The organism is Streptomyces axinellae (assembly GCF_039532135.1).
In the GTDB taxonomy this organism is placed as follows: Bacteria; Actinomycetota; Actinomycetes; order Streptomycetales; family Streptomycetaceae; genus Streptomyces; species Streptomyces axinellae.
The window spans coordinates 112362-227357 of sequence record NZ_BAAARJ010000005.1 but is presented as its reverse complement, the minus strand read 5'-3'; the positions used below and the strand labels follow the sequence as shown (position 1 = coordinate 227357).

Sequence of the window (114996 nt, the reverse complement as noted above, 5' to 3'; positions counted from 1 at the left end):
TGATTTGCATTGTGTCCCTGTTTTGGGAGCCATTTGGGAGCCAACTGGGTGTGATCTTCGGGATCCGACTCCCAGGTTGGCTCCCGAGGAAGGGCATTCCGCCTCCTCCTAGCGCGATGTACGCCTCACGCCCCGAATGAGTCACTGCACGGCTTGTGCCGAGCAGACCTGAGACGGTACGACCATCGCCATGCACCCTTGGTCTCCGTTAAATGACCGGCAGCTGGCACTCCTCACCCGCATCGGGGGCGGAACCGACCCCGTCACTTCTGACAGCCCCGAGCTCGCCGTCACGGCTCGCGCGCTCAGGGACCGGGGCTTGGTGACCATGCCCAAGAAGAAGGGGAGGTGGCAGGCGGAGATCACTGACGCGGGTCGCTTCTACCTGGAGCACGGTCATCATCCCGATCGCCCGGAACTGGCTCCACGCAAGCCTCGCGCGGCGGCGTCTGAAGCCGAGACGCCGGTTGCCGGTGGCCCTCAGCAGGATGCCGATCCTCCGACGGAGACGAAGCCCGTATCGAAGCGTGCCGTGAAACCTCCGCGCCCGTCGCCGGCGGCTGTCGGGCCAGCGCTCATCGCGCAGGTGCAGAAGGCCGGACGATTCCTTCGGATCCCGGACCCCAGTGCCGAGGAACGGGCTCGGTATCGCAGGGCGTTCGACGCGGCGCGGCAGTGCGCTCCGGAGGGGTACCACCTGAAGTACAGCGGGCGGGCGAAGGGCGACTTCTTCCTCGGCCTGCTCCGGGTGACCGGTGAGGACGACACCGAGTGGAATCGGATCCGTTTGGCGCGCAGCCGTGTGATCACCGACGTCGAGGACGTGCTCGCTGCGGTCACCAAGGACCACAGTGCGTTCGAGATCTCCGAGGAGGTCCTGCCGAGGGTGCTCGCGCTGCTCCGGCTGCTCGCCGAGCAGGCTCTCACGCGGTACGGCGAGATCGCGGTGTCCAAGAAGCGCAAGCAGCCGAGGCCGCTGCTCACCGTCCACGGCAGGACGTACGAGGTCGGCTTCCGCGAGCGGCAGAAGCAGGTCCGGTACGTCCCCAAGCAGCCGGGCCGGCGCACGTACGACTGGCAACGGGTCACCCCAGCCCACAAGTTCGAGCCGTCCGGCGAACTGGAGCTGCTGGTCAGCGAGAACTCGGGTTACAGCTACAGCTACGGCTGGAAGACGGAATGGGCCGACACGGCCAAGAAGCCGTTGGAGGAGCAGATCGGCTCAATCTTCCGGGCGTTGAAGGCACGCGCGGAGGAGCAGGAGCGGGCCCGGCTGGAACGAGAGGCCGAGCAGCGGCGTCTGCGAGATGAGCGGGAGCGCCAGGAGGCCGAACACCGGCGGCTGGCGGCGGAGCGGGAGGAGCGCGAGCGGCGGGAGTGGGAGGCCGCGGTAAGTGCGGCTTCGGTCAAGGCGGTTCACGCGGTACGGGCCGAGCACTTCGGCACGGCCCTTGAGCAGTGGCGGGCCGCGGGTGAGATCCGGGCGTTCTGTGCCGCGCTGGATGAAGTCGCCGCCGCATCGGAAGACGCCCTCGAAGTCGAGAGGCTGCGTGAATGGTCGGCTTGGGGGAACTCGGAGGCCGATCGGCTCGACCCCACGACGAACGGCAAGGGCTTGGCCGCCCGCGACTTCAACGTGGAGCCGACTAAAAGGCAGCTGCGACCGTTCCTCGACGGCTGGCGGCCTGACCGGCCGGAGAAGGAGACACCTCCGGCTCAGCCAGCGCCTCCCAAACCGGAGCCAGGCCCGTGGCGCGGCGTCATCGACGCACATCAGGATCAAGGGTGGCGATATGGACGCCAAGGTCGCGCTCAATGGTGGAGGCGATGACACCATGCCCGCGATCGCGTAGGGCCTTGACCGCCTTCTCGACGAGCCCTCCGAGCCGAATGACCTCAGCGCGCAGGGCGACCAACTCGTCGTAGCGCTCGGCCTTGTCCTGGCCGCACCACGCCCGGACGGTTCGTAGGACGGCGGCTTCCGCGTCCACTTTTCGTTCGACCCGTCGGCTGTAGGAGTACCAGGAGGGCTGGGCACGCTCCTGCTCGATGTCCTGTTGCTTGCGGTCCACCTCCGGGAGGATCTCGTCGGCGAGGCGGGCGGCCACGTGGCGGGCGACGCGCTCGGTGACCGGCCACCCGGCCAGGCACATGCCGTGGCGGTTTTCGTAGACCATGGTGTCGCTGCGGAGTTCGGCGGCGTCCATGCCGATGAGTGGTGCCGTCTCGTCAAGGCGACTCAGCTCCAGGACGCCTGCGTCCGCCACTGTTCGGCGCAGGCGCAGCCTGTTCTTCGGGCGGACGAACCCGAGGATCATGCGGGCTGCCTCAAACTCCGTACTGCCCCGGACGTGGCGGGATGCCTCAACCAGCGCCGACTCCGCCGCATCGTCGGTGCGGAATGTCTCGACATCCGCCCACGGCGCTACGAGAGAGCCAGGATTGACCCACTCCTGCAGATCGGCGTCGCCGCCTTCGAGGAATCGCACGTGGATCCAACCAGACCTGCGCGGGCTGCCTACTCGAACGATCTCCACCTGGCGTACCGCGCCGCCCAGCTCCTTCGGCTGCGCGCGATATGCCCAGTACTCACCAATCTCCATGTGCCTATTGAGCCAGGTCAGTTGGCGCCATGGCGTGGCACTCGCGCAATCACCTCGAAGAAATGACTGCGCCAGACTCGTTCTGTCCCGGCAAGGCGCCGGAAGAAGACGACTGCGCCCAGTGGCTGGTCATCTGGTTGCGCGGCTTACGCCCCGAGCCTGTAGGGCGCGAGAGAGAGAAGGGCTCGCACGGCTAGGGCGGTGGTCTACGGCCGACAGCCGTGGCAGCAAAGGCCGAGCTGATTCAAGTAGCCACGAAAGCCTGGGTCCATAGCGGGATCGCGCCACTGATTCAAGATCTGGTTCCCGTAAAGTCGCAGGTCAGAAGCCATGAATGAGCGCGACGAGCAGTGCCCGCCGAGGGAGACAAGCCAGCGTCTGCCCGCCCATTCGCGAGAACTCGAATCGGCTCCCCGCGCGGTGCAGTCTCCTCCGTGTTCGAGGCACCACCGGGCGCGACCAGTGGACTTGCGCATCTAACTCCCCGCCGATCCAAGGTCTGTTCATCCATTCATCGCGTGCTGCCGCACACATCGGAAGCGAAGGTTTGCCATGCCCACTACAAACGACCATCCGGATGACCTGCAACCGCATGGAACGCCACCGAGCGAGCTGCAGACGACAGGCCAGGTCCCCTCGGAACACCCGCGGCCACAGAACGCCCTCGCCTGGACTGTGGTCGGGCTGTCCGCAGCGTTCTGCATCACCGGTGTGGTCCTCTCCTTGACCGGCTACGAGGCAGCAGGCGGCGCCCTCATCACCGCCGGCGCCGGGGTCCTGGGAGGAGGGATTAGCGCCCGGAAGTAGGGCGCGGTCGCGGCCCCTGCTGCCGGACTCACCCCGTCCGGCAGCAGGGGCGGACCCTTTTGGGAGCCGACTTCGGGAGCTGGGCCCCCAAACGCGGACGTTTCCCCCGACTGTCAGTGCCTATCGCTAGCCTCTTTGGCAACAGGTTCCACCCTCGACCCTAAGCGGTGAGGTAGACATGACAGACAATGCGGCCGAGGGCGGCGTAGACCCTCGCAAAGTGTTCGTGATCCACGGACGCAACGAACCGGCCCGTAAGGGGCTGTTCGAGTTCCTGCGGGCCATCGGGCTCGATCCAATCGAGTGGTCGGAAGCCATCCAGATGACCGGGAAGGGCTCCCCCTACATCGGCGAGGTTCTCGACACAGCGTTCGCGAGCGCCCAGGCGGTCGTGGTCCTCCAAACGCCCGACGATGTCACGTACCTGCACGAGAGCCTTACGTATCCAGGCGACCCAGAATGCAGCCCCCAGATGCAGCCGCGTCCAAACGTGCTCTTCGAGGCGGGCATGGCCATGGGCCGTCACGAGGATCGCACGATCATCGTGGAACTCGGACAGGTGAAGGTATTCAGCGACATCCATGGTCGCCATGTCGTGCGGCTCGACAACAGCCTCAGGAAGCGGCAGGAGCTCGCGACCCGGCTGCAGACCGCAGGATGTAGGACGAGAACGAACGGGACGGACTGGCACGATGCTGGGAATCTGACCCCGCCCGTCCCACCGGGCGGCGGGCTCCCGATGGGCCGGAAACTGCCGTCATCGCAGGCGTCCGGCACACCCCAGCTGAAGGCCCGGTACATCGACAATGGGCGCGGCAAGATCGACGCCGTCGAAATCACCAACCACGGTCCCGGGGACGTGTACGACCTAAATGTCGACGCGGATGCCAAGGTGGGGCTCGTCATGCGGAACACCGACGAGTTCCCCGTCCCGAAGCTGCCCGAAGGCAAGTCCGTGCGTGTGGGGCGCATGTCGTCGGACTCTCTCGCGTCACGCTCGAACTCGTACTTCAACATCACCATCACCGCTAAGACCGCTGATGGGACACCAATCGCGTTCGACGAGTTCGTGAGCGGAGCGTGACATGGACGTCCAGTTGACCTTCCCTCTGGATCACGACGGGTTCCTTCGTCGGGAATGCCCGCACTGCGTACGCCAGTTCAAGTGGCATCACGGTCCAGCGAACGAGGACGCAGAAGGACAGCCTGCCCCGGCGGCCTACCATTGCCCCCTATGCGGGCATCCAGCAGGAATTGACTCCTGGTGGACACAGGAGCAACTCGAATACGCCCGAGGCGTGGCTATTCCTGCAGCGACGCGAGAGGTCGAGCAAGGGCTGCGGGACGCGTTCAAGGGGGCCAGCAGCAAGCCCGTGAAGGTCGACTTCAAAGGCGGCATCGACGCACCGGACGTACAGGCTCCGCTCACCGAACCCGACGACATGGTCATCGTGACATCCCCATGCCACTCGTACGAGCCGGTAAAGATCCCTGAAGATACGTCGGGCCCGTATCGCTGCCTCGTATGCGGTCAAGCCTTCGTCGTCTGATCCCAGGGGATCGAAGCAGCGGTTACGCAAAGCAAGCGCTGCGCCCCACGCGGTGAATCGCGTGGCGCGGGTGTCGCGCATCAACCAGGCGTCGTCGAACTACGGGCCTCCTTGCGCGCGTGCAGGAGATCGTTAAGGGCGCGCACAGGGGACGCGGGATGTATCGCCTGCCGGGCTTCGAGCGATGCCTCCCACTGCTCGGTCAGTCCGAGCATGAGGAGCTTGCGCATGCCAGGCGTGACATGGGCGTAGCGCGCGGAGACGGAGCCGTCGATGTGACCCATGCGCTGATCCATGAGGACCTTCGCGGTGCCGAGGTCCTCCATTACGGTCCGGTGTGCGTGGCGGAGACCGTGAGGTGTGAGGCCCTTGGCGATCGGGAGCCAGCAGGCGTCGGCCCGGTCGCTGGCTCCGCGTCCTCGGGCCGGGACGCCGGGCCACGGCTCGCCGAGCAGCGGGACGGGGCGGGCTTCCTGTGGTGCCTTCTTCGGGTACCTGCCGGAGACCGCCGGGGTGAACAGCCACGTCGCGAAGCCGTTTCGGCGCCAGTGGGCTGCGTGCTGCGACACCGCGCCGCCCCGCACGAATCCCAGGTCCGCGATGGCCTGCTCCACCTTCATCCGTTTGGCTTCGGTGACGCGGTCGGGGTGGTTCAGGACGTTCGACACCGTGCCCGTGGAGACTTCGGCACGGCGTGCGACGTCGACAAGCTTCGCGCCTTGGTGGCCGCCGGTGCGGGCGGTGCCCTGCCCCCGGAAGACGTAGGTCTTGCCGTGACACAGGCAGGGTTTCGGCTTCGTGCGGGCGACGTGGTTGGCGACCAGGGCCGACAGCCAGTCCATCGCGTCGATGGTGCGGTAGCTGTCGTCCTTGGGTGGGCAGCGCACCAGCTCGCCGGTGTCGAGTTCGTACAGCTGCCACTCGACGCGGACGGAGCCGGGGCGGGCAAACTCCGTCTCCAAGCCGACGATTTCGCCCCAGCGCATGCCGGTGTACCCCTTGAGGACCACGGCGACGAACTCGTCGTCGCGGCCGGAGAGCAGGGCGGCGCGCTCAGCGGTCAGCAGGATGCCGAGTGGGTCGGTGACGACCTTCTCCGGGCCACGGTCACGGGAACGGCCGGCGCGCTTGCCGCGTCCGCGCCGTCTGGCGGCCGGGTTCGAGGTGATCAGGCCCTCGTCGATCGCGTCCTCGAAGATCAGGTGGAGCGTCGAGCGCCAGGTCTTGACGCTGGAGGCCGCGTAGACGGCCTTCTCCTTCTTCTCCCACAGGTCGACGTCCGTGCGCAGGATGCCGGCAAGCGCCTTGTCCTCGAAGTCGGGGAGCAGGTGCTCCTCGATGTGGCGCTTGTAGTTCTGCATGGTCGAGGCGGCCAGGTCCTGGGTTTCGTACCAGCGGTTCGCGCACTCGCTGAAGGTCTCCTGGCCGAGTGCCGGGTCGCGCCAGTCGCCGCGCCGGTACTTGTTCTCGGCCTCGCTCGCGGCACGCTGGGCCTCGCCCTTGGTGGCGAACCGGATTGCCTTGCCGTTGTCGTCGACCACCGTGAGGTGCTTGCCGGGCGCGGTCTTGTACCGGCCGCGCCAGTAGTTTCCGCGCTTCTCCGCGAAACCCAACTTCCGTCTTCCTCCCCTGCTCTCGGCTTGTGACTGGGCGCGTGCGTGCTACGCGACGGTCTCGTACTGGGTACGGCGCGGCGGTCGAGCCCGCAGACGCCCTGGCGTCGAGGCCGTAGTCGGCCCAGGAGGCTGGGCGGCACGAGTTCGTACCGCGGGAGGACTTGTCGCTGCCCGACTCGCCGACACGCTGCTGTGGGATCGCTTCGGGCGCTCTTCGTGGAGGCGGACGATCTCGGCGAGGTGCGCGGCGGTGAAGCGGTAGGCGCGGCCGACGCGGGTGTGCGGGATGAGTCCGCGTCGGGCCCGGTCTTTGACCCACCAGGCGGAACAGCCAAGGGCTTCGGCGATTTCCTCGGGGCGGTAGAGACGGGGCAAGGGGGCTCCGCCCTCGGTGACAGGAAGGCGTCGTACGAGGGCAGGGGTATGTCGGAATGGTGCAAGAAGGGCGGGTCCTTACTGGGTGGGAGCGTGCTCGGTCAGCGGCGCTGGGCGGGCCTCGTCACGTGGCGGTCGGCCTCTGCAGCAGTACGAGAGGCGAGATGAGGAGGGCGTCGGATATCGCGACGAGGTCGTCGGCATCACATCGGCGTTGGGCGCGTTCGATGCGGGACAGCATGGTGTTGGACATCGGGTGGCCGAGGGCGGTCACGCGGTCGGCCAACTGGCGTTGTGACAGGCCGCGTTCGGTTCGGAGGATTTCGATGGTGTGGGCCGCCTGAATTCCTGCGGGTCCGACTTCCAGTGAGCGCGGGGGCATGACTCCAATTGAAAGGTGCATTCGCCGGTTTGGGTAACCGGCGATCGTGGTCTATGTTGCGCTCGCGTCGTTCGCCGAGATGCGGTTCCCGGAGGGTCGGGAAGGGGCGCGGAACAGTGTGTCGATCATGGCTTTGACGTGGGGTGTTGTGTTGTAGCTTCCCCGTCTGCGGCTCGACAACGGCTTGCCGATGTGATGCTTCTGGCTCTGCAGTTCGGGCAACTATTTGGTCAACAGCGGATCGTGCCTTACGGTTTTGCTCCCGCCCGCCACCGAGCCCCATTTCTCGCGGCCTTTCTGCCGTGAGAGATTGCGCCGGATAGGGCTGGACTTGCGCGACTGGGGTGTGGCTATGTTGACGACACCCCGGAAACGCAATCGCTCCCGGCGCGCGTCCGCGCCAACACCCCCTCGAATTCCGCCCCGACCGACGGTGAGCCGTGATGTCCACGCACAGGCCACCGAGTGAGGACCGCCCCGCACTTGGCACGAATCCGCACCATCAAGCCCGAAGCCTTCGTCTCCGAGTCCCTGGCCGCCGTCTCCCTCACCGCCGAGCGCACCTTCCTCGGCCTGCTCACCCAGGCCGACGACCAGGGCCGCCACCGCGACCACGCCGCGATCATCGCCGGGCAGTTGTGGGTGCTGCGCCCGGAGCACACCCCGTCCGATGTCGAGACGGACCTTGCCCAGCTCGCCGACGCCGGACTGATCTGCCGCTACAAGGGCCCGGATCACAAGCGGTACCTGCACGTCGTGACCTGGCACCAGCATCAGAAGATCAACCGGCCCAGCAAGAGCCGCCTCCCAGGCTGCCCGGTTCATGACGCTTCGGTCGGTGCCGCACCTGCCGCGGGTGCCGGTGTCATGGAGTCCTCAGTGCGGCCTCACGCAGTCCTCTCTGAGGGCTCCGGCGAGGGACATGAGTCCGCACTGAATCCGGGGCGCGATAGCGAAGCCGCAGGTCAGGAGCGCTTCACGGAGTCCTCCGTGAAGGCTCAGGGAGCGCTCGGTGATGCAGCAGTGACGTCTCACCGTCCGGATCTAGGACCTAGGACCGTGGATCTAGGAAATATCCCTTCGGGGGGCGCAAGCGCCCACGCGCCCGACACCGTCTCCGCCAAGCAGCTCCTTGCCGAGTACATCGCCGCGTGCAACCACCGCCCGCCGGACGCCTTCCTGAACCATCTCGGCAAACAGGTGCGCGCGCTGCTCGACGAGGGCATCGCCCCCGCCCACCTCCGGGCCGCCCTCGAACGCCACCGGGTCAAGGGCCTGTGCCCGGGCGTCCTGCCCAGCCTCGTCCACGAGGTCATGAACGCCGCCTCCCCCGCCGCCCACCGGCCGTGGACGAACCCCACCGATGTCGTCGCCGCCTACGGAGATGAGCTCTGACCGCCACCCTCACCCGCGCGCCCCAGCCCGTCGGCGCAATCGCCAACCGGCTCAACACGATTCTCGCCAACCGCGGCATCGACCCCACCGCCACTGCGACCCACGAGCCGGCGCCCGAGACCGTCACCGCCCTGGAACTCGCCGACGCCCGCATCCCCGCCCGCTACCGCCGCGCCTTGGCCGACCACTCCCAGATCACCGCCTGGGCCGACCAGATCGCCCGCGCCGGACGCCCCGGCCCGACCGGACCCGGCATCGCCGAGGGCCCGTCGCTGCTGATCGCCGGCCCCACCGGCACCGGCAAGACCCACCAGGCATACGGCGCCGTCCGCGCCCTCCTCACCCGAGGCGTCCGCCTGCGCTGGGAGGCCATCACCTCCGCCGACCTCCACGCCCGGCTCCGCCCCCGCGCTGGCCGCGACGGCGAACGAGAATTCCAGACGCTGGCCCGCTGCCCGCTGCTGCTCCTGGACGACCTCGGCGCGGCCAAGACCAGCAAATGGACCGAGGAGCTCACCTACCGGCTCATCAACCACCGGTACGAGCACATGCTCCCCACCCTCATCACCACCAACCTCCCCACCGCCGAGCTCCGCACTGCACTCGGCGACCGCGTCGCCTCCCGCCTCGCCGAGATGACCGAGCGAGTCATCCTCACCGGCTCCGACCGACGCCGCACCGCGCCCGCCGCCTGACGGCAGCCCGCGTCTCCCCCTCCTTCCCCTCACCTCACCCGGCCCGCGCGCAGGCATGCCCCCAGCCGCGCGAGCCCTTGGAGAGCCCCTGCATGACGTCTGGCAACACCGTCCCCACAAGCATCGAAGAGACTCCGGCAGCGTCCCTGGCGCAATGGATCACCTCTCCCACGGCAGTCGCACTCCTGCTCGTCACCCTCGCCTTGGCTGCGATTTGGCGGTGGCAGCGTGCCCGGAAGCCCGGCGTCGGACAGCTGCGTGGCAGCGCCGCCATCCCAGCTGCCGCTGTCGCCGCGATCGGCTGCACCGCTTACAGCGCGGACATCAGCTGGCGCTTCGCCGCCGACTACCTCGACATGGGCAGCACCGTCGAGCGCACCTTCATGTTCGCCACCGCGGAACTGGCATTGTTCGCAATGGCCTTGATGGCGCGCCAGAACCTGAAGGGCTCCAGTCAGGCTCCGGGACCGCCTGGCGTCCTGGTATGGGTGATCACCGGCGGCCAGATCATCCCCGCCTACGCCGAGTCCGGTCCTGTCGGCGGCACGGTCCGCGCCCTGATCGGCCCGGTCATGGCCGCAGTCCTCTGGCACCTGGCCATGGGAATCGAGCTACGCCACCACACCCCCGAGGCCGCCTCACGCAGCCTGCTCGCGATCCTCGGCCGACAGGCACGCGAGCGACTCCTGGCGCGTCTGGGCATCCACGACCAGGACGCCGATGCCGCACGACTCATCCGCGAGCGCTCCCTGAGCCGTGCCGTCACGTTGATCCTCCGCATCGAAGCGATGCCCGAGACGAAGCGCAACAAGGGGCGTGGCCGGCGTGCGACTCGGCGCCTGCATGAAGCGCTGGAGCGGGCCGACGTCGACGGTGATCTTCGCCAGGACGAGCTGCTGCTGCGGAAGCTCGGGACCCGACAGCAGGCCACACGGTTGGCCTCGCTCCCGCTGCCCGAACGGTGGGAGACACCCGCAGACCGAGTCAGCCAGCCCCGCACTGCCGTGGCGAAGCGGGCAAGGCCCGAGCGCCCGGAGGCCGTACCGAATCCGGGCGACGAAGGCGTACACCGGTCGGGCCGCCCGGAATCCATCGTCCGCCCTCAATCCACTGCGGATGCAGGCGCGAAGGTGAGTACGGGCAGAGATGTGGGTGCCGAGCCTGGCGAGAAGCCGGAGCCGAAGCGCCCGGGTCGCAAGCCCGACCTGCCGAGGGATGCCCTCATCGCCTATGCGGAGCGCGTCTACCGCAAGACGGGTCGCCTCTCCCGTGACTCCCTGAAGGCAGCCGTCCGTGCCGACGGCCACCAGGTCGGCACCGACCTTGCCCAGAGCATCGTCAACGCAGTCAAGGCCGAGCACCAGGACTCCGCCCGTACCGGCCCCTGAACTCGCCCCCGCACCTCTAACCACCCACCGCTGAAAGGCCCTTCCACCATGCCCCGCTCGACCACGCCCGCCTGGGACTGCCACAACTGGTCCTGCCCCATCTGCACCGCGCCTGAGCGCGACGAGATGACCCTGGTGCGCTGCGCCATCCTCACTCTGCTGGAACACGGACGATGGATGGCCCAGGACGAGATCTCCCTTCCCGACATCCTCTCTGCCGGCGGCCACTACCTGAGTCGACTCAGGATCGGCCCCCTGGGCCAGATCGATGACGACACCCCGGTGCCCGCCATCGAGCAGTGGGCTTGGCTCGCGGCCGAGCTGCGCCTGGTTGTCGCCCGCGCCGCCGGACTGGATGCCGTCAGCACCCTCGCCCCGCGCATCGACGATGTCCTGACGACCGCCGCTCGCCTCCCGGAGCGGCGCCTGGTGGATCTGCTCGACCTCGCAGCCGAGCAGTTCGCCAAGCTCAACACGCAACCGCCCGCCGCCTGAACCCACCACCCCAGCAACCCCGACACAAGGACATCGCGTCGTGCACGACCACTACCCCGAACTCCCCATCCCCCAAGAGCAGATGGTCACCACTCCCGTCACACGCGCAGCAAGCAATGGCGATGGACCGTCCATAGGCCGGTCCATCGCGGACTCCTCCGCCCCGGGGGTGGCGGAGGAGGAGCTCCGGCACGAGGGCGTGGCGGAGCAGGAGCGGGTGGGCGCCGGCGAGCAGCCGGGCGATCCCACCGTGGGGGCCACGCAGCGTGCGCCGTACCGCCGCGCGAACCTCGATGCGCAGCGCTCCGAGCACGTCACCGCGCGCTTCGCGCCGCACGAGAAGCACGACATCCAGTCGTCAGCGAAGACCGCTCACGTGACCATGGCCCGCTACATCGCCGACGCCACCATGGCCCGCGTCCGCGGTGAGATCACCGTCGCTGCCGAGCGCACGGTCTACGACGATGCGGTCGACGAGCTCGCCGCGATGAGGGCGCAGATCGCCCGGATCGGCAACAACGTCAACCAGATCGCCCGCCGCCTCAATGCGGACGGCGATCCACACCCTGTGGACGCCGCGATCCTTCACCGGGCGGACCGTCTGCTCGCTACCGCCCACGACACAGTCCGGGCGATCGACGACGCCGCGTTCCGGGCAGCCGGACAGAAGTGGGCGGTGTGAGGTGATCGCGAACATCGTCAGGCCGGGCAACCACACCTACGGCGTCCTGAAATACCTCTTCGAACAGGGCCGCTCCAACGAGCACACCGACCAGCACATCGTCGCCTCGTGGGACGACTTCATCGCCGATCCCGGGCCGTGGGACAGCCCTGGCCACCCGCAACGGCTCGGCCAGCTCGCCAATGCCCTGGACCTGCGGGTCGAGCAAGCCGGCGACAAGGCGCCTGAGGGGCACGTGTGGCACTGCTCGATCCGCGCCGCGCCCCAGGACCGCATCCTCACCGACGCCGAGTGGGCCACCATCGCCCGGCGCGTGCTGCGCGCGACCGGCATCGCACCCGACGGCGATCCGGACGGCTGCCGGTGGGTTGCCGTGCGTCACGCGGAGGACCACATCCACATCGTCGCCACCAAGGTGCGCGGTGATCTGCGCCCGCCGCGGAACTGGAGCGACTACCGCCGCGCCATGAACGAACTCACAGCCGTCGAAGAAGACTTCGGCCTCACCCGGGTTGCACGTGGTCCCGAAGCTGCTGCCGACACCTCGGCGGTGAAGCGGCCCACCCGGGCCGAGGAGGAGAAGGCCAAGCGACTGGGCCACGACAAGACCGCTCGTGAACAGCTGCGGCACACCGTGCGTACCGCGCTGTCCCACGCGAAGGACCTGGACGAGTTCTTCAACCTGCTCGCCGATGCCGGCCTTCAGGTTGAGACCCGCACCCTGCCCTCCAGAGACCTCGGCGGCTACAAGGTCGCCCTGCCCGACGACGGCACGCCCATCTGGTTCTCCGGCTCCAGCCTCGCCACCGACCTGTCCCTCCCCCAGATCCGACAGCGCCTTGCCGACACCGAGGCACAGCCCACCCCAGCCTCATCAGCTCACCAGCACCGCCCCAACCCCTGGCACGTGGCAACCGCTGCCGCTGCCGCTGCCGCCGAACGCAGCCCCCACCACCTCGCCCACGCCGACGACGGCGCCGTCCAGGCCCACCTGACCGTCTTCGGCGAAGTCCTCTACGCGCTACCCGCCCACGCTCCTGCCGGACTCCGGGCCGGACTCCACCGTGCGGCTGTCGCCTTCGAACACGCCGCCCACACCCGCGCCCGCGCCGACCACCAGCACGCCCGCGCATTGCGAGGCGCGCTGAAGGCCATGCGCTACCAGCCCGCGGACCACGCCGGGCTGGCCATGCTCCTGGACGCCGCCATCCTCGTCGTCCTCGCGGTCCAGCGCCGCAGCGCACTGCACCACCACGACCGGCAGGTGGCCGCCGCCCGTCAGACGCTCACCCACCTGCAAGCCGCGTACGACCTGATAGCCCCCGCCAGCCTCGACGCACTCGCCGAGCGCTATCCCCCCCGACAACACGGTGCACCGGTACGCCCGCGCACTGCACGAGGTCCTGCCCCGCCACGTCGAACAGATCCTCACTGAAAACGCCTGGCCCGCCCTCACCGCCAGCCTCGCTGCCGCCGAAGCCGCGGGCCACAACCCGGTCGACGTACTCCAACAGGCAGCCCAGCACGACCCCTTGGACGACGCCAAGTCAGCCTCCGAAGTCCTGGTCTGGCGCATCCAGCGCCTCGGTATGCGACAAGCACCCAGCCCCAGCGCACGTGCTGCACAAGCCAGCAGCCCACACAGCCACTCCGCCGCGCAGCCGGCCATTGGGATACCGACCGCATCCGTGCCATCGCCGTCGCGTACCGGTCGGCCACGATGATCCGCCCAACGCCCTTCCCTTCACCTTCAGCCGATTCCCGCACCACGAGTGAGACGCGTGGAGCAAGGTGATCACAGGATTCAGGAGCGGCCCTACCCAGATGCCATTCGAATGGGCGTCCACGGGGGAGGCAAGCAGCTGGCTCCATGTCCTTCGAGTGTGGACGGTGGTTGCTACAGCCGGTCGACTGCGTTTTGCTGGGGGCATGGCGCAGTCCCTCACTCCTCGGGCTCTGGAACAGCAGCGTGGGTTCCGAGGTATGAGCGTGCAGGAGCTGGCCAAAGCCACTGGTGTCTCGCCTGGGTCCGTGCGGCGCTGGGAGGCGGGAACTCAAGCGGTAAGCGACCGAGCCTTCGGGCGCCTCCTGAAGGTGCTGCGCTGTGATGCGCAAGACCTGACAGCAGGCGAACGGGGGACCGAGACGCTGCAGGATCTACGTCGCCGGGCAGGTATGAGCGCCGCCGAGGTCGCTTCGCTCCTTCGACGCAAGCGAGCCTCGCAAGGTCTCCACATCAGCGCCGAGAAGGTACGTGACCTTGAGCGTGGCCGCCCGGTGAGCGGGCGGGATTGGCTGTCCCCTGAAACTCAGGGCCAGGTGGCACGGATGCTGGCCCAGGTCTACGGAATTCCCGACCGTGTAGTCATTGACGCCTGGCGCCGCACCCGCCCGAACGACCCTGCCCCCGCGCTTCCGGCCCGTCAACCTCGCAACACATCCGAGACGGCAATGACAACCTGGCGCGAGCTCAACGAGCGACAGCGCAGCTACCTGACGTGCATCTTCCATCAGGATCAGGACGCAGAAGAGGAACAGCGCCAGAATCGCTATGCAGGGGAGGCCCAGCGGCCCGCTGCAGCGTGGCGTCGGCTGACCTTGGCACTCAGTGCGCCAGCCGATCTTGTCGGCTTCACCCGCATCCAGGAGCGGCTCCGGGAGGCCGGGATTCACGATCCGGGAACCGGGTCGTCCGTGAGCGCACTGGACAGACGGGGCCTAATCACCGTTTACCGGGATCGTCTGTATGTCGAAGGACTGGGGGATGTTCCGCGTACGCGCGTAGAGATGACTCGACGCGGCCGAGCGGTCGCACGCGCAGCGCTCGGGGTTACGCCCGCTCCAACACCACCCGCAGCACTACTGTCGCCGTGGCTGTGGAAAATCGTGGTTCGTGTCGCGCGGGCAGGGGCGCAAGGTGTGGACGGCAGCCTCGCTGGACGGGGACCGCACTACCTTGCCGTCGGCCAAAGTCCCGACGGGCGTACACCCAGCCGTGGCTTCATTGTTCTGCGCCTCCCTGACGGGGCGGACCACGGACCGTACCGCTGGTTCCTCACCGATTCCGGGCGACGTCATATCGCCGACCACATCGACACCTATCGCTCTTTGTACCCGAGCGTCGAAGTCGGCTCCATCACAGCGGAGTTCGCATGATCACCTGAGTGCCTTCCAGGCCCATTGTCAGTGCCGTGTCGTAGCCTCCCCACCGATGATGCGACACGGAGACACGACCACGGTCCAGCAGACCCATGTCCTGCTGGAAATCGTCAAGGCATTCGCGGTGTGCGAGCACGCGATGACCGTCGGGGACCTGACCGGCCCCCGACGTCTGGACCGCCTCATGGAAGCCCACGGGATCCTGATGGCCGCGTGCGGACCCGGCCACCACATCCCCTTCGACGAACTGATCGGCAGACTCACCGGTGAACGGGCGGGCTCTCTCGAGCGGCTGCTGCCCGAGTGGATCAACGCCGAAGAACTCGCAGGCATACGGCTGTTGGAGAGCGACGGCGTCGCAACTGAAGAAGGCTTCGACTTCCGGCATGAAGCGCAGCGTGTCATGCGCGCCGCGCAGAAAGTCGGGAAATTCAGCGGCCAGGTGACCAAGCCCAAGCTGGATGACGAGTACAGCCAGGAGTCCGTCTTCAGCGCGATCAAGGGCCCGTTCTACGAGAGGCACCGCAGGACGCTGGTCGAGAATCCGACCGTCCCGAGGGAGGGCCTGGCCGCCCTTAACCTGCCGTCCCGGGCGAACGACTTTTATGGGCCAATCTCCCAGTACGGGCAGTACAACGGCTGGTGGTGGCCTTGCCCGGCCTGTCAGTGGCCGATGAAGGTGACGACAAACCGATCCAGCGGGCGCATTCGCGGGCAGGTGCGTTGCCTGTACCCCTGGCACGAGGAAACGGGCGCGTCTTACGAGTTCGTCGTGACCACTCGCCGTAAGACGGCTCCCGAGTTGAGCCCGACGTTCGAGTGCCGGGTGCCGTCGGGGCGATTTGCCCGGCTGTGGACCGGTGCTGTTCCGCTCGTGCCGGAGGCCAGAGCGGTGGCGGAGACAGTAGCGCTGGTGCGGCCCGTGTGGCGATACACCGTTGTGCCCGGACTTCCCGAACTGGCTCTGCATCGGGCCGTCTCGGCCAGCCTCGACGGCACTCCCTGGACGTCGCATCTGTGGCCCAACGGGGATCAGTGTGACCTGTGGGTGACTCATGAAAACAACGATGAGCCTCGGTTCATGGCCGACTTCAAGGACTACACCTGGCCCAATCACCTGGTCAGCAAACTCGACATGGATGGCGGCGACCGGGGCGGAGCCGAGTATCTGGTGGTGCCCGACCATCGCAGGGAGCAGGTCGATCAGCTCAACGCGGTGTGCCGCAGACACGGGATGAAGGCGGCGATGACCGCGACGGACTACCTGGAGATGGTCGTCAAGCACGTCAAGGGAGGCCAGGCATGAGCGGGGACATGACGGGGACGGAGGCTGGCCTCGCCGGAGCGCTCGCGCTGGCAGCGCACTACTTCCCGCGCAAGGACGACGAGGGACATGTTCTGGCCGGCTTCGAGGAGGCTACGTTCTTCGCCCACCGCAAGCCGCAAGCCTGGTCGGAATGGCCGAACTTGCCCGTCGCCGAGCGGAACCTGATCCGCCAGGTGATGACCTTGATGGCCCAGGAGTGGACGGACACGAAGAAGCTCAGGACCTCAGTGCTCGCCATGCTCGGAGTCCTGTCGTCCGAGCCGGACATCGCAGACCGCTCGGGAGGCTCGCTGCGTCTGCCGCCCGGAGACCCGAACCTGGCAGACGCAGCGATCCCCCGGATGGGAGGTGACTTCCTCGGGTACGTGCAACGCGTCACCGGCCCCTTCTTCACCTTCGGCAAGCGCCCCAAGGCCCAGGCATTCGCCGGCCCCGGAAAGCTGAAGACGAGGACTGCCTACCTAGGCCCGGAGCACGGCACAACCAGCCGGGAGATCCACATCCCGGCAACACCGGGCTTCCTGGAAGCACCCGGACACGAAGTCCTGCCTCAGGTGCACACCCGCCCACAGCGCGACCGGGTCGCACCGACCGTGGATCAGCTGTTGGGCGTCGCCAAGACGCTCAGCGGACAGGACAAGAGCGTCCGCTACTTGCACAAGGTGCTCAAGCGGTTCTTCAAGAGCATGAAGACGACGACGGGGGCGCTGACCGAACTCGACCTGACTGCTGGCGATCTGCAGCTGCTCAACGCTCCCACAGGAAGCGGCAAGACCGTCCTGGTGAGGGTTCTGGCCTCCTGGGCTGCTCTGAACGACCGGCGCATCGCTCTCGCCGTCACAGACGTCCGGGCCACCCTGGAGATGGCTTGGGACATCAACAACGACCTGGCCTATCTCCACAAGATCAAACGTCTCGCCGAGCCCACTCACTGCACGCCCTTGATGTCCCCGTCAAGCATGCACCGGCGCGCCATGGACTACGCAGCCCTGGGCACCTCCACCCAGATCGACGAGTGGGACCGTCACGCCAGGACGGACATCAGCCTTCTGTCGACCGGATGCGCGCAGCGGGCGCTGATGGACCCGCCCACCCTGTACCCCTACGGGGAAGAGAACTGCACCTCGCTGACCTCAGAGGCCACTGGCTCCAACCGGCTGACCTGCCCGTTCGCACCGACGTGCGGCAAATTCCAGCAGTTCTACCGGGCCACCAACGCGGCGGTCATCGTCACCAACCACGCAAACCTGCTCGAAGGACGCACTCGCATCGGTGTCGTGCTGGATGGGCAGGAGTTCCGCGGTCAAGCGCGCGGCACCCGGGGCATGAGCGTCCTGGAGATGACCCTGCGCTCCTGCGATGCCCTGGTGATCGACGAGATCGACGCCTTCCAGACAGCGGCGATCAGCCGCTGCACTTCGGAAATCACTCTCGCCTCCCGGAAGAGGACAACCGCACTGCGGGAGATCGACTCCGACGCGAAGAACCTTCCCGTTGTCCACGAGATGGGGCTCGTCTCACCAGTCAGCCATGCCCGCTTCATGGCCGAGATGCTGCTGCTGTGGCTCTGCTCCGGACGTGGGCTGAAGTTGAATCCCGGCAATGAAATGGACGGCCCCGACGGCGCCGGCCGCGACAACACCGGGTGGCGTCTGGCCCACTCACGGGACCGCGAGATCCTCCAGATCCTCTTCCCCGAGGCGGCTGCGGCCGAGGACATCCCGCCCGAGCTGTTCGCCTTCCTCAACGAGATCATGCCCGCCCGCTGGTACGGCTCCGAGCCGGACGAGGAAAAGTTCGACCTCCCCGAAGGCGCGGACTGGGACGCCGTTCAGACCGCCCTGATGACGCTCACAGCGCAGCGTGGCCAGGACCATCTCACGGACACCCGCGACGAGATGCGCAAGCTTCTCCTCGGGCTCGTGCCCGACGCGCACCAGCAGGCTGCTGTGATCAACCTGCTGGTCACCCGGACGGTGCTGCGCGAACTCGACGGCGCACTCGACGAACTGCGCGCGCAGGCACAGACCCTGCGCTACCTCGACCTGGGCTCGGTCCGCAAGATCCTTGAGACCATGCGCAGCAGCACGGTGGCCACCCTGTACCCCCTGGCGATGCTGGGCCGCTCCATCCACGGCTACCAGGTCAAAGGCATGGACAACAAGGAGAAGGAAGCCGAGCTCCTCTCCCGGTCGTTCGGAGGCGATCCGCATACGTTCGTTTCCGAACTCGGCGGCCTCACGTCGCTGTTGACCGCCGGGGTACAGCGGCCCGTCATGGGACTGTCGGCCACCGCCTACCTGCCCCAGGCCGTGCAGGAGCACATCCACGCCCCGGTGCGATGGTGGCTGCCCGATACACGCCCCGAATCCATCGTCACCCTCGCAACCCCCGTACGCAGTGGCGCCGACGACGCGATGCGTATCGGTGGTCTGCCACCGGAACTGAAGCCCAACGCCCTGCGAGATCTCGGGCGGGGACTTTACGAGCAGCAGCTCGCCCGACGCCTGACCCACCTGGAGAGGCGGGAGCCGGAACGAGCCCGTGTCATTCTCACCGTCAACTCCTACGAGCAGGCCGCCCACCTCGCTTCCGGAGTGGCGCAAGCCGACGGTCTGAACCACCGAGTCTGCCTGCTCGTGAAGAAGGCAGAGAAACAGAACTACGAGGAGAACCTGCCTCCTCACGTGGACAGGATGGTCCGCGAGGAACTGAAGGACTTCCCCGACCGCGGGGAAATCCTGATCGCCCCCCTCGCTGTTATCGGACGAGGTCTGAACATCGTCGTTGGCACACGCTCCGCAGTCCGCGACATCTACCTCTGTGTACGGCCCGTCCTCAGCATCGAGGACACCGACTGGATGCACGCGAGCGTCAACGCCGCTGGCGTCAACACCCTCCCCGTAGGTGGCAGCGATACCCCGCTGGCCGAGTTGCGCAGCGCCGGGGAAGCCTCCTGGAAGCAACTCTCCAAGATCCTCCGCTCCCCGGCCCGGTTCTCCAACATGGACCACGACCTGCGCAAAGAACTCGTCGCAGGAATGCTCGTCCTGCTCATCCAGCTTGCCGGCCGAGCCCGCCGCGGCGAAACCGACATGACCCTGCACATCGTGGACCACGCCATCCATGACCAGAAGTTCAGCTCCGACCTGGCCACGATCATCAAGCAGATCTATGCCGACTGGAACCCCGAGCAGCGCGCAATCATGAATGAGCTCTACGGTCAAGCGCTTCAGGCATTCCTCACCTACGCAGGACTCGATCGCGAGATGCTCTGAACGGTCTACACCTGCCCCCGCCCTCCCCCGGTGCAGGCGGGGGCTGCTTTCCCTGTCCGGGAGAAAAACCGAGAGAAGAGGTAAAACCGTCCATGGGGCGTCGCAGCACGCAGCGGGATCTCACCGCACACACCACATCGATCAAGTGCACCCCACAGCTCCTGGACGGCATGACCGCCCTGGTCTGGGACTTCGGTGACTACCACTCGCCGACGCGCAGAGCCTGGCGTGACCTGGGCAGCACGGCCACCCGCAACAGCAAGCGGATCACGGGCGTACAGGACTCCGACCCCTTCCTGATTCCGTACTCCATCGCGGTCACCGTTCTCCAGCAGATCACCGACGGGTATGTGTACCTGGACAGAAACCTGGCGTTCATGGTGACGCTCAGCCCCGTGAAACCCGGCGTCCTCAAAAACGTCTTCACCTACCTGGAAGGGATCGTCCGCAAGATCCCTCTCGACGAGATCCCGTTCATGGACGAACCCGCCCTGGCAAAACTGGTGGCCGGTGTCACGCCGCAGTCGCTCAGCCTCGCCGAGAACATCCTCGCCCAACAGGACGGCAGACCAGCCAGCCCTGACAGCTGGGCCTATGAGGCGGTGAAGTGGCATATCTCGAAGAAGCTGGCCGCTAAGCCGCTCCTGGACACGGAAGTGGAACCGGTCCGTGAGCCGTACGAGACGAAAGAGGGCGTGCCGAAGGAACGCATCGTCGACTGGCAGCCGTCCACCAACACCGCGGCCGTGTACTACCGACCCGACAGCGACGGCGATCTGATCGCATGGGACCACCCCATCGGCCCGCTGTTCGCCTCCCTGGCCCACCCCGTCAACCTCAGCGAAGCCGCCACCGCCCGTCCCAACGACCCCACGCGGGCGCAAGTCCAGTACGCCATGTCCCGCGTCTCGGTGAAGATGGCCACCTACACCGCCGAGCCCAACCCCGTCCTGAACCTGAACGCACACATCCGCCGCGTCAACAACACCGTGGTCCACGCGCGCACTGCCTTGCTCGATCAAGGGACGGAGCGCCCCCTGCTGTCCCTCTCTCTGGACGGATGGGGCCTGCGCCAGGCGAACAAGCACGCGCTGGAGATCCTGGCGAAACTCGACGCCGACCGGACAGCGCTCACGGCGTTGGAGGAACGCGTTGCCGACGAACGCCACCGCCTGAACCTCAGGGACGAAAACGGCAAGAGGATCGACATCCTCACACCCGCGCCCGGCACCATCCGGCCGACCATGCCCAAAACGGACTCCTTCGCTGTCGGTACCGGCGCCGGCATCTACCAGCTCTCTCTTCTCCAGGACCAGATCCGGCGCGCCTTCGGCGACGCCGTCTCTCTGCTCGAGCTGAAGTCGAAGGGGAATGTCTTCGGCAAGCGGCACCACGAACCTGCCACCTCGACGCAGGAGAAGGAGAAGAAGAAGCGAAAGAGCGACGGGGATTACATCGACCTCATCGGCAACCCCTCGCCCGACAGCATCCGGCGCTCCATCGAAACAGCTGGCTACACCAAACTCCGCATCCTGTGTCTCTGGTACCGGGACGAGACCCTCACGCGCATGATCCATGGTCTCGCCCACCCCTACGACCTTGACCCGGAACACATCGACCCCGACCCCAACGGGAAGGACACCACGCCTCTCGCGGAGGGCATCGAGGCAGTCTTCTGCAACGCCAAGGCTCTGCTGGAGCACGGCCCTGGTAAGGAGAGGGCCTCGGACGTCGAGGCCCTCATCAGCCAGTTCGCAGAGCCAGGCGTGCTCCTCGCAGCCTGGTGCGAGACGGAACTCCCCGTCCGCGGGGAAGAGCACGAAGGCATGAAGCCCGCCGAGGTGAAATCCGCCCTCGCCGAGAATGACGCCAAACACCAGGTGGTACGGGAGCTCGCAAAGGCGGCAGTGCCGTCTCAGTTCTTGGTCGGCCGCACGTACGACGCGTTCACCAAGACGTTCAGCACCATCAAGAAGCCCGCTGCGGCGTTCGAAGACCACCGCGTCTACATGGGACAGCTGGACCTGTACCGCTCGTGCGGCGTGATCGACGACCGGTTCGAACGTGCTCTCTACCCTGAAGACGATCCGTATCCGTTGCCCCGCATGGCCTTCGTGGGCATCCACATCCGCAAGCAGGCCACCGATCGCAAGTACAAGGGACAGCCCAAGAGGATCATCACCGCCACCGCGGTGATCCCGTCCCGCAAGGCCGGCGAGACCTGGCGCATGCTCGGTTGGAGCAATATCCACCCGCAGTGGGAGCACTACGCGCGGGCGCAGAGCAATTTCCACGCCTCCAACTACCCTCTGCACACGCAGGACGGCCAAGGCGAAATGCAGCGCTGGGCACAGGCCGGCGACGACGTCCGTACCGCCCTCCAAGACCTCAGCGACGAGCTCGATGGGCTCCCGTACGCCCTGATGATCGACGGCCACGCCAGCCGCCGCGTGTGGCCCGGCCTCCACAACAACAAGCAGGGTCTCACCCCGGACCCGGACGACCCCCGCCTGTGGCTTCCAGGCAGCGGCCTGCCTGCCTCCTGGAACCCCGTCAGCATCATCCGCATGAATTGCGCGCAGGCCGAGATGCCACGACTCGTCTCCGTCACCGAGAAGCTGAAGAACGGCACCACCAAGCCGCTCAAGACCTCCAGCGACCTCTACTACCCGGAAGACCGTCCCGAGGGGCATCCGTGGTTCCTGTTCACCGAGCCCCGCAACTACGGCAAGAAGCGCCACGGACAGTGGAAGACCCGCTGGCGCGCCGACCCGGGCAAGGCGTCAAAGAACGCTGACGAGCGCAAGGAGAACGAACTCAACTCCCCCTGGTACAGCATGACCACACGCGAAATCACTCCGATGTACACGCGCGACGGGTACGAGCGCGAGGCCCTCGCCGTCGCCGCAGCCCGACTCAGCCACCAGGCGCTGTCATGGTCCGACCGAACCCGTTACCCCGCGCCACTTCACGCCGCACTCCAAATGGACCTCGGCCACCCGCAGTTCCGCCGCTCCGAACCCAAGGACCCCGAGAGCCTCGAGATCCTCAGGGAAGCACGCGGAGGCGACGCATAAGCCGCCGTCCTCACAGCCGTTGAGGACACGATCACAGACGATCGCGCCGAGATAAGAAGCTGGGCCAGCGGCCGGGAGGTACCCGGCCGCTGGCCCAGCTTCGAGTCTGCCGACGGCAGGAGTCAAAGTACGCGCTGCACTTTGCCGAGGGCCCTCTGCAGATGCGTATCGACAAGACTGGGGGTTCCCGAGACGAGGACCAAGACGTCACCGACTCGGATAGCCGTCTGCTTGACGACACTGCTCTGCCCACCGGACGAGAAACTGAGCAGCTGGCTCCACCGCTCATCGCCGAGATCCGGAGCAGCCATCCCCCCGTGCCTACGTCGACCACGGTGCTGCCCGACGCCACCTGATAGGAGGGGCAGGACGGCATCGCGTCGAAGACCTTCCCGATACCCTTGGACAGCTTCGCGGCGCTGTCGCTGTACAGCTCCTCGCTAATCGCGGAGCTGCTGCCGGTGTAGGTGAAGGACACCTTCGCCTTGCGCGGAAAGTCGAGGCCGGAACCGGTGGCTGTGCCACTGCCGAGCTCCTCCAGGGCAGGGCAGGGCAGCCGAACACGACGAGCGGCGGCACCAGCTCCAGAGAGACGCTCGCGGAGAACCCAGGATCCATGGCGGCGGTATGAGGCCGATCCACGTCGCGGATCCAGCCACGGGCACCGAGCGCGTCAAGGACGGTCTCGGGCCCCTCAAAGCCGACGTCGGGCGTAGTACTGGTGTCGATCGCCACGAGGAGGTCGGCGAGGGCCTCGTACGGGACACCTGTGGTGAAGTACGCGTTCCACTCCGCGAGCGCGGAGGCGGCATGTGAGCGGGCGCTTAGCTGCCAGGCCACCGGCAGTCCGCCCAGCTCGAAGGGGTAGGCCGCGAGAATCCACTCGGCGCCGCACAGCCCGTCGGGACTCACGTACAGCAGGGTGTGGCGGGCGGTGGGCCACATGCGCCAGCCGAGGCCGGCCAAGGTGTCCCCGACCCGCTCGGCGAGCGCATCGTCATCGCCGGCCAAGTGGCGCGGGGTGACCCAGTACACGGGGTCCTGGAAGTCAGGATGGGAGGGTCCGCTGGGGCGGTGCGGATGCAGGGGCGCCTCCTGGACTCGGGGGTAGTTACCAGCAGCGTTGTACGTTGACATGGCTTGCCGCCGGGCACCAGCCCTTCAGGGGGTCTTTCCTGTCTGCCCCCGGCGAACTTGTCCTTTGATAAGTGATCTTGACCGTTTGCCAGGTGCGTTTGATCGCCATGTTTCCGTTCCCTGGATCTGCAACCGCCAGCCCATGCGCGTTGGCTGCCGTCACCTAATGAAGTCACAGGTCGCCGAAACCACTGAGGCTTGTAGGTGCCTCGCGAAGGACAACGTCTGTCAGGACTGCAAAGGCGAAGGGTGGGTGACGCCGCTGCCTGAAGACGGGCGTCGGCGAGACGCCACCGGCCGCTGCACTTCGTGCGCTGGGCGGGGAGGCCACCGCTTGCCGCATGAGCCGACGTGCCCCGTGATGCAGAAGCATCCGCGGCTCGAATACTTCGCACCGCAGCTCATCAGTGACTCGGGCGACATCACGTTCTTCAGTACCGGCAACGCACTCGCTCGACCAGAGGTACGCCAGCGTCTTGCGCAGATGCTGTTCGGGCCGCGTCCCTGACGACCGGAGCCGCACCACCATGAGCAGAGTCCTCTGACAACCGGTCAACATCGCTTGTCAGAGGACAGAACTGATACCGGGCGCGTCCTACAGGCGCATCTCTTCTTCGATGGCCCGAGCGATCCCTGGCCACGGTACGCGCAGGATGCCGAAGAGCGACCAGTAGCCGTACACGTCCCGGAGCAGGGCCCCAACGCCAAGGCGTGCGACATCTCGGTCGATGGCGCCTATGACTCGCCGGGTGATTCCTCCCGCTCCTCGTGCGGCTGGGGTGATCCCGTGTCCGAGGAGGAGCGTGGCCGTACGGATGGCATCCAGTGTGGTCGGCGGCGCAGTCCCCGCGAAGCTGCCGTAGATCAGCTGGTGCCAGGGCTCCTGGGTGCGAGCCCATGCCAGGCGTTCAAGTCCGCTGCCGAGGTCTACGGCCATCCGGCCTGGGCGTTCGGCGTTCCACAGGAGGACGATGTCGCCAAGGGTGCGGTCCAGATGGCGGAAGCGCAGCGTGATCCCCTCCACCTGTCGCCGGCGCCACGAGGTCAGGTTGCCGTTGATGCTCAGGTGCCGTGCGTGGAAGCCGAGTTGGGATAGGACTGTCAGCCAGCCGTCGAGAATTACGCCGTACTCGTCCAGGCTGCCTATGGGTTGGACCCGGGAGACGTTGACGAAGGAGGTCAGGAAGCCGTCCTTCAAGTGGCCGGTGGCGTCGCGCTGACCTGTGAAGCGGACGACTGGCTGGGGAAGGAACCCGCTTCGGTGTGTGCGGAGTTGGCCGTCTTTGAGGAGTGGGTCAAGTGCCTGGACCGCGGAGATGGTCAGTTCGGTCTCCCGCCCCCAGCGGAGGGGAAGGCAGGCATCGCGTGGGGCCCCAACTTGCGCGAAGCTAGTCTCCAGGGAGTCGAGCAGCTCCCTCCATGAGGGTGGTCTGCGCGCTGGCCTGTAGGGGGTACCGCGGTTCGGGTGGAGGATCTGGATGTGACGGCCGTCGACCGTGAACTCCCAGTGGGGGCCTAACGCAGCACGCAGTACGCCGGGTATCTGCTGGGCCAGGTCGTCCCCGAGCACGCGGTTCGCGCGGGTCAGCACGATCGCGTCGCCATCGCCTGGAAGTGGCGGACCGGGTCGAAGCGCTGCATCCCGATCGCCTGGACCCGGCGGTGGTCGAGGTCTTCCGCCTGCTGAATCGACTCGGCGAGCCTTCGCGCCGCCGTCTCGTCGTCCTCCAGCGGGTCAGCGACGGCGACCCCACCGGTCTCATTGCACAGGGCCGCCTGGGCGCATGTCCCTTCCCGCCAGGTCAGAGCCGCCATGGGGGTGCCGGCGCGAAGAGATTCACCGAAGACAGCGGCACCGGCCTCCACGTACGCACGGGCGTACGTATAGACGAAGACAGACGCCTCGGCGATCGCGGCCGTCTTGGCGGTGCCACCGAGTTCCCCGACCCACTCCACGTGTTCGGCGCCGAGGAGGTCCTCGTGGCGGCACACATATTCCTTGTCGAAGACCGGTCCGACGATTCGGATCCGGCGGCCAAGAATCTGTGCCGCCCGCGCCGCGATGTGCGGGGCCTTGTCGTCGTCGATCCGGCCGAGCCAGACGAGGTCGGTACCGGCGGTGGCCGGAGGTTCCTCCTCGTGGAGGCCCAAGTGAACAGCGAGTTCGGGTATCGGCCGGTGGCCGGCGTAGCGCTCGGTCATCTCGGGCGAATAGCAGTAGAGCCGTGACCTCTTGCCGTCGAAGGCCGCGTCGGCGTGCTGGAAGACGGGCGAGTGCTGGAAGGTAGCGACGTCGCAGTCCAGCTCGCTCCACGTGCGCGCCCAGGCTGGCAGGGACGGGTATTCGTGCCCCACGACCAGGAGGTCGTACCCCGTATCGCGAAGCTCCCGCTCGGCGAGCGATCCGGCGGTGATGTCCTCTAGGCGGACCGGCCGACGGACCCAGTCGTTCTCCAGATCCGTGAGCCAGCCCGGCCCAAGAAGGTGTACGTCGGCGCCTGCGGCTCGGGCGCCTACGGCGACCGCCCATAGCCATCGTTCGATCCCGCCGTAGCCGGCGGGTGGAAAGGCGTAGCTACCAGGGAAGTCGCAGACGCCGACGAGCACGTTATGCCTCCGGTGTTCCGTCCGCCGAGATACGGCGGAAGCCGAGGTACGGGACGAGCGATTCGGGCAGGACGATGGAGCCGTCCTGCTGCTGGCACTGCTCAAGGAGAGCGGCCAGGGTGCGGCCGACGGGGAGACCGGAGCCGTTGAGCGTGGCGACGAGCTTGGGCTTGCCGCCCTCACCGCGGGTCCGGATGTTCGCCCGGCGGGCCTGGAAGGTGCCGAAGTTGGAGACCGAGGAGATCTCTCGGTACGTGTTCTGGCTCGGGATCCAGACCTCGATGTCGTACGTGAGCTGAGCGGAGAAGCCCGTGTCACCAGCTGCCAGCTTGACGACGCGGTAGGCGAGGCCGAGTTCCTTCAGGCACGCCTCGGCGTGGCCGACCATCGTCTCCAGCGTGGTGTCCGCGTCCGCCGGGTCGACCATCTGGACGATCTCCACCTTGGCGAACTGGTGCTGACGGATCAGGCCCCGGGTGTCGCGGCCGTACGACCCGGCTTCGGACCGGAAGCACGGCGTGTGCGCGGTGAGCGCCAGCGGCAGCTCGGCCGGAGGGATGATCTCGTCCGCGTAGAGGTTGGTCAGCGGCACCTCGGCCGTCGGGATCAGGAACAGCTCGCGGTCGGCGACGCCGGTCTTGAACAGGTCCTCCTCGAACTTCGGCAGCTGCCCCGTGCCGGTCATCGTCTTCCGGGTGACCAGGTACGGGACCGCGTGCTCAACGTACCCGTGCCGACGGGTGTGCAGGTCGAGGAAGAGTGTGGCCAGGGCACGCTCCAGCGCTGCTCCGGCGCCGCGCGAGACCGCGAAGCGCGGGCCGGACAGCTTCGTCGCCCGAGCGAAGTCGAGGATGCCGATGGCCTCACCGAGGTCGACGTGGTCCTTCGGCTCGAACGGGAAGGCCGGCGGAGTGCCAACCCGCCGGACCTCGACCGCGAAGTCCTCGGAGTCACCGTCCGGGGCCGCTTCGTCCGGCAGGTTCGGGATGCTGAGGAGGAGGTCGCGGAGCTGTTCCTCGACCTGCACCTGCCCGGCCTCGATATCCCGGATCTGGTCCTTCAGCTCGCGGGCGCGCTCCTTCAGCTTGGCGATGTCGCCGCCCTGCTTGGCCGTCTGCTGGACCTCACTCGCCACCCGCTTGGACTCAGCCCGCAGCTCGTCGGCCGAGCGGATGTTCTGGTTGCGCCGAGACTGGAGGGACTCCAGCTCGGACAGGTCCAGAGAGTAACCGCGACGAGCGAGCCGACGAACCGCTTCGGCACCCATTTCGATTAGGGCGCGGGCATCATGCATGAGGAAGATCCTTTTGATCCGGCTGGTGGGATACGGAATCGACCGTAGCAACCGCCGAGCCCTCACCGATCCGGAATATGTCCGCGCCACCGCGGTCAGCACGACCTCGGGGAACGTCTCCGTCGAGATCACTCATCAGCGCCGTGATCCAGTCCTGCAGCTCGTCGTCGCGTATGGCCGTCGGCTCGACGTACGGAGCCTCGGGGAAGAAGAGCGGCATGGCCTCCTTTGGAGATCGGTTCTGATGCCAGAGGAGCACTGAGGCCAGAAGGCCGTGGCCTACGAGAACGCGGGGTCCGGGGCGCTCCAGGGTGGCGAGCAGTCCGGTGAGCATCCTCCGGATGCCGTCGCGCTGGGACTCGGTGCCACCCGCAGGCCGCTCGTTCGGACCCTGGCCGTCAAGCCAGACCGCGTACTCCAGAAACGGGCGGCCCTCGAACTCTCCGTAGTCGAGTTCGTTCAGACGAGGGTCGATGACCAGCTCCGCCGCCGGCACACCCATCAGCAGCGAAGCCGTCTGCTGGGCACGCGGGAACTCGCTGGTCAGCCACGTCCGCATGGTGTGGAGAGGGAGGGTGGACCAGCCCAGGCTCAGTGATTGCCGACCCTCCTCCGTCAGGTGGATGGGTTGGGACGAGTCACCGTTGACGAGATACCGCTTGCTGTAGTTCGTCTGTCCGTGGCGGAGGACGTAGGTGGTCACGAGTCTCTCCTCGGGGTCGACGCGGAAAGGCCGGCGAGCACTTCCGCCATCCGCGGTGCTCTCGGATCCCCGGCCTCCAGGTAGTAGAGGAGTCCGTCGAGGGCCAGCGCTCTGCACCACGGCGCGAGTACGAGAATGGGGATCCGCGAGATCCGGGCGGCAGCGGCCAACCGCCCGTCGGTCCCGTGCCCAAGGTCGTAGTAAACGGTCCAGAAGGCCCAGTCGAATGCCGCGTCGCCCAGCATGGGCAGCGGATCGAGCAGGCGCGGGTGCCCCAGCCAGTCGAATGGCACGTTTTCCCGATACAAGTCCGTGTGCAGGACAGTCGTCCTGCTTGCGTCTTCCTGCAGTCCGGCGAGCGCCGGGAACGCGGCGTCGACGAGCAGACGCCATGTGTCGAGGTCGAGCGTCTCCATCCGTCGCCGGATCCGCGGCAGCATCTCCGTACTGAGGTGGTCGGCGAGCAGCGGGAAGCTGTTCGTTCGCCTTCGGCGCTGGCCAAGGGTGTGCAGCCCCTGAAGGGCAGCGGCAGCCATCTGAGCCTCGCGCTCTGGCCGCTCAGCGCCACCAGGGCACCCTCCCACCAGCTCCAGGGCGGCCACCGCCAAGTCGTCAGCGGCCTCGACGACGTCCGCCGTCGGCCCGCCGGCCCACAGCCGCAGTGCACTGACTTCGTGGCGATACCGGGCGGGGTCGGTCCATGCCTTGAGGAGCAGCGGACGCCCGTCAAAGGCGGTCGCTGTCGCGATCACCGAGGCGTGTCCGGCGTCGTGGTAGTCGCTGAGGGACAACTTCCAGCGTTCGGCGGCCTGTTCCAGCAGGTCAGGTGCTGCGTCCAGCCATGCCTGGGCTTCCTGCCCGTAGTGCGCGAGTAGTCGCTGCCGGCACCCTGCCGGAACCTCTCCGAGCGTCCGCGTCGCCATCAGCTCAGCACGATCCCGTCGGAGACCAGTTCGTCCGTCAGGGCCGGGAATTCGCCGAGAGCCTCGGCGACCAGGGCCTGCACCTTGTCCACCTCGGCGTCGGGAGAGGACAGGCGAACGAGGATGCGCCAGGGCTGATCGAGCCGCTGCCCGGTCGTGCTCACCAGGTGAACCTCGGCGTGCCCCTCGGTCGCCTCGTGGAGCCGGTTGGCGAGCCGCTGCGCGGCAACGTTGTACAGCTTGCCGACGTGATAGACGGGGTTCTTGCCGTTGGCGCCCTCAAGGTTCATCGGCCTCAAGGGTGTGATCAGCCCGTTGACCCGGTTTCCTCGCCCCACAACGCCTTCGTCACCGGACTCGATCGAACTGCCGGTGTAGGTGAGGTACAGCTCGTCCTTCTCCGGAACGTCGCGAGCATTCAGCCGGAAGCGCGCCGCCTCTCCAGGCAGCCGGAGGCCAGCGAGGCGGTGGCACTCGGCGAGGACGGTCTCCGCGTTGCGGACGTACTCCGCCCGGCCGGCGACGTGACGCGACTTCTGGGGGACGCACAACACGATGTCGGCCTGGGCTCCGTCCCAGTAGCCCATGAGTTTGACGTCCGAGCCGCACCAGGCGTGGGCGAGCGTGAACTCGCTCTTCCCGGAGAAGTGGTCCACCAGTTCCCGTACGAACGACTCGAAGGGGTTCTCCGGCGCCCAGCCGGTGCCGAGGGACGTGTCGTTGGAGAGCCGTACCCGCCGCTCGCGGAGATCTTCGACGGAGCGCGGGGTGAACCAGCGGGTGCGGTCGGGCACCCCGTCGCCGGTGAGTACAGCACCCGGGCTCGAATTGCTGGTGATGTTGAAGACGATGTCGAGGTGGGCCGAGACCTCGGGCAGTCGCTCGGCGAAGAACGCCCGAACCTCGGCCTCCACTATGTCCTCGACCGGTATCCGCTCGCCGCCGCACAACGGCGCGGCCCTCCCATTGACCAGGACCCGCACCGGCGATGTCATCCGGCCGGCCCCGTACCGCACTTCGCTGGCTCCCCCGAGGAGGGCGAGCTTGTCGAAGTTGTGGTGCAGTACGGCGCCGAAGTGCTGAACGGTGTAGCGGCTGTAGGCGCGGGACAACCGCTCGGCGAGATGGTCGGCCAGGGTGTCCGGATGGCCGAGGCCCTTGCGTTCCACGATGGTCGTCACGTCCGGCTGGGCCATGCCGGTGTCGATGACGATGTGGCTGTTGTCGATGGTCGTGCTCGTACGAGGCATCACGAACTCCCGTTCAGGGGTGGGCAGAAGGGAATGAGCGCAGGCGTCAGCACGCCTGGACGAGCGGTGGAGCGGAGGATTCAGCGAGGGACGCCGGCAGCGCGGAGGAGCGCGACCGACTGAGCAAGCGACCGGTACGCGGAGGCAGCCGCCTGTTCCTCGGCAGCGAGTCGATAGACGTCATGGGCAGTGATGAGGTCGATGTCCCGCGTCCGACGGCGATCGAGCCAGAGGAGGAGGCGCCAGGCCAGGACCGGCCCGCTGAACGGCAACCGGGTCAGGAGATCGACCGGGATGCGTCCGGGCGGCATGCCCCCGTACAGCAGGTCGCGTACGAGGTGGAAGACCACGTCGGTGTAGTCGAGGACGGCTGGTCCGCAGGCGCTCGCCTCCCAGTCGACGACGTGCAGGCGCTCACCGTCGATGAGGAGGTGCTCGGGCTTGAGATCACCATGCAGGCGAACGACCGGATGGGAATCGATCGGTTGGAGGGCCTCGCTCAGCACCGCCCACCAGGGCAGCGACCGGCAGCGAGGAGAGAACTGATCGAGCAGGAACTGGTGCGAGGAAGCGACACTTGCTTGCCGTGCTTCCCAGCCGGAGCCGGGAGTCGCGCCAGCGATAGGCCGGTGCAGCCTGCCGCTCACAGCCACGACGTGACCGATGTACTCCTCAATCGCTGAGTGCGTGCTTACCGAGCACGGCGACCCATCCACCGTCCGAAATACCGTCCAAGACTCGGCCTCATCATTTCCCGTGGCCAAGACGGCCGGGACCGAGATACCCCACAGGGCAGCCCGCTCGACCGTCGCGACCTCACGCTGGCGCCGACCCTCGGGGTCGATGCCCACGTAGATCTTCAGCAAGGCGCTGCCGTCCGTGGCGAATCGCGTTCTGGAGTACGGCTTGAGAGCTGCCGGGCCGAACGGGCCGAGACCCTGCTCGATCCACGGCTCCGCCGTCTTCGTGTTGCGCACCCCCCACACCTCCAGTCCGTATCAGCGAGCCGTGCCCTGCTCCGGCGCGAGGAGCAGGACCGATCACCAAAGCCAGCCAAGGCGGAGGGAGTTGACCACATTGCCCGGCGGCTTTTTCGATCTACTGCGACAGTAGGTACGGCACCCCGCAGCACCCCGGAAAATCTTTCCGGGGTCGATTCCGGCCACGAGGTGATGCTCAGGACATGCGAGGGATGACAGAGAACCTGACCATCGGCGAGCGCGTCGCCTGGTACCGGCGCCGACGCGGCCTCTCCCAAGAAGTCCTGGCCGGCCTTGTCGGACGGACCACGGACTGGCTGAGCAAAGCGGAGAACAATCGGATCGAGCTCGACCGGCTCTCGGTGATCACCTCACTCGCCGAGGCCCTCGACGTCTCCCTCGGAGACCTGCTCGCCGAGCCGACCCTCATGGAGTGGTCGAACGACAGCGGCCGCCGCACGGTGCCCGCTCTGCGCGAAGCGCTCATGGACTACAAGCAGCTCACGCCGCTGCTCGTACCTCCGCCCGATGACGAATCGCCCGCCCTGAAGGACCTTCGGGCCAACGTGAAGGAGATCCTCGACGCTTATCAGGCGTCTCGTTACGGCTTCGCCACGCGACGCCTTCCCCTCGTACTGGCCGATGCCCTCGCCGCATCCCGCGCGTACTCGGGGCGTAAGAGGGAGGAGGCTCATACCCTGCTCGCCCTGACCTATCAAGGCGCGGCCATGGTGCTGGGCAAGGTCGGGGAGTCGGAGCTGGCATGGATCGCCGCCGACCGCGGCCTGACGGCCGCGCAGCACAGCGGCCAGAGCGAGGTGACGGGCTCGCTCTTCCGGGCAGTCACACACTGCCTGCTGGCCACCGGGCGCTTCACCCCGGCGGTCCAGCTGGTGAACGATGCGGCAGCCGTGATGCAGCCTGGCCTGCGCACCGCGAACGACGAGTACCTCTCGGTCTACGGCACTCTCTTCCTCGCCGGTGCCATGGCGGCCGCCCGAGCGGAGGCCCGGGCGACGACGCAAACCTTCCTCCGAGAAGCCGACGAAGCCGCGCAGCGGTTGGGCACCGATGCCAACCACCTGTGGACGGCCTTCGGTCCGACGAACGTGGCTATCCACTGCGTCGCCACCGCCGGAGAGCTCGGAGACATCCAGATAGCCGCGGACCTCGGACAACGCATCGACACCAGCGGCTTGCCGGTGGAACGCCGCGTGAGGCACAACCTGGAAGTCGCCCGAGCACTCAGCGCCTGGAACCGGACCGACGAAGCCCTGGCCACCTTGCTGGACGCCGAACAGGCTGCCCCCGAACAGGTGCGCCACCACTACCTGAGCCGGGAACTGGTCATCGGCTGGATCCGAGGTACCCGAGGCCGCCCGTCCCAGCCGGTGGCAGACCTGGCACGCAGGCTCGGCGTCGTCGGCGGTTAGAGTCCGTCCCGTGAGCGAGAACGAGCACGAAGCGAAGATGGCCCACCCGCGCATGGCAGCCGGCGCACTCTTCTTCGACGACGCCGACCGGGTCCTGCTCGTCGAACCCTCGTACAAGGACTACCGCGACATCCCTGGCGGATACGTCGAGCATGGGGAATCTCCCCGACAAGCCTGCGTGCGCGAAGTCCACGAAGAGCTGGGGATCAAGCCCCACATCGGCCGCCTGCTCGTCGTGGACTGGGCACCGAATCCAGGCGAGGGAGACAAAGTCCTCTACCTCTTCGACGGCGGCCGTCTCAGCGCGGACCAGCGCCAGCAGATCGCGCTGCAAGCCGACGAGCTCCGCAGCTACGACTTCCACCTCGCCGAGCAACTCGCAGAGCTCACTATCCCCCGCCTCGTACGCCGGATCACCGCCGGGATCCAGGCCCGCGCAGACGGCTTGACCGCCTACCTGGAACAAGGTGTGTCGCCAGAGACAGGGGCTTGACCTGGGGCCGTGGTCTCAGTCCCAGGTGACGATCCTGGCAGCGAATGTTCACCGGCGCCCGGTCGGCGTCGATCGCCTTCCAGCGATGGGCGGGGCAGTGCACCAGAGGCGGCATTCCCTCCCGTCACCGACGTGCGGATAGTGACCGCCATGACTTCGCATCCGCTGGACGAGATCGAGTGCGCTGCTCAGATCATCACGGACCTACACCACACGACGGTTCCTGGTGACCACGCCCAGGCAGCCAGCCATGCTGCGGCCAACCTCTGCTCCGGCACTGGCTCAGGGCTCTTGGTGGCGCCGACCCAGTTGCAGAAGCTGATCGCCGAGGCAATCGAGATCGGGTACGCGACTGCCCTGCGTGATCTACGCGAAGGCAATTTCGACGGCGACCTACAGGAATGGCGGCCTGATCTTTTCCAGGAGTAGGGCGAGGCGGGGTGGAACGACGCGGACAACGGAGCCCCCGGCGCCTCCACACGCGTCCGTCCACGGTGCCCTAATAGGCTCCGGATCATGACCAGAGATGGGCAGGCGGTAGGCGCGGTGAGTAGGAGTCGCCCGGGGTGGCGCCCGGACAAGCTGAGACAGCAACGCGAAGCCCACGGCCTGACGCTCGAAGGCGCGTGCGAGCAGCTACACGAGGTGGCCCGGGCCGCGGGGCTCACAGTGCCGGCCGCCAACTTCCAGACGCTGTTGCAGCACGAGCAGGGTGAGGTCTATCCCGGACCGCACTACCGTCGCGCGTACTGCCTTCTGTACCGCGCGACCGAGCCCGAGCTCGGCTTCCATAACGCTCTGCCCGACGAGGCCACGAAGCTCAAGTTCACCGCGTCGAGCGAACCGCAGAACGGCGCCCACGTCCTGGCCGTGGAACGGGCGTTGCACCAGCTGGCGCCGAGCGCGGAGGACGCCGACAGTCTTGGCGTCCAGCAGTGAATCCTCGACGCCTGGAAGCGACGTCACACCGGCGGTGATCCGAACCGGCCGACGCTGATGATGGTCGGCGGCTACGCGAGCAGCGGGAAGTCGGTCAGCTGTGTGCTCGGGGCTGCGGGGCGGGTCGAGTGACCCTTCCCGCTGCGCTCTGCGCCGCACATCGTTCCTTAGTAGCTGTTGTCGTTCCGATCTTGAGGGGTGGGTGTCGAACGGGAGTCTCGTTTGGGTGATCGCGGCCGGCCGCGGGCATGAAGGCAGGGCCTCTTGGTAGCTCGGGGTTGCGAAGCCGACCGAGATCCAGGAGACCCTGTTGCCGCAGTTGTACGTGCTCGCGCCGGTGGAGTTCAACTCGGCTGCACCGAGGTGTGATTGCGTCGCTCACCGGTTCGGGAATGCGGCCGATCACCCGGAACGTGTTCGGCGGTACCCCTCGGACATGACGGACGCGGAGTGGGCCGAGGTCCGGCCGCTGCTGCCGGTGCCGGGCTGGCTGCGGGGCCGGGGCGGACAGCCGGAGGCGTACTGCCACCGGGCCATGCTGGACGCTGTGCGCTATCTCGTGGACAACGGGATCAAGTGGCGGGCTATGCCCGGCGACTTCCCACCGTTGGACCGGGTCTACGCATTCTTCCGCCGTTGGCGCGACCACGTGCTGGTCAGGGAGTTCCACGACCGGCTGCGCGGCCGGGTCCGCCAGAAGGAAGGGCGGGACGCGGAGCCGACGGCCGGCGTGATCGACTCGCAGTCGGTCAAGGCTGACGCCGTCGTCGGCGCCGACAGCCGCGGCTTCGACGGCGGGAAGCTGATCAACGGCCGCAAGCGGCACGTCGTGGTCGACGCCCTCGGCCTGCTGCTGGGCGTGATGGTCACCGCAGCGGACACCGGCGACCGCGCCGCCGCGAAGGTCCTGCTCGCCCAGGTGGCCGACGCCCATCACCGGCTGGAACTCGTCTGGGCCGACGGCGGTTACACCGGCAGCCTTGTCGAGCACTGCCTGGCCGCGTTCGCCCTGGTCCTGGCCATCGTCAAACGCAGCGACGACACGCGCGGCTTCGTGGTGCTGCCCAAGCGGTGGATCGTCGAGCGGCTCTTCGCCCACCTGATGCGAAGCCGCCGCCTGGTACGCGACTTCGAACGCCGCACCACCAGCGCCGAGGCGATGGTCTACTGGTCGATGACCATGGTCATGACCCGCCGCCTGGTCCGCTCACGCCTCGCGCGAGCGTGAACCGGCCCGGCGCCGGCTCGGCCAGCCAGCCCCGGGCGACCAGGCGTTTCGACTTCGACCGCAGCGCCTCCACCCTGGCCGGCACCACGTCCATGCCGAAGGCGGCAGCCATCTCCTGGCAGGTCAGCGGGCCCTGACCGAGACGGACCCGATCTGCGAGCGCGGCCAGGATGCGCTGGTAGTCCGCCGACAGTGCCGTCCAGGCCAACCCCTCGCGCCACACCGGAACCTGCGACTTCGCCTTCGCCGCCACGGGCGGCGACGTTTGTACCTCGCCTTCCGTCCCGGCGCCGCCCGGCAAGTCGGTGACCACCACGTCGGCTGGGCTCCCGCCCGGCACGGACAGCACCGCACCAACGCGCTCGCGGGCGATCGTCCACTCCAGCCACTCCTGCTCGGCCGTCGCGAGCTCGGCCTGGATGCGTTCGGCTTCCTCGCGCAGCCCGTCCACGCGACGACGGGCGGCAAGCTCGTGCTGTTCCAGCAGTCCGACAACCGACGGCATTCACGACCTCCACGGGAGCGACGAAACGACGGTCCATCACTCCCACACGGACGCCACCCCTACCCCTCACCAGCGAAAACGCAGTCGTCAGACTCGGAAAGACAACAGCCTCTTAATGCCGTCAAAGTGATCAATCTAGACCGATGGCGCTTACGGCTGCGCCGAGCCCAGGGCGGCATCCTTGTCCCGGCCGGCCCAGCCGTTGTGGGTGCGCCAGAGGAGGTGGACACCGTAGACCGCGAGCAGAGTTTCGGCGGACCAGTCCTCGGCCGGTGGCTCGGTGAGGACCAGGTAGAGACGGTCGGCGGGGGCGGCCAGGGTGTGGTTGACCTCCAGGAGGCGGGCGGCACCCGAGCGGAGGTCGGTGTAGGCGGAGTGACCGGCGCCGAGGATCTCGTATAGGAAGTCGCCATCTTCGGCCGTGCGGCTGACATCTACGACTTGGGATGACGTCGCCTGTTCGTCGGCCTCGAACAAGGCCGACATCAGGGCGTGGCGCACCGCTTCGTGCTTCTTGCACGTGCGGTCGGCGGCCGCGGTGGTCTCCAGCGTGTGCAGAAGATTCGTCGCGGACGGTGTCGTTACGGCGGTGTCCTCGGCGGATGCCATGGGCTCGGTTGCTTCCTGCTCGGGCTGCGATGCGGAGGGTGTGGGTGTGGTCTCGGCTGTCGGCTCGGTCAAGGTGGTCATGCGGTGCTGAAGCGTCTCCCGGGCCTGGGCCAGAGAGGGGGACCAGTCCGTTCGCGCCAGGTTCTCGCGGAGACGACTCACGTCCAGACTGTCGTCCTTGAGGGCGCGATTGGTTTCGGCGGCGAGGTCGCGCAAGAGGTTCAGACGCTGTCTGTCGGGTGAGCCGAGCACTCGTCTTACGTCCACCCAGTCCGCCTGGTCGCGGCGGAGTACGCGGTTGGCCATGCCCTTGAGCTCGGAGAGCCGTTCACGGGCATTCTCCGGTAGAGCGACGCCGTCGGCGGTCAGTTCGTCGAACACGGCGAGCGCCGCCAGGTAGCGCTCGGCCATCTTCGCCGAGATGGGCTGGCGTCCACGCTGGTCCGTCGTGAGCAGGCAGTGGTTCCTCTCCTGCGCGAAGACCCAGCAGTCCAGCTTCTCGCCGGGGCGGGGCGGAGTCGATCCGTGGCGGACGGTCAGGATCAGTGGGACCTCGACCGGCGGGGAGAGCGCTTTGACCTTGTAGCGGCCGCCTGTACCTCGGTCGAGGACGCGGACACGAATGTCGGTGCCGATCTCGGGGACGTCAGCGGCCGCCATCGACGGCTCGGTGGGGGTGGTTCCAGGCCCGGGAGTATCGGTGGTGTCCATGAGGGCATCCGGGAGCGGGGAGGTGTGCAGGACGGTCAGGCTCTGGGTGCTTCGGGTGAGGGCGACGTAGAGCTGGCGCAGCCCAGCCGGTCCGCGGTCGGCGATGGTGGCGGGTTCGACGACGAGGACGTGGTCGTACTCCATGCCCTTCGCGTGGGCGGCGGCGAGAACGGACACGGTGGCACGGTGCTCTTCGGTGAGGCCGGCGGTCCGGTCGAGATGACGATTGATCTCGTCGAGCCAGCCGGAGTCGTCGGGGACGATGACGGCCACGCGGCGCAGGGTGTGTCCGTCGCTGGTGCCGATGAGCCGGGTCGTCTGAGTGACGGTCTCGTCGAGCAACGTCCACGGTTCGGCTGCCAGGGTCCGGACGCTGTCGGCGCCCGCTTCGCGCACCGCCCGCGGGTAGGGGAGCGAGGGGGAGATCGTGCGAGCCAGAGGTGCGACGAACTCCATGATTTCCGCCGGTACGCGGTAACTGGTGTTCAGTTCGGCGACGTGCCAGTCGCCGTGGTCGGACAGCAGAGTGCCGAGGCGGTCCCAGTCGGCGTAGGCATGCGGACCCGTGGCCTGGGCGAGATCGCCGAGTACGGTCATGGAGCCGTTGACCGCGATGCGTCGGCGCAGTGAGCGTGCCTGCATGGGGGTCAGGTCCTGGGCCTCGTCGATGACGATGTGCCCGTAGCGTTGTGGAGTCTCTCCGGTGATGAGGTAGCGCAGCTCTTCCAGGCAGACGCGGTCGTCGAGGGTCCAGAGGTCGGCGTCCGCCGTGGCTGCCCTCGGACGGTGAAGGGCTGCCTGCTCCTCCGGGTCGAGGGCGCCGTCGGCACAGGTGCGCAGGAGTTCGGGGGAGTCGTAGAGGCTTCGGAGGGCTTCCCTGTCACCGGGCGACTGCCAGACGCGTTCGATCAGCCGCTCGACCTGGCGGTTGCGTTCCAGGTCCCGGCGGATCGTGTCTCCTTGGCTGCGGCGTGGGGCCAGAGCAATGAGTTCCTGCAGCAGGCGGTCCACGAGCAGACTGCGGAAGCGGTTGCGGCGCTCCCGGTAGGAGCCGTGGCCCTCGCGTGCCTCCTGGAGAAGGACGAGAACCTCGGAACGCGGGATACGCAGAGTGGTACTGCCAGCCGTGACCGCGAGTTCGGGCTTGGCGTCCTTGTACGTGGGCGTAGTGGTGAATTCGTCGATCGCGTCGGGGCGACACTCGTGTTCCACGCGTCGGCGCAGGACGGCGGCCATGCGGTCGTCGGACTTGACCAGTCGCGCGCGTGGGGTGTCGGTACCGAGGACATCGCCGTCCCAGAGGCGGTTCATCTGAACCGCGTTGATGTTCCGGATGCCGAGGGTCGGGAGGACCTGGCCGACGTAGTCGAGGAAGCGCTCGTGCGGGCCGATGACCAGGACGTCCTGCGCCTTGAAGTGGTCGTTGTTGACGAGCCACGTCACGCGGTGCAGGCCGACTGCGGACTTTCCGGTGCCCGGGCCGCCCTGCACGACAAGGATGTCGGCGGGAGAACCGGTGACGAGATCCATCTGATCGCGGCGGATGGTCTCGACGATGTCCCGCATGCTGCCACTGCGGGAGCGCTGGAGCTCTCGCAGGAGGAAGTCATCGGGCGGCTGTTGTCTCTGCCGATGGAGCTGGGCGACATCGGACGGGGTAGGAGCCGACGGGACCGCCGGCATCTCGGGCGCCGCGACCTTGGAGTCGTCCTGGACCCCCGCTTCGGACTCGGTGCTATCGATGACAGACGGCGTGGTGGGAGAAACGACGGAGATTTCATCGACGTACGCTTCGACGACGTTCTTCGCGCAGCGCAACTGTCTCCGCAGGAGCACTTCACCTGGCGCCTCGGGCAGGGCCTTCGCCCACTTCTCCGCCACCGGGGCGGTCCACAGCACTACGACGGTCTCGCGGGTCTCGACGTCGGAAACGGCACGGCGGCCGATGTAGAAGGTGTCCGACTCTTCGCCCGGCTGGACCTTGACGCGGCTGACGACCAGCGACGCGTCCCCGAGGCCGGCGTATTCTGCGGCCTTCTCCTCGGCGTCCTTCCGGTTGGCGACGCTGTCCTTGCCGCTGGCGGAGGCCGCGGCGATCGAGCCGCCGCTCAGTTCGGCCAGTCGCTTCTCATAGCAGTCGTAGGCGCGGTCCACCGCCTTCTGCTCTTCGGCGATGATCTCGTCGCGCACGGTGGTGCTCATGTACGTCCCCTCCCCCTGCGGCGCCCCAAGAGACGCCGCGCGCCGGGCATATGCCCGGCCCCCGACAAAAGACTTATCAGACGCATGGGCCAGCTGTGAATATTCGGTCAACGAGGCAATTCCCGTACCAGTTCGCTGACTTCCGCACGCCATGAGTGGACCTGGTCTCGGGTAGGGCCGATCTCGTACTGGTGGTAGTGGCACCCGAGGCAGAGATGCGACCAGACGGCGTTGGCCCTGCGGGCGGTGGTCGCGGCGGTGTAGCAGCGCAGGCAGAGCATCTTCGCCCGCGTGGTGATGCCGGCCAGTCCCGGCATAGCGGCGTCGAGCGTGCGGTCGACCGCGATCTCCAGGGCGGTCCGCAGCGCGAGGGAGGCTCCACGGTGCCGACCGGCCGCCGAGGCTTCGACGCTGGGGTCGGAGAGCAACTGGTCGGCTGTCAGTAGCAGTTCGTCGATCGAAGTACTTGCGGCGCCGGTCACTTTGCCACCTCCGTCTTGCGCACCTTCTGCGCGAGCTCGCTGATCTCGGTCACGAAGCGGTGCGCGTCGGCGATGCGGGTTCCCGTGGCGTGGGCACCGCTCTGGCACTGCTTGAGGAGGTCCACCGCACGCGGGCCGCAACGGGAGCGGAGCTCCCGGTAGACATCGCCGGTGCGGCCGATGTCGCCGAAGAAGGCCAGCGCGGCCATCTTCATGAGCTTGTCCGCGTCGGCCACGGCGGACTGCAGATCGTGCTCGGAGCCCCCGGAGCGGTGGTGCTGGACCCAGGCCGCCTCGACGAAGGCGTTCTCCAGCGCGATCCGGCACAGTGCGGGGAGCACGTGGGTGCGGGCCGCCTCCGGAAGACTCTCGGTACTGGCGAGAGCCCTGGCATCCGCGATCGCCTGGCGGACCGGATCGGTCACCGCCTTGACGTTCACCTTGGACGCCTTGCCCCGCTCGACCTCGAACACAGTGACCGGCAGCTCCTGGGTCGTGAAAGCGCGCTGAAGCCGGGTGTCGTGGGTGAACACGACTACCTGCCGGTGCTCGCCGAGCTCGTGCAGGACCTGGGCGAGCCCGTTGACCTTGGCCGGGTCCATGGACTGCACGGGGTCATCGATGACGACGAAGCCGAACGGGCTGTCGGCGGTGGCCGCACGGGGCAGGAACAAGGACAGCGCGAGAGAGTGCTGCTCTCCCTGGCTCATGACGCTCAACGCCGAAGCCTCCTCCCCGTCGACGGTGACGTCCATGACAAGCTTGCGGACGTTGGCCCTCTCGCTGCCCTGAAGGCTCACCGACTGGAGGTCGATGTCGCTCTCCTGGCGAAGCTTCTCCCAGATCCGCTGGGAGTGACCGGTGAAGCCCTCCATACGCCTCTCCCGCAGCTCCGCGGTGAGCGTCTTGACCCAGGTGCGGGCCTTCCTGACATGGCCGAGCCGGGGCCCGGCGTCCGCCGCGGTGCGGGCGATTTCCGTCCAGCTCGCCAGGCGAGTGACGAGCTGGCGCCACCGTTCGTCCCGCTTCTCCAGCTCGCGGACCGCGTTGTCCTTCACGGCGGCGCAGGCGTCGGCCAGGGTCAAGGCGGTGTCGTGGAAGCGCTGCACGAGCTGAGCCGGATCGCTGATCGCACGGCAGGCGAGCCATTCGTTCCAGGGGTCGGTCAGGGCGGCCGGGATCCGCTGAGGCGTCTCGATGAGGTTCTGAGCCGCCCGTGCCGCCGACCGCAGTTCGCTGCGTGCGTCCTCGGCGGTCTTCGCCTCCTTCCGGAGCAGGGCGATCTGGGCACCGGCGTCGGCGGCCCACGCGGCGTCGAGGACCTGTTCCGTGCCACAGACCGGGCAGGACCCTTCGTCGGGATGACGGTTGCTGTGGGCCAGGGCCTTCTCCAGCAGGCCGGCGCGTTGCAACGCGTCCTCGGCCCCGCTCAGGCGCACGTCCTCGACTCCGGCGAGTGCCTCGCGCAGCCGGTCCACCGCTGCTCCGACCTGCTCCAGGTCAGGTCCCCGCATGTCGACCGCGGCACGCAGTTCGGCGAGGAGACCGTCATCGTCGGAGGGCAGGCCCGCCACGAGTCCGTCCAGCGCCTCGAAGTCAGGCCGGCCCTTCGTCTCGATGGCGACGAGCGCCTGGACCGCACGCTCGTCGTCCTCGAGTGCGTACAGCGCGGCTGTGATCTCCGGCAGCTCGTTCTTCGCCGCCTTGACCGCGTCGCCCAGCGCCTTCTCCTGCAGCCCAAGGTGGTTGTAGGCGGCGCTCAGGTGCACGAGTCCGAGGATCGTGGCGATGGAGTCATACATCTGGGAGGGCTTGCCGCTGATCATGCGGCCGAGGTCGACGTACGACAGAAAGGGACGGTAGTCCGTCAGGGCCTGCTTCCACGCCGCCTGGTCGAGGGGGGCTGCGCCGTGTCCCGGACGCCGGAACGTGCCCACGCAGTCGGTGATGTCGTGGCCGGTCCAGGCGCGAGTGAGCGTGCTCCGGCCGGAGTCGCCCTCGACCGTCAGCTTGACCTCGATCTCCGTCTTGGCGCCATCGTGCAGGTTGCGCCAATTGCTGGTGCGCGTCGCATCCTGCCCGAGCCAACGCATGTTCGTGCCGGTGAACGCCGTCTCGATGGCTTCGGCGATGCTGGACTTCCCCGAGCCGTTGCGGCCCACGACGAGCGTGACACCCGGGCGGGGGCTGAGGTTCAGCCAGGCTCGGGGGCCGATGCCGCGGAAACCTTCCACAGAGACGGAGTCGAGGAAGATCCGGCCCATGGGCGAGTTTCCCGGGGTCTGCGGGCTGCCGAGTGCCTCGGTCAGGAGCGCCTTCACGGGTTCGCCGAGGGGCGCGGCAGCCAGACGTGTCTCCACCAGGTCTGCGAGCGGCACGGACTCGGCGGCAGGGGCCTGTTGGGCGAGGGACGCGGAAGGGGACGCGGCAGGCTCGTTCTGTTCCGAACTGGTCATGGGAGTGCTCCTTGATCCGGTACTTGAACTGGGAAGTGGCGCAACAGCTGTGCTGCGGGGGCGTCGGGTTATCCGCGTGCGTCGGTTCCGATGAGCTCGACACCCAGAGATGTCGGAGATGACGAAGTCGACAGGGGCGGCGGTCGGTCGCCGATGGCGTGCGCGCGTCGCACGTACGCCGGTGGGCGGTTCCCCGTCAGCGGTCAGCCGCCGAGGGTGTACTCGAGGCCGTCTGTTCGAAGGGCGGCCTCCGTCCGCGTGAGAGCGCCGTGACGGGACACCTCTCAGGCGGCCGGGGAGGGAGACTCCTCGACGTCAGCCGACCTTCTGCCAGTCCTGGCAGCCGCTGGTCTTGAAGTACTCGCCCTTGTTGACGGTGACGCGGCCCTGGCCCTGGATGTTGTCGTTGGCGATGATCGCGTCGAACTCGCCGGAGGCGTTCTTCAGGCGCGCCCAGTAGCAGTTGGGGATGATGCTGTCCTTCTCCGGGCCAGAGGTCCGGTAGGTGCCGGCCTGGATGTCCTCGCCCCACGAGGTACTGGCCTTCGCCCGAGAAGCTGCTCGGGGGGCCGGACTCCTTCACCGGCTTCGGCTTGGCGGTGACCGTCGCCTTGACCGTCTCGGTGACAGTCACGGCCGGCTTCGGTTCGCCCGCGGCGGCCTTGGTGACCGTGACGGCCGGGGCGGGACCCGAGGAGCCCGCCGTAGCGCCGGACTCTCCGCCGCCACCGATCGCGGCACCGAAGATCAGCGCGACGAGCGCCGTCGCGCCGTGGGTGAGCCAGACCTTGCGGCGGGAGGGCGTGCGCCCGGCGGGGCGGCAGGCCCGGCACGGGCGGCTGGGTGAACGTGTGCAGCGTCGGCTGCGGAGGCACCGTTGCCCAGCCGGGGCCGGCGCCCATGCCTTCCGACGGCTGGTGGGCGGGCGGCATCGAGGGCATGTCAGCCATGGGGAGACCTCCGGATCGCGACTGCGGCGAGCACCGGGGTGTCGGTGCGCCGAACGAGCACCAGAGTGAGACCGGAAGGCTCGGAAATCCGTTGGAGATGCTGATAACCGGGGTTATCAGCTTTCCTCTCCTGCCCTATTCCCCTTCGCTGTAGGGTTCTGCCTGCCTCGTGGCCCGCTGATCGGCCGACGCGGATGCCCGAACAGGACCGGTACGGAAGGGGGAGTGGAGCGAGTGACCAGCACACGCGAAGGGGCCGTGTCGCCCATCGTGCCCGAGCCGTCGGCCTGGCGGATCACATATGCGGAAATCGCCACCCTCGCCCAGGTGCGTCGGCCCGTCCCCACCACCTGGAGCCGCAGGCACCCGGACTTTCCCGCACCCGTCGCCCACGAAGAAGGGCGGCCCCTGTTCGACGCGCGCGCGGTCGTCGACTGGCTGACGACGACGGGTCGCGGCAACGCCGAACCTCGCCGCCTGCAGGCCGAACTGGCCCTGTACACCCTCGCCGCCTGGCGGACGCCTGCCCTTTCCGCCTCCGTCCTGGTGGGGGCACTGACCGCCCTGATCTGCCTGCGCCAACAACTTGACGTTCCTCTCTCGGGCCAGAGCTGGGACGCGGTCCTCACCCAGGCCGACGAGCTCGATCCCGAGAACACGTACATGTCGGCCGAGTTGAAGGCCGTCCCGCAGCCGGACCGCCTCGGTCCCGAGCTGGCCGCGTTGGCCGACGAGCTGACCGAGGCCGCCTACACCCCCGCCGAGGCTTTCGACTGGGTCCTGGAGGCCCGCCGCCGCCTCGGCTCCCACGACCTGGCCGCCGACGAGCCCACCCCGGCCGTGGTACGCGCCCTCGCTGCCCTGTCCGGCGTCGACACCCTCGACGAAGGCTCCGTCGTCGCCACCCCGCACGCGCGCTCCGGCGACCTGCTCGCCGCCCTGCACGCCCGGGCCGCCGAGGACTCCGGCCACACCTACCTCGCCGCCGACCCCGACCCGGTGCGGGCCCGCCTGGTCCGCCGCCGGATGCTCGTCCGAGGCGTGAACGAGTTCGACCTCGGCGTCACCGAGGGGGAGGACCTGCCCGTCGACGACTGGGGATATCCCCATCTGCTGGTCTCCGTCCTCCCCTACGAGTCAGGGGAGAACCGCAGCCCACAGGTCGTCCTGGAACAGGTGCAGGCACTCACCGACTACCTCGACGAAGGCTCGACAGCCGTCGTTCTCGGCCCCGCCGACGTGCTCGTACGCCCGTTCCCCCGGCACAGCGAGGCCGACCGTCTGCGCCGGTCCTTCCTCCGGGACGGTTTACTCAAGGCCGCGGTGAGCCTCCCCGACGGCGCGTTCCCCTACCGTCCCGGCTACCGCACCGCCTTCTGGGTGCTGGCCCGCACCTCGGCGGAACACCGCACGGGCCTGGTCCTCCTCGCCGATTACTCCGCGCAGCCGCTCACCGACACGGTCCTTGACGTGCTTGCCGAGGACATCGCCATCTGGCGCGCCGCCCCCTGGCGCGGCGACCGCCGCCACGAACCCCGCCACGCGGTGATCGTCCCCGCGAAGGACCTCGACGACCGGCCGGGCGCCGCCTTCACCACCCAGCACCGCCCGCCCATGGCCCGCTACACCCGGGGCGTCATCGAGCGTCCGGTCCGCATCAGCGCCTTGGAGCAGCGCCTGACGGAGCTGCACGAGCAAGCCCGGCAGCGCGCCGACCTGCGCACGGCACTGAGCGCTCAGGTCGTGCTGCGCCCCGACGACCAGCCCGTGCGGCGCACCACGGTCCGGCGGCTCCTCGACGACCGGCGCCTGCGCCGACGCCCCGGGCACCGTTTCGCCGATGAACACCTCACGGCAGACGGCCACTACACCGTGCTCACCCCCGACGAGGTCCTCGGCATCGCACGCCTGGGCGGACGCCGCATCGACCGCGGAGTCCTCCTCACCGGCTACGAACACGCCCTGTTCACCGAGCCGGGCGACATCGTCGTCACCACGAGCCCCCGCTTCGGCACCTACGTCGACGAAGCGGGCCTGTCCCTGGTGGCAGCCCCGGCCCGCATCCTCCGCGTCCACCCCGACGCCGACCCGCCGGTGCTACCACGGGTGCTCGCGGCACTGCTACGAGCGGCCGCCGCCGACTACGCGCGCACCAGCGGCGCGGTGCGGGCCTCGCGAGGTATCGAAGACCTCCTCATCCCCGACCTGAGTAGGCGCGAGGCCGAGCGCTTCGACTCCGTGCTCGCGGAGATCGAGACCCGCGTGCACCTCCTGCGGGAGCAGTCCGCCGCCCTCGACGACCTGGTCCGCCTCACCGCCGCCGGCATCGCCGACGGCACGCTCACCCTCCAGAACATCCCCGGAACCGACGACTGAAGGAGACGGTCTGCCCCATGGCTACCGCTGCGGAGAAGCCCACCGAACAGGCGGAGTTGTTCAGCGCCTCCACCGCCAAGGAGATCCAGGCGATCCTGTGGAAGACCGCTGACAAGCTGCGCGGCTCTATCGACGCCGCGCAGTACAAGGAGTTCGTCCTCGGCCTGATCTTCCTGAAGTACGTCTCCGACGCCTTCGACGAGCGCCGTTCCGAGCTCGCCGCGGAACTCGCCGATGACGGCATCACCGAGGACCGGATGGACGACTTCCTGGAGGACCGGGACGAGTACACCGGCGCTCACGTCTTCTGGGTTCCGGAGACCGCCCGTTGGACGTGGATCGCCACTCACGCCAAGAGCCAGGGCGTCGGCAAGCTCCTCGACGACGCGATGGACGCGGTCATGCGCGAGAACGCCTCGCTCACGGGCGTCCTGCCGAAGATCTTCAACCGCGACAACGTCGATCAGAAGCGTCTCGGCGAACTCGTCGACCTCATCAGCGACGCCCGCTTCGGCGGCAATGGGGACAAGCCTGCGCAGGATGTGCTGGGCGAGGTGTACGAGTACTTCCTCGGCAACTTCGCGCGCGCCGAGGGCAAGCGCGGCGGAGAGTTCTACACCCCGCAGTCCGTCGTCCGGCTGATCGTGGAGATCCTGGAGCCGTACGAAGGGCGGGTCTACGACCCCGCGTGCGGCTCGGGCGGCATGTTCGTCCAGGCGGCCAAGTTCATCGAGGCGCACCAGGGGCGTGGCCACAAGGCGGACATCGCCGTCTACGGCCAGGAACTCAACGAGCGCACCTGGCGCCTGGGCAAGATGAACCTCGCCATCCACGGCATCGACGGCAACCTCGCCCCCCGCTGGGGCGACACCTTCGCCGACGACAAACACCCCGACCTCAAGGCCGACTTCGTCATGGCCAACCCCCCGTTCAACATCAAGGACTGGGCGCGGGACGAGGGCGACCCGAGGTGGAAGTACGGGGTACCGCCTAAGGGCAACGCAAACTACGCCTGGCTTCAGCACATGATCTCCAAGTTGGGCGAGCGAGGCACCGCTGGCATTGTCTTGGCCAACGGCTCCATGAGCTCCCAGCAGAGCGGCGAAGGCGAGATCCGCCAGGCGCTCGTGGAGGCCGACCTGGTGGCCTGCATGGTCGCCATGCCCTCCCAGTTGTTCCGCACGACGCAGATCCCGGCCTGCCTGTGGTTCTTGGCCAAGGACAAGACCCCGCAAGGCGCGAAGCGCCTGGACGACCGGCGCGGCGAGATCCTGTTCATCGACGCCCGGAACATGGGCGAGATGGTGGACCGCACGGAGCGTGTACTGAGGGAGGCTGACCTCGCGAAGATCGCTGGCGCATATCACGCGTGGCGGGGTACGGCGTCGGCTCGTGAGGCGGGACTGAGGTACGAGGACGAGGCTGGGTTCTGCTTCTCGGCCGACCTGGAGACGGTTCGGGGGCACGGGTATGTGCTGACGCCGGGGCGGTACGTGGGGGCTGTTGAGACGGAGGAGGAGGGGGTGGAGGCTGTGGCGGAGAAGATCGCCAACCTGACGGAGGAGCTGTACGGGCTGTTTGACAGGTCGGCGGAACTGGAGGCCAAGGTTCGGGAGCAGTTGGGGAGGGTCGTATGACTGGTAGGCAGTGGCAGAACCTAAATATTGGGCAACTTGGACGGGTTGTAACGGGCTCCACCCCGCGAACTGGAGACGATGGAGCGTGGGGCGATGCGATTGATTTCGTTACCCCCACTGAGATGAGCTATTCAAATCGCGAACCATCTGAGTGCAGGAAACTGTCTGCATCGGGCATGGAGGCACTGAAACGTCGTGTCATTCCTGCCGGATCGACTCTTTTTGCGTGCATCGGATTCTCTACCGGGAAGGTTGCGCAGATCTTTCGACCTGCGATTACCAATCAGCAGGTTAATGCCCTGATCCCGAACTCATCCGTCGTGGATGAACGGTTCGCTTACTATCTCTTGCGGTGCAAATCGGCCGACATTCGAGCCATCGCCAATGGGTCAACAACGCCGATTGTGAACAAGTCGATGTTCCAGGCCGTTGAGGTCCTGTTGCCCTATAGGCAGGAGCAGGAGGCTATCGCAGACGTGCTCGGGGCACTGGATGACAAGATCGCCATCAATGAGCGCATCGCGACCACGGTGGATGAGTTGGCTGGCATTCTTTTCCGGGGGTGCGCTGAGCGGGCCCCGTGTGTGATCACTGACGTTGCTAGCATCACAATGGGACAGTCGCCCCCTGGTGAAACTTATAACGAGGTAGGGGATGGAATTCCCTTCTACCAAGGCGCCAGGGATTTCGGTATGCGCTATCCGGGGCACAGAGTGTGGTGCACCGCAGTCGCGCGCTACGCACACGAGAACGACGTACTCGTGAGTGTCCGTGCCCCTGTTGGGGAAATCAACGTGGCTGCAGAAACGTGCGGGATCGGCCGCGGTGTTGCCGCGGTGCGATCTGATCGGTATCCCCACGCACTGCTCCATGCACTCTCGTCCGATAAATCCGCGTGGCAGCCGTATGAGGCGGAGGGGACGGTCTTTGGAGCTATCAACAAGACGCAGTTCTCACAGCTAGAACTAAGTTGGCCAAGCGAGCGGCACATCGATGGCCTCGAGGCGAAGCTCAAGGCACTGGACGAACGACTCCGCCAGGCGACAGGGGAGTCTCGATCTCTCGCCGCCCTCCGTGACACCCTCCTCCCTCAGCTCATGTCCGGCCGCCTTCGCGTCAAAGACGCCGAGAAGATTGTCGAGGATCACACATGACGCACGACGGTGAGAGCCGAAGCAGAAGAAAGCAGAACCACCGGCCCCTGGAAGCCGACTGGGAGCTGCTCGCCCTGGATGAGCTCGCCGAGTTGGCCTGGCTGCCCGCCTTCGGTAACGAGTTCGCCCCCGGCTCCGGGCACCGCAAGTCGTGGGACGACCTGATCCTCTACCCCGACCTCCGCGAGGCGATCGAGCGGCTCAACCCCGAGCTGCCACCGGACGCCGTACGCGACGCCATCGCCGCCGCGGCGACCCCGGAGTCGCAGGACACGTACGAGGAGAACCGCACCGCCCACGGTTACCTGACGACCGGCATCCGCTCCGTCGTCTACACCGACGCCTTCGGTGCCGAGCACAACCCGACCATCCGCCTAGTCGACCTGACGGATCCGGACGGGAACACGTACCGCGCGCTGAACCAGGTCACAGTCGTCGACGGCGAGAAGCGGCGCCGCTTCGACATCGTTCTGTACGTCAACGGACTCCCGCTCGCCGTAGTGGAGTTGAAGCGCGCCGGCGACGAGTACGCCACGCTCCAGGATGCGCACTCCCAGGTCGCCCGGTATGTGAAGGAGTTCCCGACCGCCTTCCGTTACAACGCAGTGGTGCTGCTCTCCGACGGCGTCACGGCGAAGTACGGCACGCCCTTCACGCCGTACGAGCACTTCGCTCCTTGGAACACGGATGAGTTCGGGGCCCGCGTCACGCCGTTCGCCGTGGACGGCGAGGGGGTGGCCGATTCGGGCCAGAACCTGGCGCTGCACGGGCTGTTCACCCAGACCCGGTTTCTCTCCCTGTGCCGGTCCTTCATCAACTTCGTGCCGTCCAAGCAGATGAAGCGAATCGCTAAGCCGCACCAGTACTTCGCGGTGACCCGGGCCGCAGAGAAGGTACGCGAAGCGGCAGCCGGGAACGGGAAGGCCGGCGTCGTCTGGCACACGCAGGGTTCGGGCAAGTCCGAGGAGATGGTGCTCACCTCGGCGATGGTGATGGGCGACCCGGCCCTGCTGAACCCGACTGTTGTAGTCATCACCGACCGCAATGACCTCGACGACCAGCTGTACTCCACCTTCCTTGAGAGCGAGATCCTTCCGGGTACGCCCCTCCAGATATCGACCCGGGCCCAACTGCGGGAGGAGCTCGCGGCCAAGCGGACCGGCGGCATCCTCTTCACCACCCTGCAGAAGTTCGGCAGGACCAAGGAGGAGAAGGAGTCGGGGGCCGACCATCCACTGCTCTCCGACCGGCGCAACATCGTGGTCGTCGTCGACGAGGCCCACCGCAGCCACTACGACAACCTCGACGGCTACGCCCGCCACCTCCGCGACGCCCTCCCGCACGCCACGCTCCTCGCCTTCACTGGCACCCCGATCTCCGAGGCCGACCGCAACACCCGCCAGGTCTTCGGCGGTTACATCGACATCTACGACCTCAAGAGGGCCGCCGACGACGGCGCGACGGTCAAGGTCTTCCACGAGGGCCGGGTCATCAAGCTCGTCCTCGGCAAGGACGTCGACCCGACGGAGATCGACGAGGAGGCCGACCGCATCACCGACGGCCTCGACGACACCGAACGCCGCCGGGTCGAGACGGCCGTCGCCACGATGAATGCCATGTACGGCTTGCCGGCCCGTGTCAGGGATCTCGCCGAGGACCTGGTGGCGCACTGGGAGGAGCGGCGCGAGCGGATGCGGCCGTTTGTCGGCGTCTCCGAGAAGGGCGGGGCGGCCGGCAAGGCGATGGTCGTCTGCGCGACCCGTGAGATCTGCGTCAAGGTTTACGACGCCCTGCGCGAGCTGCGGCCGGACTGGCACAGCGACGAGCCCGCCAAGGGCGCGATGAAGATCGTCTTCTCCTCGAACTCCCGCAAGGACGAGGACCCCCTGCTCGACCACGCGCTGCCCGACGGCCAGCGCAAGGCGGTCATCAACCGCGCCAAGGATCCCGACGACGAGCTGGAGCTGCTCATCGTCAACAACATGCTGCTGACCGGCTTCGACGCCCCGCCGGTCCACACCATGTACCTGGACCGTCCGCTCAAGGGCGCCAACCTGATGCAGGCCCTCGCCCGGGTCAACCGCCGCTTTCGCGGCAAGGAGGACGGTCTGCTCGTTGGCTACGCGCCGCTGACGGAGAACCTGCAGAAGGCGATCGCCGAGTACACGGACGCCGACCAGGAGGACCGCACCCTCGGCCAGGACCTCGACCGCGCACTGGACGAGCTGCGCAACGAGTACGACATCCTCAGCGACATCCTGCGCGGCTTCAACTGGCGTGCGCGTCTTGAACAGCCGACGGCGAAGGCGTTCGTCAACGCCGCTGGCGGGGCCGCCGAGTACCTCCGGAACCCGCGTACCCCCGGAAACGACCCGGAGAAGCTCGACGACCCCCGCCAGACCGTCGGCCGGCGCTTTCGCGACCACTCCCACCGGCTGGAGCGCTTCTACGCGTTGACCGCCAGCGCCACGAACATCGGCGAGCGTTTCCCGGACCACCCGACCTGGCGTCGAGATGTCCAGTTCTTCGTCGAGGTCCGCGCCTACATGGCCAAGCTCGACGCGGCGGACCGCGAGGCGCGTGGCCTGCCCGTCGCCCGCGACGTCGAGCTGTACCTCGCCCAGCTGACCTCGTCCGTGGTCGAGACTGGCGGGATATCGGACCTGTTCGCCGAGGCCGGCCTGGAGATGGCCGACCTGACGCACCTCAACGAGGCACTCGTCGCCAAGCTCCAGGGCAGCGACACTCCCCACCTCGCGGCGGAGGCACTGCGGCGGCTCATCGAGCAGAAGATGCGCGAGGTCACGCGTCACAACATCGTCCGCCGCACGGCCTTCTCTGACCGCCTGCAGGACCTCATGATCCGGTACACGCGGCAGCAGTACACGAGTGCCGAACTCATCGCGAAGCTTGTCGAGATGGCCAAGGAAGTGGTCGAAGACGCCAGACGCGGTGAGAAGTTCGACCCGCCGTTGAACTGGCGCGAGCTCGCCTTCTACGACGCTGTGGCCGAGCACGACTCGGCGCAGGAACTCATGGGCGATGAGATCCTGGCGAGCATTGCCCGCGACCTCGTTGCGGAGGTCCAGAAGAAACTCAAGCCCGACTGGATCGCCCGCGAGCCGGTCCGCGCTGGTCTCCGTAGCGCCATCAAGCGCCTGCTGGCTCGCCACGGCTACCCGCCGGACCGTCGTGCGGAGGCGGTGAACCTGGTCCTGAAGCAGATGGAGCACTTCGCCGACGAGTGGGCCACCACCGGTATGCCGGACAGCTGAGCCGCGCGGCCGCGTTGGTGCAAGAGCAGTGAACCCACATCCCGACCGGGTCGGGGCCGAGGTCTCCCGCCTTTGGAAGACCTCGGCCGCGGCCCGGCGATCACTCTGCGAACTCCGACCACCTTCGACGGCGAGAAGCCACTTCAGGAGCGGACCATGGACAACGAGATTCAGCTGATCAGCGACGGGGATGGGCTGACAGTCATGGGGAGCGCGAAGGATGTCGAAAACTTCCTCGCTTCGGAGGGACTGCCGTCCAAGAGCCTTGGACCGCGATGGTACAAGTCCGTCTTCGCCACCGGTGCTGCAGTCGCCGAGGCAGGATCGGAGATCGCCGCCAACTCCGCTCAGTGGGTGAAGCTGACCCCGAAATCGGCGCTGCTTCTCAAGAAGTATGGCCTGAGGGAGAGCGCGAAGACGGGGCTCAGTACGGGTGTGCTGAAGGGGCAGAAGGGTCAGATCAAGGGATTCCTCGAGTTCGCGCACGCGCCCCGATCACTCCTGTCCAATCCGGCGACTCTTGCCAACGCCGGGAAGTTCATGGCGCAGGTTGCGATGCAACAGACCATGGACGAGATCACTGACTATCTCGCCGCGATCGACAAGAAGGTCGACGACGTACTGCGTGCCCAGAAGGACGCTGTGTTGGCCCGCATGATCGGAGTGGGCTTCGTAATCGAGGAGGCCATGACCATCCGAGAGAAGCGGGGGCAGGGTCGACGAGGTCACCTGGTCGAAGGTGCACGCCGCGCCGGCGACGATCGCGGAGACGCAAGCGTACGCGCTGCGTCAACTCGACGCGCTCGCGGATAACATGGAGCGTCAGACCAAGATCGGCGATCTCGCCACGATGGTCAAGGAGGCTGAGGGCATCATTCGAGAATGGCTCGCCGTTCTGGCTCGCTGTTTCCAGTTGCAGGACGCGATCGCCGTACTCGAACTCGACAGGGTGCTGGACGCGTCCCCCGATGAGCTCAACGGGCATCGCCTCGGCCTGAAGGCCGCCCGGCAGGGCCGGCTGGAGCACATCTCGCGGAGCACCGAAACTCTGCTGGCCAGGATGAACGCCGCTGCTGGCGTGGCCAACGCGAAGGTGTTGCTGCACCCGACCACATCCCCGGCTGTAGTCCAGTCGAGCAACCAGGTCGCGACCGGCGTCCATGACTTTCACGTGCGGCTCGGAATCGAGTCCGGTGGCGACTCATCTGAGGCGAGGCGATGGACGGAAGCTGCCCTGGAGGTGAGGGACAGAGCGTTGGAAAAAGGAGTAAATGGTGTTGGTGCTGCCCGAAGCCTGGGCAACGAGACCCTCGACCGGGCCAACTCGGTGAAGAACAAGCTCTCCAGTGGTATCGCCGAGCGAGCGCGTCGTCTGCGCGGGAACGACGAGCAAGGCAACAAGAAGACTGAGTGAGCGCCGACCATCCCGGGATGCCGTATGGCTGACGCACCCTCCTGCCGGCCCTGCACCAGAAGGATCACCGTCCGGCCCTGAGCTTGGGATTTCCTTAAGTGCGCGCTCAGGATTCAAGCACTTTAGGCGAGTGCACGTCGTTTGGGATTCAAGGCAGCGAGTCGGCGAGGAGGTGCGTCCGGGCCTTCGACTCACGATCCGAATGGGTAGGCGAAAAGCCTTGACCCAGATCAGTGGACGCTTTGCGCAGGTACTGCGTCCAGGACACCTCGACGATGCCGTCCCATGACCACCAAAGCGGCCTGGTGCGAGCCGGATCTCGTCTGCAGCGCCTACGCCGCGTCAGCTGCCTCCGTCGCATCCGCAATCTGAAGCAGCCGGGCCAACTCTTCCCGCCCGCGCCTGATCAAATCGAATGCCACCGCCGGGTCCGTGTCCGGCGGCAGCGGAGTATCGGTGAGGAGATCCGTAAAGGTGTATCTGCCGAGCAGCCACCGCTGCAGTGCGCGCCAGTCGGCACCCCGGTCAAGCGGTAAGCCGTCCGCCCACGGCAATGCCTCGTACCGGGTGCCGTCGATGCCGTTGGCGTGGAGTAGCCCGGAGCGGCGCACGAGGCACGGGAAGCAGACGCCGCAGTTGGCGATGGGAGGGCCGCCACTTCGGCGGGTTGGCGGCTTGCCGCAGCTCAAGGTGGACTCCAGGTCGGACGGGGCGAGGCCCGCATCACGTCCGGCCTTGCACACCTCGCCTTTCGTGAGCTGTGCCAAGGGGTTGACCACCTGCACCGCACTCTCAGTGTCACTCACGGCAGTCACCAAGGCGCTGAGACTGGCCAGCGTCCGCGGGTGCACGGAGCGCGTGGAGCAAGCGGCCGAACGTGCTGGTGTCAGCGGCGGTTTGAGGGCGAGTTGGCCGTTCTCGAGGATGTGGACGGTACCCACTCCGTGCGCGGTGGCCGCGCGGATCGCACCCGCCGCGTACAGCAGACCACGAGTGCGGGAGGAGGTCTCCAGCCGCGACCCGGAGCCGTCGCCCGCCGGTGTCTGGCTCATCGGTAACAGCAGCACCGGCCGTGCTCCGTCCAGTTGCTCGACAGCCTTGTACACCCGCTGCTGGAGACGCAGCAGGCCGATCTCACGGAACATCACGAGCAGCAGCGGTCGGGAGTCATCGGCGCGCGAACGGGTAGCGGCCCAGCTGAGGGAATCCAGTCCGCCGGAGAACAACGCGACTTCCGAGGCACGCGGGTCGTCGGGAGAGATCATCGCCTCCTCGACGTAGTGACCGGTGAGGGGACGGAAGTCCACGTTCCAGAGGTCCCCGGTGAGGACTTGGAGAAGCGCAGTGAGGTGGGTACGGACCGCTGCGCTTGCCCACCGCTCGTGTTCCGTGACGGGTACGGCGAGGCTGATGCGGCGGGTCCACCTGTCCCGTACTCCGGTCCGGCGTACGTACTTGTCGGCGATGAAAGCCGCCCTGGCGACGCGGAACAGGTCCTCGGCCCAGTCGGGGACGGAACCGGGCAGATAGTGCCGGCCGGTGATGCGGCGCTCCTTTTCCTGGAAGGACTCCTCGCCGATCTCCGTCCAGCGGTCGCCACGAGGTCGGTCGCTCCGAGGACCGCGCCACCACAGGAAATCGTCAGAATCGGTCACGCCGCAGCTCCCTCTTCTCCGGTGATCTCCTCGGTGATCAGGCCAAGCACCTTTCCGACCGCCCGCGGTACCAACAACTCGGCGATCTTGGGCAATGCAGCCGACGGGTCCTGCAGAGCGTCCACCACTGACTGCGCGGTATCCACGCCCTGTGCAAGGTCCGTCGCTTCGGCAGACTCCTCGCAAGGATTCGGCACCAGGTCCACTACCTTCTCCGCGACCCAGTCGGCGATCCTGCCTTCCGGATCGGCCGCGATGAGCACCGGGACCGCCAGCTTGACGTGCTCGGCGACAACGGACCTGAGGAACTCCCCCACCATGTCCGCGAAGAACACCTGGTAGAGATCGCACAGGATGTCCCAGGTGAAGCCGCCGCCGGCGCCTCCGCCCATGGCGTCGTCCAGCTCGGGATGTCTGCTCCGGACATCGCGGACCGCCGCGGCCGTCCCCCTGCGCACCGCGGCGTCGGCGAGTGTGCCGCCGTCCCCACCGACCTCCAAGACGAGACGCGCGACAAGCGCGTCCTCCGACTCCGCCCCCTCTGTAGCCAGCGACCCCAGGGCTCCGGCGAGCCGTTCACCTGCCGCGCAAGCCGTGTCGTACAACCCGAAAGCCGATCGATCGGCACGGAGCGTCTCGTGCAGGGCGCTCAGGTGGTCCGCCGCGATCTCCTCTAGCCGCTGATCCGCGTTACGTGAGTCCTCCCGCCAGCGCGCCAGCCGCCTCCCAGCGGAGCTCCACCGATCGCCGTTCGGTCCCTTCCATCGCGTGGATGTCCCCACATCGCCCCCAACGATGGTGTCCCAACCAGCCACTTCGTCCATGGCATCAGACCGGACGATCCCCAGGTAGGGCGGGACTCGGCCAGGGGCCCGCGGACCGACCAGGTGCTGAAACAGCCAGGGGTATCACCTCCCGTGATGCCTACACCCAGATACGTGACCAGTCGTAGCGCTGAGTGACAGACGCCCCGCAAGTACCGGTTCGGGGCAGGTCACGGGCTGGCAAGATTGACCCTTGCGTCGTGTGCCCTGTTGTCCGTGCTCTCTGCAGTGCGGCTCCTGACCGCGTATCAAATCAGCAACCTCCGGCCGCCCGCTCCAGACGACACCAGTCGCCTGAAGGCCGCTTGCGATCCAGGTCCGGTCACAAGTCGTCATCCGGCACACGGGCAGTCGGCGCACGGGGCGGCCACGCCAGCATGGATTCCACGGTCGTGCACGAGAACACGGTGCAGCGAAGGGTGAAGCCCATGGCCAAGCTCACGGAGGAGCAGAAGCGGCAACGAGCCGCCAACGTGCTCTGCGCTCGGCCCTCGATGGCGAAGCGGACCGGCGAGCCCGAGAACCGCGAGCCGCGCAAGCACGCTCAGGTCCGCTGGGTCGACGCCGCCGCCATCCCCGAAGAGTTCGTGGACACCACCGCCAGCGCCCTCTACAGCTACCTCGAAGGCGGACCGGAAGTCTCCCTCAACGGTTGGCGATGAATCCCAAACTTACCTGCTGCGACTCATGACGAGCCCTGGGTGGGCCCGGTAGGGGGCCTGATGTGGCGTGGTTCTTCCTTCACTCACGCCACCCAGCCATCTGAGCGAGCAGCCAGGCTGTAACGGCGCGTGCCATGCCAGAACATGTTCCCTTGAGTGCAGCGAGGACCACTCTGCAGCGCATGCTGTCAGGGGATCCGACCGCAGGCTTGGGCCCTTGCGGTGGCATAGACGGAGTCATGGTCTCTCCTCTGCTGAACTGCACCCTTGTGGTGCGGTCCCGTAGTCCACGCTCCAGGGCGAGCTGGGTGGGAGGACGCTTCATGGCAAGACTTGCCGAGAGTTGACAGACCGCCGTCGGCTACACTGTGTACCCCTGGTAGGGCCGCACAAGTCGCCGCTTCTACTGGACAGTTCTTGACACGATCTGACGGTGGGCTCTTTCTCCAGACCTTCCCTCGGCTCAGACACACATCGCGCACTGAACAACGCGCTGCACGACCTTCACCTTCGGGCGGGATACCCAAGCAGTCGAGACATCTCCAGGGCCATCAGGCTCGGCGACTACCGGACCACAGCCAGTCACGAGCGGGTCCGCTCCGCCTTCTCGCATGTGCAACTGCCCGCCTGGTCATTGGTCGAGGCGCTGGCCGAGGTTCTCGCTCCATTGGCCGGGAGCAGTGTCGTCGCAGAGGTAGGGATTCTGCGCAAGCTGTGGCAGCAAGCCCATATGCCGACGGGTGCTGTTCCTGTAACGCTAACTGAGCCTCCACTAAAACCCTCGGGTGGCGAGCCAGGGCACGCAGAATCCACTGGGACCGCAGCCGAGCCGCTCACCTTCGGCGTGGACCTGGTCCGGGCGGTGGCAGAGCAGCTAAACCAGAAGCTCACCACCCTGCCGGCGTTCCCCTTGACTGGCCAACCCTTCGATGGCGTTCCCCGCTCGCCGGGGGTCTATAGGTTGTTTTTACAAAATCGGGCAGTGTACTTCGGTAAGTCCGAGAAGGATCTCCGACGCAGCCTTGAGTCTGTTCGGCGTAAAGTATCGGGCCGCCAGAATCTGCCATCCGAGGCCGTGAGCTACCAAATGATCCCCATGGACGCCTCAACGGTCTGGCTCCCATTGGAGCGTCTGATCACTTCGGATGATATGTACCCCTGGAACTACAACGGCTTCAGCGCGAGAGACCCCGGGCGCAATCGAGACAGGACCAGGCTCAAGGAACAGCACTTCGACTTGTGCTACCCCATCGATCTCGACTGGTGTTTCCCACAGGCAATCGAGGGGACCACTCTTTCCGATCTCGTACGCGACATACGCCAGAGCCTGCCGTATGGCTTCCGTCATGCTCCTCTACCCGACCCATCGCCACCTCCTGGTAAGGACGTGACTCAAGGACAGCCGGCACGTGCCGTGTTCAGGGAGCTGGCATGGGGACCCCTCTCGGGATGGCAGATCACGGCTTTGCCTGGGTACACAATCGCTTATCCAGAGGAAAGTGCGTATCCGCAGGCAGTTGGGATGTTCCGTCGAGCCGCGCTGGAAGAACCCGAAAGCCCTGCCGAGGCTGGAGCGCCATAGGAGTGCCTGCCGCCCAACGGACCAGGCCGGTCGCGCTTCCACATGCCAGCCACGACGTGGGCGTGCTAGGCCGATCCGGAAGTGGTCAGGCGTCTGACACGCCGGGCTGATTCACACCCCTAGTTCCCTTCTCCGCTGCGACTCCGCAAAGCTCAGCGGAAAATTTAGCATCGCTCTTCTGATTCTCGCGAACGCAAAATCACTCAACGCAAGGTTCCCAGCCACCCTGAACCGATGAGGCGGCAGAGTCTCCCCAGATGCGGCCATCTGATGAAAATTTACTACCTTACCGTCAGCATGCCGCGAAGGATCCCGCACTCGTTCAATCAGGCCGAACTTCTCCAGAGCAAGATGAGCTTCATATACGTCACGAGATATGCGATATAGCGATTCACGCTCGCGCTCAGAACAGAAAACACCCTCATCTTTATGCACCCGAGGAAAACGAGCAGAAAGATGCTTTAGCACCAAGTACATCCGGATCTCCGAGTCACTCATGAGATGCACCCAGCCGTTCATGAAAAATAGCTCGGAAAGGGTGACTACCGATGGTGCAACCTCATACGCGGCGGGCACCGCATAGTCATACTTCTCGGATGCAGATGCCCCTGACTCGTGCAGCAGCATTACAGCCATTGGCTTGGAGGGCGTACCAACGTTTCTGAGCGCAAGATTTTCGGCGGCGAGTCTCGCAAATGCAGACTTAACCTGGCGAACCCTATTTCCTCGCTCTGTAATTGGATTCACCGCTTGCAGGTTACCTTTAGCTCGCGACACCACGAGATCCACCCAGGACGGGGCATCTGGCGCACCCATGGAAACCGTCAAAGGGCTCGGCCCCACAATGCCATTGCGCTTTCGACAGTGAGCCTCGAAAATCGCAATCAGATATAACTGAAGGTTCAATCCTCGGGGCGCAGAGATCCGCTGGATAGGAGGCTCGCTCCACCGGTCACCGACGATGAAGGGCGCCCGAATCTTCACGGTACGGGGTTGTACGCCGCGGGCATGTAGTTCCCCCACTGCTGTCATCGCACTCTCAAGAATCGGCTCCATCTGCTGAAGTTCCCGCAGCCGCCGGGCACGTCGCTCCGCACTCCTGGACACCCCGTTCACACCTCCGTACCCATTGGCCGCACAGGTCCACCGAGGTGACCTGCGGTGTCTTTCGTCCGCCCTAGAAACTAGATGCGGGCCAAAGGGTTGCCGAGGTACCCCTGACCCTTTGGCCGCAGCGCCGCCCCCAGGGCACCTGCATAATCTTGCGTCCGCCCTAGTGGCTTCATGCGGGCCAAAGGGTAACTGGGTAGGCCCCGTTAGGTAGTTGTCTATGCAGCACAGTGTTCATGCCGAGCAGCGAGCGGCCCCCCGGGGCAACGGGAGGCCGCTCTCACACCAAGTCCACGCATCGCACGAAGAAGGTGTCAGCATGAATGTACGCCGCCGACGAAGGAACCCCCAGAGGCCCGTCATCGCACCCTGGGTCCTCCTGAGTGGCGCCCTCGCCCTCACAACAATCCTGGCCGTCTGGCTCAGCCCGAGTTTGGGCACGCCGATCGGCGCTGGGGCTGCGGTCCTTGCTGGCGCTAGTCCTTTCCTACACGCCGCCCTTGATAGCTGTGACCTCCGCGGAAGGGCCTCTGCAGCCGACGAACAGGATGTGCAATAGCCGAGTCCCTACCTCTGGCGCTTCCGGTCCGTGGCACAGGGCTGGTCAACGGGTAGGGGGTCAACGTCAAGGGGGTTCCGGGGCCGACCGTACGTCCGTATGAGGCAGGCCGGCGGGGAGCCATCTGGGAGCCGACTCGCTCTCCGAACCCACACGAGGCAGCGCCAAACCGACCCACACCAATGCCCTGACCTGTAGAAATGCAATCCAGGCCGGTGGCGATCTTCACCGAACCTCATTCGGGACGAAGAGGTCGTGGGTTCAAATCCCGCCACCCCGACTGAAGGAACAGCAGGTCAGGGGCCTGATCCGTGAGAGCGGGTCGGGCCTCTGATGTGTTTCTGGAGATCGTTCGGAGAATTCTGGGTGAAGACCTTGGCCGGGGTTCTCAGGGACGAAGGGGCGGGATCGCCTGTCTCGTGCGACTGAGGATGTATCCAGCTACGCACCAGCGACCTTGTCTGCTGCGCGCAGTCACCATCCCCGTCCTGCGTCGCAGCGCCGCAGGGGGCCTTGACCTGTTTCCCAGAGCGGGGTCGGCTCTCCGGAGGACTTCGTCTTCATCGCTGCCAGTTGGCCGTTCAACTGCGCGTCAAGGGCGGCGCCGTTGGGCACGTGGTCGCCGTCGATGGCGTGGTCCTGGGGCGGTGGTTCGGCAGAACTCCTTGGAAGAATGTGGTTGGAGAGGGGCCGAGACTTTTGCGCCGGGCCGGGAAACGGTCTCGAAGACGGGCGCGGGGCGTGCTACTTGGCCAGTGTGTTGCACAAATTCTCGTAGCGTCCCTCCAGGGCGAGCAGTTCGCGGGTGGTGCCGGCGTTGGCCTTCTCCGTGAACTTGACGGACATGAAGCCTCGCGAGACGAGCCACTTGTTGTGCACCGGGCTGTCCCCGGTGTGCAGGCCCACGCCCCAGTCGCCGCCGCTCAGTACATGGGTGGTGCTGCCCGGTTCCGGGTATGACATGGTGCCCGTGCCCGAGAGGTCGCGCCGGATTGTCTTTCCGGTGTCGAGGTTCGTGGCGTCCATCACCAGAGGGCCGCTCACGAGGGCGAACACCGGGTTTCCCGCGTCGTCGGTCCAGGTCTTCTGCACCATGTCGACGGCGGGGAACTCCGCGTGTGTCGGGAAGGGGCACACCTCTCCGCGCGGGTAGTCGATCTCCGGCTGGGCGGGGTGGGTGACCACGGGGCCGTGCCAGCCCCGGCCTGCGGCTCTCGCGACCCTTGCGGCACCCGCGACCCTTGCGGCACCCGCGGCCCTTGCGGCACCCGCGGCCTCCGTGGTGGGTGCGGGGGGCGCGGCATTCCCGTTGGCGGGGGCGCGTGCCGGGAGCGTGGTGTCGCTGGCCGACGAGTCCCCTCCGGTGCCCGCCGCGCCGCTCGCTCCGGCCCCGGTGGTCGTCGCCGCCCCTGCGGCCACCAGCAGGAACGCCAATGCTCCGGCCCTCGCGCGGCGCCGCCGTCCGGCCGTCCACCGCCGCGCCATCGGGTCCACTGTGCTCTGTCCTGCCGTCGCGCCCATCGTGATCCTCCCTCGCTCGGCCTCGGCTCGTCCTGGCTCGTTCTGGCTCGTCCTGGCTCGTCCTGGCTCGTCCTGGCTCGTTCGTCCCGCTTTCGGGCCGCACGGCCTACGGTGGCCGGTGCGGGCCGGGCCCGGAAGACGATTCGGGTCTCGCCGAACGGTCCGGGGGCAGGCGCCCGCGAAGGCTTGGCGGCGCGGAAGGACCGGACCGGTATGCGGATTCACTTCACCGTCAGCGACCTGGCACGCACCCGTCTCGCGTCCGCCCCGAGCCCGCTGGCGGCGGCCGCGTTCAGCGACTTCCGGCTGCGGGTCAGCCCGGGGCCGCCCGCTCTGGACCTGTGGCGGCGCGCGGTGCGGCGGAACTGGACGCCGGAGCGGCCGGGGCTGTTCGGGGCGCTCGCGGTGGCCTCGCCCGCCCAGCCCCTCCCCCGCTTCCTGCGCCCGACCGAAGGACTGCCCTCGCTGGAGGAGGAGTTGGCGCGGCTGCGCGCGACGCCCCCGGGGGAGCTGCGCGCCGATCTGGCGTACGTCGCCGGCCGCCGTGCCATGCCGTCGTGGGCCCGGTACCTGGCCGAGGGGGACCGCGAAATGCTCGACCGGGTGGCCGAGTCCGTGCACTCCTACCACCGCGTGGCCGTCGCCCCCTACTGGCGTGCGATGTCCGCGGATATCGCCGTCGAACAGGTGAGGCGCGCACGGCAGTTGCGCGAGGGCGGCGTCGAACGGGTCCTGGAGTCGCTGCGTCCGGGGCTGCGCCGGCGTCCGCCCGTGCTGGAGATGGCCGGTTCCGGGGCCGGCGAGGACTACCACTTGAACGGCCGGGCCCTGCTGCTGGCGCCCGCCGCCTTCTGCGCGTACCTGCCCTGCGACCCGGCGGAGGAGCAGCCCACGCTCTACTACCAGGCCGCCGCGCATCCCCCGCCGGCCGCACTGGCCGCTGCGCCGGTCTTCCGGAGGGCCTGGTCGGCCGGGCCGGGAGCGCCGCGGTTCCGTACGGGGGCGGATCCGCGCCGTACCAGGGGCTCGCGGCGCCGCTGGGGCACAGTCGCGCCGCCGTGCTGGAGGTCATCGCGGACGGCGTGACCACGGGCCAGCTCGCGCGGCGCGTCGGCCTCTCCCCCGCTTCCGCCAGCGAGCACACCACGGTGCTGCGCAAGGCCGGGCTGGTCGCCACCCGCCGCTCGGGCCGCACCGCCCACCACTCCCTCACCGCGCTCGGCTCGGAACTGCTGTTCGGCTCCGCCGCTCCCGAGCCGCACAGGAGCGGGCCTCTCGCCCGCTGAGGTCGAACGAGGGGGCGGGGTGGTCCCGTTCGGCGCGGCGATTCTCGGCCCCGGCCGAGGAGGATCTCGGCCCCGGTTGGGGAGGACTCTCGGCCCCGGTTGGGGAAGGGGTATCCCGTGGCCCCCTCTGGGACCCATGGCTCCCCCTTCCCCTGGGGGTGCCCGGTTGAGGATTCCTGCGCGAAGGGTCCGAGAGCGGCCATACCCGCAGGAGACACGCGGCGGCCACTGCTATCGGCACAGTCAGAGCCAGTGCCGGCCCCACCGTCAGTGCCGGGTGAGTTGTCCAGGCATCCGCCCCGAGAACGCTGATCGTCGTGTGCATCCATCCATGATCAGAGGCGGGGCACGGCAGATCGATCGCGTGGGCACCACTGTTCGTGGTGGGGTTTTCCCCCGGACACTGTGGGGGCGGGCACGCGCCCGGGGAGCGGGCTGGTGGTCACGGCAGCCACCGCTTTCAGGGCGGGGGTGGGGGTGGGGGTGAGGGTGAGGCTGTCGGTGGGGGTGAGGCTGTGGGTGGAGTGCGGGGGCCGAGGCGGGTGAGGGTTGTGGCGGTGGGGGTACCTGGGGTGGCTGTGTAAAGGACCAGGCGCAGGTCGGTGGCCGGGATCAGCAGGGTGTGGCAGTCCAGTTCGAGGCGGCCCAGCTCGGGGTGGTGCAGATGCTTGCGCAGGGTTGAGAGGGGCCGTACGTCGTGTTCGCGCCAAGCGGCGGCGAAGTCCGGGCTGTGCGCGGCGAACTCGTCCGCCAGCTCGCCGAGTACGCGTTCGGACGGGTGGCGGGTGGCGGCCGTACGCAGTTCGGCGGCGGCCTGGCGGTCGAACGCGTCCTCGTCGCCCACCGGCGCCGAGCGGAGAGTGCCGCGCAGCCGGATGGCCAGCCGTACGGTGTTGCGCTCCTCGGGCGGCATCAGTCCGAAGTCGGTGATCAGCTCGACTGCCGCATCGTTCCAGGCCACGATGTCCTGCCGCGCGTCCACCAGGTAGGCGGGGATGGGGCCGAATCCATCCAGCATGCGCCGGATCCCGGCGGGTACCGGCGCCGGGCCAACGGCCGTATTGGAGTGGGGAATGGGGTGGGGGGTGGTGCTGGAAGCGGCGTGGGGAGGGGAGTTGATGCTGGGGGGCTGGGTGGCCTCGGGTGGTGGGTCCGGGGCCGCGCCTCCGCTCGGGCCCGTGGGGGTGTCGGGCGGGAGGGGGGAGTAGTGGCCTGCCAGCCGCGTCACATGTTCGCGCTCGGCGACGGTGAGCCGCAGCGCTGTACCGAGCGCGGCCAGCACCTGCGGCGACGGGTAGGGGGCGCGTCCCTGTTCCAGTCGTTCGTAGTAGCTGGTGGACACCCCGGCCAGTGCGGCCACCTCTTCGCGGCGCAGACCGGGGGTGCGGCGGGATCGGCCGGGCGGGTGGAGGGCCGTGGTCGGCATCTGATCGGGGCGGAGTGCCTCGCGCCGTCGGCGCAGGAAGTCCCCCAGTTCACCTCTGCTCACCTTGTCAGGTTGGCACAGGGCTCCCGGCTCAGCCACGGATCAGCAGTCCGGGGCTCGTACGTCCGTTCCTCGGCGCCGGGCCGACGCCCCGTCCGAGGTGGGGCCGACGCCCCCTCCGAGGTGGGCCGACACCTCGCCGGACGGCGGAGGAACGCCGTGCCACGCACTCCCGAGGAGACCTTCCGTCACCTGCTCGACCTGCCGCCTGCCGCCTGCCGCCTGCCGCCTGCCGCCTGCCAAGGACATGGCAGCCATCGCCGACTTGGGGGCCGAGGACGGAACCGCCGAATTGTCGTTCGCCATGGGTGACTCGCCACGGCGGCTGGACGGGCGGGAAGCAGTGCGCGGCTGCCGTTCCGGCTACCCGGAACGGATGGACCTCCGACCGATGCCCACGGTCACCGTCCACCGCACGGAGCGGGGGGGCACCCTCGTGGTGGAGTTCACCGCGCACGGGCGCACGGGCACACGGTGCGCTCCGGCGCGCCCCACCGGCTCGGCTACGGCACGGTGGTCACCGTCCGCGAGGAGTTGATCGCCGCTACCGGGACTACTGCAATCCGTTGGCCGTGCCTGCCTGCCGGTCGAGTTCGCCTCGGCTCTCGACGCCGTGGACGCCGGTATCGAGGCGGGCCGGGTGGACCTGGTCAGCGCGGCGGTGCTGGACCTGACCGGGCGTCCGCCCCGGACCTTCGCCGAGTTGGCCCAAGGCCACGCGGCCCTGGTGGTCGGACGGGAGCGGGAGGAACGGCTGAGTGCCGGACGAGTCACGCCGGGTCCGGGTCCGGGCGGATCAGATCGGTCCGGCCGGACAAGGACCAGCCGGACCAGGACCAGCCGGACCAGGACCGGCCGGAACCGCGGAAGCTCTGGTTCCGTCTCAGCGGCGAGGCTGATTCCGTCTCGTTGACGAAAAAGGGCGAGGGCCACCATGCTGTGCGGCACGCGGTTTCCGGGGCCGACGGCGCCCCTGGCCAGGGCTGCTCAGGGCTGCTCAGAGGGGCGACGGCTGTGCGGCGCGGCGAACGCCGCGCTGTGGCGACGGTGCCGCTCCCGGCAGTCCCGGGGTCTGGGCCCCGGGGCGCAGACCCGGCGGCCGAGCGCCCGCTTCGTCTCTCCGCGTGGGCCTTGCGGCGGCGTGCGCGTCCGTGTGCGCGTCCGCGTGCGCATCGGCCGGGTCCCGCAGCGGGATTCCGGCGCGCCTCGGCCCGGCCGCGCCGTCAAGGTCAAGGTCAACGTGAACGTCAACGTCAACGTCAACGTCACAAAAAGCGCCCTATACGACACACGACAACACACCACACGCCATAAGTCACCACAACAAGTCACCACAACATGGCACCACTTGTCACAAAACGTCGCAGCTCGGCCAACTGTGGCACGGGGAAGGGAGAGTCCTGATGAGGGAGCACCTCGGCGGGAGCACGGATGGAGCGGCGGCGGGACAGGGACAGAGGCAAGGGCAAGGAGTAGGGCAGAGGTTGCCGCGGCGGCGGGTATTGCGCATGTCCGGGATCGTGGCGGGCGCGGGGCTGGCCGCGTGGGGGCTCGCGGGGTGCGGGGACGACGACTCCGGGTCGGGCTCCGGGTCGGGCTCCGGGTCGGGGCACGAGGCGGGCGGGCGAGGGGAGAAAGAGCGCGGCGACGGGGGGCGTTCGTCCGCACCGCCGCCCGCGGGGGTCCTCGGCGCGAATTTCAATGGCGACCCGGCCACGGTGGAATTCGCCGAGTTGAAGGACATCTCAGCCACCTGGCTGCGCGGGTTCTTCCCCATGCGTGACGCCGACGAGGGGTCGATTTCCGACAAGCCGCAGATAGCGAAGCTTCTGGAGGCCAAGAAGCGGGGATTCGGCACGGTGCTGTCGCTGAAATTCCCCTACAGCCAGCAGGACATCCCCACTCCTGGCAGCCCGGCGTGGAAGACCGCGTTCGCCCGGCTGGACAAGGTGCTGCCGACCGTCCTGGACCGGGTGGACATTCTGGTGATCGGCAACGAGCCGTTCCTGGAGACCCGGAAGGATCAGCGGGACCGTCGCCTCAACCTCTTCTACGAGAAGCTCGCCCAGCGCGTCATCGACTACCGCGACAACCACTCCGCCGGGAAGACCAAGCTCTATATGGGAGCGCTCAACCACCTCGACTGGAAGGGCGGCCAGACGGGGGCGACCGCGCGCTGGATGCGCTTCGTGAAGAAGACCAAGGCCATTGACGGGGTGGACATCCATCCGCATGTGACGTCGCTGGCCGGTGCCAAGCAGTACCTCGACTATGTGCTTCCGCGCATGCGGCCCGAGCAGAAGTTCCTGGCCACCGAGTTCTCCCTCGTACTGCTCTGGAAACAGCACCTGACCGACCCGGTGTCCCCCCGGTTCGCCCGCGCCTATGAGGACGCCCAGGGGAAAAAGGTGTGGGAGGTGCTCCGTTCGGCCACCGAGGAGCCCTTCTCCCAGAAGAAATGGGACGATTTCCTTTCCATGAGTCCCTGGTTCGCGGACAACAAGAACTATCTGCGCGACCAGGTCGAGCAGTTCCGCAAGACCGGGAGGCTCGCGGTGGCCACCTACGGTGTGAGCCAGGACAAGGCGATGACTTCGGACTTCGGCGCGAAGAAGAATCCGTGGATGCTCAACAGCCTGTTCTGCCCGTACACCGTCCAGTCGGGCAAGGGCAGTCTGCCCGGGCGGAACCGGGTGTGGATCGACCAGTTCCGGGCGCTTCAGAAGTCCAGCTGACGTCACGGCGACGGCCCGCCGTGCGCCGCCCGCACCCCGGTCCGCCATCGGGCGGGGGCGCGGGCGGCCGGCGGGTCAGTCGTCCGTCTCCAAGTCGCCTTCCGTCTCCAGGTAGACCTGGCGGAGCGCGTCCAGTACCCCGGGGTCGGGCTTGGACCACATACCGCGCGATTCGGCTTCCAGCAGGCGTTCCGCGATGCCGTGGAGGGCCCAGGGGTTGGCCTGCTGGAGGAAATCGCGGTTGGTCTCGTCCAGGACGTAGGTCTCGGTGAGTTTGTCGTACATCCAGTCGGCGACCACACCTGTGGTGGCGTCGTAGCCGAAGAGGTAATCGACCGTCGCCGCGAGTTCGAAGGCGCCCTTGTAGCCGTGGCGGCGCATCGCCTCGATCCACTTGGGGTTGACGACGCGGGCACGGAAGACGCGGGAGGTCTCCTCCACCAGGGTGCGGGTGCGCACCGTCTCGGGGCGGGTGGAGTCGCCGATGTACGCCTCGGGAGCCGTGCCGCGCAGGGCGCGGACGGTGGCGACCATGCCACCGTGGTATTGGAAGTAGTCGTCGGAGTCGGCGATGTCGTGCTCGCGGGTGTCGGTGTTCTTCGCGGCCACGGTGATCCGCTTGTAGGCGGTCTCCATCTCCTCGCGGGCCGGGCGGCCGTCGAGTTCGCGGCCGTACGCGTAGCCGCCCCATACGGTGTAGACCTCGGCGAGGTCGGCGTCGGTACGCCAGTCCCGGGAGTCGATCAGCTGGAGAAGGCCCGCGCCATAAGTGCCGGGCCGGGAGCCGAAGATGCGGGTGGTGGCGCGGCGTTCGTCCCCGTGTTCGGCCAGGTCCGCCTGCGCGTGGGCCCGCACGAAGTTGCGGTCGGCGGGCTCCTCCAGGGTGGCGGCCAGGCGTACCGCGTCATCCAGCAGGCCGATGGTGTGCGGGAACGCGTCCCGGAAGAAGCCGGAGATACGGAGCGTGACATCGATACGGGGACGGCCCAACTCCTCGTACGGCACCGGCTCCAGGCCCGTCACCCGGCGTGAGGCGTCATCCCAGACGGGGCGGACGCCGAGCAGCGCCAGCGCCTCGGCCACATCGTCGCCCGCCGTGCGCATCGCACTGGTGCCCCACAGGGACAGGCCGACGGAGGTGGGCCATTCCCCGGTGTCGGTGCGGTAGCGCTCCAGGAGCGAGTCCGCCAGGGCCTGGCCGGTCTCCCAGGCGAGGCGCGAGGGGACGGCCTTGGGGTCCACGGAGTAGAAGTTGCGGCCGGTCGGCAGGACGTTGACCAGGCCGCGCAGCGGGGAGCCGGACGGCCCGGCGGGCACGAAGCCGCCGTTCAGGGCGTGGACGGTGTGGTCGAGTTCGGCCGTGGTAGCGGCCAGCCGCGGGACGACCTCCCGGGCGGCGAACTCCAGGATGGCCCGCACCTGTTCGCCCTGGCTCTCGGAGAGCGCGGCGGCATCCGGGAGCGCGGCGAGAGCCTCCGGCAGCGCGGCGGGGTCCCAGTCCGCGTCGTCCATGGTCTGGACCAGGGCGCGGGCCCGCTCCTCGACCGCGTCCGCCGTCGTACGGGTGGCCGCCGACTCGTCCAGGCCGAGCGCCTCGCGCAGTCCGGGCAGGGCCTGGCTGCCGCCCCAGATCTGGCGGGCGCGCAGGATGGCGAGGACGAGGTTGACGCGGTCCTTTCCGGCCGGGGCGTTGCCCAGGACGTGCAGGCCGTCGCGGATCTGCGCGTCCTTGACCTCGCACAGCCAGCCGTCCACGTGCAGCAGGAAGTCATCGAAGCCGTCGTCGTCCGGGCGGGCCTCCAGGCCGAGGTCGTGATCGAGCCGCGCGGCCTGGATCAGCGTCCAGATCTGGGCCCGGATGGCCGGGAGCTTGGCCGGGTCCATCGAGCTGATCTGCGCGTACTCGTCCAGGAGTTGTTCCAGGCGCGCGATGTCGCCGTACGACTCGGCGCGCGCCATCGGCGGCACGAGGTGATCGACCAGGGTGGCGTGCACCCGGCGCTTGGCCTGGGTGCCCTCGCCCGGGTCGTTGACCAGGAACGGGTAGACGAGCGGCAGGTCGCCCAGCGCGGCATCGGGCGCGCAGGCGGCAGACAGGCCCGCGTTCTTGCCGGGCAGCCACTCCAGGTTGCCGTGTTTGCCCAGGTGGACCATGGCGTCGGCGCCGAAGCCGCCCTCCGCGCGGGGCGCGGCGATCCAGCGGTAGGCGGCCAGATAGTGGTGCGAGGGCGGCAGATCGGGGTCGTGGTAGATCGCGATGGGGTTCTCGCCGAAGCCGCGCGGCGGCTGGATGAGGATCAGCAGATTGCCGCGCCGCAGGGCCGCCAGCACGATGTCGCCGTCCGGGTTGCGGCTGCGGTCCACGAACATCTCGCCGGGCGGCGGGCCCCAGTGCTCCTCTACGGATTCCCGCAGTTCCTGGGGCAGACCCCCGTACCAGCGGCGGTAGTCGGCGGCGGGGATGCGGACGGGGTTGCGGGCCAGCTGCTCCTCGGTGAGCCATTCCTGGTCGTGGCCGCCCGCCTCGATCAGGGCGCGGATCAGCTCGTCGCCGTCGCCGGAGGCCAGGCCGGGGATGTCGGCCTCGGAGCCGTCCGCCGGGCCGAAGTCGTAGCCCTCGGTACGCAGGCGGCGCAGCAGTGCTACTGCGCTGGCGGGGGTGTCGAGGCCGACCGCGTTGCCGATCCGCGAGTGCTTGGTGGGGTATGCGGACAGCACGAGCGCGAGCCGCTTGTCGGCGGCGGGAATGTGGCGCAGCCGGGCGTGCCGTACGGCGATGCCCGCGACGCGCGCCGCCCGTTCGGGGTCGGCGACGTAGGAGGGCAGCCCGTCGGCGTCGATCTCCTTGAAGGAGAACGGCACGGTGATCAGCCGCCCGTCGAACTCGGGCACCGCGATCTGGCTGGCCGCGTCCAGCGGCGAGACGCCCTCGTCGTTGCGCTCCCACTCGGTGCGCGGCGCGGTCAGGCACAGCGCCTGGATGACGGGGACGTCCAGGCCGGTGAGGGCGCCCGCGTCCCAGGACTCGTCGTCGCCGCCGGCCGACGCCTCGGCCGGTTTGGTGCCGCCCGCGGCCAGGACGGTCGTCACGATCGCGTCCACCTCGCGCAGCTGCTCGATCAGCTCGGGCTCGGGGGCGCGCAGGGAGGCGACGTACAACGGCAGCACCCGGCCGTGTGCCTGCTCGATGGCGTCGCACAGCTCGCGCACGAAGGCGGTGTTGCCGCTCATGTGGTGCGCGCGGTAGTAGAGCACGGCGACCAGCGGGGTGTCCGGCTGGGTGCCGGGCAGCGGCTGCCGCTCCAGCCGTCCCCACGAGGGGGCCTGCGCCGGGGGCTCGAACCCGTGGCCGGTCAGCAGCACCGTGTCGGACAGGAAGCGGGCCAGCTGCTCCAGGTTGGCGGGGCCGCCGTGCGCGAGGTAGGCGTGCGCCTCGGCCGCGATACCGATGGGCACGGTGGAGGCCGCCATCAGCTGTGCGTCGGGCGCCTGTTCGCCGGTGAGCACGACGACGGGGCGGCCGTCGGCGCGCAGCTGGTCGAGCCCGTCCTGCCAGGCGCGTACGCCGCCGAGCAGGCGTACGACCACCAGATCGACGCCCTCCAGCAGCGCGGGCAGCTCGTCCAGCGCGAGGCGGGAGGGGTTGGCGAACCGGTAGCCGACCGGGCCTTCGGCGGCCCGGGCGCTGAGGAGGTCGGTGTCGGAGGTGGAGAGGAGGAGGATGTGGCGGCGGTCGCCGTCCGGGCGGTCACCTTCGGGGCGGTCGCCGTTGGGGCGGTCACCTTCGGGGCGGTCGCCGTTGGGGCGGTCACCTTCGGGGCGGTCGCCGTTGGGGCGGTCACCTTCGGGGCGGTCGCCGTTGGGGCGGTCGCCCTGGTGGGGGGCGCTGTCCTGGGACGCATGCGGCATGGCGGCGTTCGGCCCTTCCTCGGGGTGTCCACGCCCCGGGTGGTCTCGGATCGGTTCCCCGGCTCCGGAGGAGCCGTCCGGCCGGAGGCCGGGGAGGAACCCAGAGCTGAGGTAAGGGAGTTCCTGGCTCACCCGGCCGCTGGGGCCGGGCTCACAGTGGCGGGACCGCGCCGGATTCACACCGGGCTTCCTCCCCTGTCGCCGTCGCCGGCGATGGCGGACCGGGCGGCCCGCCGACAAGCATCGTAAGGGTGAGGGGGCGGGGCTGGGGAGTACGGGCTCCCGGCCGGGAGCCCGCTGAGCCGCGAACGGCGAGCGGCGAACGGGCACGGCCTCGTCCGAAAGGGATGAGTATGCTCGCCGCCATGACCAGGCCCCCCACCGGCGCGTCCGACGAGGACGCGACACCGACGCGTGAGCATGTTCGCGTTGGCGAACGTGGAACGGGGGCTGAACGCGTAGGGGTCCCGGAGGCTTCGGAGGCTTCGCGGAATGCGTCGACTTCGCGGATCTCGGGCACTCCGAGGGCTCCGGAGGAGCCGCGGTCCTCGGGGGCTTCGCGCTCCTCGGGGGACGCGTGTCCCGGGGCGCTGCGGCTGCATCAGGCGGACGACGGTGCGCTCGCGCGCGTGCGCATACCCGGCGGCGTGCTCGGCGCCGGGCAGGCCGAGGCGCTGGCCGAGTGCGCGGTGCGGCTCGGGGACGGGGGTCTGCACCTGACCTCGCGGGGCAACGTGCAGGTGCGGGGGCTCCCGGCCGACTGCGGGGGCGAGCTGGCCGAACGGCTCGACGCGGTGGGGCTGCTGCCGTCGCCCGCGCACGAACGGGTGCGCAACATCGTGGCGTCGCCCTGCTCGGGGCTCGACGGGCGCGGGGTGGCGGACGTACGGCCCTGGCTGACGGAACTGGACACGCGGCTGTGCACAAGCGAAGCCGCGCGGGAGCTTTCGGGGCGCTTTCTGTTCGCGCTGGACGACGGCCGGGGCGACGTCGCCGCGCTGGGCGCTGATGTGACATTGCTCGCGGCCGACCGTGACGAGGCGCTGCTGATCGTGGGCGCAGGCGCCCTCCGGCTGGACGCCTCGGACGCGGCGCGGGCCGCGCTCGTCGCCGCCGAGGTCTTTCTGGAGACGGCGCGCGAGCACGGCGTGCGCGCCTGGCGGGTCGCCGAACTCCCGGCGGAGGGTGCGGGCCCGGCAGCTGGTACGGAGTTGCTGCGGGGGGTGGCCCGGCGGGTGCGCGGGGCGCGGGCCGCCGCCCTGCCGCCGATCGGGCCCGCCGGTGCGGGGCCGGACCCAGGTGCGGTGCTGTACGGGGGGCGCGGCGCCGTGTCCGTACTCGCTCCGCTCGGGCTGCTGTCCGCCGCGCAGTGGCGGCTGCTGGCCGGGACCGCGCTGCGGGAGGGTGCGGGCGAGCTGCGGCTGACGCCCTGGCGCGGGGTCGTCGTACCCGGGATGCGGCCCGACCGCGTGCCGGCCGCCCTGGCCGCGCTCGCCGACGCCGGACTGGTGACCGAGCCCGGTTCGCCCTGGCGGGGCGTGGGCGCGTGCACCGGGCGGCCCGGCTGCGCGCGCTCGCTGGCCGATGTACGGGCGGACGCGGTGGCCGGGCTCGGTGCCGAGGACGGGGACGGTGCCGAGGCCGGGGACGGTGCCGAGGCCGGGGACGGGCGCGGGCTTCCGTTGCTCCCGGTCTACTGGTCGGGGTGCGCCCGGCGCTGTGGCCGTCCGCCCGGCGCCCATGTGGATGCCGTCGCCGGGGAGGACGGCTACCACGTGTCCGTCGTCGGCACCGGAACCGGAACCAGCGGCAGCGGAACCGTCTCCCCCGTCCCCCTTTCCGAGCTGGCCGCTGCCGTGGCGGCGGCCCGTGCCTGCGGCAACGCCACGACCACCCCCGATATCCGACTTCAGTAAGGGCAGCGAGAAACCGTGTTCGACTACGAGAAGGACGGTGCGGCCATCTACCGCCAGTCCTTTGCCACCATCCGCGCCGAGGCGGACCTCGCGGGGCTGCCCGCCGACGTCAGCCAGGTCGCGGTCCGGATGATCCACGCCTGCGGGATGGTCGATCTCGTACGGGACCTCGCCCACACGCCGCATGTGGTCGCCCGGGCCCGCGAGGCGCTGCGCGCCGGGGCGCCGATCCTGTGCGACGTCGCCATGATCGCCAGCGGCGTGACCCGCAGGCGGCTCCCGGCCGGCAACGAGGTGGTGTGCACGCTGTCCGACCCCGCCGTGCCCGCGCTCGCCGCCGAGTTGGGCACGACCCGTACCGCCGCCGCGCTCGAACTGTGGCGCGACCGGCTCGCGGGCTCCGTCGTCGCCGTCGGCAACGCGCCCACCGCGCTCTTCCGGCTGCTGGAGATGATCGAGGCCGGGGCACCGCGGCCCGCCGCCGTGATCGGGGTGCCGGTCGGTTTCGTCGGTGCCGTGGAGTCCAAGCAGGCGCTGGCCGCACACCCGTCGGGGCTCGACCACCTGGTCGTCCACGGGCGCCGGGGCGGCAGTGCCCTGGCCGTGGCCGCGCTCAACGCGATCGCGAGTGAGGAAGAGTGACTGTGAACGGGACCGCAGCCGGAAGCGCCACCCACGACGGCGGGCCGGCCGGGAGGCTGCTCGGGGTCGGACTCGGGCCCGGGGACCCGTCGTTGATGACCCTGCGTGCCGTCCAGGCCATCGACGGCGCGGAGGTCGTCGCCTACCACAGTGCCCGGCACGGCCGTTCGATCGCGCGCTCCATCGCCGCCGCGCACCTGCGCGCCGACCACATCGAGGAGGCGCTGGTCTACCCCGTCACCACGGAGACCACCGACCACCCGGGCGGTTACCGGGGCGCGCTGGAGGAGTTCTACGCCGAGGCGGCGGAGCGGCTGGCCGCGCACCTGGACGCCGGGCGGACGGTCGCCGTGCTCGCCGAGGGCGATCCGCTGTTCTACGGCTCCTACATGCACATGCACAAGCGGCTCGCGCACCGCTACCCGACCGAGGTGATTCCCGGCGTCACCTCGGTGAGCGCTGCCGCCGCGCGGCTGGGCACCCCGCTCTCGGAGGGCGAGGAGGCGCTGACGGTGCTGCCGGGCACCCTGCCGGAGGAGGAGCTGACCGCGCGGCTCGCCTCCACCGACGCGGTGGCGGTGATGAAACTCGGCCGTACCTTCCCGAAGGTGCGGCGCGCGCTGCAGCGTTCGGGCCGGCTGGACGAGGCGCGCTATGTGGAGCGCGCCACGATGGAAGGGGAGCGCACGGGCCGGCTCGCGGAGGTGGACCCGGCCTCGGTGCCGTACTTCGCCGTGGCGGTACTGCCCAGCCGGGTGGACGCGACCCGGTTCGCCGCTCCGGACGACGAACCGGAGGCGGGCACGGACGCGGACTCGGACGCCGTCACGGACACGGACACGGACACGGACGCGGGCATCGGCGAGGTCGTCGTCGTGGGGACCGGGCCCGCCGGGCCGCTGTGGCTCACGCCCGAGACGCGGGGCGCGCTGGCGGCGGCCGACGATCTCGTGGGCTACACCACCTACGTGGACCGGGTACCGAGGCGTCCCGGGCAGCGCCGCCACGGCACCGACAACCGCGTCGAGTCCGAGCGCGCCGAGTTCGCGCTGGACCTGGCGCGGCGCGGGCGGCGGGTCGCCGTCGTCTCCGGCGGCGACCCCGGCGTCTTCGCGATGGCGACCGCCGTGGTGGAGGTCGCGGCGCAGGAGCCGTACGCGCACGTTCCGGTACGGGTGCTGCCCGGGGTGACCGCCGCGAACGCCGCCGCTGCCGCCGTGGGCGCGCCGCTCGGCCACGACTACGCCGTGCTCTCCCTCTCCGACCGCCTCAAGCCGTGGGAGGTCATCGCCGCGCGCCTGCGTGCCGCCGCCGCGGCCGATCTGGCGCTCGCGCTCTACAACCCCGGCTCGCGCAGCCGCACTTGGCAGGTCGGCAAGGCGCGCGAGGTCCTGCTCGAACACCGCGCCCCCGACACCCCCGTGGTGCTGGCCCGCGACGTCGGCGGCCCCGAGCAGCACATACGTACCGTGCCGCTGGCCGAACTCGACCCCGCGCAGGTGGACATGCGCACGCTGCTGATCGTCGGCTCGTCGCAGACGCGGCGGGTCCGGCGGGGCACGGGCGAGCAGGTCGTGTGGACCCCACGCCGCTATCCGGAGCATCCCGAACATCCGGAGGCCGAGCGTCCCTCGTGAGCGGGCCGCCCCTCGTGAGCGGGCCGGGGAGCGCCGGGAGGCGGACGCCGCCGCGGCCGGCTAGCGCGTCGTCGCCGTCAGTGCCCGGGCCAGCGGGGCCAGTCCGTCGAACTGTCCGTCGAAGGCGTCGGCGCGCGTCGGCGGGTCCCCTGCCGGGCGCCGGACGTAGGCGGTGCGCATACCGGCCGCCTGGGCCGCGCGCAGATCCCAGGCGTGGGCGGCGACCATGAGGACACGCTCCGGCGGGCATCCGGCGGTGTCGAGAGCGAGTTGGTAGATGTCCGGCGCGGGCTTGTAGGCCAGGACGGCTTCGCCGGACAGGACCTGATGCCGGCGCAGCCCGGCATGGGCGTTGAGCCGCGAGAGGGCCGGGCGGCCGGCGTTGGAGAGCCCGAGCACGGGGAACCGCCCGGCGAGGCGGTCGAGACCGGCGACGGAGTCCTCCCACGGGGGCAGGCACCGGCTCGCCGTGGCCGGCCGGGCGAGGGCCGCAGGATCGGTGAGTCCCACGCTGCCGCCCACCTGTCGTGCGGCCTCCGCGTCGATGACCTCGGACGGGGCGTAGGGGCGGTCTCCTTGCGCGATGCGCCGCTGTTCGTGCTCGACGTGCCCCTGCCAGACGGCGAGCAGTTCTTCGACGGCCGCCTCGTCGGAGACGGGCAGCGCGGCCCGGATGCCCGCCTTCAACCCGCCGGGTTCGTCAACCAGCGTGCCGAGGATGTCGAAGACGACGACGTCGATGTCGGACTCGCGCAAGACGCCGATGTCGGAATCGCGCAAGACGCCGATGTCGGAATCGCGGATGACGTCGGAGTCGGAATCGCGGATGACGGCCACGCGCGCGCTCCCCAGCACCTGACTGTTTTTTCGTCACCGGTCAAACCGGTGACGAGATTGTCAGGGGGTCGGGTGGGCGGTCAAGATGGGGGCGTGAAGTTCGCGTATGTAAGCGGCAATCCGGCTCTCGACCTGGCGGGCACCGTCGAGTTCCGGCGCAGCGGCGACCCCGTCGATGTCCTCGCCACGCCCGAAGACCTGGAGCGGTGGGTGACCCGGTGTGACGAGTTGCCCGACCGGGTCACCGTCGAACCCACGGCCTTCGACTCCGCGCTCGCGCTGCGCGAAGCCCTCTACGGCCTCGCTCTCGCCCGCGTGCACGCCCGCCCCTTCGCGCCCCGCGACCTGAAGACCGTCAACACCACGGCCGCCCACCCCACTCTCACAGTCACGCTCAGCGACGCGGGGGTACGGACGTCGGGCGACCTCCCGGCGGTCCTCTCGCACCTGGCCCGAAGCGGTATCGCCCTGCTCGCCGACCCCCACGCCCGCCTCAAGGAGTGCGGCGGCGCCACCTGCACCCGCCTCTACCTCGACCGCTCACGCGGCGCGCGCCGCACCTGGTGCGGAATGGAGGAGTGCGGCAACCGCGTCAAGTCCGCCACCTACCGCGAACGCCGCCGCACCTCGCGCCCGACGCGCGAGCGCCCGGCCCACCGTGGGTGAGCCGGGCGTTCGCCGGATTCGACCACCGTCCTAAGCGGCGAAGGCGCCACCCTTCACACCGCTCACGAATGCCATCCATGCGTCCGTCGCGAAGGAGAACGTGGGCCCTGCCGCCTGCTTGGAGTCCCGAACGGCCATCACGCCACCGCCCAGACGGGCCCCCTCAACGCAGGCTCCGCCCTGATTGTTGCTGTAGCTCGACTTGAACCATGCGGCATCCCGAAGGACCTCAGCCGTGCTGTTCATCGGTATCAATGCTCCTTGACTGCTTCCTTGATCAAGCTCAGGGACTCTTGCGGTCCGGGGGCAAGCGATTGCAGATCGCTGAACGCTTCCTCGTACTGTGCTACATCGTCCTCCCGACGACTCACCCACGCACCTGACAGGTTCTCCACGTACACGATGGGCCGCAAGGCGGCACCGCCTGGGAAGTGGAGAACGATGAAGGGTCCGTTCATCCCCGGGTGGAGCCCGAGACTGAACGGCATTACCTGTACGCGTACGTTAGGAAGCTCTGTGACCACGTCAACGATGTGACTCAGTTGGTCGCGCATCACCTTCGTCCCTCCGACAGCACGTCGAAGTACAGCCTCGTTGATGATGGCGGTGAGCTTGAGCAGCGAGCCCCTCCGGTACAGGGCCCCCTGACGGGTCATTCGCACGGAGACCAAACTATCGATCTCTTCCGCGCTCACGCCCTGATGAGTGTGCCTGTAGATCTGCCGGACGTACGCCTCGGTCTGCAACAGCCCTGGTACGAACTCTGATTCGTAGTTCTGCTGAACGCTAGCCGTCGCCTCCAACCCCAAATACGCCTTGAAACCCGGCCCGATCACAGGCCGGTACTCCGCCGACTGCCACCAGTCCCGCCGCGTCTTGGTCACCGCCGCATACCCCTGCAACATCGCCCGCTTCTCCGGCGTCGCGCCGTAGATCTCGCACAGGGCTATGACATCGGACGGCTCGACCGACGCGTTCTCGCCCGTCTCCAGACGGGTGAGCTTCGACGGGCTCCACAGGAGCTTCCGGACGACGGTGCGGCCGTTGTAGCCCGCCGCGAGGCGCAACTGGCGCAGCTCGCTGCCGAGTTGCAGGCGGCACAGTGCGGGCGTGGCCGACTCGATGTCGGTGATCATCTGCGCTGGTTCCTTCCTCCGGTGGCGCGAGGAACGTTCTGCGTGCGAGCGGGACATCACGGTGGGTCGCGAACACCCCGTTGAGCAGCGGCAATTCGCGCGGAAACCTGATCGCGCAATCCCGCCGTCTCCGTTCCAACGGTAGCCGCGCCGGTGCCACTCTGTCCTTGGTTGTTCACAGAGAGCGTTCGCGGAGTGCTGGCGCTCGGAGAGAGAAGCCCATGACGAGTTACCGATCGGCCGCGTGCGGCCTCGGCCGCCACCCGCAGTGCCGTCACGCGACGCCGCGCCAGGCACCCCCGGGAGTTCCGGTGACCTACGAGGTGTGCGACTGCGGCTGCCACCGAGGGGCGGAGGGAATCTGCATGTGGATGTACGACCGGGAGCGGACCCCGATGCCCTCGGTGCCCCAACTGCGCCTGCTGCCGTGGAGTACGGACTCGGGCAAGCCCTGCTACCTCAACGGCGAGCCCGGCTCCCCGCTCTCCTTCTACGCCGACGAGTTGGAGGACGCCCAACTGGAGGACGGGGGCCGGGCGCTGAAGCGGATCATGGAGATCCTGGACCGCGGGCCTGCCGCAGGGGACGACGAGACGACACTGGCAGTCAAGGAGGCCGCCGCCGCCCTGAGCAACGTTCTCCGCGTCGCGGACAGCAGGGGCGCCCGTCTTCCTGACCCCGACTCCGAGGACGCCGGAGCCACCTTCCTCAGCCGGTACGGCACACCCGGCGACGGCGCCCGCGACGACGAGGGCGCGGGCGCCCCGCATGCCCCGGATACTCGGCCCTGACGAGCGGCGGCCCACGCCGCCGCCCCCGCCGCCCCCGCTCAGACCAGGCGATCGACGGCCTCCTTGGCCTCCTTCAGGCCCTCGCCGGTCAGCTCCCGGTACCGCTTGATCGCCTGGATCTTCTTGTCGGAACGCGCCAGCTGGGCCACCTCGTCCAGCCACGGATCGTGTTCCTGGATGCCCAAGTGGTCGAGGATCAGGTCCACTTTGCGCTCGACGCGCGCAACACGCCGATCGGCGCGGGAGATCTTGGTCTCGATGCCGTAGACCGCTCCGTACAGGAGCAGGCCGATGCCGACGCAGCCGATGAGTATTTCCATGCGAACCGATTCAATCATCCGTACGGCGGGGCCAGGGCGTGGCCAGATTCCGGCCAGGCCCTGGACCGGTTGAGTCAGGCGAGCCAGGCGCGCCAAGCGCGCGTCAGCTGGTCAGACCGGCGCTGGTCAGCCAGATGTGTTCGCAGGTCGCGGATGCCTCTCGCAGCTTCTCGGGGGACTCTTGTGAGGCGTGGTAGAAGGTCCGCTCGATCATCCAGCACAGGGCGCGTGCCATCGCTGGGGCGTGTTCTGGTCCGGTGCCGGCCGGGAGGCCGGCCCGTTCCAGGACCGCGGTGATGGCCTCGATGAACAAGTCCGCGGTGTGACTCCACAGCTCGCCGGCCTCCGGCACCGTCAACGACAGGTCGATCGCCGTGCGCATGACCAGGCCGTGCTCGCTCCACAGCTCGACCGTGCGCCGCATGGCTTCTGCGATGGCCTGGCGGGGCTCGTCCGCCTGCGCGGTGGTTCGGGACCGCTCCCACAGATGCTCGACGGTCCGCGCCACGAGTGCCGCGACGACTTCCTGCTTGGAGCCGAAGTAGAAGTACAGGGCGCCGCGTGTGATGCCGGCGCCCTGGGCGATGTCGCCGACCGTCATGGCGCTGTAGCCCTTGTCCGCGAGCAGGGCTTCGCAGGTGTCCAGGATGGCCCGCTCCCGCAGATCGCCCTTGCGTTCGATGCTGCGTCGGCTCCGCTCGGTGTGGTGGCCGGGCATCAGAGCTGAGCGCCCTCGTCGAAGTCGGTCGTGCGGGAGAGCGTCTCCCATGCGCGGATGTCCTCGTCCACGGCCGTGCGCGCGGTGGTGACCAGTCGCAGCGCGTCCGAGCCCAGGACGAGGTGGGCCGGCGGCTGTTCGACCGAGGCGATGCGCACGACGGCCTCTCCGGCCTTGGCCGGGTTGCCGAGCTGGTTCCCGCTCGCCTTCTGCCGCGCTTCGCGGATGGGATCGAACAGCTCGTCGTAGTCGTCGACGGTCCGCGCGGCGCGTGTCATGGACCGTCCGGCCCAGTCGGTGCGGAACGAGCCGGGCTCGATCGCCGTCACGTGGATCCCGAACTGTGCGACCTCCTTGCCCAGTGCTTCGAGGATGCCTTCCAGGGCGAACTTGCTGCCGCAGTAGGCGGACATGCCGGGCACGGCCATGAGCCCGCCCATGGAGGTGACGGCCATCAGATGTCCGCGGCGGCGTCGGCGCATAGGGGGCAGCGCTGCCTGCAAGGTGGCCGCTGCCCCGAAGACGTTGATCTCGAACTGCCGCCGCATCTCGGCCAGCGGGGTTTCCTCGAAGGTGCCCTCCAGGCCGTAGCCGGCATTGGCGATGACGACATCCAGAGGACCGACGCCCTGCTCCACCTCCGTGATCACGTCCGAGACGGCGTGGTCGTCCGTCACGTCCAGGATGCGGCCGTGAGCGTGACCGGGCTCAAGCTCTTCGAAGGCCCGCCGGTCCTCCTCGGAGCGGACCGTTCCGACAACGGTGTGACCGGCGGCCAGGGCGGCCTGGGCGAAGGCACGCCCCAGGCCCGTGCTGACGCCGGTGATGAGCCAGTTCTGCCTCTGCATTGTTCCTCCAGAAAGGGTCTCGCGGGGGGGCGGGGCTGCTCCCCGCACCAGAAAGTCTACACGGTGCAGATTTTTATCTTCGCCGTGTTGATTCTGGTCCGCTCCGGCCTGTTCTGGCATGGCGTGGCCTGGCCTGGCGTCGCGGATCATGACCAAGGTGCCGACCGGCCCTGTGGGGCGTCGATCATCTGGACCGCCCCGGGCCCCTTCGGGCGTAGTCCGTCAGCGTCCGGGCCGCCTCCGCCGGGGTGGTCACCACCCGTACGCCCTCCGGGACCGGCGGGCGGCGGACGAGCACGACCGGGATGCGGGCCTCGCGGGCCGCCGCCAGCTTCGGCGCCGTGGCCGCTCCCCCGCTGTCCTTCGTCACCAGGACGTCGATACGCCGGCTGCTCAGCAGCGCGCGCTCGGCCTCCAGCGTGAACGGCCCGCGCTCCAGCAGCAGTTCCATCCGCGCCGGTACCGGTTGCCCCGGCTCCGGCGGGTCCACGGAGCGGGCGAGGAACCACAGGCCGGCCGACTCCGGGCCCGCGAACGCGGCGAGCCCCATGCGTCCGGTCGTCAGGAAGATCCGGCGCCCCAGCTGCGGCAGCAGCGCCGCCGCCGCTGTCAGGGAGTCCACCGGGTGCCAGTCGTCGCCCGGTTCCGCGACCCAGCCGGGGCGGCGCAGGGCGAGCAGGGGAACATGGGCGGTGGCCGCGGCCCGCGCGGCGTTGAAGCTGATGGTCTCGGCGAAGGGATGGGTGGCGTCGATGAGCACGTCCACGCGGTGCGCGCGCAGCCATTCCGCGAGGCCCGCCTCGCCCCCGAACCCCCCGATCCGCACCTCGCCCGGCGGCAGCCGAGGCCCGGCGACCCGCCCCGCGAGGGAGCTGGTCACGCGCGTGTCGGGCATCTCGCCGTGCAGCAGCTCGGCCAGCCGCCGGGCCTCGGTGGTGCCGCCGAGGATCAGTACGTGCACGGAAGGCGGTCCCTTCGTGGTCGAGGTATGTGCGCATGAGTGAAGTGCGCGAGCCCGCCGGCGGGCGCGGGGCCCAACTCAAGCACACCGGGCTGCGCCCCGGCTGGACGACCGGTGCCTGCGCGACGGCCGCCACCACCGCCGCCTACACCGCGCTGCTGACCGGCGACTTCCCCGACCCGGTCGGCATCACCCTGCCCAAGGGCCATACCCCCGCCTTCGCGCTCGCGAAGGAAGAGCTGAGCGCGGGGGCCGCCACGGCCGGCGTCGTCAAGGACGCGGGGGACGATCCGGACGTCACCCACGGCGCCGTCGTCCGCGCGACGGTACGGGCCCTGCCGCCCGCCTCCGGCGTGGTCTTCCGCGCGGGCCCCGGGGTCGGCACCGTCACCCGGCCGGGGCTGCCCCTGGAAGTGGGCGAGCCCGCGGTCAACCCCGTACCGCGCCAGCTGATCCGCGAGCACGTCGCGCTGGTCGCGCAGCGGTACGGGGGCAGCGGTGACGTCGAGGTCACCTTGTCCGTGGACAACGGCGAGGAGATCGCCCGCTCGACCTGGAACCCGCGCCTCGGCATCCTGGGCGGGCTGTCGATCCTCGGCACGACCGGCATCGTCGTCCCCTATTCGTGCTCGGCCTGGATCGACTCGATCCGGCGCGGGGTCGATGTCGCGCGGGCGGCCGGGCGCACCCATGTGGCCGGGTGCACAGGCTCGACGTCGGAGCGGACGGTCGTCGCCGAGTACGGGCTGCCCGAGGACGCGCTGCTGGACATGGGGGACTTCGCGGGCGCCGTACTCAAGTACGTGCGCCGCCACCCCGTCGAGCGGCTGACGGTGTGCGGCGGCTTCGCCAAGCTGTCCAAACTGGCCGCCGGCCATCTTGACCTGCACTCCCAGCGCTCCCAGGTGGACAAGGGATTCCTCGCGGCTCTCGCGCGGCGGGGCGGTGCGAATCCGTCACTGGTCAAGGGGGTGACGGAAGCCAACACCGGTCTGGCCGCGCTCCAGCTGTGCGCGGCGGCCGGGGTTCCGCTGGGCGACCTCGTGGCGGAGGCCGCCCGCGACGAGGCCCTGGCGGTGCTCCGGGGGGCTCCGGTGCGGGTGGATGTGCTCTGCATCGACCGCGCGGGGACGGTGGTGGGCCGCAGCGCGGTCCGCTAGACCGGTCGTCACCGCCGTCACCGCAGTCGCGTCGCCGTCGTCACCGCCGTCGCGTCACCGCCGCCACCGCCGTCACCCGCGACTCGCGAAAAGAAATCCGACGGCGATGTCGAGATCCTGGGACCGGCTCCGTCCCTGTAGTGAACGCGACCACAGCGCGCCCACAATGGGCCGCACCAGCGCACCTGCGAGGAGAATCATCATGGCCAAGTACCTGATGCTCAAGCACTACCGCGGCGCCCCGGCCGCGGTGAACGACGTACCGATGGCGAAGTGGACGCCGGAGGAGATCTCGGCCCACATCCAGTACATGAACGACTTCGCGGCCCGGCTGGAGCGGACCGGCGAGTTCGTCGACGCCCAGGCACTCGCCCCCGAGGGGAAGTGGGTCCGCTACGACGGCGAGGGGCGCCCGCCGGTCACCGACGGGCCGTTCGCCGAGACCAAGGACCTCATCGCCGGCTGGATGGTCATCGACGTGGACAGCCACGAGCGGGCCGTCGAGCTGGCCGGGGAACTGTCGGCGGCGCCGGGAGCGGGCGGGCGGCCGATCCACGAGTGGCTGGAGCTGCGCCCGTTCCTGACCGAGCCGCCCACCGTCACGGAGTGACCGCACCGATGTCCGAGCCGTTGGACGAGGCCCTGCTCAGGAGCCTCACCCCGAGCGTGCTCACCGTCCTCGTCCGCCGCGGAGCCGACTTCGCGGCGGCCGAGGACGCCGTGCAGGACGCGCTGCTCCAGGCGGTCCGCGACTGGCCGGCCGATCCCCCGCGGGACCCCAAGGGCTGGCTGGTCACCGTGGCCTGGCACCGGTTCCTCGACGCGACCAGGGCGGACGCCGCCCGCCGCCGCCGCGAGGACCGCCTCGAAGAGGAACCGGCCCCCGGGCCCGCGCCCGCGCTGGACGACACCCTCCAGCTCTACTTCCTGTGCGCCCACCCGTCGCTGACCCCGGCCTCCGCGGTCGCGCTCACCCTGCGCGCCGTCGGCGGGCTGACCACCCGCCAGATCGCCCAGGCATACCTGGTGCCGGAGGCGACGATGGCGCAGAGGATCAGCCGGGCCAAGCGCACCGTCTCGGGCGTGCCGTTCGGCCGGAGCGGCGATGTCGCCACCGTGCTGCGCGTCCTCTACCTGGTCTTCAACGAGGGCCACTCCGGCGACCTCGACCTCGCCGCCGAGGCCATCCGGCTCACCCGGCAGCTCGCCGCCGTGATCGACCATCCCGAAGTGGCCGGGCTGCTCGCCCTCATGCTGCTCCACCACGCCCGGCGCGCCGCCCGGACCGCACCCGACGGCAGCCTGGTGCCGCTCGCCGAACAGGACCGCGGCCGGTGGGACACCGCGCTGATCACCGAGGGCGTCGGGATTCTCCAGGCGGCCCTCGCCCGCGACCGGCTGGGCGAATTCCAGGCCCAGGCCGCCATCGCGGCACTCCACGCCGACGCGCCCACCGCCGAGGAGACCGACTGGGTGCAGATCGTCGAGTGGTACGACGAACTCACGCGCCTGACCGACAGCCCGGTCGTCCGGCTCAACCGGGCGGTGGCGGTCGGCGAGGCCGACGGGCCGCGCGCCGGGCTGGCCGCGCTCGCGGCGCTGGACCCCGCGCTGCCCCGCCACGCGGCGGTGGCCGCCTACCTCCACGAGCGCGACGGCGACCTGGCGACGGCGGCGCGGCTGTACGCCGAGGCGGCCCACAAGGCGCCCAACCTCGCCGAGCGCGACCACCTGACGCGCCAGGCCGCCCGGCTCAACGCCGCTACCGGGGCCGGCCCGACGCCGTCGGCTCGACACCGCTGACGAGGCCGCTAACGGGACCGCTAACGGGACCGCTAACGGGACCGCTCCGTGGAATAGAGGTGGCTGTCGCGGAAGCCGGCGGCGGCCAGCACCCGGCCGACCAGGATGACGGCGGTCTTGCTGATGCCCGCTGCCGTCACCTGCTGCGCGATGTCCGCGAGAGTGCCGCGCAGCACCACCTCCTCGGGCCGGCCGGCGAAGGCCACCACCGCGGCGGGGCAGTCCGCGCCGTAGTGCGGCAGAAGTTCCGCGGCCACCTCTTCGGCATACCGCGCCGCCAGGTGCAAGACCAGCAGCGCACCGCTGCGCCCCAGGGTGGCGAGGTCCTCACCGGGCGGCATGGGCGTGGCCTGGCGGGCGATACGGGTCAGCACGACCGTCTGCCCGACCGTGGGCACCGTCAGCTCCCGCTTCAGCGCGGCAGCCGCGGCGGCGAACGCCGGGACACCGGGCACCATCTCGTACGGCACGCCCGCCGCGTCCAGGCGGCGCATCTGTTCCGCGACGGCGCTGAAGACGGACGGGTCCCCCGAGTGCAGCCGGGCCACATCGTGGCCCTCACCGTGCGCCCGCACCAGTTCCGCGGTGATGGCGTCCAGGTCGAGCCGGGCGGTGTCCACGAGGCGGGCGCCGGGCGGGCAGTCGGCCAGGAGTTCGCTGGGCACCAGGCTGCCCGCGTACAGGCACACCTGGCAGGCGGCGAGCGTGCGGGCGCCGCGCACGGTGATCAGGTCGGCGGCGCCGGGGCCGGCTCCGATGAAGTACACGGTCATACGTCGTCTCCTGCCACGGGTTCGCCTTCGGCCTTGCGGACCGACCACTGCGTCACGGGCATCGCCTGGCGCCAGCCGGTGAAGCCGCCCACCGGGACGGCGTGCGCGACGGCGAGCCGCACCAGTTCCCCACCGTGGCGGCGGCACCGCTCGGCCAGCAGCGCCTCGGACTCCAGTGTGACGGTGTTGGCGACGAGCCTGCCGCCCTCCCGGAGCGCCGCCCAACAGGCGTCGAGCAGTCCGGGCGCGGTCAGGCCGCCGCCCACGAACACCGCGTCGGGCGCGGGGAGCCCGGCCAGCGCGCCTGGCGCCGTGCCGGTGACGACGCGCAGCGCGGGCACGCCGAGCCGTTCGGCGTTGCGGCCGATGCGCGCGGCCCGCGCCGGGTCGCGCTCGACGCTCACCGCGCGGCACGCGGGGTGGGTGCGCAGCCATTCGACGGCGACCGAGCCCGCGCCGCCGCCCACGTCCCACAGCAGTTCGCCGGGCGCGGGCGCCAGCGCGGCGAGGGTCGCGGCGCGCACATGGCGCTTGGTGAGCTGCCCGTCGTGCTCGTAGGCGTCGTCCGGCAGTCCGGGTACGGCGCCGAGCCGCGGCCCGGCGGCCGGGTCCCGTACGCACTCGACGGCGAGGACGTTGAGCGGATCGCCCGGCGGGTGGGGCCAGTCCTCGGCGGTGGCCTCGTAGGTGCGCTCGCGCGGGCCGCCGAGCTGTTCGAGCACCTGTACCCGGCTGGGCCCGAACCCGCGTGCGCGCAGCAGTGCGGTCACCTCGCCGGGGGTGGCGGCACCCGCGCTGAGGACCAGCAGCCGCCGCCCCTCGTGGAGCGCGGCGGCGATCCGCGCCACGGGGCGTCCGACGGTGCTGATGACGTCGATGTCCTCCTGCGGCCAGCCCAGCCGCGCACAGGCGTACGAGACGGAGGAGGGGTGCGGCAGCACCCGCGCGAGGTGTGCGCCCTCCGCGCCCAGCACCTCGGTGAGGGCGCGGCCGATGCCGTGGAAGTAGGGGTCGCCGCTGGCCAGTACGGCGATCCGGCGGCCCTCGTGCGCGGCCAGCAGCGCGGGGACGGCGGGCCGCAGCGGCGCGGGCCAGGGCACGCGCTCCCCCGCGCACACCTCGGGCAGCAGCGCCAGTTGCCGGGCGCCCCCGATGAGGACCTCGGCCTCGCGCAGCGCGGCCCGCGACGCGTCCGCGAGCCCCGCCCAGCCGTCGGCCCCGATCCCGACGAGGGCCACGTCATGACGCGGAGGCTTCACAGGATCGGCTTCACAGGATCGGCTTCACAGGCGGGACTCCGGCGGACAGCTGGCAGCGGGGGCAGCGAACGGGGCGGGGCGGGGGCGAACACAGGGACGGAAACGGTGGCGGGGACAGGTGCGGCGGCCTCGCACTCTACTGTCCGCGTGCCCGCCGCCCGGGTGAGGGGTCCGTCACCCGGGCGACGGCCCGGCCCCGCACCCCGGGGGCCACAATGGGGCGCATGGATCAGAACGCAAAGCCCGACGCCCCGATGCCCGACTGGGAGAAGCGGTTCCGGGCGCCGCGCGTCTCGCTGCCCGAGTGGGCCGAGGACGCCCCCGCCCGTTCGCTGTTCGTCTCGAACGCGACGGGCACGTTCGAGCTGTACGCCTGGGACCGCGCGACCGGCGGGCAGCGGCAGGTCACCGACCGGCCGAACGGCACCACCGACGGCGCTGTGACCCCGGACGGCCAGTGGATCTGGTGGTTCTCGGACACCGACGGGGACGAGTTCGGGGTGTGGATGCGCCAGCCCTTCGGCGGCGGCGAGGACACCCCGGCGGCGGCCGGGCTGGCCCCCTCCTACCCGGCGGGTCTGGCCATGGGCCGGGACGGCACGGTGGTCGTCGGCCGCTCCACGGACGAGGAGGGCTCGACCGTCCACGTGGTGCGCCCCGGCGCCGGGTCCGCGGCGCCCACCGAGATCTACCGGCACCCGGAGTCGGCCGGCGTGGGCGACCTCTCGCACGACGGCTCGCTGCTGGTGATCGAGCACACCGAGCACGGCGACGCCATGCACTCCGCGCTGCGCGTCATGCGCACCGACGGCTCGGCGGTCGCCGAGTTGGACGACAGCGAGGGCGGCACCAAGGAGCTGGGCCTGACCGTGCTGGGCTTCGCCCCGGTGGACGGGGACGCCCGGCTGCTGGTCGGCCACCAGCGGCGCGGCCGGTGGGAGCCGATGATCTGGGACCCGCTCTCGGGCAGCACGCGGGAGCTGGATCTGGGGCTGCCGGGAGATGTGTCGGCCGAGTGGTATCCGGACGCGAGCGGGCTGCTGGTCGTCCACAGCCACCAGGCGCGCGACGAACTGTTCCGCTACGACCTGGCATCCGGCGAGCGCACCCGTGTCGAGACCCCGGCGGGCTCGGTGATGGGCGCGACGGCCCGCCCCGACGGCACGGTGGAGTTCCTGTGGTCCTCGGCGGCGCAGCCGCCCCAGGTCCGCTCGACGACGGGCGCGACCGTGCTGGACCCGCCGGGCATGAAGGCGCCGGACTCGGTGCCGGTGGAGGACGCCTGGGTGGAGGGCCCTGGCGGGAGGATCCACGCGCTGGTGCAGAAGCCGGCGGGCGAGGGGCCGTTCCCCACCGTCTTCGAGGTGCACGGCGGCCCCACCCATCACGACAGCGACTCCTTCGCGGGCCAGCCCGCCGCCTGGGTGGACCACGGTTTCGCCGTCGTACGGGTCAACTACCGCGGCTCGACCGGCTACGGCCGCGCCTGGACGGACGCGCTCAAGCACCGGGTCGGCCTGATCGAGCTGGAGGACATCGACGCGGTACGCGAGTGGGCCGTCGGCTCCGGCCTGGCCGACCCGGACCGGCTGGTGCTGGCGGGCGGCTCGTGGGGCGGATACCTCACGCTGCTGGGCCTCGGTACCCAGCCCGAGGCGTGGGCGCTGGGCCTGGCGGCGGTGCCGGTCGCGGACTATGTCACGGCCTACCACGACGAGATGGAGGCCCTGAAGTCGATGGACCGGACCCTGCTGGGCGGCACCCCCGAGGAGGTGCCGGAGCGCTTCGAGGCGTCCTCACCGCTCACCTACGTGGACAAGGTGCGCGCCCCCGTCTACATCTCCGCCGGGGTCAACGACCCGCGCTGCCCGATCCGTCAGGTCGAGAACTACGTGAACCGGCTCGTGGAGCGGGATCACCCGCACGAGGTCTACCGCTACGACGCCGGGCACGGCTCGCTCGTCGTGGAGGAGCGCATCAAGCAGGTCAGGCTGGAGATCGATTTCGCGCTGCGTCATCTGCCGCGTCCCGCACCGGGGCAGGGTCCGGCTCTTCCGGCACGTCCTCAGTGAGTTCTGCCTGACCGTCCGGAGCGAGGTCCGGTTCCGGAAGGAGGCCGAGGGCCGTGTCGCGGGCGATCTCGGCCTCTCTGCGGAAGAAGCGGAACCACATGAAGACCACGAATCCGGCGAAGACGAACCACTGCGCCGTGTAGCCGAGGTTCTGGAAAGCCTTCATGTCGAGGCCGGTGCCCGCGGGCGCGACCGGCGGCACCGGCCTCAGCGGTTTGTCGGTGTGCTGCTCGGTGAGCCACGCGTCCTGCACCCCGTAGGGGACGACGTTGACGAGGGCCGCCGCGCTGATGAAGCCGAGCTGCCCGTCGGGCAGTCCGCCGGTGGCGCCCTCGGCCGCGTCGTTCTGCGCCTCGGACGCCTGGAGCACTCCCGTGACGTCGATCTCGCCCTTGGGCGCCGGCGGCACCTTCGCCGGGTCGGCGCTGCCGGGCAGCCAGCCGCGCACGACGGGCAGCGCCTTCGCGCTCTTGCCCTGCTTCCCGCCCGGGGCGTCGGCGTCGGGACGCAGCAGGGACAGGACGTAGAAACCCTTCTCGTCCTTGACCGTGCGGCCGGGCACCAGCAGGGGGTGTGCGGTGTCGAAGCGCCCGGTGACCTTCGCGGTGCGCCCCACCGTGTCCTCGGTCAGGGGCAGCAGCTCGGCCAGCGGGCTCGCCCTGGCGTCAGCGCCCGCGCTCGTCTGCTCCTTGTGCTGCTGATGGCTCTCCACCCGGGCATCGAACCGGCTGAGCTGCCAGCTCCCCATCAGCAGACAGACCGGAATCGCCAGTACGGCGAAGACGTTGATCCCCCACCACCGCGGGGTGAGCAGAAACCGGTACACGCCCCCACGGTACGTGCAGCCCGGGACAGGCCCGACGTCCGGGGTCCGCCCGGCGGCTCACCGGCCGGGACCCCTCCGCGAAAAGCTCACCGGTTCAGGGGGTGACGTTTTCCAAGCACCTCCCGGGAGCCCGTGCGCTCAGCCCGCGGGATCATCCGGTCAGCCCGCCGGGATGATGCCCGTGCGGTAGACCGTGCCGCCGCAGCCGCCCTCGACCTTGGTATCGGCTATTGCCGGCGAGCCGCCCTCGGGCGTGTGGGTGAGCACCACGCTGGTGTCGCCGGACGGGTCGCCCGAGCCGCCCTCGCCGGGGCTGCCGCCCGCGCCGCCCCCGCCGTTGTCCCCGCCGCCGCTGTCCCCGCCGCTGTCGCCACCGGCGGTGGGCGTGGTCGCCCCGCTGTCGTTCTGCGCGCTGGTGGCGGGCGGGCCGGTGCTGCAGCCGTCGCTGGGCACGTACGCGAACTTCACCACGTAGGCGGCGCCCGGCTTGAGCACCACCTCGTTGCTGGCGATCGCGGGGTCGCCGAGCCCCGGCGCGGGGTCACCCGAGATGTGGTCCGCGACGGTGACGCGCGCCCGCTCGGTGCCCTGCACGGAGGCGCCGATCATCCCCTCGCCCTCCACCGTGCAGGCGTCCGAAGAGGTGTTGGCGACGCGGAAGCTGCCGTAGATCTTGCCCTGGCTGTCGGGCGAACCGGCCTGGGCCGACGCCTGCCCGAGCTGATCGCGCCCGCAGGAGGGCGCGCTGGCGGTGAGCGAGTCATCGGGACGCGCGCTGTCGGCGCCGGGCCCGCCAGTAGGCGCCGGGTCGGCACCGCCGTCCCCGTCACCCTCCTTGTCCTTGCCCTCGCCCTTGCCGCCCTTGTCCTTGCCCTCGCCCTTGCCCGCGTCGGCACCGGAGTCGCCGTCCGGCCCGTGGGTCTGACCGTGGCTGCTGGAGGCGGTCAGCGGATGCTCGTCGTCACCGACGCCCGGCACCACGCCGCCGAGGAAGAGCACCGGCACGCCGACAGCGACGACGAGCACGGCCGCCGCCGCGCCGACCAGCGCCTGCCGGCGGTGCGCCCGGCGCGCGGGAACGGCCCGTTGCAGGTGGTCGAGCGAGTCGGGGGACGGCTCAAGATCACGCACGCTGTTGCGCAGCAGCTCCCGAAGGGTCTCCTCCGCGGAGTCCATGCCGGCACCGGCTCCGGCTCCCTCTTCGGCTCCGGCACCGGACTCGGCTCCGGCACCGTCTTCGGCTCCGGCACCCGCCTCGGCTTCGGGCTCGTGGCTCACGGCTCGCTCACCGCGCACTTCCGACCCGTCGTCCCACTCGTCCCGCTCGTCCCGCTCGTCCCGCTCGTCACCGCGGGGGCGGTTCAGGCCCTCACTCATGACGCGGCCTCCATGGCTGTGCGCAGGGCGGCGATACCCCGCGACCCGTACGCCTTCACGGAGCCGAGCGAGAGCCCGAGCACCTTGGCCACCTGCGCCTCGGTCATGTCGGCGAAATAGCGCAGCACCAGGACTTCCCGCTGGCGCCGCTGCAGGCCGCGCATCGCCTGGATCAACTGATCACGTTCAAGCTGTTCATAGGCCCCCTCCTCGGCGCTCGCCATGTCGGGCATCGGCTTGGAGAGCAGCTTCAGCCCGAGGATGCGGCGGCGCAGCGCGGAGCGGGAGAGGTTCACGACCGTCTGCCGAAGGTAGGCGAGGGTCTTCTCGGGGTCGCGTACGCGCTTGCGTGCCGAGTGGACGCGGATGAACGCCTCCTGCACGACGTCCTCGCAGGAAGCCGTGTCGTCCAGCAGCAGCGCCGCGAGCCCGAGCAGGGACTTGTAGTGGGCGCGATAGGTCTCGGTCAGGTGGTCAACTGTGGTGCCCGCTGCCATCGCGTCGTCAGTGTCCCCGTGCTGTCCGGGCAGGCGTGCGGGCCGGGCGGCAGGCCAGGGCGCGATCACAGGCATGCCTCCGGCGCTGCCGCCGGGGCCGCCAGGGGCCGTTGCGATTCCGAGTACCTCTGCCACACCTGTTTGACACGTTTCCCCCCGTCAGGGTTGTACGCGAAAGGCGATGTGCCAGGTAACACGTCATATGCCTTCACACATACCAGCTTTCGGCTTTCTCAGCGCCCCGTTCACCAGGCCCGGGTCCGGCCGCGCCCCCGCGCGCGCGAAGCCTGGTGGCCGACAAAAGACGCTCCCCGTCGGCCTGCCGGTTGCAGGGACGGGGAGCGAAATTGTCCGTCGGCGGACACCCCTCTGGCCAGAGGTCGAGCCCCACAGGATCCCCCGGAAACACACACCCGCTTCACGGCAAGCACACATCCGCTACACCGCGAACGCGGCAACGGAGTGCGGGGCTCCCGGCATCAGCGGGGAGCCCCGCACCAGCAGGAGACCTGCTATCAGGTATCAGCAGCGGGACGGGGCGCGCCGCCGCGTCAGCGCCCCGTGCCCCCGTACACGACCGCCTCGTCCGTCTCGCTGTCCAGGCCGAAGGCCGTGTGCACCGCGCGGACCGCGTCGTTGACGGCCTCCTCGCGCGTCACCACCGAGATCCGGATCTCCGAGGTGGAGATCAGCTCGATGTTGACCCCCGCGTTGGACAGCGCCTCGAAGAACGACGCGGTGACGCCGGGGTTGGTCTTCATCCCCGCGCCGACCAGCGAGATCTTGGCGATCTGGTCGTCGTAGCGCAGCGAGTCGTAGCCGATGGCGCCCTGTGCCTTCTCCAGCGCGCCGATGGCCTTCTTGCCCTCGGACTTGGGCAGCGTGAAGGAGATGTCGGTCAGCCCGGTGGAGGCGGCGGACACGTTCTGGACGACCATGTCGATGTTGACCTCGGAGTCCGCGATCACGCGGAAGATCGCCGCGGCCTCGCCCGGCTTGTCCGGCACTCCGACGACCGTGACCTTCGCCTCGGAGGTGTCGTGCGCGACACCCGAGATGATCGCCTGCTCCATCGACTCTTCCCCTTGCCCGTCCGGCTGCTCGTTGCTGACCCACGTGCCCTTCAGGCCGGAGAAGGAGGACCGCACGTGGATTGGGATGTTGTAGCGGCGCGCGTACTCCACGCACCGGTGCAGCAGCACCTTGGAGCCGGAGCTGGCCAGCTCCAGCATGTCCTCGAAGGAGATCCGGTCGATCTTCTTCGCCTTCTTCACGACCCGGGGGTCGGCGGTGAAGACGCCATCGACGTCCGTGTAGATCTCACAGACCTCGGCGTCCAGCGCCGCCGCCAGCGCGACAGCCGTGGTGTCGGACCCGCCGCGGCCCAGCGTGGTGATGTCCTTGCTGTCCTGGGAGACACCCTGGAACCCGGCGACGATGGCGATGTTGCCCTCGTCCACGGAGCTCTTGATACGGCCCGGAGTGACATCGATGATCCGCGCCTTGTTGTGCGCGGAGTCGGTGATCAGCCCGGCCTGGCTGCCGGTGAACGACTGCGCCTCGTGGCCGAGGGATTTGATCGCCATCGCCAGCAGGGCCATGGAGATCCGCTCTCCGGCGGTCAGCAGCATGTCGAACTCGCGCCCGGAGGCGACCGGAGACACCTCTGAGGCAAGATCGATCAGCTCGTCCGTCGTGTCACCCATCGCCGAAACCACCACGACAACCTGCTTGCCGTTCTTCTTGGCTTCGACGATTCGCTTGGCAACGCGCTTGATGCCCTCGGCATCGGCAACGGAGGAGCCGCCGTACTTCTGCACGACAAGGCCCACGTGTGCTCGCTCCTCGAATCATTCCCCGGGACCCCTGCGCTCCGCGCGACGCTGCCCGGAAGGGCGGGATCCACTGATCGGCTCAGTGTAACGACCGGACGGGTCCCGCACCCGCCCAGCGAACCCCCTGCCCGCCGCACCGCCCCCCACACGGGAACGTGACCGTGCTCACGTGGACGGGGCCGCCAGAGGCGCGTACGCCGCACGGCGGGGAGCCGTTCGGGGCCCCACGTCTTGCAGCGTCACCCGTAACCGCCTCTCGTCGCTGTGGCCGCCCATGACGGCACGTGCCGTCGGCACGTGCCGTCGAAACGTCAATCAGTCCGGACAACTCGGCACAACGGCGCACGAATCATCGAATGCGCCCCTCGGATTCCGCGCACGCCGCCCCCCCCTCGGGGGCCCGAGGGGGGGGCGGGGCGACGGTCGCTGGAGCATGTACATCGGCACGGGCCGGCGGCCCCCTGGTACAACGACGCCACGCTCGGCAACTGCCCCTGAAGCGGGGACGTCCGGCAGGGGAAAGCAGGGGCGTCAGGCCGACGGGTCGGACAAGGCGGCGAGGCAGGTCGGACAGGCCGCACAGGCGGGTCAGGCGTTCTTGAGGCCCAGCGGGGCGGCGATCTCGGCGGCCATGACCGCGCCCGCCGCGTTCTCCAGGTCGCCGTCGTCCGTGGCGTCGCTGTCCGTGTCCAGCCCGTCCAGTTCGCCCAGGGGGGTGTCGAGGCGGACGTGGGCCACCAGGGACTGGAGGGCGCGCAGCGCGGCGGAGGCGGTCGGGCCCCAGTTCGAGAGGTAGGAGAACTGCCACCACCACAGGGCCTCGCTCACCCGCCCCGCGCGGTAGTGGGCCATGCCGTGCCGCAGGTCGGTGACCACATCGGAGATGTCGTCGGAGATCCTGCAGGCGACCGGCGCCGAGCGCGGCACGTACGGGTCGAAGACCTCGGAGTAGACATCGACCGGGTCCAGCAGCGCGGCGAGGCGCTCGCGCAGTTCGTCCACGTCCGGCTCGGGGCCCACGTCGGGCTCGTAGCGCTCGTCGGGAACGATGTCCTCATGCGCGCCGAGCCGGCCGCCGGCGAGGAGGAGTTGCGAGACCTCCAGCAGGAGGTAGGGCACGGCGCTGTCGGGGTCGTCGCCCTTGGCGACCTCGGTGACCGAGACGATGAAGCTCTCGACCTGGTCGCTGATCTGGACGGCGAAATCGTCGGGGTCGTTCGTGATGGCGTTCAGCGTCGCATCGGACATCGGGCAACCTTCTCCCCTTGAGGGCCCCGCGGCGTCGGACGCTGACGCGTCGGCGCTTGGTCATGGGCGTCGTGCGTGTGCGTATGCGTGAGCGCGTGCGTACGCGTGTGCGTGTGCGTGTGCGCGCGCATGCGGCGGCTCCCCCGCCGCGCGTCACATCTCCGGGTGTTACGCGTCCAGGTGTTCCGTGCCCGGACGTTACGCACCCGAGCGCCCGACATCCAGACGTCGGACTGCAGGACACCAGAGATTCGCATGTCGGATACCTGAACGCCAGGAGTTGACGGGCCGCCAGGCGGCCCCGGGGCGTCAGACATCCAGGAGCCGCCTTCCTTCGAAGGCCCGCCCCAAGGTGACCTCGTCCGCGTACTCCAGGTCGCCTCCGACGGGCAGCCCGCTGGCCAGCCGCGTCACCTTCAGACCCATCGCGGAGACCAGCCGGGCGAGATACGTGGCCGTCGCCTCGCCCTCCAGGTTGGGGTCCGTCGCGAGGATCAGTTCGGTGACCGCGCCATCTGCCAGGCGGGTCAGCAGTTCTCTGATCCGCAGATCGTCGGGGCCGACGCCCTCGATGGGACTGATCGCTCCGCCGAGCACGTGGTACCGGCCCCGGAACTCACGGGTCCGCTCGATCGCGACGACGTCCTTCGGCTCCTCGACCACGCAGATCACAGCCGGGTCGCGGCGCGGGTCGAGGCAGACCCTGCACTGCTCCTCCTGCGCGACGTTGCCGCACACCGCGCAGAACCTGACCTTCTCCTTGACCTCGGTCAGCGCGTGCGCGAGACGGCGCACATCGACCGGTTCGGCCTGGAGGATGTGGAAAGCGATCCGCTGCGCGCTCTTGGGACCGACGCCGGGCAGCCTGCCCAGTTCGTCGATGAGGTCCTGGACCACGCCTTCGTACACGGATGCGCTCCTGCTCTTTCTGGGACGGTGCTCTCCGTACGGTAGTTGCCCGTACGGGGCCCTGGTAGCCGCCTGAAGAAAGCGCCCCCGGAGCGCCCCCGCACAACGCCCCGGCCGACGACCCCAGCGGCGGCGCGGACGCCCCGGCGGATCGGACGGCCCTGGCGGATCGGACGGCCCTGGCGGATCGAACGGCCCTGGCGACCCGGACAGACGGCGCGACCGGGCCGGGGCCGCGACCGGAGCGGGCGGCGCGACCGGGGCGGCGGCCACGTGAAGAGCCGGGTGGATGGCCGGGCCGACCGGGGTGGTGGCCGGGCCGACCAGGGGTGGCCGATGCGGACCGGCGCGGGGCGCGCGCTGTCAGAAGGGGAGCCCCGGCATGCCGCCGCCGCCGAGCCCCTGGGCGAGCGGGCCGAGCTTCTCCTGCTGAAGCTCCTGGGCAGCGCTGTTCGCGTCGCGGACGGCCGCCAGCACCAGGTCGGCGAGCGTCTCGGTGTCCTCCGGGTCCACGGCCTTCGGGTCGATGACCAGGCCCTTGAGCTCGCCCCCGCCGGTCACGGTCGCCTTCACCAGGCCGCCGCCCGCGGAGCCCTCGACGGGTGTCTCGGCCAGCTCCTGCTGCGCCGCGGCCAGGTCCTGCTGCATCTTCTGTGCCTGCTGCAGCAGCTGCTGCATGTCGGGCTGCCCACCACCGGGAATCACGGCATCGCTCCTGGCTAGTTCGACGACATTACGGACCTACGAGCCTACGTGTTCCCCGCCTGCCCCAGGGTCCGGCCCCAGACCCGCCAGGATCCGCCAGGCCCGGCCCCAGGGTCCGGCCCCGGCAGGGCACGAGGGACCGGGGCCGGGGCCGGGGCCGAAGGATCGGGGCCGGGGCCGGGGCCGAAGGATCGGGGCCGAAGGACCGGGGCCGGGAGCGCGGGGCGGGAGCGCGGGGCGGGTCACTCGTGCTGGAACTCCTCTATGACCGTCGCACCCAGCTCGCGGACGATGAGGTCGTGGCCGGAGAGCGCGGACTCGTCGAGATCGGGGTCGTCCTCGGCGGGCATGTCGTCCTCCAGCCCCATGCCGGGCGGCGTCGGCCGGGCTCCCGTACCAGGGCCCGCCCCGTGCGAGGACGCGGCGGACGAGGGGCCCGACGACGGACCGGGGACCGCCGCCGACGGCACGGTGGCGGAAGCGGCAGCCGACCCCGACCCCGATCCCAACCCCGCTCCCTGGGCCGAACCCGGGGCGCCCGGGGACGGGGCCGGGGGCTGAGCCGGGGAGGGTGCCGCGTGGCCGGGCTGGGCCCCGCCCGGCGAGGCCGGGCCGTTGCCGGACGTGCCCGCTCCGTGGGCCGGAGCGGAGGGCGCGGACGCCCCCCACTGCTGCGCCGGCTGTGCCCCGGGCGCGGGAGCGGTCATCGCCCCGCGCACGCCGCCACCGCCACCACCACCGGGGCCCGGGGTGCCGAACGCGCCCCCACTGCTCCCGCTGCTCCCGGTGTTCCCGAAGCCCCCGGTGCTCCCGGGCCCGCTAGGGCCCGCCGGACCACCGCCCCCGGCAGCGCCTCCGGACGCACCGCCCGAGGGATCGACGATGGCCTCGACCTGCCACTGGACGCCCAGCGAGTCACTGAGCGCCTGGCGCAGCACCTCGTCGCTGCCGCCGTTGGCGAAGCTGTCCCGCGCGCCCGCGTTCGGGAATCCGACCTGGAGCGTCTTGCCGTCGAACCCCACGACCTGCGCGTTCTGACTGAGCAGGATCCAGGTGAAGCGGCGCCGGTTCTTGACCGCCTCCAGAATCTGCGGCCACATCTGCCGGATCTGCGCCGGGTCACCCCCGGAACCGGAAGCTCCGGAAGCAACCGGAGCCGCGGGCGCCGCAGGAGCGGGAGCGGCCGGTACGGAGGAGCCGGGCGCGGGAGACGAGGCGGAGGGGGACGCGGCAGAGGGGGACGACGAGGACGGAGCGGACGGGGCCGCGGAAGCATCCGGCCAGGCCCCCGGCCGCCGCCCGTCCCCGGACTCCCCGGCACCGCCGCCCGCGCCGCTACCGGGCGCCGCAGCCCCCGGCCAGGCACCGGGCCGCCGCTCCGCCGCAGGCGCGGACGGGGTCACAGGCGCGGGCGCGCTCTCGTGCGGGGGCTCGCCGGGGGCCGTGCCCGGAGCACCCGGACCGAAATCACCGGCAGCCGGCGCGGCAACACCCGGCGGCACGGACGCGTCGCCCCCCTCGGCGCCGGGCCCGGGCGGGGACGCGTAACCGGCCCCGGGGACGGAGCCAGGCCCGGAACCGGAACCAGAAACGGAACCGGCAGCCGCCGCCCCCCCGACACCGAGGCCGCCCCCTGCCCCGACACCAGCACCAGCACCAGAAACCGCACCCGCACCCGCACCCGCGCCCGCACCGAGGGCGACCCCCCGCTCCAGCCGGTCCAGCCGCGCCTGTACCGACCGTTCGTCCCCGTAGGTGGCGGGCAGCAGTACCCGGGCGCAGATCAGCTCGAGCTGCAACCGGGGCGAGGTGGCGCCGCGCATCTCCGTCAGCCCGGTGTTCACCAGGTCGGCGGCGCGGCTCAACTCGGCGGCGCCGAACACCTCGGCCTGGGCCCGCATCCGCTCCAGGACATCGCCGGGAGCGTCGATCATCGTCTTCTCCACGGCATCCGGCACGGCCGCCAGGATGACCAGGTCCCGCAGTCGCTCCAGCAGATCGGCGACGAAGCGGCGCGGATCGTGCCCGCCCTCGATCACCCGGTCCACGATCTCGAAGGCGCGGGCGCCGTCCCCCGCGGCGAAGGCGTCCACGACATCGTCCAGCAGCGCGCTGTCCGTGTATCCGAGCAGCGCGGTGGCCATGGCGTACGTCACGCCCTCCTCGCCGGCACCGGCGAGGAGCTGGTCCATGACGGACATCGAGTCGCGGACGGATCCCGCACCGGCCCGAACGGCCAGCGGCAGCACCGTTTCCTCGACCGGAATCGCCTCGCGCTCACACACTTCGGCCAGGTGGTCACGCAACGTCCCCGGAGGTACAAGCCGGAACGGATAGTGATGGGTGCGCGACCGGATGGTCCCGATGACCTTCTCGGGCTCCGTCGTCGCGAAGATGAACTTCAAATGCTCCGGCGGCTCTTCGACGACCTTCAGCAGCGCGTTGAAGCCGGCGGGCGTCACCATGTGCGCCTCATCGACGATGTAGATCTTGTAACGACTGGAGGCGGGCCCGAAGAATGCCTTCTCGCGCAGCTCACGGGCATCGTCCACGCCACCGTGCGAGGCGGCGTCGATCTCGATCACATCGAGCGAACCGGGCCCGTTCCGCGCCAGGTCACGGCACGACTGGCACTCGCCACAGGGAGTGGGCGTCGGCCCCTGCTCACAGTTGAGACAGCGGGCCAGGATGCGCGCACTGGTCGTCTTCCCACAGCCGCGCGGGCCGCTGAAGAGATACGCGTGGTTGACACGGTTGTTGCGCAGCGCCTGCTGCAGCGGGTCGGTCACATGCTCTTGCCCGATGACCTCGGCGAAGGTCTCGGGGCGATAGCGGCGGTACAGGGCGAGGGACGACACACCCCCGACGATATAGGCGCCCACCGACAACCGACTCCCAAGTGGCCCCACTCACACCAACGCCCCGGAAACCCACCCCGGAACCACTCCGCGCGCCCCCGGCACCCACCCACACCCCACCGGCACCGTCCGGGCCCAGCCCGCCCCCGGAAACGCGAACGCCCCCCACGCACCCGCCAGAGCCGACCTACCCTTGCTGCCTTCCGGCCCTGGGGGAGTTCAGTCAGATAGCGCCACGTGAGGGGCTGCGCCCACAGTACCCGATCCCCGGCAGCGGACACGAGTTCGCGAGCACTCCTCTGGGTCTTGTACAGTTTGCGGCGGAGGATTCGCCTAGTGGCCTAGGGCGCACGCTTGGAAAGCGTGTTGGGGGCAACCCCTCACGAGTTCGAATCTCGTATCCTCCGCCCAGCCTCACCGGGCTGAACGAAGGCCCCGACCGGTTCGCCGGTCGGGGCCTTCGTCGCTCCTGGGGCCGGTCGGCGTCGGGGCCGCGACAGCCCTCCGCCGGGTTCCGGGGCCGCACCGCCTCCTATCCTCGCCGGGTGAGAACCACCAGGCGCACCGGCCAACTTGAACAAAACGGTCAACTCGGGCGCGCGCTGTGTTCCCGGGCGCTCGTGCCCCGCGGGGACGGGGGTATCGCGCAGAGCCTGCCTGTCCCGCCCGTACCGCGCTCGCCCCGGCTGCCGCCGCGTGCCGCGGACCTGGCGCTGACGGGGATCGCGCTGCTGCTCGCGGTGTGGATCAGTGTGCAGAACCCGTCCATGGGGCCGGCCGCTCCGTGGGCGAATCCACTGTTGGCCGCCGTGAGTGCGCTGCCGCTGCTCGTACGGCGCCGGGTGCCCGAACTGGCGGTCGCCGTCGGGCTGGTCGCGAAGGTCCTCCAGGTCTCGGCTTTCGCGCTGCCCCTCGCCTACTACGCCGAAGGCGCCTTCCGTGGCCCGCACAGCCGCCGGTCCGCATGGGTCTCGGCCGGCATCGGGCTGGTGGCCCTCGCGCCCTGGAACGCGGCTGCGCGGTCCGACTTCCGGACCGTGGTGACCTGGTTCGCGGTGAACTTCGTCTTCACCTGTCTGGTGCCACTGCTGCTGGGGCTCTACGTGGGCCAGCGGCGCGCCGTCGTCGCCGGTCTCGTCGAGCGGGCGGAGCGTGCCGAGCGGGAACAGCGGCTCGTCGCCGAGGCCGCGCGGGAACAGGAGCGCCGGCGCATCGCCGGGGAGATGCACGACGTGGTCTCCCACCAGGTGAGCTTGATCGTCGTACACGCCAACGCGCTCAGCGCCGTCGCCCACGATCCGGGGATGACGGGCGAGACCGCGGAGATCATCCGGACGGCCGGACGGCGTGCGCTCACCGAACTCCGCGAGATGCTGGGGCTGCTCAGGGGCGGCTCGGCGGACGGGCCGGACAGGGCGGACGGGCCGGTCGCGTCGGACAGGCCGGTCGCGTCGGACAGGCCGGTCGCGTCGGACAGGCCGGACAGGGGGAGTGGGGGCGGCGGGCGGCGGGCCGCCGCGGGGAGCGGCCCTGCGAAGGGCGGGCCGGGGCGCGTGGCGCGCGGGCGTGCGGCGGCGGATCAGCGGGGGCCCGCTGCTGGTGCGGCCATCGCGCGGATCACCGAGCTGGCCGACGGCTCCCGGGCCGCCGGGCTGCCGGTCGAAATGCTCGTCAAGGGTGCGCCGCAGCCGCTGGCGGAGCCGGTCGAGCGTGCCGCGCACCGGATCGTGCAGGAGGCGCTGACCAACGTGCACAAGCACGCCCCGGGTGCGGCGACGCGGATCCACCTCGCGTTCGGCTCGCGAACCGTGCGGGTACGGGTCGTCAACGGACCGCCTGGGAGGGCCGCCGAGCCGGGTGCCGACGGTGAGCCGCTGCTGCCCAGTGGGGGGCACGGACTGATCGGTCTGACGGAGCGGGTCCGTCTGGCCGGCGGCACGATCGAGTCCGGGCCCACGGACGAGGGCGGCTTCCGGATCGATGCCTCGTTGCCCGCCTCGTTGCCCGCCGCTTCGGCTTCGGCTTCGGCTTCGGGCTCGGCTCCGGCTTCGGGCTCGGGCTCGGGCTCGGCGTCCGGAGCGCCCCCTTCCTGAGCGCCGCTCCTGCCCCGAGCGCGGGCGCGCCGAGTGCCCGCGCCCGCGCCCGCGTCTGCCCTGAGCGTTCAGGTCAGTCCGGCGTCGTGGGTGATGAGCGCGACCTGGGTGCGGTTGGCGGCGTCGAGCTTGGTCATGATCCGGCTGAGGTGGACCTTGACGGTGGACTGGCTCATCAACAGGTCGGTGGCGATCTCGGAGTTGCTGCGGCCCTGGGCGACGGCCATGGCGACCTCGCGTTCGCGGGCGGTCAGTTGCGCCATCCGCGAGCGCGCCCGCGGGGCGGCGGCGCTCGTGGTGAAGGTGGTCAGCAGCTTGGTGAGGATGCTCGGTGAGAGCATCGCCTCGCCGCGCGCGAGGACCTCTACCGCGCCGGTCAGCTCGCGCGGGGAACTGTCCTTGAGCAGGAAACCGGCCGCGCCGTGCTGGAGTGCGGCGTAGACGTACTCGTCGACGTCGAAGGTGGTGAGCACCGCGACGGCGGGAGGGTCGGGCAGCGCGGCGAGCTGCCGGGCGACTTCCAGGCCGTTGACGCGGGGCATCTGGATGTCGGTGAGGACCACGTCCGGGCGGTGCCCGGCCACCAGGTCGAGTGCCACCGAGCCGTCGGCGCCTTCGGCGACCACCTCGATGTCCGGGTCGGCGTCGAGGATCAGCCGGATGCCCCTGCGCACCAACTCCTCGTCGTCGAGCAGGACTACCTTGACGGTCACTCACCACCACCTCAGCCGTGTACGGACGATCCGGCGCGGTCCGTCCGCACACGGTATCCGCCGCGAGCGGCGCGATCGGCGCGCGGTCGTTCCGGGGCACGAGCCGGCCGCCGTGCCGTACCACTTTCGGGTATCGCCATCCCGGCGGAGAGAGGGATGTGCCGAGGTCGCCGCCCGGGACAGGATCGATCGACGACAGCGGATCGAACGGCGACGAGACACAGGAGGTCATCACATGACCAGGCGAGGCAAGGCGGCACTGGGCGCGGCGGCGGGCACGGTCGCGGTGGCGCTCACCATGACGGTGGCGCCGACCGCGTCGGCGATCATCGGGGGGCACGACGCCACCTCGGAGTACCCGTTCATGGCCAGCATCCAGAAGGACGGCCACCACTACTGCGGGGCCTCCCTGATCAAGCGGGACTGGATCGTGACCGCCGGGCACTGCACGGTGAACGTCAAGCCCCGGCAGCTTTCCGTGCGGGTCGGCGACCGTGACCGTACGAAGGGCGCCAAGGCGAAGGTCACCAAGGTCATCGCCCACCCGGGCTTCTCCTACGAGCCGTTCCGCAACGATGTGGCCCTCATGAAGCTGGACCACCCCGTGGACGCGAAGCCCATCGAGCTGGCCGCCGCATCCGGGCCGGCCGGTACCGGCACCCGGATCCTCGGCTGGGGGATGACCTGCGAGGACGGGAACGACTGCCCGCATCCGCCGAGGACGTTGCAGGAGCTGGACACCGAACTCGTCCCCGACCAGCGGTGCAGCGAGAACTACCACCGCGGCAACGAGCTGTGCACCGACAGCCCCACCAAGAACGCGCAGGCGTGCATCCTCGACTCCGGCGGGCCGCAGATCAAGGGCCGTCCCGGGCACTGGGAACTGATCGGGGCGACCAGCCGCGACGGCGACGCCGACCCGGAGTGCGCCACCGGTCCCGGCATCTACACCGACCTGACCGCACACCGCGACTGGATCCAGCAGACCACCGCGAAGTGACCACCTTCGAAGTGACGATCGCTCCGGGCTCCGGACTCCGTCGGCCTGCCCGGACGTGCTGACACGACTGACGCGTTGATACACGACTGAGCGGTTGCCGCGTCGCGGCCGATACGCGCGTGAGATCCGCCGGTGAGTCTCCGGGCCCAGGCTCGGGGCCCGGACGGACCTGCCGCCTGCCGCCGTCCCACACCAGTCCGCAGGCCGTGCGACGGCCGGGGCAGACGGAAGGCGGAAGAACGGAAGAGGGGGCGCTCGCGCACATGTCGAGAGGACGGAGGCAGCCGCCGCGCTGGGGCGGGGATCGCGCTGGGGACGGTGGCCACGCTGACCGTGGCCGTGGTGGCGCCCTCGTCGGCGGAGGCTGTCGTGGGTGGCACCTTGTCCGCCCGCGCCTACTCGTTCATGGGCTCGTTCCAGCCCTCCTACCCTGTCCCACTGCGCCCGGACAAGCACGGCTGCGGGGTGGAGGTCCTCGCGCCGCAGTGGGTCCTGACGGCCAGTCACTGCGTCGGCAAGAATCCGACCAATGCGAAGTCGGGTGTTCCGCGCGGCTGGAAGGTCCGCGCCGGGTCGCTGGACACCTCCTCCGGAGGCGAGGTCGCCGAGGTCGATCACCACTACCGGCTGGCGACCCGTCGCGACGAAGGGGGTTTCTGGGGCCGCGACCTCGCGCTGATGCACCTGCGGACTCCGATCCGGGCCGAGCCGGTGCCCCTCGCCTCGACCACGCCGTCGAAGAAGACGCCCCTCCGCATCATGGGCTGGGGCGTGACCTGCGAGGACACCGGCAAGTCGACGTGTGTCCCCAGGCGGTTGCGGGAGGCCGACACCGTGGTGCAGCCGAACTCCGCGTGTCCGTCCGCCGCGCCCGCCGGAGAGTTGTGCGTCGGCAGCCGCGACGGCAGCGTCACCGCGTCGAACATGGTCTCCGGCGGGCCCGCCCTGGTGCGCGAGGGCGGCCGGTGGGCGGTGGCCGGTGTGGTCAGTGGTCCCGACGAGCGCGGCAAGACGCTGTACACCGATGCCACCCGGCACGCCGACTGGATCAACGGCATCATCAAGGCACCGACGTCCCCCAGGACGACCCGGTCCCGGACGTGGCCGACTCGGTGGACCTGAAGACCTGTGCGGGCTCCGTCCTCCGCACCCCCGCTTCCCGGTTGCGGGACCCGGCGCTGCTGCTGGCCAACGGGCACTGCGTGGAAGGGAAGCGGCCCAGGCCGGGAGCCGCGGTGATCGACCGGCCTGCCCCCCGCCGCCGCCGAACCGGTGAGCGGCGCGTCACCGGCCGGACCCGTGAGCAAACCGTCACCGGCTGAACCGGTGACGGACGCGGCGGGGTCGGCGGGCGCAGCGGGTGCGGCAGGGTCGGCGGGGTCGGCGGTGGCGGCAGGGTCGGCGGGGTCGGCGGGGTCCGGTCGTCGCCCCGGTGATCGCACCTCGCTGCTCTTCGGCGACCTGGCCATCGACACCGCCGGACTTGAGGTGTCCCAGGCGGGCGAGCCGGTCGCGCCCGCCCCCACCGAGCCGCGGCTCCTGCTGGAGTTCGCCGCGAACCCGGGCATCGTCCTGGACCGGCGGACGCTGCTGCGCAACGTATGGGACTACGGCTGGGACGGCGACAGCCGCCTGGTGGGCCTGTGCGTCCAGCGGCTGCGGCGGAAGATCGGAGCCGAGCGGATCCAGACCGTTCGCGGGTTCGGCTACAAGCTGCGGCGCCGACCGGCATGGCCCTCCTGCGCGACCTGCTGAACTGGCGCTCGCTGCGCTGGAAGATCGCGCTGCTGGTCGCCGTGGCCTGCAGCGCCGTCGCCCTGTCCATCGGCACGCTGGCCCACCGCAGCACCCTGGCCCGGTCGCTGAACGACGGCCGGGGCGAGGCCGTGCGGCAGTTGCCCCAAGGGCTGTGCGCCTGCGTGACCGTACGGGACCATGCCGCGGGCTTCCCCCGCGAACTGGTCGCGGACGGGCCCCGGAGGTTCCGCACCGGGGCGTCGGAACGCGGCCGGGGCCACGGCCTCGGGCTGACCATCGCGCTCGGCCAGGCCGAGGTCGTCGGAGCATCGCTGTCCTTCGCCAACGCGCCCGACGGCGGGGCCCTCGCCACGCTCCGCCTCCCAGCGGCCGACCGACCGGACTGACGCCTCGCGCGCCCCTACCCGTTCCCGCGTCCGTCTCCGTTCCCGCGTCCGTCTCCGTCTCCGTGTCCGTGTCCGTGTCCGTGTCCGTGTCCGCGTCCGTGTCCGTGTCCGCGTCCGTCTCCGTGTGCACGGTTCCGGGCGCGCCGCAACGCGCCCACGAGACGCGGGACTTCCTCGTGCAGCAGGCGGCCGAGCAGGGCCCCGCCGAAGACGACGACACCCACCCCGACGAGCCAGGACTGGAGGACGAGGACCGTTCCGATCGGGCCGTAGGTGACGGCGCTCGACGCGAGCAGCGGCGAGAAGACCAGCTGGGAGAAGACCCGGAGGCCCAGGAGCCCGAGTACGGTCGCCACCGCGCCGATCAGCAGGTCACCCCAGCGGACCCGGCCGTTGAGCAGGAAGCGCTGGGACCACCAGAAGAACAGCACGGCGCTCAGCGACGCCGCGGCCATCTCGCCCGGGGAGCCCCGCCACAGCGTGGTGGTGGCGGAGACGAAGAGGTAGCCGACCAGGCCCGAGAGCCAGACGGCGTGCCGCCACCGTGCGTGCCAGCGGGCGGGCGGCAGGGTCCACACCTTCTCGTAGCCGGTCTGCATCGCCGTACCGAAGGGCAGGCCGAACAGGGCGAGAGTGGCGAGTCCGAAAGCGGTGGTGGTGCGCAGGACCTCTTCGGGGCGGGCGAACAGGGCCTCGACCCGCATGGCCGAGGCTTTCGACAGGCCGAGCGCTTCCCCCAGCCACTGCGCGAGCCCCCTGCCGCGTTCCTGGTCCGCCGAGGAGACGACGAGAAGCAGCGGCACCAGCGTGAGGAATCCCAGCGCGGCGAACCCGAGCGCGCGGGATGCCAGTTCGATGTCATTGGCGTCCCTCCAACCGCGCCGGACGAGTACGCGGAGAAACGCGCGGCACAGTCGGATCACAGCGAAAGTGGCTCCGGCGAGGTGGGGAAGGGGAGGAGAGCGGAGGGAGGAAGGGGCGGGAAAAGGAGGGAAAGGGAAGGAAAAGGAGGGAACGGGGTGGATCGCGGGGGAAGCGTAAGTCACGCGGGGCGCCGCAGCGGGTGATCTCGCGGGGTGATGTCGCGGTGTGTCGGCGCCCTCAGCGCCCTCAGCGCCCTCAGCCGCGGAGGCGCCCTCAGCGCCCTCAGCGCCCTCAGCCGCGGAGGCGCCCTCGTCTGGGGGGCGATCCCTCCGGCCTCCGTTCGGGGCGCTCGGGGCGCTCGGGGCGTTCGGGGCGTTCGGGGCGTTCGGGCGGGGTCCGCCGTGACATATCGTCGCCCGATACGTGGATGCGGCCCAGGTCCACGGCCGGGCCGCATCGAGAGGGAAGGTCTGAACGCATGGAGATCTGGATCAATCCCGCCTGTTCCAAGTGCAGTTCCGCGCTGTCTTTGCTGGACGCCGAGGGGGCCCAGTACACGGTGCGGCGTTACCTGGAGCAGCCGCCGACCGCCGCCGAACTCGAACAGGTGCTGGAGCGGCTGGGGTTGGAGCCCTGGGACATCACCCGGCTCGGCGAACCGGCCGCGGTCGAGTGGGGGATGGAGACCTGGGAGCGCGACGCGGCGCACCGTGAGCGCTGGATCCAGGCGCTGGCCGCCCAGCCGGCACTCATCCAGCGCCCGATCATCACCGCGGACGACGGCACGGCGGTGATCGGCCGGTCCCCTGACGCCGTACGGTCGGCCCTGCGCTGACGTCGCCCCCGCCGGGGATTTCCCGGGCCGCGCACGAGGAACCGCATGAAGAGGCGGAGGGCCCGGACGGCCCCTCCGCCTCTTCATGTCGCATCGCGATTTCCGTTGAAGAATTACCGCGCCGACCTGACGCCTCGAATAACGCGTTCGCCGAAGCGGCGCATGGTGCGGCGGAGTCTTCAGAGTGCGGTGGTCAGGTAGGCGGTCACACCCAGGGGGATCATCCAGCCGTCACTCGATTCTTCACCCCCGCCGACGGGTTCTGTTGCCGCCCCGCGACCGCCACCCCGCTCCTCCTCCTTCTTCTTCTTGAGGAAGGTGAGGAACTGGGTCGTAGCGGCGACAAGGGCACCAAGGCCACCGAAGAACGTACCGAAGGATTCAAGAAGTTGGAGGAACATCGCGCTCGCCTTTCCGCGCACAGGCCGGGCGCACACTACGGATTTACCTGGTCAGGCCCATCCAACTGGTCAAGAATGGGTTCCTGGGGCTGAGAAGATGGAGGATCCGGCCTCTCCAGCAGCTTCTCGCCACTTACGGTTCACACCGCCCCGTACGGAGCATTGAGCAGTCCAGCCGCTCTGGTGAATTGACACGGATTCCTCCCCTCGCCTGATCTCCGTAGAAGATTTCCAACGCGTCTTACTTTAGCGGCGGCACAACCGCCAGGTACAGGCCCATTTTCTCCCGACGTCGCAATCCAGCCACGGGGAATTAGCGATTCCGCCCGATTTACTCAGGTGTCACGGAGCACTCACGGCTGTGCCTCACGGCTGTGCCGCTCGTCCCGCCGCACGCTCTTCTGCGCCGTGGTGCCGTGGCACCACCGCCGCCGTCTGCCGTTCCGCCTGCTGCCCGTCCGCCGGGCCGTGGGTGACGCGGATCTTGGACTGGCCGTGGGGCAGTTCCTCCCAGTCGGCCATGAAGCGGGCCGTCAGACCGTGCTGCGCGGCCAGCGCTGTGAGCGTCTCGGTGCGGTAGTAGAAGTCCTCCCGCAGCACTTGGTGTTCCTCGCCCTCCGTGCGGTCGAAGGTGAAGTCGAACCAGCCGCCCGGCGCCAGCGCCCGCCCCCCGTTGGCCAGGCACTCGTCGATGACCGGGAGCGGGGAGTGGGAGAAGACGCTGTGCGCGTGCACCACGTCGAAGTGGGCCTCGGGCAGAAAGCGCAGGGTCAGGTCGCGGACGGGAGTCAGGGTGGGGAGCCGTTCCTGAAGGCTCATCGTCACCATCGTGTCCTGCGCGGCGGCGAGGATGTCCGGCGAGATGTCGATGCCGTAGTAGTGGCCCGGCTCCAGATGCCGGATGAACCGCCAGCCCGCCCGGAGGTTGCCGCAGCCGATCTCCAGCATCCGGTGTCCGGGGCGCAGCCCGTGATCGACCAGGTAGTCGAACTGCATGGCTCCCAGCGCCAGCCACCGGTCGTGGCTGGCGCTGCCGACCGCCGCTTCCGGGTTGGCGCGGGTGTCGGACCGCATCACCGCGCGGTAGTAGGAGACGTGGTCCGGCCAGCGGTGGCGCAGCCACGCGTCCCGGGTGGCGCGGGCCACACAGCCCGCGCCCCGCCCTGTCCGAGCGGGAGCGCGACATCCTCCAGCAGCTGGCGGGCGGCCTGGGGAACCGGGAGATCGCCCGCGCCCTGTTCATCAGCGAGGCCACGGTCAAGACCCATCTGGGCAGGATCTACGGCAAGTTGGGCGTGGCGACGCGGGCGGGCGCGGTGGCGGTGGCGAAGGAGCGACGTCTGCTGCCCTGATGAGGACCCGCCCCCCTTTTTCTCGTCCACTGTTCTCGTCCACTGTTCTCGTTCCCTGTTCGGGTTACTCACGGCTCGGATTGCGAATAGCCGTGCGAAGAGCAGCCCGCGAATTCGGCCCACACCACCTTTCCGGGATTCCGCTCCCCAACCCCCCACTTGTCCGCCAGCGCCTCGACCAGCAGCAGCCCACGGCCGGATTCCGCGTCGCTGTCCGCCACGGTCATACGCGGCGCGCCGTCACCGCTGTCGTGCACCTCGACGCGGAGCACCCCGTCGTGCTCCAGCCACAGCATGGTGCGGAAGCCGCGCCCCGGCGGTACCCCGTGCGGCAGCGCGTTCGTCGCCAACTCGCCGACACACAGCAGTACGTCGGCGCAGCGCGCCGTCGCACCCCAGTCACCGAGCGCCGCGCCGACGAACGCCCGTACGCGAGGAACGGAACTCCGCTCCCGGCGGTAGAAGTGCTCCCGGAAATGAGGCAGCCGATTTTCCTGGTTCATAGGAGAACCGTCGTCCCCTCTGCTTACGCTCAACACCGGTTCCACTCGTACAGATTCGTTGTACGAGTTCAGCACTGGTCAACCTTGGGCCGGTTGGGGGAGAGACACCGTCATGCCGCCGAAGAAGCGCCCCAAGAACGCGTCGGCCGAGAGAATGGTGGGCCAGTTTCTCGCCAACTACCGCCGCGCGGCGCGCTATACGCAACAGCGCCTTGCCGAGGACGCGCAGGTGGATGTCGAGACCGTCGCCTCCATCGAACAGGGCCGCCGCACACTGAAGAGTGACCTCGCCGAACAGCTGGACGACATCCTTGAGACCAAGGGAGCCTTGTCCGTCGCTGTCGAGAACATGCCGGAGATGGACAAGTACCCCTTGTGGACAGAGGAGTTCATCGACCCGAGCAGGAAGCAGTGGCCATCAGTTCGTACGAAAACCAGGTCGTGCCGGGGCTGCTCCAAACGGAAGCGTACGCTCGCGCGGTTTTCGAGAACAAGCTTCCGCCGTTGGCCCCTTACGAGGCTGATGTGCAGGTGGCAGGCCGTCTTGAGCGCCAGGGCATTCTCCGGCGTACCGTCCCGCCTTCCTCGTACGCCGCGCGGTAATCCGAACGTCCCCCGGTCAACGGTCGTCGTCCGCCGACCGTGCCAGGTACGCGTGGTTGTCCTCGATGAGGTGGTCCAGCGCGGCCCGGGCGGCGGCGAGGCCGTCGATGGCCTCGGACAGCCGGGCCCGCTCGCGGCCCATGATGTCCAGTGCCTGCCGCGCCCTGTCCTCGGTCGGCTCGGACATGCAGGGCGCCATCTCGGCGATGGTGCCGCTGGAGATGCCCGCTGCCAAGAACGCCTGCACGAGGCGCACCCGCTGGACGTGCTCTTCCTCGTAGTGGCGCTGTCCGCTGGACGAACGGGAGCTGACGAGCAGGCCCTGCTCCTCGTAGTAGCGCAGCGACCGGCGGCTGGCTCCCGTCCGGGCGGACAGTTCACCGATCCGCATGCCGAACTCCTCACATACCGCTGGCTCACTTGCCCCTGACATTGATGTGAGCTTTTAGGTCAACTCCATGCTGAAGCTCATCTTCATGATCAACCGCGTCGAGGGAATGTCGTACGAGCGTTTCGTCGAGCACCACCGGGACCGGCACGCACCGCTGTTCACCTCCATCCCGGAGGCCGAGCGCTACGTGCGCAAGTACACCGTGTCCCACCCGGTCCCCGCCGCGAACTACCCGCCCCGGGCCTACGACGGCCTGACGGAAATCTGGTTCGAGGACTGGGAGGACCACGACGCCTTCTTCGCCTCCGAGAACTACCGGACGCTGGTCAACCCCGACGAGGCACGCTTCATCGACATGGACTCGGTGGCCGTGATGGTCACCGAGGAGAAGACGGTCCTCTGACGGTCCGACCGCCCCGGCAGCACCCCGCCCTTTTCCCGTCACCCCCTTAGGGGGTGACGGATTCACACCACCCTCCCGTGCCCTGCGGCGGCCCCGCGGGGGCGATTTTCCGCACCTGGCGTGAACTTTTCTCTCGGGCCGGACATCGAACCTCGGTGTCCGGCCCTTTTCCGGCCACCGTCTACCGGCCGCTGCCTACTCGGCCGCCCGCAGATCGGGAGCCCGCGCCATGAACGTCAGATTGCCGAAGGGATGCCGGGGAGTTGTCGCGCTCGTCACCGGCGGGGCACTGCTCGCCGGCCCCCCGCTGGCCGCCTGCGCCGTCACCTCCGGGACCGGCGCGTCCATGACCAGCGCCTCCATGGCCAGTACCCCCATGACCAGTACGTCCTTGCCCAGTACGTTCAAGGAGGCCGCACCCGAGGATCCCGCGCGTGCGGGCGAGTCCCTGGTGCTCGCGGCGACGCGCGGCGGCAGGGCCCTCATCGCCGTCCTACTGCCCGGGACCGGTGCCGAACGCGCCGCGAAATGACGTACGGGGATATGCGCGAAGCGCGGAAAGCATGGAAAGCGGGGGAATTCAGAAGGCAGGGGAACGGCACGGCAGGTGGGTGGTGGGCCGACCGCTGTCCCCGCGTCGGCCCACCACCCAGCTGCACACATCCCTCAGCCGCTCAGCTGTCCTGCCATTTCCTCCATTCGCTTCCGGCCCGTCCAGCGGGGCCGTACACACAGATGAGATGGCGGATACGGCGAAGAAGTTCACGGGCATCACGAAGAAATTCCGGCGCACCGGAAGCGATGGCTCCGCAGGCCGTGTACGGGCGTCACGGAGTGATATCGGCGCTGGCATCCCGCCTGCCGCTTCCGATGTAGTGGCCATGAAACTTGAGCAGGAGCCGGGCGACCGGGGACGCATACAACGGCGGGGAATCCGTACCTCGCCCGCCGTTTATGCCGTCCTCGGCGTCGCGGTGCTGCTGTGCACGACCACAGCCGCCCGGAACCAGGAAGTCCACCCCCCGATCCCGGACAGCGCGTGTGAGGCGACCGGCGCGCGGCAGAGCGCCGGGGCGACGTACGCGGACCCGGGGGCGCACGACTTCGACGGTGACGGGCACCGCGATCTGGCGCTGACCGTACCGTTCCAGAACGGGCCCGACGACGTCTACCAGACCGGCCGGATCGCCCTGCTGCCCGGCACCGCGCACGGGCCGGACCCCGAGCGCCGGAAGGTGTTCACACCCGAGGACTTCCAGCTCCCCGAGAACGACGGCATGGCCCCCACCCGACCCTCGCCGGTCGTCGCCGACCTGGACGGCGACGGGCACCCCGACCTCCTCGCGGGCGGCATGGCCCACGTGCAGTGGGGCGGCCCCGACGGCCCGGACCCCGCGCACGAGCCCGCCACCATCCGACTGCCGCACGCGGCCACGTCCGACCCCGCCAAGACCAGCGACGGCACCGGCAGCTACCGCGAACCCCGGTGGCGGGGGACTTCGACGGCGACGGCCGCCTCGACCTCGCCCTCGGCGACAGCGGCATCCCCTCCGACGAGGAAGCGGAACCGGAGGACCGGCCCGGCAAGGTCACCATCCGCTACGGGAAGGCACCCGGAGCGCCCGTCGTCATCGAGGGCGGCCCCCGCAAGGGCGGCTTCGGCGTCGAACTGGCCGCCGGGGACCTCGACGGCGACGGCTGCGACGACCTCGCCGTCGAGCGGGCGGGCGACCGCGACGGCGGCACCGACGGCACCGACGTCCTGCACGGCGGCTCCTCCCCCGGCCTCGGCTCCCGGCCCTGGCTCCCCGCACGCCCACACCGGGCAGGCCACCCGACAGCGGCGGACGACCTGTTCGGCGACGGCCGCGACGCGCTCCTCCTGGACTCCGGGGTCCGGAAGAAGAACGGCTGGGGCTGGTGGTTCACCGACCTGGCCGGCAAGGAACCGGCGCACTACGACAAGGACCAGCTCGGGCATACGGCGCAGACCTCGCGCGGCGGGCGATAGCGCGCGGCAGTACCCTGAAAGTGCGTCGAGGGAGGCTCCGGCTCGGCTTTCGGGCCGGTCAGAGGCCCTCTCGAAGGAGAAGGAACAGCAGCGCAGCATCGCGGTTGCGCAGCAGTACACAGCGTTTCACAGCGCGTCACGCGCACCGGGCGGAGTCGATTCGAGGAGTCGGGCACCGGCCCGGGGAACAGGTGGACGCCATGCCGGTGATCGCCGAACGCACGCCGCCGGACGCCTTGGGCGCGGGCCTCCCGCCCGTCCGGCTCTCCCTGAAACCGCAGGGTCCGCAGTCCGGGCTGCTCGACGGTGCGTGGTGGCCCCGGTCGCGGGACCTCGCGGCCGAGCTGCCCGCGCTGATCGCGGTGCTGGATCCGGTGTGGGGTCACATGACGCGGGTGACGGTGAACCCGGCGCGATGGGCAGGCGTTCCGGCCGAGGTGACCGTCGCGGGACGCGTGGTCAGCATCGGGCCCTTCACCGACGACCAGGACCCGGAAACCCTTCTGCTGCGTCAGTCCGGCGTGCGGCGCCGGGACCTGCTGGTGGTCCCGCCCCGGCTCGGCCAGGCTGCCGCCGCACGACTCATGGCCGCGGCCACCGATCCGCAGAACGTCCGCACGGCCACCGAACTCCTCGCGGAGGACCCCGGCCACGGCGAACCCGCCGCCGGGCAGGTGCCCGCCGAGTCCGTCAAGCCCGTCGAGTCCGTCAAGCCGGCCGAGTCCGCCGAACCCGTCGAGCCCACCGACATGTGGGAGGACGAAGGAGGCTTCGTACCCGGAGTCGGCCCGTCGTGACCAGCGGCAGCATGACCAGCAGCATGACCAGCGACAGGAGGTAGGTCCCCATGGAGACAGGTATCACCGTCGCCATCGTCGTGGTGGCGATCGCTGTCGGAGTGTTCCTCATCCACCGTCTCAACGAACAGCACGAGGACAGGATCGCGGTGCACCACTACGCACGGCGGCTACCGCTCCGGGGGCAGGGCCGCCACCTGTACCGGCAGCAGGAACGGGAACGGGAGAAGGAACGTGCTCGGCGCCGCCACGACCACGGCCCGTGGACCACGGAGCCGCGGACACACGAGCAGCCGCACCCCACCCCCCGCCCACAGCCCGGCGCCTTCGAACACGGGCCACCGCCCGAGGACCCCGAGTACGCGGAACAGCCCGAGCGCCGTGATCTGCCCGCCGAGGGAATCGGCCGCTTCCGGCACCGTCGGGGGAACCTCCAGCACGGGAATCGCCGGAATCGCGGGGGTCAGGGGACCGGCTGATACGTGACCGCCCCGGGGAGCGGCGGCATCGTCGGCATCAGGTGGGCGGCGTCGCCGGGCCGGGCCTCACCCGCACCCGGGAACCGCTGGGCCGTCGAGCGGACCTTTTTCCGGCGTCACCGGTTCAACCGGTGACTTCCCCGCACGACGGTCGGCCAGGAGCAGCACGACGGCGGCCAGGGGCAGCACGACGGCCGGCCAGGGCCAGGACGTCCTGGCGGCCGGGTCGCCGGGCGCGCGCCCGGGGCGGCGGCCCTGCCGCTACATGGCCTGTTCGGGGGTGGTGTTCCAGTAGGAGACCTTGGAGTTCTCGCTGCTGAGGGCGAGGCCCTCGCCGGGGGCTGTGAGGTAGGTGGGGCTGCCGGTGCCGCGCCCGTTGCGGTCGGCCAGCTCGATGGTGAGCTGCTTCTCGCGGTGCATGTTCTCGCCCGTACCCGTCTCCAGGGTGAGGGCGGCGTAGGCGGACTTGCCCGGCTGGACGGAGACCACGGCCTGGGGCTTGTTGCCGCCGACCGCGATCGGGGCCTGCGCGTCGGGGTAGCCCAGGACCGGGTAGCCGTACAGGTCGCAGCGGGTGCTGCCCTGGTTGGTGGCCTTGAGGAGGATGACCGGAGCGGTGCCGCCGGTCTGCTGGAGCCGGACCTTGGTCGTGCCCAGGTCGCACGTCTTCTCCTTGGTGCCCGAACCCGCCGCCCCGGACTGGGCGTTCGAGCCGCCGCTGCCGCCGGTCCCCCCGCTGCCCCGGCCGCCGCCGTTGCCGCTCCGTTCGCCGTCCCCCGAGGAGGACGAGTCTGCCGAACCGGTCGAACCCGTCGAACCGGAATCGTTCGCGTCCGGGCCGGAGTTCTGCGCTCCGTTGCCCTTCGAGGCCGCGACGGACGACGAGGAACCGGATGCCTTGTCCTTGCCGCCGTCGTCCTGGCAGGCGGTCAGCGAGAAGACCGAAGCGGCGGCGACGGCGACGAGGCCGACGGATCGGACGATCCGGCGAGTGCGGTGGGTGGGGCTTGCGGTCTTCATGGGATCCCCCTGCGGTATCGGATTCGGTGGTCCCCATCCTTGGCCGCGGCACCCCGGCCCCGGCTCAGCCGTTCAGCCGAACCGGCCCGCCCGTGGACGCCCCCGGGTCGGCCGAAAGTTCGATACGGGGTGCGGTGAGGCGTCCGTAGCGTGAACACGCCAGGTCACCGGGTTCCCGCACCGCAGGGACCGCTCTCCGGAGGCCGGGTGCGAACAGTCATGAACAAACCCGCGTGAACGAAATCGCGTGAAAACACCCATAGTTGGAGGACTTATGAAGTCTTGGCGTACTCGCATCGCTGTCGGTCTCGCCGCGGGCGCCGCGGCGGTCGCCGTCCCGCTGACCGCCACCAGCGCTTCCGCCGACACCGCGGCCACCGACTCCCTCTCCCCCTTCAGCATGGGCGCCTCCGCGTCCGGCTGGGAGATCGCCGGCGGGGAGAGCTACCCCCAGGGCGAGGCGTACTGCGAAGCCCAGGCCAAGGAGGACTACGCCTCGCAGGGGTACACGGACGCGGACTGCGTCCCCAACCCCGAGATCCGTCCCGACTTCTACACCATCTGGATCTACCACCCCTGATCACAGCCGGTTCGGCAGGTGCGCGGGGCGCCCAGCGGGGCGCCCCGCGCGTCGGCCTGTTCCCGTCCGCACCCACGCATGTTCTCGTGCGCGCCCC

Annotated in this window: 98 protein-coding genes, 1 tRNA gene, 1 other RNA gene, 9 pseudogenes and 1 riboswitch; of the genes and pseudogenes, 57 read left to right on the top strand and 52 right to left on the bottom strand. The window is 69.5% G+C overall.

All coding sequences use genetic code 11. The features are described from left to right. Positions 1 to 328 precede the first annotated feature (328 nt). Positions 329 to 1831 carry a PE-PGRS family protein gene (locus tag ABD339_RS09450; protein WP_344564444.1) on the top strand — a complete coding sequence of 501 codons (1503 nt, stop codon included), beginning with the start codon at positions 329 to 331 and terminating at the stop codon, positions 1829 to 1831. Here ABD339_RS09450 and ABD339_RS09445 read toward each other — a convergent pair. After that, positions 1761 to 2603, bottom strand: coding sequence for a PE-PGRS family protein (locus ABD339_RS09445; RefSeq protein WP_344564145.1), 843 nt, complete (start codon positions 2601 to 2603; stop codon positions 1761 to 1763). The two genes, ABD339_RS09450 and ABD339_RS09445, sit on opposite strands and share 71 nt — an antisense overlap. A 985-nt stretch (positions 2604 to 3588) precedes the next feature. Between ABD339_RS09445 and ABD339_RS09440 the strand changes: the two genes are divergently transcribed. Together ABD339_RS09440 and ABD339_RS09435 are read left to right on the top strand one after the other, a co-directional pair. After that, positions 3589 to 4494, top strand: coding sequence for a TIR domain-containing protein (locus ABD339_RS09440; RefSeq protein WP_344564143.1), 906 nt, complete (start codon positions 3589 to 3591; stop codon positions 4492 to 4494). 214 nt (positions 4495 to 4708) lie between these two features. Further along, positions 4709 to 4960, top strand: coding sequence for a hypothetical protein (locus ABD339_RS09435; protein ID WP_344564142.1), 252 nt, complete (start codon positions 4709 to 4711; stop codon positions 4958 to 4960). An 80-nt stretch (positions 4961 to 5040) separates the two neighbouring features. Here the strand turns inward: ABD339_RS09435 and ABD339_RS09430 are convergent, their stop codons facing one another. The 3 genes from ABD339_RS09430 to ABD339_RS09420 form a co-directional block, all read right to left on the bottom strand. Further along, positions 5041 to 6573: a LacI family DNA-binding transcriptional regulator gene (locus tag ABD339_RS09430; protein ID WP_344564141.1), complete on the bottom strand. Its 1533-nt coding sequence runs from the start codon at positions 6571 to 6573 to the stop codon at positions 5041 to 5043. A 48-nt stretch (positions 6574 to 6621) separates the two neighbouring features. Then, positions 6622 to 6951, bottom strand: a complete 330-nt coding sequence (locus tag ABD339_RS09425) for a helix-turn-helix domain-containing protein (protein WP_344564140.1) — start codon at positions 6949 to 6951, stop codon at positions 6622 to 6624. Positions 6952 to 7075: 124 nt separating this feature from the next. Further along, complete coding sequence (locus ABD339_RS09420) at positions 7076 to 7333, bottom strand: helix-turn-helix domain-containing protein (protein WP_344564139.1); 258 nt, start codon at positions 7331 to 7333, stop codon at positions 7076 to 7078. A gap of 483 nt (positions 7334 to 7816) precedes the next feature. Here ABD339_RS09420 and ABD339_RS09415 point away from each other — a divergent pair, with 483 nt between their 5' ends. The 10 genes and pseudogenes from ABD339_RS09415 (at position 7817) to ABD339_RS09370 (ending at position 22829) form a co-directional block, all read left to right on the top strand. Continuing rightward, the gene (locus ABD339_RS09415; RefSeq protein ID WP_344564138.1) at positions 7817 to 8728 is read left to right on the top strand and encodes a hypothetical protein; all 912 of its coding nucleotides are present in this window, start codon (positions 7817 to 7819) and stop codon (positions 8726 to 8728) included. Then, a complete protein-coding gene (locus ABD339_RS09410) occupies positions 8725 to 9423 on the top strand; it encodes an ATP-binding protein (RefSeq protein WP_344564442.1) in 699 nt (232 codons plus the stop codon). Before ABD339_RS09415 ends, ABD339_RS09410 begins: the two co-directional genes overlap by 4 nt. A 92-nt stretch (positions 9424 to 9515) precedes the next feature. Next, positions 9516 to 10811: a hypothetical protein gene (locus ABD339_RS09405; RefSeq protein ID WP_344564137.1), complete on the top strand. Its 1296-nt coding sequence runs from the start codon at positions 9516 to 9518 to the stop codon at positions 10809 to 10811. A 48-nt stretch (positions 10812 to 10859) separates the two neighbouring features. Then, a complete protein-coding gene (locus ABD339_RS09400) occupies positions 10860 to 11306 on the top strand; it encodes a hypothetical protein (protein ID WP_344564136.1) in 447 nt (148 codons plus the stop codon). A 40-nt stretch (positions 11307 to 11346) separates the two neighbouring features. Next, on the top strand, positions 11347 to 11988 hold the full coding sequence (locus ABD339_RS09395; protein WP_344564135.1) for a plasmid mobilization protein: 642 nt from the start codon (positions 11347 to 11349) through the stop codon (positions 11986 to 11988). Between the two features lies 1 nt (position 11989). Next, positions 11990 to 13712: pseudogene (locus tag ABD339_RS09390) on the top strand (relaxase/mobilization nuclease domain-containing protein). A gap of 259 nt (positions 13713 to 13971) precedes the next feature. Next, positions 13972 to 15144 carry a helix-turn-helix domain-containing protein gene (locus tag ABD339_RS09385; protein ID WP_344564131.1) on the top strand — a complete coding sequence of 391 codons (1173 nt, stop codon included), beginning with the start codon at positions 13972 to 13974 and terminating at the stop codon, positions 15142 to 15144. Positions 15145 to 15199: 55 nt separating this feature from the next. Further along, a complete protein-coding gene (locus tag ABD339_RS09380; RefSeq protein WP_344564129.1) occupies positions 15200 to 16453 on the top strand; it encodes a restriction endonuclease-related protein in 1254 nt (417 codons plus the stop codon). Beyond that, positions 16450 to 19752 carry a hypothetical protein gene (locus tag ABD339_RS09375; RefSeq protein ID WP_344564127.1) on the top strand — a complete coding sequence of 1101 codons (3303 nt, stop codon included), beginning with the start codon at positions 16450 to 16452 and terminating at the stop codon, positions 19750 to 19752. Before ABD339_RS09380 ends, ABD339_RS09375 begins: the two co-directional genes overlap by 4 nt. Before the next feature lie 92 nt (positions 19753 to 19844). After that, positions 19845 to 22829 carry an RNaseH domain-containing protein gene (locus ABD339_RS09370; RefSeq protein WP_344564125.1) on the top strand — a complete coding sequence of 995 codons (2985 nt, stop codon included), beginning with the start codon at positions 19845 to 19847 and terminating at the stop codon, positions 22827 to 22829. 122 nt (positions 22830 to 22951) lie between these two features. Here ABD339_RS09370 and ABD339_RS33745 read toward each other — a convergent pair. Then, positions 22952 to 23379: pseudogene (locus ABD339_RS33745) on the bottom strand (hypothetical protein); the annotation flags it as partial. 77 nt (positions 23380 to 23456) lie between these two features. Here ABD339_RS33745 and ABD339_RS33740 point away from each other — a divergent pair. Next, a complete protein-coding gene (locus ABD339_RS33740) occupies positions 23457 to 23645 on the top strand; it encodes a hypothetical protein (protein ID WP_425575949.1) in 189 nt (62 codons plus the stop codon). On the opposite strand, the pseudogene ABD339_RS33735 reads toward ABD339_RS33740, so the two are convergent. Further along, a pseudogene (locus ABD339_RS33735) lies at positions 23598 to 23774 on the bottom strand (DUF317 domain-containing protein); the annotation flags it as partial. The gene ABD339_RS33740 and the pseudogene ABD339_RS33735 overlap by 48 nt on opposite strands. Before the next feature lie 550 nt (positions 23775 to 24324). Here ABD339_RS33735 and ABD339_RS09360 point away from each other — a divergent pair. Then, positions 24325 to 24474, top strand: a complete 150-nt coding sequence (locus ABD339_RS09360; RefSeq protein WP_344564123.1) for a hypothetical protein — start codon at positions 24325 to 24327, stop codon at positions 24472 to 24474. Between the two features lie 87 nt (positions 24475 to 24561). Here ABD339_RS09360 and ABD339_RS09355 read toward each other — a convergent pair whose 3' ends face one another. The 7 genes from ABD339_RS09355 to ABD339_RS09325 form a co-directional block, all read right to left on the bottom strand. Then, positions 24562 to 25164, bottom strand: a complete 603-nt coding sequence (locus tag ABD339_RS09355) for a hypothetical protein (RefSeq protein WP_344564121.1) — start codon at positions 25162 to 25164, stop codon at positions 24562 to 24564. 386 nt (positions 25165 to 25550) lie between these two features. Further along, positions 25551 to 26573 carry a glycosyltransferase gene (locus ABD339_RS09350; protein WP_344564120.1) on the bottom strand — a complete coding sequence of 341 codons (1023 nt, stop codon included), beginning with the start codon at positions 26571 to 26573 and terminating at the stop codon, positions 25551 to 25553. 1 nt (position 26574) lies between these two features. Continuing rightward, on the bottom strand, positions 26575 to 27867 hold the full coding sequence (serS, locus tag ABD339_RS09345) for a serine--tRNA ligase (RefSeq protein ID WP_344564119.1): 1293 nt from the start codon (positions 27865 to 27867) through the stop codon (positions 26575 to 26577). Then, positions 27860 to 28570, bottom strand: a complete 711-nt coding sequence (locus ABD339_RS09340) for a histidine phosphatase family protein (protein ID WP_344564117.1) — start codon at positions 28568 to 28570, stop codon at positions 27860 to 27862. The genes serS and ABD339_RS09340 overlap by 8 nt, the downstream gene beginning before the upstream one ends. Next, entirely contained in the window at positions 28567 to 29493 is a 927-nt protein-coding gene (locus tag ABD339_RS09335) for an aminoglycoside phosphotransferase family protein (protein ID WP_344564115.1), read from the bottom strand. Before ABD339_RS09335 ends, ABD339_RS09340 begins: the two co-directional genes overlap by 4 nt. Beyond that, on the bottom strand, positions 29493 to 30743 hold the full coding sequence (locus ABD339_RS09330) for a methionine adenosyltransferase (protein WP_344564113.1): 1251 nt from the start codon (positions 30741 to 30743) through the stop codon (positions 29493 to 29495). The genes ABD339_RS09335 and ABD339_RS09330 overlap by 1 nt, the downstream gene beginning before the upstream one ends. Positions 30744 to 30823: 80 nt before the next feature. After that, on the bottom strand, positions 30824 to 31720 hold the full coding sequence (locus ABD339_RS09325) for an aminoglycoside phosphotransferase family protein (RefSeq protein ID WP_344564111.1): 897 nt from the start codon (positions 31718 to 31720) through the stop codon (positions 30824 to 30826). Positions 31721 to 31935: 215 nt separating this feature from the next. Between ABD339_RS09325 and ABD339_RS09320 the strand changes: the two genes are divergently transcribed. The 5 genes from ABD339_RS09320 to ABD339_RS09300 all read left to right on the top strand — a co-directional run bounded on the left by ABD339_RS09320 (position 31936) and on the right by ABD339_RS09300 (position 35816). Continuing rightward, complete coding sequence (locus ABD339_RS09320; protein WP_344564438.1) at positions 31936 to 33156, top strand: helix-turn-helix domain-containing protein; 1221 nt, start codon at positions 31936 to 31938, stop codon at positions 33154 to 33156. Positions 33157 to 33166: 10 nt separating this feature from the next. Continuing rightward, complete coding sequence (locus ABD339_RS09315) at positions 33167 to 33649, top strand: NUDIX domain-containing protein (protein ID WP_344564109.1); 483 nt, start codon at positions 33167 to 33169, stop codon at positions 33647 to 33649. A 150-nt stretch (positions 33650 to 33799) separates the two neighbouring features. Then, positions 33800 to 34078: a hypothetical protein gene (locus tag ABD339_RS09310; protein WP_344564106.1), complete on the top strand. Its 279-nt coding sequence runs from the start codon at positions 33800 to 33802 to the stop codon at positions 34076 to 34078. Positions 34079 to 34165: 87 nt separating this feature from the next. Further along, on the top strand, positions 34166 to 34588 hold the full coding sequence (locus tag ABD339_RS09305) for a helix-turn-helix domain-containing protein (protein ID WP_344564105.1): 423 nt from the start codon (positions 34166 to 34168) through the stop codon (positions 34586 to 34588). A gap of 436 nt (positions 34589 to 35024) precedes the next feature. Further along, positions 35025 to 35816 (top strand): IS5 family transposase, encoded by a 792-nt coding sequence (locus ABD339_RS09300; protein WP_344564103.1) that lies wholly within the window; start codon positions 35025 to 35027, stop codon positions 35814 to 35816. Here ABD339_RS09300 and ABD339_RS09295 read toward each other — a convergent pair. The 5 genes from ABD339_RS09295 to ABD339_RS34030 all read right to left on the bottom strand — a co-directional run bounded on the left by ABD339_RS09295 (position 35773) and on the right by ABD339_RS34030 (position 43252). Continuing rightward, positions 35773 to 36321, bottom strand: a complete 549-nt coding sequence (locus tag ABD339_RS09295) for a hypothetical protein (protein WP_344564101.1) — start codon at positions 36319 to 36321, stop codon at positions 35773 to 35775. The genes ABD339_RS09300 and ABD339_RS09295 overlap by 44 nt on opposite strands. A gap of 150 nt (positions 36322 to 36471) precedes the next feature. Then, positions 36472 to 39843, bottom strand: coding sequence for a HelD family protein (locus tag ABD339_RS09290; protein WP_344564099.1), 3372 nt, complete (start codon positions 39841 to 39843; stop codon positions 36472 to 36474). A 107-nt stretch (positions 39844 to 39950) separates the two neighbouring features. Then, on the bottom strand, positions 39951 to 40325 hold the full coding sequence (locus ABD339_RS09285; RefSeq protein ID WP_093681760.1) for a hypothetical protein: 375 nt from the start codon (positions 40323 to 40325) through the stop codon (positions 39951 to 39953). After that, positions 40322 to 42781, bottom strand: coding sequence for an AAA family ATPase (locus tag ABD339_RS09280; protein ID WP_344564096.1), 2460 nt, complete (start codon positions 42779 to 42781; stop codon positions 40322 to 40324). The genes ABD339_RS09285 and ABD339_RS09280 overlap by 4 nt, the downstream gene beginning before the upstream one ends. A 315-nt stretch (positions 42782 to 43096) precedes the next feature. Then, on the bottom strand, positions 43097 to 43252 hold the full coding sequence (locus ABD339_RS34030) for an Rv1352/Rv1906c domain-containing protein (protein ID WP_486388538.1): 156 nt from the start codon (positions 43250 to 43252) through the stop codon (positions 43097 to 43099). Between the two features lie 713 nt (positions 43253 to 43965). Between ABD339_RS34030 and ABD339_RS09275 the strand changes: the two genes are divergently transcribed. From ABD339_RS09275 to ABD339_RS09255, 5 genes and pseudogenes are all read left to right on the top strand, one after another. Continuing rightward, complete coding sequence (locus tag ABD339_RS09275; protein WP_344564094.1) at positions 43966 to 46107, top strand: DNA methyltransferase family protein; 2142 nt, start codon at positions 43966 to 43968, stop codon at positions 46105 to 46107. Between the two features lie 17 nt (positions 46108 to 46124). Beyond that, positions 46125 to 47744 carry a class I SAM-dependent DNA methyltransferase gene (locus ABD339_RS09270; RefSeq protein ID WP_344564092.1) on the top strand — a complete coding sequence of 540 codons (1620 nt, stop codon included), beginning with the start codon at positions 46125 to 46127 and terminating at the stop codon, positions 47742 to 47744. Further along, the gene (locus tag ABD339_RS09265; protein ID WP_344564090.1) at positions 47741 to 48898 is read left to right on the top strand and encodes a restriction endonuclease subunit S; all 1158 of its coding nucleotides are present in this window, start codon (positions 47741 to 47743) and stop codon (positions 48896 to 48898) included. Before ABD339_RS09270 ends, ABD339_RS09265 begins: the two co-directional genes overlap by 4 nt. Further along, complete coding sequence (locus ABD339_RS09260; protein WP_344564088.1) at positions 48895 to 52173, top strand: type I restriction endonuclease subunit R; 3279 nt, start codon at positions 48895 to 48897, stop codon at positions 52171 to 52173. The genes ABD339_RS09265 and ABD339_RS09260 overlap by 4 nt, the downstream gene beginning before the upstream one ends. A gap of 156 nt (positions 52174 to 52329) precedes the next feature. After that, positions 52330 to 53587: pseudogene (locus ABD339_RS09255) on the top strand (hypothetical protein). Positions 53588 to 53919: 332 nt separating this feature from the next. Here ABD339_RS09255 and ABD339_RS09250 read toward each other — a convergent pair. Together ABD339_RS09250 and ABD339_RS09245 are read right to left on the bottom strand one after the other, a co-directional pair. After that, positions 53920 to 55242: a 7-cyano-7-deazaguanine synthase gene (locus ABD339_RS09250; protein WP_344564086.1), complete on the bottom strand. Its 1323-nt coding sequence runs from the start codon at positions 55240 to 55242 to the stop codon at positions 53920 to 53922. Continuing rightward, positions 55239 to 56066 carry a hypothetical protein gene (locus ABD339_RS09245; RefSeq protein ID WP_344564084.1) on the bottom strand — a complete coding sequence of 276 codons (828 nt, stop codon included), beginning with the start codon at positions 56064 to 56066 and terminating at the stop codon, positions 55239 to 55241. The genes ABD339_RS09250 and ABD339_RS09245 overlap by 4 nt, the downstream gene beginning before the upstream one ends. Positions 56067 to 56572: 506 nt before the next feature. On the opposite strand from ABD339_RS09245, the pseudogene ABD339_RS09240 reads away from it, so the two are divergent. After that, positions 56573 to 56728: pseudogene (locus ABD339_RS09240) on the top strand (NUDIX hydrolase); the annotation flags it as partial. A gap of 433 nt (positions 56729 to 57161) precedes the next feature. Beyond that, positions 57162 to 58310: a hypothetical protein gene (locus ABD339_RS09235; protein WP_344564082.1), complete on the top strand. Its 1149-nt coding sequence runs from the start codon at positions 57162 to 57164 to the stop codon at positions 58308 to 58310. A gap of 111 nt (positions 58311 to 58421) precedes the next feature. Here ABD339_RS09235 and ABD339_RS09230 read toward each other — a convergent pair whose 3' ends face one another. Then, a complete protein-coding gene (locus tag ABD339_RS09230) occupies positions 58422 to 59294 on the bottom strand; it encodes a hypothetical protein (protein WP_344564080.1) in 873 nt (290 codons plus the stop codon). Between the two features lie 1429 nt (positions 59295 to 60723). Next, complete coding sequence (locus tag ABD339_RS09225) at positions 60724 to 61500, bottom strand: hypothetical protein (RefSeq protein WP_344564079.1); 777 nt, start codon at positions 61498 to 61500, stop codon at positions 60724 to 60726. Positions 61501 to 61713: 213 nt separating this feature from the next. On the opposite strand from ABD339_RS09225, the gene ABD339_RS09220 reads away from it, so the two are divergent. Both ABD339_RS09220 and ABD339_RS09215 read left to right on the top strand, forming a co-directional pair. Further along, on the top strand, positions 61714 to 62586 hold the full coding sequence (locus ABD339_RS09220; protein ID WP_344564077.1) for an ArsR family transcriptional regulator: 873 nt from the start codon (positions 61714 to 61716) through the stop codon (positions 62584 to 62586). Then, positions 62559 to 62786 carry an ArsR/SmtB family transcription factor gene (locus ABD339_RS09215; protein ID WP_344564076.1) on the top strand — a complete coding sequence of 76 codons (228 nt, stop codon included), beginning with the start codon at positions 62559 to 62561 and terminating at the stop codon, positions 62784 to 62786. Before ABD339_RS09220 ends, ABD339_RS09215 begins: the two co-directional genes overlap by 28 nt. Before the next feature lie 460 nt (positions 62787 to 63246). Here the strand turns inward: ABD339_RS09215 and ABD339_RS09210 are convergent, their stop codons facing one another. After that, positions 63247 to 64275: a helix-turn-helix transcriptional regulator gene (locus tag ABD339_RS09210; RefSeq protein WP_344564075.1), complete on the bottom strand. Its 1029-nt coding sequence runs from the start codon at positions 64273 to 64275 to the stop codon at positions 63247 to 63249. Between the two features lie 244 nt (positions 64276 to 64519). Between ABD339_RS09210 and ABD339_RS09205 the strand changes: the two genes are divergently transcribed. Next, on the top strand, positions 64520 to 64810 hold the full coding sequence (locus ABD339_RS09205; RefSeq protein WP_344564073.1) for a nuclear transport factor 2-like protein: 291 nt from the start codon (positions 64520 to 64522) through the stop codon (positions 64808 to 64810). Between the two features lie 15 nt (positions 64811 to 64825). Here the strand turns inward: ABD339_RS09205 and ABD339_RS09200 are convergent, their stop codons facing one another. Next, positions 64826 to 64990 (bottom strand): hypothetical protein, encoded by a 165-nt coding sequence (locus tag ABD339_RS09200; protein ID WP_344564071.1) that lies wholly within the window; start codon positions 64988 to 64990, stop codon positions 64826 to 64828. 790 nt (positions 64991 to 65780) lie between these two features. On the opposite strand from ABD339_RS09200, the gene ABD339_RS09195 reads away from it, so the two are divergent. After that, complete coding sequence (locus ABD339_RS09195) at positions 65781 to 67007, top strand: hypothetical protein (RefSeq protein ID WP_344564069.1); 1227 nt, start codon at positions 65781 to 65783, stop codon at positions 67005 to 67007. A 75-nt stretch (positions 67008 to 67082) separates the two neighbouring features. Here ABD339_RS09195 and cobN read toward each other — a convergent pair whose 3' ends face one another. Further along, positions 67083 to 70916, bottom strand: a complete 3834-nt coding sequence (gene cobN, locus ABD339_RS09190; RefSeq protein ID WP_344564067.1) for a cobaltochelatase subunit CobN — start codon at positions 70914 to 70916, stop codon at positions 67083 to 67085. Between the two features lie 117 nt (positions 70917 to 71033). Next, positions 71034 to 71109: riboswitch (cobalamin riboswitch) on the bottom strand. Positions 71110 to 71269: 160 nt separating this feature from the next. Between cobN and ABD339_RS09185 the strand changes: the two genes are divergently transcribed. Genes ABD339_RS09185 through ABD339_RS09175 form a run of 3 tightly spaced genes read left to right on the top strand, consistent with a single transcriptional unit; the run spans position 71270 to position 75111 of the window. Further along, complete coding sequence (locus ABD339_RS09185; RefSeq protein WP_425575938.1) at positions 71270 to 72832, top strand: precorrin-3B synthase; 1563 nt, start codon at positions 71270 to 71272, stop codon at positions 72830 to 72832. A 15-nt stretch (positions 72833 to 72847) separates the two neighbouring features. Beyond that, positions 72848 to 73474 carry a precorrin-8X methylmutase gene (locus tag ABD339_RS09180; protein WP_344564064.1) on the top strand — a complete coding sequence of 209 codons (627 nt, stop codon included), beginning with the start codon at positions 72848 to 72850 and terminating at the stop codon, positions 73472 to 73474. A gap of 2 nt (positions 73475 to 73476) precedes the next feature. Beyond that, positions 73477 to 75111: a precorrin-2 C(20)-methyltransferase gene (locus tag ABD339_RS09175; RefSeq protein WP_344564060.1), complete on the top strand. Its 1635-nt coding sequence runs from the start codon at positions 73477 to 73479 to the stop codon at positions 75109 to 75111. Between the two features lie 60 nt (positions 75112 to 75171). On the opposite strand, the gene ABD339_RS09170 is transcribed toward ABD339_RS09175, so the two are convergent. After that, complete coding sequence (locus ABD339_RS09170; protein WP_425575946.1) at positions 75172 to 75867, bottom strand: haloacid dehalogenase type II; 696 nt, start codon at positions 75865 to 75867, stop codon at positions 75172 to 75174. A 174-nt stretch (positions 75868 to 76041) separates the two neighbouring features. On the opposite strand from ABD339_RS09170, the gene ABD339_RS09165 reads away from it, so the two are divergent. Further along, a complete protein-coding gene (locus ABD339_RS09165; RefSeq protein WP_344564058.1) occupies positions 76042 to 76614 on the top strand; it encodes a CGNR zinc finger domain-containing protein in 573 nt (190 codons plus the stop codon). Positions 76615 to 76644: 30 nt separating this feature from the next. Here ABD339_RS09165 and ABD339_RS09160 read toward each other — a convergent pair whose 3' ends face one another. Both ABD339_RS09160 and ABD339_RS09155 read right to left on the bottom strand, forming a co-directional pair. After that, on the bottom strand, positions 76645 to 76860 hold the full coding sequence (locus ABD339_RS09160; protein WP_344564057.1) for a DUF397 domain-containing protein: 216 nt from the start codon (positions 76858 to 76860) through the stop codon (positions 76645 to 76647). A 5-nt stretch (positions 76861 to 76865) separates the two neighbouring features. Continuing rightward, a complete protein-coding gene (locus tag ABD339_RS09155; RefSeq protein ID WP_344564055.1) occupies positions 76866 to 77750 on the bottom strand; it encodes a helix-turn-helix domain-containing protein in 885 nt (294 codons plus the stop codon). Between the two features lie 221 nt (positions 77751 to 77971). On the opposite strand from ABD339_RS09155, the gene ABD339_RS09150 reads away from it, so the two are divergent. Further along, positions 77972 to 78541 carry a hypothetical protein gene (locus tag ABD339_RS09150; RefSeq protein WP_344564053.1) on the top strand — a complete coding sequence of 190 codons (570 nt, stop codon included), beginning with the start codon at positions 77972 to 77974 and terminating at the stop codon, positions 78539 to 78541. 38 nt (positions 78542 to 78579) lie between these two features. On the opposite strand, the gene ABD339_RS09145 is transcribed toward ABD339_RS09150, so the two are convergent. The 4 genes from ABD339_RS09145 to ABD339_RS09130 form a co-directional block, all read right to left on the bottom strand. Continuing rightward, on the bottom strand, positions 78580 to 78861 hold the full coding sequence (locus ABD339_RS09145; RefSeq protein ID WP_344564051.1) for a ribosomal protein L7/L12: 282 nt from the start codon (positions 78859 to 78861) through the stop codon (positions 78580 to 78582). A gap of 103 nt (positions 78862 to 78964) precedes the next feature. Further along, complete coding sequence (locus tag ABD339_RS09140) at positions 78965 to 79579, bottom strand: TetR/AcrR family transcriptional regulator (protein ID WP_344564049.1); 615 nt, start codon at positions 79577 to 79579, stop codon at positions 78965 to 78967. After that, the gene (locus ABD339_RS09135) at positions 79579 to 80427 is read right to left on the bottom strand and encodes an oxidoreductase (RefSeq protein ID WP_344564048.1); all 849 of its coding nucleotides are present in this window, start codon (positions 80425 to 80427) and stop codon (positions 79579 to 79581) included. The genes ABD339_RS09140 and ABD339_RS09135 overlap by 1 nt, the downstream gene beginning before the upstream one ends. Positions 80428 to 80611: 184 nt before the next feature. Continuing rightward, on the bottom strand, positions 80612 to 81388 hold the full coding sequence (locus tag ABD339_RS09130) for a cobalt-precorrin-6A reductase (protein WP_344564047.1): 777 nt from the start codon (positions 81386 to 81388) through the stop codon (positions 80612 to 80614). Between the two features lie 35 nt (positions 81389 to 81423). Here ABD339_RS09130 and ABD339_RS09125 point away from each other — a divergent pair, with 35 nt between their 5' ends. From ABD339_RS09125 to ABD339_RS09115, 3 genes are all read left to right on the top strand, one after another. Then, a complete protein-coding gene (locus tag ABD339_RS09125; RefSeq protein ID WP_344564046.1) occupies positions 81424 to 82548 on the top strand; it encodes a cobalt-precorrin-5B (C(1))-methyltransferase in 1125 nt (374 codons plus the stop codon). Between the two features lie 202 nt (positions 82549 to 82750). Then, positions 82751 to 83158: a YciI family protein gene (locus ABD339_RS09120; protein ID WP_344564044.1), complete on the top strand. Its 408-nt coding sequence runs from the start codon at positions 82751 to 82753 to the stop codon at positions 83156 to 83158. Between the two features lie 20 nt (positions 83159 to 83178). Beyond that, complete coding sequence (locus tag ABD339_RS09115; RefSeq protein ID WP_344564434.1) at positions 83179 to 84351, top strand: RNA polymerase sigma factor; 1173 nt, start codon at positions 83179 to 83181, stop codon at positions 84349 to 84351. 32 nt (positions 84352 to 84383) lie between these two features. Here ABD339_RS09115 and cobM read toward each other — a convergent pair whose 3' ends face one another. Together cobM and cbiE are read right to left on the bottom strand one after the other, a co-directional pair. Further along, a complete protein-coding gene (gene cobM / locus ABD339_RS09110) occupies positions 84384 to 85124 on the bottom strand; it encodes a precorrin-4 C(11)-methyltransferase (RefSeq protein ID WP_344564043.1) in 741 nt (246 codons plus the stop codon). Further along, entirely contained in the window at positions 85121 to 86383 is a 1263-nt protein-coding gene (gene cbiE, locus ABD339_RS09105; protein ID WP_344564042.1) for a precorrin-6y C5,15-methyltransferase (decarboxylating) subunit CbiE, read from the bottom strand. Before cbiE ends, cobM begins: the two co-directional genes overlap by 4 nt. Before the next feature lie 215 nt (positions 86384 to 86598). On the opposite strand from cbiE, the gene ABD339_RS09100 reads away from it, so the two are divergent. After that, complete coding sequence (locus ABD339_RS09100) at positions 86599 to 88455, top strand: S9 family peptidase (protein ID WP_425575937.1); 1857 nt, start codon at positions 86599 to 86601, stop codon at positions 88453 to 88455. On the opposite strand, the gene ABD339_RS09095 is transcribed toward ABD339_RS09100, so the two are convergent. The 9 genes from ABD339_RS09095 to ffs form a co-directional block, all read right to left on the bottom strand. Continuing rightward, positions 88370 to 89281 carry an SURF1 family protein gene (locus ABD339_RS09095; protein ID WP_344564038.1) on the bottom strand — a complete coding sequence of 304 codons (912 nt, stop codon included), beginning with the start codon at positions 89279 to 89281 and terminating at the stop codon, positions 88370 to 88372. The two genes, ABD339_RS09100 and ABD339_RS09095, sit on opposite strands and share 86 nt — an antisense overlap. Before the next feature lie 159 nt (positions 89282 to 89440). Then, a complete protein-coding gene (locus ABD339_RS09090; protein WP_344564036.1) occupies positions 89441 to 90658 on the bottom strand; it encodes a hypothetical protein in 1218 nt (405 codons plus the stop codon). Beyond that, positions 90655 to 91230, bottom strand: coding sequence for a SigE family RNA polymerase sigma factor (locus ABD339_RS09085; RefSeq protein WP_344564034.1), 576 nt, complete (start codon positions 91228 to 91230; stop codon positions 90655 to 90657). The genes ABD339_RS09090 and ABD339_RS09085 overlap by 4 nt, the downstream gene beginning before the upstream one ends. A 476-nt stretch (positions 91231 to 91706) precedes the next feature. Further along, on the bottom strand, positions 91707 to 92987 hold the full coding sequence (locus tag ABD339_RS09080; RefSeq protein WP_344564032.1) for an aspartate kinase: 1281 nt from the start codon (positions 92985 to 92987) through the stop codon (positions 91707 to 91709). A gap of 591 nt (positions 92988 to 93578) precedes the next feature. Then, a complete protein-coding gene (locus ABD339_RS09075; RefSeq protein ID WP_344564030.1) occupies positions 93579 to 94238 on the bottom strand; it encodes a DUF5063 domain-containing protein in 660 nt (219 codons plus the stop codon). Between the two features lie 309 nt (positions 94239 to 94547). After that, positions 94548 to 95147, bottom strand: a complete 600-nt coding sequence (gene recR / locus ABD339_RS09070; protein ID WP_344564028.1) for a recombination mediator RecR — start codon at positions 95145 to 95147, stop codon at positions 94548 to 94550. Positions 95148 to 95510: 363 nt separating this feature from the next. After that, the gene (locus ABD339_RS09065; RefSeq protein WP_344564026.1) at positions 95511 to 95852 is read right to left on the bottom strand and encodes a YbaB/EbfC family nucleoid-associated protein; all 342 of its coding nucleotides are present in this window, start codon (positions 95850 to 95852) and stop codon (positions 95511 to 95513) included. A gap of 242 nt (positions 95853 to 96094) precedes the next feature. Beyond that, the gene (locus ABD339_RS09060) at positions 96095 to 98710 is read right to left on the bottom strand and encodes a DNA polymerase III subunit gamma and tau (RefSeq protein ID WP_344564024.1); all 2616 of its coding nucleotides are present in this window, start codon (positions 98708 to 98710) and stop codon (positions 96095 to 96097) included. A 151-nt stretch (positions 98711 to 98861) separates the two neighbouring features. Continuing rightward, positions 98862 to 98960: signal recognition particle sRNA small type (gene ffs, locus ABD339_RS09055), an RNA gene on the bottom strand. 72 nt (positions 98961 to 99032) lie between these two features. Between ffs and ABD339_RS09050 the strand changes: the two genes are divergently transcribed. After that, positions 99033 to 99117: transfer RNA gene (locus tag ABD339_RS09050), tRNA-Ser, on the top strand. A gap of 138 nt (positions 99118 to 99255) precedes the next feature. Then, a complete protein-coding gene (locus ABD339_RS09045; RefSeq protein ID WP_344564022.1) occupies positions 99256 to 100803 on the top strand; it encodes a sensor histidine kinase in 1548 nt (515 codons plus the stop codon). Positions 100804 to 100871: 68 nt separating this feature from the next. On the opposite strand, the gene ABD339_RS09040 is transcribed toward ABD339_RS09045, so the two are convergent. Further along, complete coding sequence (locus ABD339_RS09040) at positions 100872 to 101516, bottom strand: response regulator transcription factor (protein WP_344564020.1); 645 nt, start codon at positions 101514 to 101516, stop codon at positions 100872 to 100874. Between the two features lie 235 nt (positions 101517 to 101751). Between ABD339_RS09040 and ABD339_RS09035 the strand changes: the two genes are divergently transcribed. The 5 genes and pseudogenes from ABD339_RS09035 to ABD339_RS09015 all read left to right on the top strand — a co-directional run. Further along, positions 101752 to 102516: a S1 family peptidase gene (locus tag ABD339_RS09035; RefSeq protein WP_344564018.1), complete on the top strand. Its 765-nt coding sequence runs from the start codon at positions 101752 to 101754 to the stop codon at positions 102514 to 102516. Positions 102517 to 102834: 318 nt separating this feature from the next. Further along, the gene (locus tag ABD339_RS09030) at positions 102835 to 103638 is read left to right on the top strand and encodes a S1 family peptidase (RefSeq protein WP_344564016.1); all 804 of its coding nucleotides are present in this window, start codon (positions 102835 to 102837) and stop codon (positions 103636 to 103638) included. Beyond that, on the top strand, positions 103617 to 103838 hold the full coding sequence (locus ABD339_RS09025) for a hypothetical protein (protein ID WP_344564014.1): 222 nt from the start codon (positions 103617 to 103619) through the stop codon (positions 103836 to 103838). Before ABD339_RS09030 ends, ABD339_RS09025 begins: the two co-directional genes overlap by 22 nt. A gap of 118 nt (positions 103839 to 103956) precedes the next feature. Then, positions 103957 to 104271, top strand: a pseudogene (locus tag ABD339_RS09020) (winged helix-turn-helix domain-containing protein); the annotation flags it as partial. Positions 104272 to 104435: 164 nt separating this feature from the next. Next, a pseudogene (locus tag ABD339_RS09015) lies at positions 104436 to 104660 on the top strand (ATP-binding protein); the annotation flags it as partial. A gap of 14 nt (positions 104661 to 104674) precedes the next feature. Here ABD339_RS09015 and ABD339_RS09010 read toward each other — a convergent pair. Further along, positions 104675 to 105583, bottom strand: coding sequence for a YhjD/YihY/BrkB family envelope integrity protein (locus ABD339_RS09010; RefSeq protein WP_425575936.1), 909 nt, complete (start codon positions 105581 to 105583; stop codon positions 104675 to 104677). A gap of 419 nt (positions 105584 to 106002) precedes the next feature. Here ABD339_RS09010 and ABD339_RS09005 point away from each other — a divergent pair, with 419 nt between their 5' ends. After that, positions 106003 to 106359, top strand: a complete 357-nt coding sequence (locus ABD339_RS09005) for an ArsC/Spx/MgsR family protein (protein WP_344564012.1) — start codon at positions 106003 to 106005, stop codon at positions 106357 to 106359. A gap of 179 nt (positions 106360 to 106538) precedes the next feature. On the opposite strand, the gene ABD339_RS09000 is transcribed toward ABD339_RS09005, so the two are convergent. Beyond that, entirely contained in the window at positions 106539 to 106781 is a 243-nt protein-coding gene (locus ABD339_RS09000) for a hypothetical protein (protein WP_344564011.1), read from the bottom strand. 345 nt (positions 106782 to 107126) lie between these two features. Beyond that, positions 107127 to 107906 (bottom strand): class I SAM-dependent methyltransferase, encoded by a 780-nt coding sequence (locus ABD339_RS08995; protein ID WP_344564010.1) that lies wholly within the window; start codon positions 107904 to 107906, stop codon positions 107127 to 107129. 2 nt (positions 107907 to 107908) lie between these two features. Here ABD339_RS08995 and ABD339_RS08990 point away from each other — a divergent pair. Next, positions 107909 to 108112, top strand: a pseudogene (locus ABD339_RS08990) (response regulator transcription factor); the annotation flags it as partial. Positions 108113 to 108180: 68 nt separating this feature from the next. On the opposite strand, the gene ABD339_RS08985 reads toward ABD339_RS08990, so the two are convergent. Next, positions 108181 to 108615 (bottom strand): ATP-binding protein, encoded by a 435-nt coding sequence (locus ABD339_RS08985; protein ID WP_344564008.1) that lies wholly within the window; start codon positions 108613 to 108615, stop codon positions 108181 to 108183. 112 nt (positions 108616 to 108727) lie between these two features. Between ABD339_RS08985 and ABD339_RS08980 the strand changes: the two are divergent. After that, positions 108728 to 108886, top strand: a pseudogene (locus ABD339_RS08980) (helix-turn-helix domain-containing protein); the annotation flags it as partial. A 104-nt stretch (positions 108887 to 108990) separates the two neighbouring features. Then, on the top strand, positions 108991 to 109218 hold the full coding sequence (locus ABD339_RS08975; protein WP_344564006.1) for a Scr1 family TA system antitoxin-like transcriptional regulator: 228 nt from the start codon (positions 108991 to 108993) through the stop codon (positions 109216 to 109218). 16 nt (positions 109219 to 109234) lie between these two features. On the opposite strand, the gene ABD339_RS08970 is transcribed toward ABD339_RS08975, so the two are convergent. Then, entirely contained in the window at positions 109235 to 109609 is a 375-nt protein-coding gene (locus ABD339_RS08970) for a MerR family transcriptional regulator (RefSeq protein WP_344564004.1), read from the bottom strand. A 67-nt stretch (positions 109610 to 109676) separates the two neighbouring features. Between ABD339_RS08970 and ABD339_RS08965 the strand changes: the two genes are divergently transcribed. Further along, positions 109677 to 110012, top strand: coding sequence for an EthD domain-containing protein (locus ABD339_RS08965; RefSeq protein WP_344564002.1), 336 nt, complete (start codon positions 109677 to 109679; stop codon positions 110010 to 110012). Positions 110013 to 110207: 195 nt separating this feature from the next. Here ABD339_RS08965 and ABD339_RS08960 read toward each other — a convergent pair whose 3' ends face one another. Then, positions 110208 to 110390 carry a hypothetical protein gene (locus ABD339_RS08960; protein ID WP_344564000.1) on the bottom strand — a complete coding sequence of 61 codons (183 nt, stop codon included), beginning with the start codon at positions 110388 to 110390 and terminating at the stop codon, positions 110208 to 110210. Between ABD339_RS08960 and ABD339_RS08955 the strand changes: the two genes are divergently transcribed. Next, positions 110389 to 110544: a hypothetical protein gene (locus tag ABD339_RS08955; RefSeq protein ID WP_344563998.1), complete on the top strand. Its 156-nt coding sequence runs from the start codon at positions 110389 to 110391 to the stop codon at positions 110542 to 110544. The two genes, ABD339_RS08960 and ABD339_RS08955, sit on opposite strands and share 2 nt — an antisense overlap. A 295-nt stretch (positions 110545 to 110839) precedes the next feature. On the opposite strand, the gene ABD339_RS08950 is transcribed toward ABD339_RS08955, so the two are convergent. Beyond that, positions 110840 to 111343: a hypothetical protein gene (locus ABD339_RS08950; RefSeq protein WP_344563996.1), complete on the bottom strand. Its 504-nt coding sequence runs from the start codon at positions 111341 to 111343 to the stop codon at positions 110840 to 110842. 155 nt (positions 111344 to 111498) lie between these two features. On the opposite strand from ABD339_RS08950, the gene ABD339_RS08945 reads away from it, so the two are divergent. The 3 genes from ABD339_RS08945 (at position 111499) to ABD339_RS08935 (ending at position 113299) form a co-directional block, all read left to right on the top strand. Continuing rightward, a complete protein-coding gene (locus ABD339_RS08945) occupies positions 111499 to 112023 on the top strand; it encodes an FG-GAP-like repeat-containing protein (RefSeq protein ID WP_344563994.1) in 525 nt (174 codons plus the stop codon). Positions 112024 to 112223: 200 nt separating this feature from the next. After that, the gene (locus ABD339_RS08940) at positions 112224 to 112820 is read left to right on the top strand and encodes a DUF5994 family protein (protein ID WP_344563992.1); all 597 of its coding nucleotides are present in this window, start codon (positions 112224 to 112226) and stop codon (positions 112818 to 112820) included. Between the two features lie 50 nt (positions 112821 to 112870). After that, positions 112871 to 113299 carry a hypothetical protein gene (locus ABD339_RS08935; protein WP_344563990.1) on the top strand — a complete coding sequence of 143 codons (429 nt, stop codon included), beginning with the start codon at positions 112871 to 112873 and terminating at the stop codon, positions 113297 to 113299. A 261-nt stretch (positions 113300 to 113560) separates the two neighbouring features. Here the strand turns inward: ABD339_RS08935 and ABD339_RS08930 are convergent, their stop codons facing one another. Then, a complete protein-coding gene (locus tag ABD339_RS08930) occupies positions 113561 to 114319 on the bottom strand; it encodes a DUF4232 domain-containing protein (RefSeq protein WP_344563988.1) in 759 nt (252 codons plus the stop codon). 274 nt (positions 114320 to 114593) lie between these two features. Here ABD339_RS08930 and ABD339_RS08925 point away from each other — a divergent pair, with 274 nt between their 5' ends. Then, complete coding sequence (locus tag ABD339_RS08925) at positions 114594 to 114899, top strand: hypothetical protein (RefSeq protein WP_344563986.1); 306 nt, start codon at positions 114594 to 114596, stop codon at positions 114897 to 114899. Positions 114900 to 114996: the final 97 nt, after the last annotated feature.

Bases quoted from the DNA above. Each gene is read 5' to 3' on its own strand.
- ABD339_RS09450 (WP_344564444.1), top strand. From the start codon at position 329: ATGCCCAAGAAGAAGGGGAGGTGGCAGGCGGAGATCACTGACGCGGGT.
- ABD339_RS09445 (WP_344564145.1), bottom strand. From the start codon at position 2,603: ATGGAGATTGGTGAGTACTGGGCATATCGCGCGCAGCCGAAGGAGCTG.
- ABD339_RS09440 (WP_344564143.1), top strand. From the start codon at position 3,589: ATGACAGACAATGCGGCCGAGGGCGGCGTAGACCCTCGCAAAGTGTTC.
- ABD339_RS09420 (WP_344564139.1), bottom strand. From the start codon at position 7,333: ATGCCCCCGCGCTCACTGGAAGTCGGACCCGCAGGAATTCAGGCGGCC.
- ABD339_RS09405 (WP_344564137.1), top strand. From the start codon at position 9,516: ATGACGTCTGGCAACACCGTCCCCACAAGCATCGAAGAGACTCCGGCA.
- ABD339_RS09400 (WP_344564136.1), top strand. From the start codon at position 10,860: ATGCCCCGCTCGACCACGCCCGCCTGGGACTGCCACAACTGGTCCTGC.
- ABD339_RS09385 (WP_344564131.1), top strand. From the start codon at position 13,972: ATGAGCGTGCAGGAGCTGGCCAAAGCCACTGGTGTCTCGCCTGGGTCC.
- ABD339_RS09380 (WP_344564129.1), top strand. From the start codon at position 15,200: ATGATGCGACACGGAGACACGACCACGGTCCAGCAGACCCATGTCCTG.
- ABD339_RS09375 (WP_344564127.1), top strand. From the start codon at position 16,450: ATGAGCGGGGACATGACGGGGACGGAGGCTGGCCTCGCCGGAGCGCTC.
- ABD339_RS09370 (WP_344564125.1), top strand. From the start codon at position 19,845: ATGGGGCGTCGCAGCACGCAGCGGGATCTCACCGCACACACCACATCG.
- ABD339_RS33740 (WP_425575949.1), top strand. From the start codon at position 23,457: ATGAGGCCGATCCACGTCGCGGATCCAGCCACGGGCACCGAGCGCGTC.
- serS (WP_344564119.1), bottom strand. From the start codon at position 27,867: ATGCATGATGCCCGCGCCCTAATCGAAATGGGTGCCGAAGCGGTTCGT.
- ABD339_RS09335 (WP_344564115.1), bottom strand. From the start codon at position 29,493: ATGGCGACGCGGACGCTCGGAGAGGTTCCGGCAGGGTGCCGGCAGCGA.
- ABD339_RS09330 (WP_344564113.1), bottom strand. From the start codon at position 30,743: ATGCCTCGTACGAGCACGACCATCGACAACAGCCACATCGTCATCGAC.
- ABD339_RS09320 (WP_344564438.1), top strand. From the start codon at position 31,936: ATGACAGAGAACCTGACCATCGGCGAGCGCGTCGCCTGGTACCGGCGC.
- ABD339_RS09310 (WP_344564106.1), top strand. From the start codon at position 33,800: ATGACTTCGCATCCGCTGGACGAGATCGAGTGCGCTGCTCAGATCATC.
- ABD339_RS09305 (WP_344564105.1), top strand. From the start codon at position 34,166: ATGACCAGAGATGGGCAGGCGGTAGGCGCGGTGAGTAGGAGTCGCCCG.
- ABD339_RS09300 (WP_344564103.1), top strand. From the start codon at position 35,025: ATGACGGACGCGGAGTGGGCCGAGGTCCGGCCGCTGCTGCCGGTGCCG.
- ABD339_RS09295 (WP_344564101.1), bottom strand. From the start codon at position 36,321: ATGCCGTCGGTTGTCGGACTGCTGGAACAGCACGAGCTTGCCGCCCGT.
- ABD339_RS09290 (WP_344564099.1), bottom strand. From the start codon at position 39,843: ATGAGCACCACCGTGCGCGACGAGATCATCGCCGAAGAGCAGAAGGCG.
- ABD339_RS09280 (WP_344564096.1), bottom strand. From the start codon at position 42,781: ATGACCAGTTCGGAACAGAACGAGCCTGCCGCGTCCCCTTCCGCGTCC.
- ABD339_RS09270 (WP_344564092.1), top strand. From the start codon at position 46,125: ATGGCTACCGCTGCGGAGAAGCCCACCGAACAGGCGGAGTTGTTCAGC.
- ABD339_RS09265 (WP_344564090.1), top strand. From the start codon at position 47,741: ATGACTGGTAGGCAGTGGCAGAACCTAAATATTGGGCAACTTGGACGG.
- ABD339_RS09260 (WP_344564088.1), top strand. From the start codon at position 48,895: ATGACGCACGACGGTGAGAGCCGAAGCAGAAGAAAGCAGAACCACCGG.
- ABD339_RS09245 (WP_344564084.1), bottom strand. From the start codon at position 56,066: ATGGACGAAGTGGCTGGTTGGGACACCATCGTTGGGGGCGATGTGGGG.
- ABD339_RS09225 (WP_344564079.1), bottom strand. From the start codon at position 61,500: ATGGGCGCGACGGCAGGACAGAGCACAGTGGACCCGATGGCGCGGCGG.
- ABD339_RS09220 (WP_344564077.1), top strand. From the start codon at position 61,714: ATGCGGATTCACTTCACCGTCAGCGACCTGGCACGCACCCGTCTCGCG.
- ABD339_RS09205 (WP_344564073.1), top strand. From the start codon at position 64,520: ATGGCAGCCATCGCCGACTTGGGGGCCGAGGACGGAACCGCCGAATTG.
- ABD339_RS09195 (WP_344564069.1), top strand. From the start codon at position 65,781: ATGTCCGGGATCGTGGCGGGCGCGGGGCTGGCCGCGTGGGGGCTCGCG.
- cobN (WP_344564067.1), bottom strand. From the start codon at position 70,916: ATGCCGCATGCGTCCCAGGACAGCGCCCCCCACCAGGGCGACCGCCCC.
- ABD339_RS09185 (WP_425575938.1), top strand. From the start codon at position 71,270: ATGCTCGCCGCCATGACCAGGCCCCCCACCGGCGCGTCCGACGAGGAC.
- ABD339_RS09160 (WP_344564057.1), bottom strand. From the start codon at position 76,860: ATGAACAGCACGGCTGAGGTCCTTCGGGATGCCGCATGGTTCAAGTCG.
- ABD339_RS09155 (WP_344564055.1), bottom strand. From the start codon at position 77,750: ATGATCACCGACATCGAGTCGGCCACGCCCGCACTGTGCCGCCTGCAA.
- ABD339_RS09150 (WP_344564053.1), top strand. From the start codon at position 77,972: ATGACGAGTTACCGATCGGCCGCGTGCGGCCTCGGCCGCCACCCGCAG.
- ABD339_RS09145 (WP_344564051.1), bottom strand. From the start codon at position 78,861: ATGGAAATACTCATCGGCTGCGTCGGCATCGGCCTGCTCCTGTACGGA.
- ABD339_RS09140 (WP_344564049.1), bottom strand. From the start codon at position 79,579: ATGCCCGGCCACCACACCGAGCGGAGCCGACGCAGCATCGAACGCAAG.
- ABD339_RS09135 (WP_344564048.1), bottom strand. From the start codon at position 80,427: ATGCAGAGGCAGAACTGGCTCATCACCGGCGTCAGCACGGGCCTGGGG.
- ABD339_RS09125 (WP_344564046.1), top strand. From the start codon at position 81,424: ATGAGTGAAGTGCGCGAGCCCGCCGGCGGGCGCGGGGCCCAACTCAAG.
- ABD339_RS09120 (WP_344564044.1), top strand. From the start codon at position 82,751: ATGGCCAAGTACCTGATGCTCAAGCACTACCGCGGCGCCCCGGCCGCG.
- cobM (WP_344564043.1), bottom strand. From the start codon at position 85,124: ATGACCGTGTACTTCATCGGAGCCGGCCCCGGCGCCGCCGACCTGATC.
- ABD339_RS09100 (WP_425575937.1), top strand. From the start codon at position 86,599: ATGGGGCGCATGGATCAGAACGCAAAGCCCGACGCCCCGATGCCCGAC.
- ABD339_RS09090 (WP_344564036.1), bottom strand. From the start codon at position 90,658: ATGAGTGAGGGCCTGAACCGCCCCCGCGGTGACGAGCGGGACGAGCGG.
- ABD339_RS09085 (WP_344564034.1), bottom strand. From the start codon at position 91,230: ATGCCTGTGATCGCGCCCTGGCCTGCCGCCCGGCCCGCACGCCTGCCC.
- ABD339_RS09075 (WP_344564030.1), bottom strand. From the start codon at position 94,238: ATGTCCGATGCGACGCTGAACGCCATCACGAACGACCCCGACGATTTC.
- ABD339_RS09035 (WP_344564018.1), top strand. From the start codon at position 101,752: ATGACCAGGCGAGGCAAGGCGGCACTGGGCGCGGCGGCGGGCACGGTC.
- ABD339_RS09005 (WP_344564012.1), top strand. From the start codon at position 106,003: ATGGAGATCTGGATCAATCCCGCCTGTTCCAAGTGCAGTTCCGCGCTG.
- ABD339_RS08985 (WP_344564008.1), bottom strand. From the start codon at position 108,615: ATGAACCAGGAAAATCGGCTGCCTCATTTCCGGGAGCACTTCTACCGC.
- ABD339_RS08970 (WP_344564004.1), bottom strand. From the start codon at position 109,609: ATGCGGATCGGTGAACTGTCCGCCCGGACGGGAGCCAGCCGCCGGTCG.
- ABD339_RS08965 (WP_344564002.1), top strand. From the start codon at position 109,677: ATGCTGAAGCTCATCTTCATGATCAACCGCGTCGAGGGAATGTCGTAC.
- ABD339_RS08955 (WP_344563998.1), top strand. From the start codon at position 110,389: ATGACCAGTACGTCCTTGCCCAGTACGTTCAAGGAGGCCGCACCCGAG.
- ABD339_RS08960 (WP_344564000.1), bottom strand. From the start codon at position 110,390: ATGGGGGTACTGGCCATGGAGGCGCTGGTCATGGACGCGCCGGTCCCG.
- ABD339_RS08940 (WP_344563992.1), top strand. From the start codon at position 112,224: ATGCCGGTGATCGCCGAACGCACGCCGCCGGACGCCTTGGGCGCGGGC.
- ABD339_RS08935 (WP_344563990.1), top strand. From the start codon at position 112,871: ATGGAGACAGGTATCACCGTCGCCATCGTCGTGGTGGCGATCGCTGTC.
- ABD339_RS08930 (WP_344563988.1), bottom strand. From the start codon at position 114,319: ATGAAGACCGCAAGCCCCACCCACCGCACTCGCCGGATCGTCCGATCC.
- ABD339_RS08925 (WP_344563986.1), top strand. From the start codon at position 114,594: ATGAAGTCTTGGCGTACTCGCATCGCTGTCGGTCTCGCCGCGGGCGCC.